Genomic DNA, 115,343 nt, shown 5'->3' with positions numbered 1-115,343 from the left:
CACAGTTCGAGTAAGTGGCTAACTCTTATTCAGCGGGAATCCCACCCGATAATGTAACGGCCTATGCTCGATCGCTCTGACAGGCACCTGATGCCGATTCTAACTAACAGCCGAATCGATGTGAAATTATCGAAACCAAATCCACCTATTCAACACTTTAACACACTAACTGGAAACATCAGCTGAGTGGGGTCCTGACCTCAATTTTGTATTTTGTTTGGGAAGTATAATTTTCACCTGCTAAAAGAAGAATATCTCCAAAATCTTCAAACTCAATCGCTCCTGGAGCAGCTTGGGTTTCAAACGTGATTCCGCCGTGTTGAATTAATTTTTCTCCGTGCATAAGTGGCACACCTTTCACAAAGTTTGCCGTGTAAATGACAACCGCGGGCTCTTCTGTGTATACCTCGACTGTTATTTTCTGGTCAGGACTAATTAATTTGGCTGCAGTTTGATGAAGTCCTGAGCACGTAAGGAAGAATGGATGGTCGATTCCTTGAACCTTATTAACTTCTGCATCAATGGTTTCAAAGGTTGATTTTAATTTCTTCGGGGTTCGAAAATCATAAGGCGTGCCAATTGTGCTTCGCTTTTCCCCAGTTACCGTGGTATCGTCATTTACTGGTGCAAATTCTTCAGAAAAGATTTGTAAGAAATGATCATCGATTGGATTGCTGGGATGCCCTGTTAAGTTAAAATAGACGTGATTGGTCGGATTGAAAATTGTGTCTTTATCACTATTTGCTTGATAGCTCACTGACCAAATATTTAAGTTGTCTAATGTATAAGTCACACTTACTTTCAAATTCCCCGGAAAACCATTTTCTCCATCAGGTGAGTGGGTTGAAAAGATGATCGATGCACTTTCATCCGTCTCCTTCACTTCATAATCCCAGATTTTTTCATCGAATCCAGGGCTGCCACCGTGTAATGTATTCCCTAATTGATTTACAGATGTTTGGTAACGTGATTCACCAATTGAAAATTCGCCATTTTTTATTCTTCCAGCGACTCTTCCTATTGTTGCTCCATAATATGTTTCTTTTTTGTATTTTTCAATCGAGTCAAATCCCAATACGATATTATTACGACCGGTTTCCGTTAGGACGAACAGATTGACGATTCTTGCACCAAAGTTTGTAACTTCCATTCTTACTCCATGATCATTTTCTAAAGTAAACAGCAAGGCTTCATTTCCAAACGAGCTTTGTGATGCTTTCATTTTTTCGGCTCCTTCCCTATTAAAATAAAAGTTAAAAACCATGAATTGCACAAAAAGTTCAGCAAACATTTTTAATCGTTGAAAAGCCGAAGTAGCAACTTCGGCCTTAAGACAGGGAATCATATGAGTAAATCAACATGTTCATGATCTGTATGTGTAGATGATAAATACAGAAGTATTTTCCCTTATGACCCCCTGATTAAAAATGCATGCTTAGCTTCTTTGAATTCTGCTCCAAATCTCATAGGTCTAAATTAAGCACTTTTCCCCTTAGTTTGTCTACTTTCTCCAATTTTCTCGATTTCCTCCAAGGTATGACCTCGAGTTTCAGGAACGCATGTCCGGATAAATAAAACACCAAGTAAACAAATAGCACCAAAGATTGCAAAAACAGCTTCTTGAGACATTGAAGCGGTCATGATTGGAAATAGCAATCCAACCAAGAAAGAACCTATCCAGTTAAATGATGAAGCTAATCCTGACGCACGCCCGCGAATTACCAGCGGGAAAATTTCTCCAACTATGACCCAAGTTAAGGGCGCCCACGTGAATGAATAAAGCGCTACATAGATACTTAAAAAAACAACCATCATCATCGGATTTGCATTAGGAATTAATAAATTCAATATTGCCGGCAAAATAAAGGATAGCCCCATAATAGTTCCGCCTATTGTTAATAAAGTACGGCGATTAAATTTATCAGCAATCATAAGGAATATTAATGAACCTAGTACGAGAATAACCCCTTGAATAATTGGCCACATCAATACTGAGCTGGCTTCATGCCCTGTTGCTTTTTCCACAATCATAGGAATATAATAAAAAATTGCGTTTGCGCCCTGGAATTGTTGAAACGCAGCAACACCTACACCCGCAATTACTAAATAACGGTATTTATTACTTAAAAGTGTACCCCATGATGCTTTTTGATTTACCTTAGCTTCCTCTTTAACAGTTTCTTGAATTTGTGTTATTTCGGAATCAATTTGTTCTTTGTTAGAGCGAATAAAGCCCAACACCTTACGAGCTTCATCAATTTTATTGTTCTTAATTAAAAAACGTGGTGATTCGGGTAACCTTGACACTCCAATAAATAAGATCAAAGCAGGTACGGCAGCCAAACTAAGCATCAACCGCCATGCCATTGTTCCTGGTAAGTCTTTCAATAAATAAGCGACAATGTACGAAAGCAACATTCCAGAGACAATCATTGTTTGATTAATTCCTGACAGACGTCCACGTAACCGTGCAGGCGCCATTTCCGACATATAGGCAGGGACCAACGCAGAAGCAGCACCAACAGCCAACCCTAATAAAATCCGAGCAACGATCATAAAAAGGATCCCGTTATGAGGGGATATTCCTGCCAAAATGGATCCTACAGCAAAAATGATAGAAGATATTAAAATCATTTTGCGCCGTCCTAAACGATCAGAAAGTTGTCCGGCCAGGGCACCTCCAAAAATAGCTCCAAACATCAACGAAGAGGTAATCCAGCCAATAGCACCAGGGTTGTTTTGAAGGTTCCAATCATGTTGCAGAAAAGGCAAAGCACCCGTCATAACGCCGATATCATAACCGAAGAGAATGCCTCCAAAAGCCCCAAAAAAATAAATGAATCCACTTGAGATTTTCTTTCCATTAACCATAAAAATTCCCTCCTCAAGGTTTTAAAATTATTTTTTTAAAAAATCCCACTACTAAAAATATTGATAGCTTTGAAAGAAAATATTACTAGTGTTTTCAACCTACAAATACATGCTAGTAGATTCATCCTAAAAGTTATTTATTAGGATGAATTCTTGGTAGTCATCGCGCTATTAAAACGCTTTCATCTTTTTCCTGAAAACCATGAACACGCTTACGAATAAAGGGATCATACTAATGGTTACTATTTTCATTCTTCAACTTCTGGAGTACCTATTTTTCCCTCCAAGGAAGCAGAGCCTCCTTGGAGGGGGGAGACATTACTTAATAACTACGTATTCCAAGCCAACAAGCTTTGCATACGTTGTGATTTGGTCTGTTGTTAAATTCAATGAAACAACTGTATGGTGACCGCCACCATTCTCCAGCCAAGCTTTCACCCCATCTTGGAAGTTTGGCTTCACTTCCCAAAGCACACGGGCCACTGGAAGGTTTGGTGCTGGAATGGTTGGCTCAAATGCAGAAACTTCATTAATCAAAAGTTTATAGTTTGTACCAAAGTCAGCCATGGAAACAACGACGCCGTCTCCTGCTTTGCCGTCGAATACTAAACGGGCTGGATCTTCACGATCACCTATACCTAATGGAGATACGACGATTTTTGGTTTGTTACTTGCTAATGATGGGTCGACTTCAAGCATATGTGATTGAAGGATTGATTCCTGTCCAGCAGCTAATTCATATGTGTAATCTTCCATAAAGCCAGTTGATTGGTTATGGCTCATCACTTTCAGTAAGCGATCAAGTGCTGCCGTCTTCCAATCTCCTTCACCCGCAAAGCCATATCCTTGTGCCATCAAACGTTGGACGGCAAGACCAGGAAGTTGTTTCATTCCATGTAAATCTTCAAAGTTCGTTGTGAAGGCCGTATAACCACCATCATCAAGGAAACGTTTAATCGCAATTTCATAGCTTACCTGTACCTTTACGCTTTTCTCCCAATCTTCCCTACTGTTGGTACCATAATCAAATTCATAAAGGCCTTCGTATTCTGCAAATAAAGCATCAATTTCTTCATCAGTAACCGCATTTACATATTGAACAAGGTCTCCGATTCCAAAATAGTCAACTGTCCACCCAAATTGGATTTGCGCTTCAACCTTATCCCCTTCGGTTACTCCAACGTTTCGCATGTTGTCTCCAAAGCGGGCAACCTTAATGTTGAAACTTTCGTTATAAGCAACCGCTACGTCCATCCATTGTGCAATTTGCTGTCGCACTTCAGGGCGCTCCCAATATCCAACAACAACTTTATTTTGTTTTTTCAAACGGGCATTGATAAAACCATATTCACGGTCACCATGAGCGGATTGGTTTAGGTTCATAAAGTCCATATCAATCGTTGCCCAAGGAATACTTTCATTGAATTGTGTAGCTAAATGAAGCAATGGTTTTTGTAATAATTTTGTTCCACGAATCCACATTTTTGCAGGTGAGAAAGTATGCATCCAAGTGATGACACCGGCAACTTCATTACGATAGTTGACTTCTTTCATGATGCTTGTGATTTTATCTGCACTAACAGCTAAATCTTGCAATACTAGTGGATAAGGTAAAAAACCGCTTTCATTTAATGCATCGGTTATCGTTTGTGCATGCGCCTTGACCTCTGCTAACGCTTCTTCCCCATATAGATGTTGTGATCCTACGACGAACCAAAATTCCTTTTTTTCTGTTGTTAACATAATAAACCTCTTTTCTTAATTCTAATAGTTTGATAATTTGATAGAGTTAATCTTAATTTTGACCGTAATAAGCATATTTTCCATGTTTTCGTAAATAGTGTTTATCCAAAATATTTTGTGGTAATTCTTTTGCAAAATGATTTAATTCCCTTGTAAATAAATTCATTTTCGAAACTTCATCCAACACCACACTATTCATTACGGCAGATTTTGCATCCTTGCCCCAAGTAAACGGACCATGACCATGAAGTAAGACGCCAGGAACGGCTAAAATATCTAACCCACGCTCTTCAAATGTTTCGATGATTAACTTCCCAGTCTCCACTTCGTACCCACGATCAATCTCCTCTTTTGTTAAGTAGCGGGCACATGGGACGGATCCGTAAAATGTGTCTGCATGAGTGGTCCCCATCGCTGGAACATCAAGGCCAGCTTGAGCCCAGATTGTTGCCCAAGTTGAATGAGTATGCACAATGCCGCCGATTTCTTGGTAATACTTATAAAGTACTGCGTGAGTCGCTGTATCCGAAGAAGGTCTCAACTCTCCTTCAACAACATTGCCATCTAAGTCAACAACAACCATATCGCTGGCTTTCATCGTTTCGTAATCAACACCACTAGGTTTGATAACAAATAAACCACTTTCACGATCAATGGCACTTGCATTCCCCCATGTATATTTCACGAGCCCATATTTAGGCAAGTCCAAATTTGCTTGAAATACCTCTTCCTTCAGTTGTTCTAACACGTCAATCCCTCCAGTTTTCCACTCATAACATCAAGTTGTCTACAGCGGCCTGCTCAATCACTAAACCCTTCCTGTATCTTTCAATAAATGCTTCAAATCCTTTAACATCTACTTGATCAGGATAAATTTCTTGCCCATCAACCTCTTCGAATACTTTTTTGTCGAGGAAGTCTTCTAAACTTTCATTTTGATCTTTATTCATCATGTAAGATGCAAGAATCGCCATTCCCCACGCTCCGCCTTCTCCTGCTGTTGACATAACTGATACTGGAGTATTCATTGCAGCGGCAACAATTTTTTGTCCAACAAGAGGGGTTTTAAATAAACCACCGTGAGCCAAAATACGATCAATTGCAACATTTTCTTCCTTTGTTAAAATACCCATTCCGATTTTCAAAGCACCGAAAGCAGTAAAAAGGTGAGTCCGCATGAAGTTTGCTAAATTGAAATGACTCTCAGGCGAGCGAACAAATAATGGTCGCCCTTTTTCTAAACCTGTGATATTTTCACCTGAGAAATAACCATAGCTAAGCAAACCTCCACAATCTGGATCCGCTTCCAAAGCCTTATTCAACATCACTTCAAATAATTTATTTGTATCAATTTTTTGTCCCATTGCCTCAGAAAACTCACGGAACAATCCCAGCCAAGCATTGAGATCACTTGAACAGTTATTCGCGTGTACCATCCCAACTGGACTTCCGTTTGGTGTAGTTACCAAATCAATTTCTGGATATACTTTTGAAAGTTCTTTCTCTAGTACAATCATGGCAAAAACGGAAGTTCCTACTGAGACGTTTCCGGTACGTTTCCTCACACTATTCGTTGCAACCATTCCAGTTCCCGCATCGCCTTCTGGTGGGCAAATTGGGGTGCCTGGTTGTAAATTTCTTGATCTATCCAGGATTTTCGCTCCAATTTCGGTTAATTCACCCGCTTGCTCGCCTGAAATGTATACTTTAGGAAGAATCTCTTTTAGCCCCCAAGGATAACCTTTCGCCGCAATTAAATCGTCAAACTGCTTGACCATCGATTCATTGAAATCTTGCGTTGATTCATCAATCGGGAACATGCCTGAAGCATCTCCAATGCCAATTGCTTTATTACCAGTCAATAACCAGTGAATGTATCCAGCCAAAGTGGTAATACAATCAATGCGAGGCAAATGTTTTTCTTCATTTAATATTGCTTGATAAAGGTGAGCAATACTCCATCGTTCAGGGATATTAAATTGAAATTGATTAGTTAATTCTTTTGCTGCAACACCAGTTGTTGAGTTACGCCAAGTTCGAAACGGAACAAGTAGCTCCCCTGTACTGTCAAAAGCCATATACCCATGCATCATTGCAGAAAATCCAATAGAACCTATTTTCCGAATTGTAATTCCGTAATTTCGTTCAACTTCTTGCTTCAATTCACTATAAGCTGTTTGCAGACCAGTGATTATATCCACTAAGTTGTACGTCCAAATTCCATCCTCCAAGTGGTTTTCCCACTCATAACTTCCAGATGCGATTGTTTCATAACGATTATCAATCAACACCGCTTTAATACGCGTGGATCCAAATTCGATTCCAAGTGAAGTTTCTCCCTCGTTTATCGCTTGTTTAATTTTTAATCTATTCGTTTGCACGTTAATCCCCCTTCTGACAGCGCTTTCAACGAAAGGAGGCGCTTAAATTTAGTAACAATCATATTATATTTTTTTGTACGTACATTTGTCAACATTAAATATTATTTATACTTACAACTTTCAAGAAAAATCCTCCATCCTCCCCTTAAAATTAAAGGGATTTAAATGACATAAAACCTGCATGGTAAATAGGGCGAATTTAATTTATACAAAAAACATAGGTGATTTGTTTTAATTGATTCAAAATTATGTTAAAATATGTCCGCACAAATATTTTAAGCAACTAAATTAGAATGTAAACAACTATGAAAGAAGTGAGGTTTAATGAAACCAAAGTATCAGGTAATCATTGATGATTTAAAAAATAAAATCCTTACAGGTGAATATAGTGTAGGGGAACAAATTCCCACTGAAACCGCCATGCAAGAAATGTACAATGTTAGCCGGCACACTGTACGAAAGTCCATTTTAGAATTATCAAACGAGGGATTCTTAAGAAGCGAAAAAGGATCTGGCACATATGTTAGTAACCAATATCAATCAAAATCTGGTGGCAATTCCAAAAATAAAACGATCGGTGTAATCACGACCTACATTTCTGATTACATTTTCCCTTCTATTATCCGCGGAATTGAAAGAAGATTAAATGAAGATAATTATTCGTTACTATTAGCCAGTACAAATAATGATGTCGAACAAGAAAAAAAAGCCTTGGAAATGATGTTGTCATTTGGCGTGGATGGTTTGATTATTGAACCTACAAAAAGCAATCTATACAATCCCAACATCGCTTACTACCTATTGTTTAAGGAACAAGAAGTTCCATTCACCATGATTAACGCTTATTATGAAGAATTAGAGGTTCCTTTCTTTTGCCTAGATGATGTGCAGTCAAGCTACCTCGCAACAAAAGAATTGATTTCGAAAGGTCACTCCCAAATTGGACTCATTTCGAAAATGGATGATTTACAAGGAAAGTATCGAATGAAGGGATATATAAAAGCACTCGGAGAAGCCAAATTACGCTTTCAACCAGAGCAATTGCTTTCGTATACTACAGAAACGAAGCTAGACCTATACACGAACTTGAAAGGGTTCCTAAATGAAAATAGAGACGTGTTGACTGCCATTGTTTGCTATAACGACGAGGTAGGGTTGGAAGTAGCGAATGTATGCAGACAACTTGATATTTCCATTCCCGAACAATTATCAATTATTGGCCAGGACAATTCTTATATTGCAAAAAATGCTAATATCCAACTAACGACATTGACACACCCACAAGAACAAATGGGACATGATGCGGCTGATTGGGTCATTAAGAAATTACAAGGAAAGAAGGATTTACCCAACGAAAACTATTATCAACCAGTGTTAATTGAAGGCGAAACTGTCAAAGAGTTAGACATACAATAATCCTAATGTGATCAATCTCACTATATAAAGGGTTTTAGGAAATGTTTGTCTAATTCTTATGGGTAACCAATCATACCTTTGTGGAGGTAGTCAATTGATGAAAACCATAAAAAGATGGGTTAACCAATTCAATTGGTTAACCCATCTTCAGCACAGTTGATTCTAGATAATATGGTTACGAATTTCATATATCAATCAATTACTAGTCGATTAAGCTTTGCTTCCTTTTGTTCCTCCCCAGAATGGAAAAATCGGATCTTTTAAATGAAACTCATCATTTATTGTTTCATCTATTAATTCAATACAGAGGAATGCATGTTGCTCCGTCATCATCTTCATAAACTATCTCACCTTCATAGTGTGAAGCATTTTCATCAATTCCCAGTGGGATAAACGGTTCTTTTCCATTTACCTGCGTAGTGAACAGAACCACCAAGAGATACACTAAGAACTGATACTATGCCCGCTTTCTTCCCTCTATACTTCTTGCCATAATATATAAAACAACTGGTCAAGGTATTATTAACCATGTAACAGCTGTGATTACAAATAGCCAAATATTTGAAAACTCCATATTTTTTCACATAATTTGATTGGGCTCCTCCTTGAATGGTGAAAGCAAGGTTACACTTTTTTAAGGTTCGCTTTCATCAAGGAGGCGATTTATTGCTCATTTGGAAAAGGAATCAGTTCCAACTGTTTTATAATGGGCTCTTGTCTGTATAAGGAATGGTTTTGACTTAACTTTGCTTCCCCTTAAAAAGTGATAAACCCATTTTTGTTTTTAGGGTGCCACCCAAAAATCATTTAATTAACCCTTTCCGTTGCTCACGCATCCATTGAGCAACCTGAATTTCCCCTTGTTCATTTGATTTTTCAAGCTCTGTAATAATTGCTTTGTAATCGGTATCATTACGATTTTGACTCATTTTGGATGCAGCTTGAATAGATGTGATTTCAATTTCAAAACCAACTATTCCTTTCATTTCACTCTTAAGCAACTCTGGATTAAACGTTTCCCAGGTCCGACCATTTTCTCGATTAGACTCATAATGATTAAGCATAGTATCCAAGGAGGATTTCAGCTCGTCTTCAGTGATTACACGTGCTGATCCATAGGCATGTACAGCTAAATAGTCCCATGTAGGAACCTCTTCGCACTGATACCAACTTGATGAAATGTAAGCGTGCTGACCTTGAAAAATTAGTAACACATCACTATTATTGTCCAAAGTTTTTTTCTGCATGTTTCCGTATGCAATGTGCCCAGTCGCATAAATTTTCCCTTCATCTTCCCGAATTTCCAAAGGAATATGCGCAGCCAAGGGACGATGTTCATCAACAGTAATCAATAAGGCAAACGGGTTAGACTTCATAATTTGAACTGCCTCTTCATTTTCCATGCGATATTGCTTAGGAATGTACATAATAAGCATCCTTTCAACTTGTATTTGAGTTTTTAAATAGATAAGCATTAAAAAATAAATTTCCGATAAAAAAATAATATTACACAAATTGACATGGAAAAAGGTACAATAATAAACAAAAATACATGTCAGAGGGAATGCAAATGAATAATACCATTTTTACTTTTAATGATAACTCCCCAAAATACAAACAAATCTATGAGAAATTCAAATCATATATTGAACAAGGAGACATTTTGGCCAATGAGCAATTACCCTCCATTCGTCAGCTTGCGGATTCCTTACATGTAAGCCGTAATACAACTTTACTGGCATATGAACAACTTGTTGCTGAAGGGTATATTCGTGGAGAGGGCAGAAAAGGTTATTTTGCAAATAAGTTAGAACCCCTCATATTTCAGGAGCCATTAATCTCTTCTAATAAAAAGCATACTGAGTCCAAGAATCCGCCTGTAGTTAATTTCAGGGCAGATGCCGTTGATCAAACACATTTTCCACTGAAAACTTGGAGGAGAATGGCTAATCAAGTATTAACATTACAGGATAGCTTTCGATACGGAGAACCATTTGGGGAAGAATGCCTGCGCGAACAAATCTCCACATATTTATTCCAATCTCGCGGAGTGAAAACAAATGCAAATGCCATTATTATCGGAAGCAGTACCCAACAAATGCTGGTATACCTGGGACATTTACTGAAGGATGAATTCCAGAGTATTATAGTTGAAGACCCTGGTTACGACGGTGCCAGGGAAGCTTTTCAATTCCATCGTTTTATGTTAGAAACTTTGCCGGTTTACGAAACAGGTGCTGAACTTTCACAATTAGAACAAATGAAATCACGTTTAATCTATGTAACCCCTTCCCATCAAAGTCCAATTGGTGTAAGCATGTCCATCCAACAACGGCAAATGCTTATTCATTGGGTGAACAAGATGCGTGGATATATTATCGAAGACGATTATGATAGTGAATTTCGCTATACACAAAAACCATTTCCTGCTCTTGCCTCCATTGATTCAGCAAGGGTCATTTATTTAGGGAATTTCTCGAAGTCCTTTCTTCCAGGGATTCGTTTAAGTTATATGGTCTTGCCACAGCCACTTTTAAATCGTTTTAAAAATCAGTTTCTTCATTTTGAAGCTACTACCTCCCTGCTTAGCCAGCTTACAATGGCTAAATTTATGGAAGAGGGAGAATGGAGTAGACATATTAAACGCATGCGCCTTGTTTATAAAAGAAAAATGCAGCACTTAGTATCCGCTTTAAAAGAGCAATTTGCTCAAAATATATCCATTATTGGTGAACAATCTGGTTTGTACGTATTAGTCAAAGTACATCTGAAGCATTCAGAAGAATGGTTAATTCAACAAGCCTCCTTACATGGAGTTATTGTATATTCTACGTCGCTCTACTTCATTAAAAAAAACTCCGACGAACCATTGGTTAAACTAGGTTTCAGTAATCTTACTTCCAATGAAATTGATTTGGGTGTGAAACTCTTAAAGAAGGCATGGTTCAAAGAATAACTCCACAATTCTTGAACTGTTTATTTGAATGTTTGGTGTTGCAATAATGAATGATCTTCATATGGCCCTTTATTGGGAATTTCTAGACTTATTAGTAATTTTACGCAATGGAAACACTTCCTATGGGGTCACTTATGGAATATGGACGGGAAACTAAAATTTGTTTCTTAAGAAATATATTGAAGGATCATTTTAAGCCTAATTCCATCTGAAATTAGGCTTAATTATTTAACAAATCTACCCTGTTAGTTAAACAAGACAAAGTCGAATAACTTTTATTTTTGTAGATTTTTCTTCATAAGACAGGCTACTTGTATATTATCTTGTTGAGAAGTGTTTTCTAGATGCTTAATAATTAATTCTTGACGTTCCACGGGGTGATTTTGGCTTAATTTAGCTTTCGCTTCCATTTTTGTGATTGTTATTTTAAATGCTACAATCCCTTTACTCATTCCTTCGATAAATCTGGAATCTACATCGTTTAAATTGTATGGGCTATCTGGACTTTCATATTTTTTTACCATATCATTTAGAGAATCGAATATGACTTTTGGATCTTCAACTATCTCCATCTTTCCATATAAATGGATAGATAAATAATTCCAAGTAGGAACTGCCATCGTTGTTTCATACCAAGTCGGAGATATATAACAGTGAGGACCTTGGAAAACCGCAAGAACTTGTTGGTATTCTATATCCTTCCATTGCTCGTTTGGGCGGGCAAAATGACCATATAAAGCACTTTCACCTTTATTTAATGTGAGTGGAAGATGGGTAGCGTATGGTTCTCCATTGTGTTGTGAAAATAAAGTGGCAAAGCTATACTTTTCGATAAAATCATAAATTATTTCTTCATCCTTGAGTTGAAAATGTTTAGGTATATACATGATTAGCTCCTCCTTGATAAAGCGTTTGTAATTTTCGGCTATCTCAAATTTTTAAATACCAAGTATTATATGAGATATTTTATTATGTAAACTGACATCTAAAAAGGTACAATTATTAATAATTGTACATGTCAATGGTGATAAAGATTTTTAATAGTTTATTTTTGCATTTTAGGATCCTTTTAAACATCCTCCGCGGATATAGCCGGCCCCGACAGGTTATCCAACATCATAGTGAGTTATTAATGAACCAAAATATCAGATAGCTAATGGTGTTTTTTTATTTTATCCAGCAATCAGGCCAAATTATGGAATAATCCCTTCGAATAAAGTAACTTAATAACTAGATTATTTTCTAGGAAGCGTATTGATTGCCAATAATTATTTTCATAAGAAAGGATTGAAATAATATCGAAATAAGACATTTAGAATATTTTTTAATGGTCAGTAAAGAACTACATTTTACAAAAGCAGCTGAAAAATTAGGAATTTCGCAACCAACTTTAAGCCATCAAATTAAAATGCTTGAACAAGATGTAGGCTATGCACTTTTTAACCGTATTGGTAAGAAGATTGAACTTACTAAGGTGGGAGAAATCGTACAACAAGAAGCATTGAATATTCAAAATTCCTTACAAAGTATATCTTCTCAAATTAGAGCACTTACAAAAGTAGAAATTGGGGAATTGAAAATCGCTGTGTTACCAGGAGAAATAACTGATTTGGTATCCACTTTGTGCATTGGATTTAACAAATTATATCCAAATATCAATGTGTTTGTTCAAAGTACGGATCAAGTGGAAAAGGCTGTTTTAGAGAATCAAGCTGATTTTGGTATTGGTTTTGAATTCAATCGTGATGATATGTTGATGGTGACGAAATTGAATGATGAAGAATTTTACCTGATTAGTAATCAAAGTAACGGAGAGCAGAAGGTTTCATTTTCCGATGTTTTAGACAGTTCTCTTATTTTATTTCCAAATATCCATCAATGCAGAAAAATACTTGATAAAACGAGTCTTGAGGTTGGCAGGCAGTTAGAACCTATTGTTGAAACGTCCAGCATTGAATCTATCTTGAAGCTCGTTCGAAATGGGGTTGGCCGCAGTTGTGTTTCACGTACATTATATGAATTTTATGATACAGAGGATTTATTTTTCCAACGTATTGAAAATCCAACTTTGACTAGATCTGTTTATCTCTTGATGAAAAAGAATCGTTTTATCAATTATGCAGCACGTAAGTATATTGATTTATTACTATGTGAAATCGAAAGGCTGCGTTTTCATACAGAAAAAGATGAGATAGCTTCTTTAAAAAGTTCCATATTATAGTTTTTATCTATTATTATCATAGAAATGAATGGATAGATAAATGATAAATTCCTCTTTACAATGAAAACAAGTTCATAATCAAATTGTAAAGGGGATTTTCAATTATGTTTCAAGAAGTAGCAGGTATTAAAATTCCAGATTCTCGATTGGCTAAAGAAGCAGCAGATCTTTTACGCGAGCATGGGGACGACTTGTTGTGGAATCATTCAAATCGTGTATTTTTATTTGGTGCAGTCAACGGAAAAAAAACGAAGCAGAATCATGATTTAGAGTTGCTATATGTCAGTGCATTATTCCATGATTTAGGTTTAACTAAAAAGTTCAGTAGTCCAGATTTACGATTTGAAGTGGACGGTGCAAATGCAGCAAGAAGCTTTTTACAACAGTATCAAATTCCAGATGAGTCGATTCGTCTTGTATGGGATGCTATTGCATTACATACGACACCTGGCGTAGCAGAACATAAAGAAGCTGAAGTGGCACTACTCTTTTCAGGTGTTGGTTTGGATGTGATGGGAGATGGCTTTGAACAATTCCCTGACGACTTGCGTGCAGAAATTATAAAAGCCTTCCCACGTAACAATTTCAAAAAGGACATTATTCCAGCGTTTTATGAGGGCTTTAAGCATAAGCCAGAAACTACTTTTGGAAATATGAAAGAAGATATTTTTGAATATTTTAGACCGGAATATAAAAATAAAAATTTCTGCGATTGTATTTTGCATTCACCATGGACAGAATAGGGTACAAAAATGACAACGTCACAGCGAATCGTGGAGAAAGTTTGTACAAAAAGGTAATATCGGCCAAGGAAGCTACTAACTTGATTAAAGATGGTCGATAGCAGGAGCATGAGTGGTTTGTGATCAATATAGATTGATTAATTTGATGAACCTATGCTGATTCTTGATAAAAAAATGAAGCACACGAAAGCCAGAATGACGAAATACCCTGGCTGCCTAGATGAAACTTGGTATTGAACGTCATTGCGTGCCCTTCATCTAATTAATATTTTGCTGAAGCTGCCCGGATCGAATTTTTAATTTCTTCATATTTATAGGCTTTAATTAAAAAATAAACAACCAATGGTTTCACCCTTGGTTGTTTATTTTTATTCGTAACTAATAAAGACCCCTGTGTTTGAAACAGTAACATTCAACTTTTTAAATTCTATTCACAAATAAAAATCGAAAATGAGCTGTATTGTCTTATCCAAATTTAAAATAAGCTTTTATTTTAGGTGATTATGATTTACCTTTTTTCCCTGTTACTCTTCCTTTGCTGCTGCCATATTCATGTTCGCTTTACATTCTCCTTGCTGATGGTGGTAAGTGGTAAATTTCGTTTTTCTTCAATCTTTTTTTTAAAAAACCCTTTATTTCTCCACTTTTTCCTTATTTCTTAACTTCTCCACTTTTTCGGGAGTGAGGGTGATGTCCCGGACAGGGGAAACTCTTCCCCATTCATCCTTGTGAACGATGTGTTTTCGTTCAAATTTGGTCGGAGTATCAATACCTGCGGCAGCTGCAAGGTTGAATAGCCCCTCGCGGAGGGAAATCACGTAATTGGCGACTCGATATTGTTTTTCCTCAATAACCAGCCCTTCCTGCAACTTTGAATCAGTTGTGGCTACCCCGGCAGGGCAATGGTTAGTATGGCAGATTTCAGCCATGATGCAACCAACGCTGATCATAAAACCGCGGGCTATATTGACTAAATCTGCCCCCATCGCTAAAGCGACCGCCACTTTATCTGGAGAAGTCAGCTTGCCTGATGCAATCAGCTTGACCCTTTTACGTACACCATATTTTTTTAACATCTCATCTACGAGTGGCAAAGCTGACATAATTGGGAGTCCGACTGCATCTGCAAGCTCCTGATAGGTTGCCCCAGTTCCGCCTTCTCCGCCATCCACTGTGATAAAATCTGGCCCTTTACCTGTATCTCTCATGGTTTTCGTCATTTCCTCAAGTGCATCAAGATCCCCTACAACAATTTTGATACCGATAGGCTTTCCGCCTATATCCCTCATTCTTTCGACAAAATCGAACAACTCATTAAAATTCTTGAATTCATAGAACCTGTTAGGGCTATTGATCGTTTGACCAGGTTCTACCAGGCGGATTTGGGCAATTTCTTCGGTCACCTTTTGTCCTTCAATATGTCCACCTCTGATTTTGGCACCTTGTGCCAGCTTTATTTCAAATGCTTTTACTTGCTCGATTTCACTTTTCTTCTTGAATTCTTCCCAAGAGAATTCCCCACCTGGTGTCCTTACTCCAAACAGTCCCGGACCGATTTGCATCATGATGTCGGGATTTCCGGAGAGATGGTATTTGGAAAGACCGCCTTCACCAGTATTCATCCATGTTCCTCCTGCAAGCCCTAATCCTCTCGACAGTGCAGTGATGGCATTCTCACCGAGTGCACCGTAGCTCATTGCAGATTGTCCTACGAGCCCCTTTAATTTAAAGGGATTCCGGCATGTATCCCCTCCGATTATGACCGCATCCTCATCTCGTAAAAAGTACGGGTCTATTTGTCTGTCTTCCCGCTGCTCCTTTCGGGTAAATAGACCTTCTTCATCTACTTCATATACCTTTGTATTGATTTTTTGGCTATTATCTATTCTCATTTCTTCCCGGAGATTGGGAAACATGCTATTTCGAATATAGTACCCTGCTTCATTGAAGTCACGTTCCGATCCAAATCCGATTAGACGCTCCTTATATTTACCTGCTTTTACAACATCCTCGAATTCCTTTCTTGAGAAAGGGGTGCCTTCATTATTATTTTCAAATAAATACTGCCTAAGTTCAGGTCCTATTTGCTCTGTCATGTATCTAATTCTGCCGATTAGGGGGAAATTCCTCAGGATTGAATGTTGTTTTTGCGTATCATCCTTTCGGTAAAAGTACGCTGCGGCAGCAGCTGTACCTAAAACGGCAGATCCTTTTAAAACTGTAGGAAGGTATTTTTTCAACTTGGACATTTTATCACCCTTTGTTTCTTATTTTGTGTGCAAGTTGCTCGAGTTATCTATAATCTTTGAAGTGCTTCATGTATCAGAATTTTTCCAGAAGTTACATTGAACGTTTTATTAAATACTGCTTTAGTATCCAGCGCTTCGACCAATACCGAAGCAATATCCTCTTTTGGGATTTCGTCTTTGTCATGCACAATTGAGAGACCAGCTTCTATCTTACCTATTCCCGGCTTATCCACAGGCATGCTTGTCCGTATAACCGTATATGTAAGCTTTTCCTGTCGTAATAGCTCTTCTGAGTGGTACTTGACACCGTTTGTACTAGAATCCAGGCTCTCCATTTCTTTTGCTCGCATCGTGTTCATCAGAACAAAGCGCTTCACCCCATGTTTCTTAGCAGCCTCAACTGAGTCTATTACTGACTGATGGTCAACCAATATTGGTTTGCCCTCCCCAGTCCGAGGACTGGCGCTACTGAGGTAGATTACAGCTTCACAGCCCGAAAAAGCACTGGAAAAATCCCTTCTTTCCAAAGAAACTACATCTCGTGCTCCCAGTTTAACCATTTCCTCTACTTTATTTTCAGCTCCCACCAGTGCTACCGGTTTATGGTGCCTGTCTGCCAGCTGTTTTACAACGTGCTCTCCGGTCATGTCCTCTGTTCCTATTACTAGAACTCTCATTTTAATACCTCCCTGCTAGTTTCATAATATATATTTACCACTTTAAAGTTTAATGAAACAATTAAGCGTCTTCTGCCGTATCGTCGTTAATTTTAACGATTCTTTGATAGTCAATTAGGGAATTCCATTTCTTCAGTGGAAGCAATTAGACTTTTTTTTACTTATATTGAACGTACGTAATCTCAAAATTAATAATCTGACATCCATTAATACTAAAGCTGTTCGAACTAGATTAGTGATTGGAATTAAATAACAATAATGAAACCCAACTACTCTGTTCTTGTGAAGTAAATTAGGTTTAATTTGGGTAATTATAGAAAACTCGACATTAATGACGATTATTTCCTGGAGAAACAATACCTAAAAATATCTCTTATTAATATTACTTTTTTATGTGATCGCTCCATACATTTTATAGTTAATCGCGCCCAGACTCTCTTACGAACATCATAGTGAGAATGCCACACGAAGGATACTGCCATCCATCAAGTATAAAAACTATATTTATAAATCCGGAAATGAGGAGCCGCATTTTTTCAAACCAAAAAATTACTAACTACAGGAATGCTAAACTGACCAGCTTTCCATATATGAAAAAAAGAACCTCTAGTAATATACTAAAGATTCGGGATTAATAAATATATTGTATTTTAATTATGCTTAATGAAAGTAATTAAGTTAATATATTTCCATAATACGAGATAAACGAATAGAGAAAATCTTTTGATTTTCATCCTTTAAGGAAAGGGTTTGTTCATTAAGGTTAAGTTTATGCAATTGACCCTTACATGTTTTTAATACTCCTTCTTTATAATAAATGATGGTTGTTATGCCCTTTTTTTTCAACGATTTCAAGATCATCTGATTATCTCCTTTCTGTCTATTCAATTATTTATTAAAATTGTATGATCATTGGTGCAATACTATGAAAACAATTAGGATATGTATATTATACAATGAAAACGGTAAGCGTTTTCATTGTTGTTGTGAACAATTTGTGAAAGTTTGAACATTAGAATATTTTGGGAAAAACAGATAGCCTAGGAAATGGTATAATCAATAATAAAATCCAAAATAAGTATCTGATAAGACGTTTTTAATGCTAAATGTCTATGAAACTTGAGATTTTTTAATTCTGAAGTTCCTTTTAACAAGTTTTTAGCTTTAATGTCTTTTCATACTTCGCTAATTTTGCTAATGCTATATCAAGCTTAATACATTATCGATTTGTTCTTTGGTAACTGTTAACAGAGGAATCTTTGAATAACCTGTATTAGGATTAATAATTTCATTTTTAATCATTAATCCTAACCCAGGAATACGCCTATTAACTCTATGATTTTTTATACTTTAGGCTTTTCTAATACCAAATAAATTCTCTTCTTTGTTTTATCTCAAGAGTTGCTAATGCATCTGACAAATCTAATGATTTTGGCCATTGCACAAATTAAACTAATATTTATCAAATTTCTTTATAATAATTTCAAATCTCAATTATTTAAATGTTCGAAGGTATTCTGATACTTTTTGAAGCCCCTGTTCTAATACTTCTGTTTTGCAGGCGTAACCGATTCGAACATGACTTTCAATATCAAAACAAGAACCAGGCGTGAGAAATGCACCGTTTGCTTTGAAGAGACCAATACAAAAATCTTCTGATGAAACGGGGAGATCATATTTAAGCATAGCAGTTGTACCAGCACGTGGTTTAACATAAGAAATTAAAGGTTCTTGTTCCACCCATGCGTCTAAAATAGTTAAATTTTCTTTAATTATTTTACGGTTTCGATCTAAAATTTTGTCATAATTCTTCAAAGCATGTACCGCCAAAATATCATCTAACATACCACAACTGATTGTTGTATAATCACGATGTCTAAAACACTCGGTAATTACTTCCTTTGGTCCGGCTATCCACCCAAGACGTAAACCAGCTAATGAGAGCACTTTTGACATACTAGATGTACTAATACCTTTTTCGTATAAATCTACAATAGATGGAACTACTAAATCGTCTTCTTGTAGTAAATTACGATATACTTCATCACAAAGGATATAAGCATCATAAGAACGAGCAATCTCTACAATTTCTTCAAGCATTTCTTTTTCGATAATTGCACCGGAAGGATTGTTTGGATTATTAATAATAATCATTTTTGTTTTTTCATTCACTAAAGATTTCAGCTCATTTAAATCCGGTAAATAATTATTTTCTTCTCGTAAAGATAATAAGTCTACAGTTGCGCCAAATGATGTAGGAACGTCATATAATTGTTGATATGTCGGATGGACAGCAACTACATGATCACCTGGTTGGATAAGAGAATAAAGTAATAAAAAGTTTGCACCAATTGCACCATTAGTTACTAGTACATTATCAGCATCCAGAGTTTGATACTGATTTGATACTAATCTTCTAAAGTCTGGAGAACCCTCAATATGCCCATATGTTAATTTGTTCTTGCCCAAATCAAGGAGAAATTTTTCTGGATCTGTTCCATCAATTGAGATTAATTCGTTTACTGTTAACGACTCTACACAAGTCTCTGCAATATTGTACACAGCTTCCATTTCGTATAAATTCATCCAATGTTCTACGGCAAATGTTTTAATATTCATGATAAATCTCCTTTATATATATTTATTAAAGTGTTGTAATAAGACCAAGTTTCTTTTCAGTTGCTTGTTCTAAAAGATAGTTAGCTGTTAATAAATCTTGTAAAGATATTCCCGTACTATCAAAAATCGTAATATCTTCATTAGACACGCGACCGGCAACCTTACCTAAAATCAAACTTCCTATTTCATCCTCAATTTGAATGGTTGCAATAAGTCCTTTTTTATACGGAACTTCAGTCTCACCTACACTAATGGCTTGACCTACATCGTCTACAAACACTCTTGCGTTAACAAAAAGGTTTTCATCGATTTCTTGCTTCCCTTCCATATCGGCACCTATACACGATATATGCGTTCCTGGTTTCACCCATTCTTTTTTAATTATAGGTTTACGAGCTGGAGTTGCGGTAATAATGATGTCAGCTTGTTCTGTTGCTTGTTGAATATCTTTTGTTGCTTCAAATGAAATGTTGATTCGTTGAAGCATTTGATTATAAAATTCTTGATCTATATCTTTATAAGGAGCAAGAAGTTCCAATAATTTATCCTTAATTGATTTACAAAAATCATTAGCATGTTCAAAAGAATTAGCGTTGTAAACAGTTACTTTTTTGATATTAACCATACTCATCAAGGTAGCTATAATTTGGAAAGGTCCTAAATGCCCTGAACCAACCAAAACGAGATGCTCTGAATCTTTTCTTGCCAAATATTTGGCTCCTATACCTCCAGCAGCTCCAGTGCGCATCATAGTAATAAACTCACCACTCATGATGCCTAGAGGGGCTCCTGTACGACTATCCAGCACTAGAACTGTCCCTACAACGGCCGGAAGGTTTTTAGAAGGATTGTCCCCAAACCATGAAACTAATTTTAAGCCAAAGATATTTGCACCTACTAATTCTCCTGACTTAATATCCATATCTGCTTTACCAGGTTCAAACTCATGAAATACCATCGGAAATAAAGAAGCCTCGTCTTTCTCCTTCAACATATAGGCTCTTTCGACCAACTCTATTACAGTTCTCATGTCTAATAACTTTTTAATATTTTCTTGATTTAAAACTCTAAATGGGAACAATATTTTTCCTCCTTTTATTTTTTCATCTTCAAAGTAGTTGCCACTACTAAGTTCCAATTAAATCTATCACAGCATAAACAAACGGAAAAATTAATTAATTTAATAGTATCTATTAAAAAAAATTAGTGATTAAGCATTCCTTATAAAAAAAGAGGCCCAGCACATATTCTTATTGAATATGCATAAGCCTCTTGTTCCTTATAGTTAATTTTAGCTTTTATTCACCATTTATTTTTTGATGAAATGCATTAATGCAGTCATTCAAAGTAAAGTAACCCCCGCAACAAAAAGATTTATGAAGATTCTGAATTAAACTGATTCAGTAATTTAGGACCTATAAAACCATAGTTAGCTAATATATAACCAAGAAACACACCTTGTACAGAAGTCGCCTTGGCATCGGATTCGTAGAAACAAAGATGCACGCAGGTAGTTACTTCAATCATAATAAATAATAAAACTGTAGAAACGAGCAATTTAACAATAAGGAGTTATACCTAGACCCATTGTTTAAATAATTGCAATTACTGTATCCCCCGTTCAGTAAATGAGTTTAATTTTTAACTAAATGACTGTAAACCTCATCTTAAGAGTTTTAACCGACTCTAACATGATCCTAATTTAAATCATTCTTTTTAATTTTCAATGTTAATCCTAACATTTTTGCCTTCATATTAATCTTCTGATAGTATGAATAACATCTAAATTGTGCCCGCAATAAATTTATCACAGGCTAAAATAGAGATAAAATGAATTAATTTAATGGTAACCATAGAAAAACTTAATACTGTTAAATGCAAAATTATATCTATTTTTTCAGGTATGAAAGGAAAAAGTATGGAGCTTAGAAACTTGAAAACTTTCCAGGTTGTTGCCCAACACCTGAATATGACAAAAGCAGCTAAAATTTTAGGATACACACAACCAACTATTACACTACAAATTCAAGTATTAGAAAGAGAACTTGGTCATTCACTTTTTACTCGCATTGGAAAAAATACTTTTTTAACCCCTGCAGGTAAAAAGTTACAAAAACATACAGATATGTTGTTTAATGTTGTGGAGGAATTAGAAAGAGACCTGGAGGAATTGAATGGTCCATCTGGAAGACTCTCTATTGCTGCATCTGAATATTATTGTAGTCACTACCTATCAATTTTGGTAAATGCTTATATAAACCTTCATCCACAAGTTAAATTAAAACTTATACCTTCCAATAGTCTGGACGTTATTGAAAAAATCCTTAGTAATGAAGCAGATATTGGAATTATTGCATGTGAATGTAACCATAAAGATATTGAAAGTCATGTTCTTGGTGAAGAAAGGGCAGTACTAGTAGTTGCTGCAGAAATTTTAAAAGATAACACTAAAGAAAAAATATTAGAAAAATATCCTTTTCTAGCATTTCATGGAAACTGTAGCTTTGATACACTAATTAAACAATGCTTTTCCGAGATGAATTATAGACCGGCGTCTATCATCGAATTCGGTGGAAGTGATGAAACCATTAGACGTGCTGTACTTAATCAAACAGGGATTGCTTTACTCGGGGAAAATGTCATTAAAGAAGAACTAGCCAACGGACTACTCGTTCCTTTACATTATTGTACTCAAACGATTGAAACATCTTTAATTTATTTAAAAACGCGAACAGAAGGAGCCACTATTAATTCCTTTAGTGACCTATTAAAAGATGCTTGGGTAGCTACAACATAGTAAAGAATGTTCTTTGCTTTCTATCCAACAAAAAGTCCTCAAATAATATATTTGAGGACTTTTTGTTTAATACTATTTGAATATTCTTTAGAAAATGCTTTCTTTTCAACACATGATCCAAATCGGACTATTCTTCATAATTTAGTACAAGTCCTATGAATAAGTTAATTGCAGTCTCTAATACGTCCTCATCTATGTCAAATTTGGGGTGATGATGTGGATAGGCGCTCTTTTTCCCTCCAGTACCTACGAAAATAAAAGCTCCTTTTCTTTTTTCTAAATAACAAGAAAAGTCCTCCGATGCCATTGTAGGATCTACGTTAACTAAAACTTCTGTCCCAAACACTGTTTTGACTGTCTTTCCCACAAAATGGCTCATTTCTTTATCATTCATCACAGGAGATAATCCCCCGAACAATTCTAAACTTCCATTCGCTCCAAAACTATTACAAATTCCTTCAATTACTTTCTTCATTTCACTACAAATATAATGTCTTGTATCATTTGATAAAGTTCGTATTGCCCCATACATGGATACCTTGGTAGGAATGATATTGTAAGAAGTTCCTGCTTCCATTTTCCCAACAGAAATAACAGCTGGATTCAATGGATCAATTCTTCTACTTATAATAGATTGAAGGGCTCCTATAATATGACTTGATATATAAACAGAATCTACTGTTTCATGAGGTGAAGCACCATGTCCTCCCATTCCTTCGATCGTTATACGGAAATCATCTACTGACGCCATCATCGCACCAGAGCGTATTCCAATCTTTCCCTTCTGAAGGGGTTGCCACAAGTGAATTCCAAAAATCATATCGACTTCATTTAATACACCTTGTCGTATTAAAGATTCAGCACCACTAGGAGACATTTCTTCTGAGGATTGAAAAATAAAAATGATATTTGGTTTTACTTCCCTTCTATTTTCGGACAACCACTTGGCTACCGCCAATAACACAGCCATATGTCCATCATGTCCACAAACATGAGAAACTCCAGGTTTTTGAGAAATATAACTTTTTTCACCCTCTTCTACAACAGGAAGTGCATCCATGTCGGCTCTAAGGGCAATAGTTGTGCACCCTTCTGTACCTTTAAGATATCCTACTATGCTCGGAGGTTCAAAATTTAATATTTCGATATCCATCTTGTCCAAATGCTTTTTGATATATTTACAAGTTTCGTATTCTTCACCTGATAATTCGGGATACTGATGAAAATATCTCCTATGTCCAATCGCCCATTCGGTTAAAGTATTCAATTCAATTGTGTTCATTTTATTCCCCCTAGTAACTGATTTAAATTCCTATTCGCTTACAATAGAATACTCGTTATTGTTAAATTGTATATAAATCGTTGTAATACAACTAATTAAAAGGTTTTATGGTTGTAATTGAAGTTTCTTATAGTAGTAAACATTTTTTATTGAAATTAGAATTTATGGAAAAATAATAAATTTACTGTTTCGTTTATAAAACGAAAAAAACAATACTATTAATTTATCAAATTGTAACTATAGGATTTTTCAATTTGTTAAATAAACAGAATAATTCTAATATTTTAATAACGGATGAAACAAAATTAATGTGATGAATTTAAAGAGATGGAGGAAATAACTTGGTTCAATTACAACAGAAAATAGAAGAGGTGAAGAGGGAAAAAACAAATAAAAGCAAAACAATCAATGTATTTGTTTTGCTGCTATTCGTACTATTGATTGCCACAATACTAACCCACATTATTCCGGCAGGAGAGTATGAAAGGGTTGAACAAAACGGACGTGAAATAGTAGATGCAGGATCCTTTACCAGCATAGATCAATCACCCGTTCAATTCTTTAGTTTTTTCAAAGCCATACACACCGGGATGGTGGAAGCAGCCGATATCATCTTTTTTGTTTTTATTATTGGAGGTACATTCGGTGTCCTTACAGCTACCGGTACAATCGAAACTTTAATGGTAGTTATGTCAAGAAAGTTTGCTAACAAGGAGAAATGGTTAATTCCCGTTATGATGTTATTCTTTGCATTGGGAGGATCACTTATGGGCATGGCTGAAGAAACCCTAGCCTATATTCCAATTCTTATTCCACTTGCCATCGCTCTTGGATTTGATGTATTTACTGGAACAGCCATCGTTTTAATAGGAGCTTCGATTGGTTTTACAACGGCGGTCATGAACCCTTTTACCGTTGGCATCGCCCAAGGAATTGCTGGCCTTCCACTTTTCTCTGGAATCACATATCGGATTTTATTGTTTATTGTGATGTATGCAGTAGGGGTTGGATTTGTTTACAGACATGCCATGAAAGTCAAAAAAGACCGTACTCTAGGGTATTTTGGGGATTATCAGGATATAAACTTAGAGCAAATACTGAACTCGCCTGTTATTTTTGAAAGAAGACATAAATGGGTCCTCTTTTGTTTTTTACTTAATTTCATTTTTTTAGCATTTGGTGTAATTAAATTTCACTGGTATATTACAGAAATTGCAGCTCTCTTTATTATACTTGCAATTCTCATAGGTCTTGTCGGCAGACTTTCAGCAGATCAAATCGTTCATTCTTTTATGAAAGGTTCAGCGGGGTTAATTACAGGAGCCCTAGTCATTGGGGTATCTAGAGCTATATTAATCGTTCTTGAACAAGGACATATCATCGATACGATTTTGCATCATACTTCCTCTGTCCTTCAACATGTTCCTTCTGTTTTTAGTGCTGGAGGAATGTTTATACTCCAAGCTCTTATTCACTTTGTAGTTCCATCTGGAAGTGGACAAGCTGCTTTAACTATGCCAATTATGGGACCTTTGGCAGATTTAATTGGGGTTACTAGACAGACAACTGTACTTTCATTTTCCATAGCAGATGGAATTGGGAATATTATTTTTCCAACATCAGGGTATTTCATGGCCGCTATAACCCTTGCTGGTATTCCTTGGGTACGTTGGGTAAAATGGGTCTGGCCACTTATTCTAATTCAATATGGAATTGGAATTATTGCTGTAATTATAGCCCATTTAATTAAGTATGGGCCATTTTAACACACCTAAGTTCAATTAATTCCTACTATATATATAAAATAGTAGGAATTATCAAAATCATCAGCTTGATCCTAATAAGAATCGAGCTTACTGTTTAGTTACAATTCGAATAGATTAATAGTTCACTTTTATCTACCTCTAGTAATGTTTTAAATCAGTTTTCATCCGTTTCATAAGTTATTTCTACTGTCATTATATCATCAAATTTTTATTTTCATTATGTATCCTTTTTACTTTATCCAACTCTAAATAAATCATCATTGGAACTAAGCGATGATTACCCCTGTATACTCCCAATTCCCCCCTTTTTTTCCCTACAGTAAACTTTACAGGGGAAACAAACTCCATTGCAATGTTTAAAATAATCCTTGTTCATATTTATTTGAAAAGCTTTTAGTTCAGGTAAACTCAAAGCTACCTTCCTCTTTAGAATTCCTTTGTCACAAATTGTCATTTGAATATCTCCACTCACACTAGTACAAACGTTCTTGATTATCCATAGAAATTTTCACCTAACTTCTACATTTCGTTTTTCTTTTCAACATAAAAACACCGCGGCAAACGGTGTTTAAAACAAATCGTTAAGTTCCGTTAAAGCCTTGAATAGTCAAATTAATAATTGTCACAAGAGGGGTATCCCGAAGTCTACGGAGGTTTCAAGCGAAACAACATCATTTATTAATTGTATCTTTATGCAAAGCATACGAAGCTTTGTTAAAGTAGGTATTATCTAATTCGAAACCAATAAAGTTCCGATTAAGATTTATAGCAGCTTGTCCCGTTGACCCTGATCCCATAAAACAATCTAGTACTGTTTCACCTTTATTAGAATGGGTTGCATTATTTTGCGAGAACATCAACTAGCTTTGACAAGAGTGAAATCTCGCTTTTCCACTAACTATAGGTGCTTCATAAGAAGCCCTATCATAATGAGAATAAAACGTTCTTTTTGTCCTTTTAGTATAGGAAATAAAATATTCTCTTTAGTTTGACTAATAAATTACTTTCACATTAATGGGGACCAGATTCGTTTTTTCCCAATTTCCTATTCTTTGTTGTTTCAACTTCAGCTTATCTGATATATCACTTATAAAAGGCCAGATAAACGGACCCTGCCTTCTTTAAACGAACACGATACAAAAAAAGGTAAGAGCATATTTGTGCCCTTACCTTTCTTTTTTTATTCTTCACCGCTACTCTTCCTTGCTTGCTGGCATATTCATGTTCGCTTCGACATTCTCCTGATTGATGGTGGTAAATGGTAAATTTCGTTTTCCTGAGAAATTCTCAAGCAATCTTTGAGATCAATTGCCGAAGATGCTTTAATGACTCCTGCAATTTGGCCATTAAATCCGTTGCATACCCAGTCACTTTATAAGCCCCGCCATTCGAACCGCTTCCACCTGTATCCACTACAGTAATTTTGTCGATATTACTAAGCGGGCTTGCCACTTGTTTTGCATATTCCGGATGCATTTTCAAGATCATATCCATGACAGCCGCCTGATCGAACTGTTCAAAGGCTTCAGCAATCTTCTGCTTGCCATCGGCCTCTGCTACCCCTGTTAACCAGATGATTTCCGCTTCCGTCGTACCTTGTGCCTTTTGTGCGTCCGCTTTTGTAAGACCGTCCATGCGAACGCGTTCCGCTTCGGCTTTTGTCATTGCTTCATTTTATACTTATCGGCTTCCGCCTTTTTCTTCACTTCGGAATCATATTGCTTTTCAAAAGTTATCTCAAAATGATAGATTTGAATGTTTGATCATTTTTTTACAATACAATATATCGACGGCTTCAATACATGATGCGATTCTTCATTAAGAAGAATCGCTTTTTCTTTGCGGCATAATCTTAAGGGAGAGCAGGTTTCAAATACCGATTGATAGTCGGAATTTAAAGACTAATGACTCATTTACAAACTATTCAGTTAAATACATAATTAGGAAGATTATGAAGAAGGAGGGATTATATGTATAGAAAATCACTAACAGTACTATTAGCTGCAGGTATGGTTCTATCAACTGGTACAGTATTTGCACAAACAAGCGGAGCAATAAATGCCCAGTCTGATACAGCATTTGATAACAAAGTTATCAAAAAAATTAGTGCGGACAATATGTATAATACGATTGCCTATCTATCAGAGCAACCGAGGGCTGCTGGTACAGAAGGGGAGCTCCGCGCAGTCAAATACATAGAAAGTCAGTTTAAGAGTCTTGGTTTTGAAACAAAGGTTCAGCCTTTTCCCATCTATGATACGGTGCAAAATGTAAAAGTGAAAATTGGTGACAGTGATTTAGGAGGAACACCGCGTGCCCTTAGCGGCAGTATCAGCGGGAAGGTAACGGCCGAACTTGTTAATGTTGGAAAAGCAAAGCCAGAGGAAGTTGGAGAAAATGTATCTGGGAAAATTGCACTAGTTGAACGTGGGGACATTACCTTTGTTGAAAAGGTTCAGAATGTCTTAAATAAAGGAGCGGTTGGCGTTTTAATGTACAACAACTCACCATCAGGAAATAATTTCGGACAAGTATCAGCGGGGCAAAATATACCTGCTGTAGCCATTACCCAAGCCCAAGGGTTAGAGTTGGTCGAACAGCTTAAAACTAAACAAATCACGTCCACTCTGGAAGTGGGAAATGCTGAAAGGATCGAAAAGACATCCTACAATGTCATCGCTTCCCTAAAACCAAAAGCCAATAAGGATAATGGTCAAATCGTGACTGTTGGAGCTCATCATGATTCTGTCCCGGGCGGCCCTGGTGCAAACGATGATGCTTCGGGTGTATCAGCTGTACTGGAATTGGCAAGGATCCTGGCCAAAACGCCAATTGACACTGAAATTCGCTTCCTCACGTTCGGATCTGAGGAAAGAGGGCTCGTTGGATCATCCTTCTATGCAGATTCCCTTCCCAAAGAGGATGTAGACCGCATGGTGGCTCACTTCCAAATGGATATGATAGGCGGACGTGATGCTGGCGAGGATAATCCTGCAGGTGGTTTGATTATGTATACCATTGATGGAATGAAAAACCTTGTGACGGACCTGGGTTCCTCAGCAGGGGCCAGAACGATGGATGTCGCGATTCCTTATGGACAGCTGGGCAGGAGTGACCACCAACCATTCCATGAGCTTGGCATTCCATCCGCCTTGTTTATCCATTCCCCTGTAGAGCCTTGGTATCACCAGCCTACAGATACACTGGATAAGATATCGAAAGAAAAATTGCAGCAAGCAGCTGAAATTATCGGTGCCAGTGTGTATCAAATTGCCCGTCCGGAAACTCCGGCATTAACAAATGCGCGTGTAGCTCCTGGCACGGTAGACTATGATTTTGATGACCGTCCGGTAGATTAAATACTTCATTGTACAGAATTCGAGATTTATAATGGATTTTGGAGAAAATCAGGAGGGCTTCTGTGTAGTTTACAGATGCTCTCTTCTTTTTATCGGCCAGCGCCTTGTGCTTAATTTTTTCACTATTTCTAAGTTCTAAGTCTAGTTAAAATCCTATATGAAATATGTAATAAAACATACATGCTTATCCAACTCCAATACCATTCCCACAGTAAATACTCAATATTATCAGTGTACTTCTCCAATACTACTTCACAGAAATAATTTCAACAATCAATAGATAGAAACCCAAAAACAGCTCAAACTTTAAGGGTTGGCTGTTTTTGGAAATTTTAGGTTACAAAAAAGAAGCCCTATCATAATGAGAATAAAACGTTCTTTTTGTCCCTTTAGTATAGGAAATAAAATATTCTCTTGAATTTGACAAATAAATTACTTTCACATTAATGGGGACCAGATTCGTTTTTCCCCAATTTCCTATTCTTTGTTGTTTCACCAGCACACATAAGTGGTGCTGCTTCTAATACAGATAATTCATTTGGAATGCTTGACAAACTATCCTCATAGGCAACCATGTATTCAGCGTAACCACCGTCCATTGTCAGACCCGTTACAAAGTTGTTCCCTCCATACCTTCCAATGCCTACACTTTCACCTATCTTCCACTTCGTAGAACCTGCTCCAAGTTCTTCAACTACGCCAATTACTTCATGACCAGGAATGCGGGGATACTCTGGAGAAGCTCCTTTAATAGCCATGGAGTCTCCATTACATACTCCGCATGCCTCTACACGGAGAAGTACTTGTCCTTCTCCAGCCTGGGGAATTGAAACCTCTACCAGTTTCATCTTTTCGCTTTTAGACGGAATTTGTATAGCTTTCATCATTTTCATCAAAATATTAACTCCTACAGTTTAGTAATGGAATTTTTGAACATAAGATAAAAAATAAAATATTTAATTGTTTCATTGGATGTTAACTTACCTTATAAAGGTCTGTTTTTTAGATTAGTGATTTCAAAAACTGCCTGATTAGCTGCCAGGAGTGCACCTTCAAGATGTCCCCCATATTGTGAATTAGTCTCTGTACCAGCAAAAATGATTTTCTTTTCCCATAACCCTGATTTTGGTGGTTGCCCATAGCTCGGAAAATCTCTAAGCGGAACCAAGTCTTCCTCAACAGCCGTTTCGGAATCTATGGCCCAATCCTTGTAAAGGATAGCACTTACGTTTTTGGCTGAGGGTCCAAAAAGCCTAACCAATTGGTCAATGACCAATTCTAAAATTTTATCCTCACCCAGTTCTCGTCGCATTTTTGCTGGCATACCAAAAAAACCAAATAATGCACCAGAGCCTGTATCAGGAGAAGCATCATGGATTTCTTGCAAGGGTCCAACCCAGCTCGTTGCAAAGCCAGAGAGCCCTGATTCCCTCCAAAAGGGACGATCATAGATGGCAACTGCCTTAGCCTGTCCTGCCATCCACGTAGGTTTGTTTACAAGATCAGTCATAAGATCTGTAGGGAGTGTAGGTGAGAAATCAATATGACGCGCCACAATTCGAGGCGGCAATGCCAAGATAACAGTACTTGCAGAAACTTCTTCTATCTTTCCATTAGGGAGGTCTGCCTCAAGTGTGATAGCACCTGCTTTTTCTAATCGAATTGCTGTTACTCGCGTTTCTAACTCGACTATGCCTGGCGGAAGAGTATTTTCAACAGCTTCAATAAGGGATTGCACTCCTCCTATGAATCTCACCGATCTATCAACAGAGTTTTCTGGCAGTACATAACGCTCTGGTGGTTTGTTGTGGTATCGCTCTGAAAGCATTGCTCCTTCGGTGTACTGGTCAAAAGTTTCTATATTCAGTTCTTTGACAAGATTAGCAATAGTCCTCTCGTGCTGAGGCCAGAACCATGTCGGCCCGAGGTCAAATTTGTCTAAGTCAAGTCTGGTTGGATTTTGAGTACTTAACACTCTACCTCCAATCCTATCTCTAGCCTCTAGAACCCTACACTTGATGCCCTGTTCAGTAAGCAGTGACGCGGCATGTAGGCCACTTAAACCGGCGCCAACAATAACTATAGGATTGTTCATATTCTTTCCTCATTTCATTTCGGTTGTACTTAAGATTTCTAAATGTGCTTCTGAAAAATATCTTCCTTTTAGTATTTTCCTCTTCTAAATATGCTTTCCACATCTAACAAAATAGGATATCTAAATTCGAACAAACTAAATCTTCGTTATACCCTAGGGTTATTGCCCATTGTATAGAAACTATCCTTATATATTACAATTCTCATCTTCCATAGGACTAGGTGTGCTTGGCACATAATCCACCTTTTTCTTTGTTTTACAATCTTGTATAAGATAAATTTGACGAGGAAACATTCTTTTTAATATACTGATCGTCTTTTTGATTTAAGTTAAGTAACAGGTGCCATTCGTCCGAAATTAGAATCTCACCTGAACATCTCTCTAATTCCTTTCGTAAATTCTATTCATCCAGCCTTTTATTACCTTTTCGACTGAAGAGTCTCCCCTAAACCATTCTGTTACCTCCACTACGGTATGGATTAGTAAGAGGATAATTTGTTTATTCTTCCCGTGTTGATATCATTTTCATAATGCCCAGTGGTCAATTCCGATCATCTTAGGAGAGCCAATATCATTTCGTGTTTAAAAAAGAAAAAGGTAGCTGCAAGCTACCCTGAAAATTAAATGGACTCATCGAATGCAATTAATGCATTTACACCATGAGCAAGAGCCGAACCTGCTTTCAGTGCTGTGGCTACCATAATAGATTCAGCTACTTCTTCCTTCGTCGCCTTTGCTTTTTTTGCTCCTTTAGTGTGAATATCAATGCAATAAGGACAGCCTGTTGTATGTGCTACGGCTATTGCAATTAGCTCTTTTTCCTTAACACTAAGTTCTCCTGCTTTCATTGCTTGTTGATCAAATGCAATAAATGCTTGAAAAGTATCTCCGTTTAATTGAGAAAATTCTTTTAATCGATTAAAATAAGCTGCTCTATACAATTCTTCATCTTCAACTTTATCATAAGCATTAAGAGCATTAACTCCATGAGCAAGAGCCGAGCCTGCCTTTAGGGCAGTGGCAACCATAACCGCTTCAGCCATTTCCTCTTTTGATGTCTCCTTGTTTTTTGCCTGCTTGACATGGAGCTCTATACAATATGGACAGCCTGTTGTATGTGCTACAGCTATTGCAATTAGCTCTTTTAATTTCGAACTTAATTTACCTGCCCCCAGTGCTTTCTTGTCAAAAGTCACAAATGCATTAAATGCATCAGGAGACAATTTACTAAATTCACCTAAACGATTTATATTAGATTTTTTGTATAGACTCTCTTTATTCATTATTATCCCCTCTCTATTTATCACAAAATTCAGAAACCTCTGTACCTACCGGTGGTACCTAAGCTTTTTAAAAAAACTTTAAAAATTTATTAATGAAAAATGCATGTCAGTAAGAAAGGTAGCACATTTTATGGATCACATTGATGAGAGAATGTATTATAAAATTGGTCTCCCAATATGAACAACAATAAAAGCATTATTTATTCACTTTTTCCATTCTTACTGACATTAAAAAGCATAGTTTTTATCACTATTAAAATAACCAATTGTTTAATATTGTATCGAGACTCGCAATTACCCAAGTTGTGAATGTTGTGAATTCAATCTGCAACTATAGTAATGAAATCTATTTTATTGTTTTAGTTCCAGATACTTCTGCCATTCATGAAAACTTTCTGCCATACGGTAAGCCATAAACCCTTGATTTTTCATTTTTTGCGCAGCAATAGCTGAAAAAGCACAGAACTGCCCTCTACAATAAGCTACCACTTCTTTATCTCTCGGTAATTGTTGAAGATATACATCCAACTTTTCCATAGGAACAGAAACCGCGCCTTCTATATGCCCAGCGTTATATTCATCTGTTGGACGCAAGTCTAAGAGGACAACATCTTCTCTATTTAACTTTTCGTACACTTGATCCATCGTAAGTGTATATAAACCTTCCATACCACCGAAGAAATCCTCTTTAATTCGAGTGATATCTGAAAGTTGATTTTCGGCAATATGCCATAAGGAAAATAAAAACTCCACAACAGATGGATCAGCTAATGAATAAATAGCATATGTTCCCTTTTTAGTAAACTTAACTAATCTTGAATCATTCAGAACTTGAAGATGACGGGAAACATTTGCCACATTCATACCTGTATCCTGCGTCAACTTTTCGACAGTTTTTGGTCCCTGAGCCAGCAAATTTAATATCTCAAGGCGTTTGTCACTCGATAAACATTTTCCAATTCTTGATAGTTGTTTATACAATTCATCTTTATAATCTTTTGCAGAAGAAATGAGCTCTTCCATACTAATCATCCTTTATTATTCAATTGATTACATTGTTGATGATACTATAGTTGAAGTAAAAATAACAAAATAATGATTACATTTGCTCATACTCATCTGCAAAAGAAAGAAATGATTATAGAGACTGCTTTCCTTTTGCAGGTTAGCTGGAATTAACAATATCATCGTTTACAATGCATAGCCATTGATATTACTGTTTCTAAATTATTATGGTTAGATACAAGGTTAATTATTAAAATGCAGAAAACATATTACCACTATTAAATTAGTTTATTACTGCTGTCATATGTTCAGTTGTAACTGACCAGTGTGATGCAGTCCAATATTCCCGTATTAATAATCAAATCTTGCATTTAGATGAGAGACGAAAAAACGACTCTCTCCTCCTTTGTAACTAACCTAATAACTCGTAAATGATATTTAATTAGTGCTATAATTCCTGACCTCTGGATCAGATTTTAACAAACCTTTTAGTCCAACAACAACGTCATGATTGAAAAGATTTATTCCAGAATAAGCTTGTGCTTCTTCAATACTGTTAAATCCATGTAATACCTGAACAAATCGCTCCTGGAATATCTTTTAAAAATGTTTCATCATAAGGGTATAAACTTTTCCTGCATTTGGTCGATTAACAACATCTACACTTAAATTTTGAATATAAGCTTTCGGTGTAGTTTTTAAAGTAAGTAATTAACCTCCATTTTTTAATTGAATTGTTGTTTTTATCTTAATCGAGCTGTAACTCCACCATCAAGAGGCATAATAATACCTGTAATCCATGATGATGAATCATCCGCAAGGAATAAAACTGCATTTGCTACATCGTCTGGAGTACCATTTCGTCCAATAGGATGAAACGCGTTAAAGGTTGGTAATACTTCTGCTACTTGTTCTTCTGACATAAAAGTATTGTAAATTGGTGTTTCAACAACTGCAGGTGCTACTGCATTTACTCGAATGTTATCGCCAGCGAATTCTACGGCTAAATTTCTTGTTAAAGCATGTCTTCCTGCCATTGCAGCTGAGTATGCAGATGAAGGAGTTGCTTCCACTGCTTGGATTGCCCACATAGAACCAGTATTTACAATTGCTCCTCTTCCACGTTTTTTCATTTCTGGTATAACCGCTTGAGATGGATAGAATGTTCCTTTAACGATTGTATCTAAATAGGATTGTAGATCGTCCTCTGTATGGTTAAGGAATGGGGTAGGATTAAATTTCCCTGTATTATTAACTAAAACATCTACACCACCAAACACTTCTACTGCTTTTTCAACCAAATTCTCTGAAGTTTCTTTTTTACTGATGTCACCGGCTACATATAAAACTTTTTTGCCAGTTGGGTCAATTTCTAAAGCCGTTTCCTTTAACACATTTTCTCTACGTCCATTAATAATTACATTTGCTCCTTCTTCAAAAAACCTTTTTGCAGTGGCTTTCCCTATCCCAGTACCTCCACCAGTTACGATTACAGTTTTGTTCTCAAATCTCATTATCATTCATCTCCATTTTTTATTATTTAGTTCATTGGTTCCATCAATACTATTGGAAATCCTTTTCAAGTTCATTTCCAACTCGTGATTTGACAGATCTACTTCATCTTGAAAAATTCAAGTTTTCTTAATACTTATTAAACTTCCCAACAACATCTGTCCGCAAAATTCACATTTTAACGCTACTGACTGTAAAATTCGGATTCTGACAAGAGGATGAGGATGCGGCTCTCTAAGCAATGTCGGGATACTTCTGTTGGCTAATTGTGGCTAATTGTCCTCATTAACTTTTGCAATTTTCGCTTGTCCTTCCATTTCATTGCTTAATTCTTCTACGATTGGAAGTTGAACTATACATGGCCCGAATCACGAGTCCAGAAATCATCCAATGTCACGCCTGATTAAACATGGTTTTGAAATGCTCTTTTGTCAGAATAGAAACAACCTCCTCTATTTTTTACACTTATAAATGAGATACAATTAATTACCTTAAATCTAATAATCAATTGATTAATTGAATAATACAATTAAAAATGCTTTTCGTCAACCCAAAGAAAAATATGCATAGATTAGAGGTATTGAAAAAGTGGAGATTAAAAATTTAGTTGTTAAAGAAAATAATAAAGGCAATTTTATAGGTTACATTTAAATTAAACCGAGATGATCCTGAGAAAGCTGTGTTTTCTAATAACACGGTTAAATAACCAGAACCAAAATTTTATTACAATGCGTCCTTGTCAGAAAAGGTATTGAATTTAACATTAAAATCTCAAGATTTTACACAGAATATGTTAGAGGTTAATGAAGAAGAAAATTATTGAAGTTGTCAAAGTGAGGAATCCAAATGTGTTGGATGAAAATATAAGTGAAATATAAGTGAATATTAATTGCTGATAGTGTCATTTACGATGATGAATCTTATTTTGTCGATAAAATCTATGATTTTGCATCCAACAAACCATCCTACCTAGCAAAAATAAAACGAGATTTCTCTGCATAGCTAATTTAAATACGTTACTAAGTTTAAGTATTAAGTACATCCAAATATCGGTCTCAAACATTTAGTAATACAGAAACTAAAAACGAATTTAGGCTTTATTAAAAAAAAAATAAACAACCAAGGGTAATTGGTTGTTTATTCTCTATAAGTATGTCCGATAACCTACCTGTATTGGTAATACATAAGCTATAATTTTATATGATGATAATATAATTTACCATTTAATTCTTCTCTGTTACTCTTCCTTGCCTGCTGCCATATTCATGCCTGCTTCGACATTCTCCTGGCTGATGGTGGCAAAAGGTAAATTTCGTTTTCCTGAGAAATTCTCAAGCAAGTCTTTGACATCAATTCCCGAAGATGCCTTTAATGACTCCTGCAAGGATGCCATTAAATCCGTTGCATACCCAGTCACTTTATTGGCCCCGCCATTCGAACCGCTTCCACCTGTATCCACTACAGTGATTTTGTCGATATTACTAAGCGGGCTTGCCACTTGTTTTGCATATTCCGGAAGCATTTTCAAGATCATATCCATGACAGCCGCCTGACCGAACTGTTCAAAGGCTTCAGCAATCTTCTGCTTGGCTTCTGCCTCTGCTACCCCTGTTAACCGGATGATTTCCGCTTCTGTCGTACCTTGTGCCCTTTGTGCGTCCGCTTTAGCAAGACCGTCCATACGAACGCGTTCCGCTTCCGCCTTCGCCATGGCTTCAATTTTATACTTATCTGCATCCGCTTCTGTAATCTGTTTCATTTTGTTGGCGGAGGCTGCCTGTTCTACCGCATAACGGTCGGCATCTGCCTTTTTCTTCACTTCTGAATCATATTGCTTTTCACGGCGAAGGATTTCTTTTTCCTCCAGCTCAATTTGCTTCTGACGTTCAATGATCCTGATTTGCATTTCCTGTTCTGTTACATCCTGTTTAGATCTGGCCGTTTCAAGATCGTAAGCTTGGTCAGCCCGTGCTTTGGCAATATCCTGCTCACGTCGGAACTCCGCAACCTTTAGCTTGTTGATTTTTTCGGCTTCTGCTATTTCGGTTGCCCTTTCAAGTTCGGCACGCTGAGCTTCCTTCGAAGCTTCGGCACGCTTGATTCGCGTTTCTTTCTCTGCCTCGGCGGTAGCTATATCGGCATCCCTCTTCACCTGGGCAATCCTTGGCTTTCCGAGCGATTCAAGATATCCATTTTTATCCCGCACATCTTTAATCGTGAACGATACGATGATGAGTCCCATTTTAGCTAGATCCTGCGAGGCTACCCTCTGTACTTCCTGGGAAAACTTTTCACGGTTTTTATAAATTTCCTCGACTGTCATCGAACCAAGGATGGAACGAAGATGTCCCTCCAAGACTTCCCGCGCTTCCTGTTCACGGTCATCCTTGGATTTACCAAGGAATTGCTCCGCTGCTGTGGCAATATCGGTGATTGAACCGCCAATCTTGATTATCGATACACCATCAGCCATGACTGGTACTCCCTGTTCCGTATATACTTCAGGAGTTGAGACCTCAAGTTTGCTTGACAACAAGCTTAGTGGTTCAGCTTGCTGGAACACCGGGAGAACGAAAGCGCCACCTCCGCGGACGATTTTTATTTTATTTCCTGATTCGTCAATGTGAACATTTTTGCTCCCTAAGTAGCTTCCAGTCACTATCAATGCCTCATCAGGACCAGCCGTGCGGTATTTCGTAATAAAGACAGCAATAAGTGCGATAAGTAAAAATGCAACAATGGCGACAACGATCCAAATCAAATTAAACATAAACTACCTCCTACCTTTTTTAATCCTGGTGGGGCATAACATAGACAACCCCGTTTTTAACTTCGATGATCAAGACCTTTGAATCCGAAACAATTCTTTCATTCTTATAACTGGCCGCCGTTTTCGCGATGCTTCCACTGATGCTTTCAATCAGGACTTCCCCAAACCCGTCAACCGGAATTGATGTCAGAACCCTGCCGACCCTCCCTCTCAGATCATTATCATGAAATGTCAAACTTTCTTCCGCTGATGAGATGGGAATCAAAACAAATACATTCAGTAAAGTGACGATAATAAATGAAATGATCAGGGAAATGCCGGCACTCACTCCAGCATGAAGTCCTGATAGCGATTCAAGTAAAAACCCACTCGCAAAAAACACGGTCAAAAAGCTAAAAATGAGTGTAGGATTAAATATATCCGGTAATTCAAGGCCGGAAAATATATCATTAAACAAGATAAATAAGAATGTTAGCCCCCCGAATATAATTAATCCATATAAATAGACTGTTTCTAATGGAACCCCAAATAACTCCATCTCTTTCATCCTTTAAATTCGATTTTTTCCAAGCCGCATACTATTTTAAGGACCTGGGATAAGCGTTTTACCAACATTGATGTCTATTGTTATAATCCCCTCCATTTACTTTGCTTACCATTCATACGAATGACGCATTCAAAAAGTTTCATTTATTTTCCAAGTTTTGAATTTTTCACTTGGAAAAATCCTGCCTTCTAAAAGACCATTATTGAAAAAAATTCATAATATCATTGACAGTGTTTAATTAACATATTAAAATTCTTTATATGTTAACTCGTTACATAACTAGGTTTACATTAGGGGGAAGCACGATGAAAGAACGTCATGAGAAGTTAAGAATGATGATGGTTACAGCTTTATTTGCAGCACTTATAGGAATACTTGCCCAAATTACAATTCCACTGCCCTTAGTACCGATTACAGGACAGACTCTTGCAGTCGGACTGGCAGCAACGATACTCGGTTCACGTTATGGAACCTCTTCCGTTTTATTATACTTGTTCATAGGGGCAGCCGGAGTGCCGGTATTCGCTGAAATGTCTGGAGGATTAGCTAAGATATTCGGTCCGACAGGCGGTTATTTATTATCCTATATCCCGACAGTATATATAACGGGGATGATATTGGAAAAAACCCGTTTCTCCGTTGCAATGGCTTTCCTTGCCAATACAATCGGGATGATAATTACTTTGGTCATCGGTACGGTTTGGTTAAAATATATGAGTTCATTATCTTGGCCAGTGGCATTTGCCAGCGGTTTTGCTCCATTTATAATTGTAGGCGTATTAAAGGCATTCCTTGCATCTTGGCTTGGCATTACAATCCGTTCAAGGTTAGCGTCGGCTAATATGCTGCCAAAAAAAAATGCACCACTTTCCCAATGATGGGTAAATAAAAGAGAGGGTACCGCTTGTGGTACCCTCTCTTTCATTTATATTCAAATTCCGGAGCACTGCATAAAAAAAAGACTCTTAAAAAGAATCCTTTTTTACAAGTATTTATTGCGGTCCTATCCCCATAAGTCCGAATATGAATAGCAAATGTATATTATCCCCTTTGCTAACCGTAATCATTTTACTATAGTAACAGTAATTTGACAACTATTGAGGACACAATGAACATCCTACCAGTTTATTACACAAAGATGAATATAGAAACGGATTTGGTTACTTATTATTCACTTGATATTCTTTTTTCGTACCATCATCGAAAACGACCTCTAAATCGAATTCTTGATAGTCATCTTTCAAATTAAAAGCTTTTGTCACTTCTTGAATGACTTCCTCATCTGTTGAATCTTTGGTGAATGTCAATTTTTCTAAAATCGGGGTCAATTCTTTCATTGCTTCATCACCGTGAACTTCATGTTTGTTAAGTTTGTCCTCGATCGAAGCTTCTGTTTGAGCTCCCATAGTATCATATTCAGCTTCGTATTCGTTATCATTGCCTGTATAATCCACTTCTAATTGAAAATCCTTATAAGTGAAAGGCAGTTTTTCATTATTATCCGTTCCTGTTTCAGGATTATTTTCCGCTTGATTTTCATTTTCCTGAACCGGCGGGTTTTTCACTTCATCATTTTCTTCGCCGCATCCAGCCAAAACAAGCATAGCCGCAAACGGGACCGATAATATTTTGATTGATCTTCTCATTAGTTTTTCCTCCTTTAGTTTGTATATGTTATCTATTTCCTAACAGGGGGCATTTAAAACCTCAAGAAATCTCTCAGATATATCAAATCAACGAAGTGATCATAGTGGAAGGATATAAAACAATACCGCAAAAAAGTGTGTGACAGACCCCCCAAGCACGAATACATGCCAAACCGCGTGATGAAACGGAAAACCTCGCCAAACATAAAAGATGGCTCCAAACGTATAAAGCAATCCTCCTGCAATCAATAACTGGATACCAGCTGAAGGCATCGTTGCTGTAAGTGGTCCCCAAACGATAACGATCATCCACCCCATTGCAATATAGAGAATCGTCGAAAGGAAAAGGAATCTTTTCACATAGAAAGCTTTGAAGACGACGCCAATGATGGCAACTCCCCAAATTATACCTAGCAGTGTCCAGCCAAGTGACCCTTGGATCACAAGAAGCATGATGGGCGTGTATGTCCCAGCAATGAATATATATATGGCTGAATGATCAAAGATTTCAAAAATATCCTTCGTTTTACCCTCTGGAAAACTATGCACCAAAGTGGAAGAAACATATAAAAGAAGCATGGAGACACCATAAATGACTGAAATGACAACATGCCAAGGAGATCCTGTTTGGGCTGAGAATATGATTAAAAACACAAGTGCGGCAATACTTAACAAAACGCCGATACCATGGGTTATCGCATTGACCACTTCTTCTTTTTTTGTATAAACATGTGTATTAGCCATGTTACAGCTCCTTAATTCCGGCTTAATTTTTTTGTATTCACCTAAAGTATACACCAGTTCTTCCAAGCAATATAGAAAAGTGAATATTAACTTGATTAATACCCATTAATTAGATTATTATCTAATTAGATGATAATCTAATTAAAAAAGGGGGATAAAAGTGCAAGTAGAAAAATTGGTCGCTTTCCACAAAACGATTGGTGATGTAACCAGGATTAGGATTATATCCATCCTTGCAAATGGCCCAAAACACGGACAGGCACTTGCGGGAATATTAAAATTGACGGCCCCGACCATTTCACACCATTTATCGAAATTGAAGGACATTAATTTAGTGAAGGATCGCAGGGAAAAAAATACGGTATATTATTTTTTGAATGAAGATGTACTGAAGCATTATTCATCAGCATTACCTAAAATGGTTTCAACGAAGGGGGACTCTAATAAAATGGATAATCAAAAGCTGAATTTAGAACACAAAAAGATCCTTGAAAACTTCTATACGCCAGATGGCCGACTTAAAACCATACCAGCACAAAGGAAAAAGAAAATGATCATCCTTCATCATATTGGCAGCCTTCTGGAAAAGGGACGTAAATATCCAGAAAAAGAACTGAATGAATTCATCCAGTCATTCCATGATGATTATGCAACGATAAGGCGTGAACTCATTATCGGAAGCATCATGTACCGTGAAAACAGCATTTATGAACTGAATCCCCGCGAGATGTGGGCTGACATCGTTTAACGGAAGGATTCTAAAATAAAAACCGGCCTCCCATTTGGAAAGCCGGTTCTTGAGATTCAGTTTAAATGGCAAAATGGTGACCGCCGATGATTTTGATTACATCTAATTGTTTCATCCATTCGCTGTCCGAAATGCTAGGATTCCAAAAATACAATGCATCATTTGTGTAGCCATGAATCGCCAATGCTTCATTGACAGCTTTCTTGGCATCATCTCCTGCTGGTTTATTTATACTGCCATCCCCAACAGGTGAGAATTGGTTTTTTTGATAAATCACTTCCCGTACCGTATCAGGAAATTCATCGCTATCAAGGCGATTCAAAACAACTCCTGCCACCTCGACCTTTCCTCTGTATGGCTCACCTTTAGCTTCTGCATGTACAAGCCTTGCTAATAATTCTTTATCTTTTTCATTCATTGCATGTGGAATAATCAATGTTTTACCAGGCTCGGCAACATTGTTTACATTATTATTGGCTTCTTTCAACTTTCTGATTGGAACACCGTGCTGCTTCGCAATATCCCAAATCGATTCACCTTGTTTAATGACATGTTTGGTTGCTCCATCAGAAGCTTTACTGGTCGTTCCCTTAGGGAAAGCTATCCCAAGTACGATGACACTTAGAGTCATTATCACGGTTATTAATACTGATAATTTCATCTTGTAACCTCCTCGTTAAGCATCTTCCAAGGATAACAGACCATATGGGAGAAAACAGTGCTAAATTTTTTCCAAGGAAATGAAGGAAAAATTTTCACAGGTCGATTAACTTCGAAATTTTAATGATTCCCATTCTTCCCGTAGCATTCCCATTCTGATTGAATCGTAATAATAACCTTCGTGATAACGGCATTTTCTCATCCTTCCCTCTACTTGCATGCCAACCTTTTCTCCAACTGCGATCATACGTTCATTACCTGACCACGTCGTCAGGCCAACCCGCTCAATCTCCATTTTTTCGAATAAATAGCCTATGAATAGCATTAACGCTTCTGTTCCGTAACCGCCGTTCCAATACTTAGTCTCAAAAATCGTAATTCCGATTTCAAGCCAGCGTGAAGGTTCATGTTCCCAGTAATATACAACAGATCCTATTATTTGATCGTTTTTTTCCATTAATAGCTCGGAGTAAGCCCCCATTTTCTCATCATAGGTTTGATGCTTCATTTCTTTATCGATATACGTATGGAAATCAATAAGTTCTAGAGGATAATAAGGTGCATCCCACTTTTTCCATGCTGGATTGGCTTCTCCATATTTCAGGCTCCATAAACGTTTTAAATCGGCTTGTTTAACATTCCTCAATATTACTTTGCTTCCTTCAATCCAAACATCGTCCAATCCGCTTCCTCCCACTTCATCCTTGCTCTACCTTCCATTTTACTGGTCGACACATAATTTAATAAAATATTGCCTTTCTCTGGGACCATCGAATTCACAAAAATATACACCCTGCCATGTACCAAGGATTAAGCTCCCTTTATGTATGATCACCTGCTGTGAAGAACCAACCGTACTTGATTTCAAATGGGCAGCGGTGTTTCCTTCCATATGTAAATCCAATGTATGGTTCCATGGATATTGCTCATCCAGTCTTCTAAGCATATCCTTTTTGACATCGGGATCAGCATTTTCATTAATCGTGATTCCTGCTGTCGTATGTGGACAATATATAAGTGCTATCCCCTCTTGAATCCCATTTTCATTAATGAAGGCCTGTACTTCTGTCGTAACATCAATCATATCATCCCTTTTCGTCGTTTTTAAGGTGTTTTTCTTCAGCATGTACGTTCACTCCTTTTGTCATTTTAATATTCCTTTACCCATAAACCATATATTCATGCTTTAATAAACCAATCGATATTAAGATTAGCAAACCTTATTATAATTATTTTGTTTTAATATTGAATCTATAAGGGATGAGGGGTGATTTTAAGCCAACATTTCCAATTAGCCACTCCAGCAGATAAAGTGGACCGATTGAGGAAGTATTTCACGGAAATTCTATTTAAAAGAGAAACCTGCAGATTTAAAATGCTAAGGGGGGATTGGTTTTAATCTGGATCGATCAATGGAGAACTGCCCGAAAAATCCATCCATCTCTTGTCGTTGAAAACCAGATAGGCTATAGGCTTCTAGCCACATTTAGTAATTAATCATAGATCTTTTAAAGTGACGCAAGGTTTCCGGAAAGCGAACCCGCTGAAAATTGGATGCGCTCTCAGACTGGAGATAAACTCGATGAAAATTGAGTTTGTCTTCAGTTTTTTTGTTTTAGGCTATGTTAATTAACGATTGTAATAACAGCTAATCGAATAAAATGAATTTTATCCTCTTGTGTAAGTTGCCGATATCATTAGTTCAAACCTAATTCTAACTCCTTTTTGGTCATGCCATCCGTGGTTAATCGGAATAGACCGAACATTACTGGATTAGCTTGCACCAACCCTTCACGCACTAACTCTTTAAGAGTCTGATTTACACAGGATAGATTTCCCGATTCTTTCGGAAGACTGGCAGCAATTTGAATCGGTGTCTGCCAATCAGTGGTTAATGATTGCAACAAGTTTCGTTGTTTTGGGGTCAAGTCCACACTTACTTCCTCCCAGTTTTTAGGTTACCATTATTAATGGTACGTTCTTAATGACTGAAAAGTTTCATTAATCGGTAATAAACAGCTATCTTTTATGATTTTTCTTATAGTCAAGTTATCACTTCAATATTGTGAAACCCCAATTAGCCAAAGTTCGATCGGCACTAAATTGATATCGGACAATACGTACTGCAAAGATGCTTGAATGGCTTTTTCTTTATTTGTAAAAAGCAAAGGATTCGATCCTTGTCACTTTAAATCAGATGGTACATAACGTGTTAAAGGACTCTAGACTCTTACACATCCAGATTGTGAATAATTATCACTTCCATCTAAAATGCTGGGTGCAATGATTCAAAGGTGTAGCAACAAAATACATATATATTTATTATAGTTGGTTTTAATTTTTTGATATCTAAGGAAACACGTACCATCAAGGACATATTCAATAAGAAATAAATCAAGAGCGTAAGTAAAGAAGCCTTTTCCTGCAGATAAGTTTATCATGAAAGGAAACAAGGAGATTTAAAGAAAGTTCAACTGATCCTGAGAGTAGCTATTATGCAAGAGAACTAAACAGTTTGCCTATTCGTTTCATGCGGCAGCAAAAAATACGCAATGATAGTCATCTTAGATCCTCTGTTTATAACTGCTTCCATCCAATAAAATTTAAAAAGGTTCCGGAATGATGCCATTCCGAAACCTTTTTGTCTACAAACTGAATGCGGGTCCAATGTACTTGGACCCGCTTTCTTTCTGTTTTTTTTATATCCGTTTCTTTTTCCAGAATCCCAATATTAAAGCGGTAATGAGGGATCCTATTAAAATCGCCAGCAAATAGCGGAATGGATGGTTGACTAGGGGGATGACAAATATTCCCCCATGTGGCGCTGGCAAAGTTACACTAAAAGCCATTGACAGGGCTCCTGCCGTCGCTGCCCCAACAACACTGCTGACGATAACGCGCAATGGATCCGCCGCCGCAAAGGGAATGGCACCTTCTGTGATGAATGAAGCACCCATGAAGTAATTAGTGAAACCTGACTTCCTTTCCATTTCAGTGAATTTGCTTTTAAAGAATGTAGTGGCAAATGCGATTCCTAGAGGAGGAACCATTCCACCAGCCATTACTGCAGCATGTGGTCCGAAACTTGATGCCTCAATGGCTGCAATCCCAAAGGTGAATGCTGCTTTATTTAAAGGTCCGCCCATATCCACAGCCATCATACCCCCAAGAATCAAGCCTAGGAATATTGCGTTCGTTCCGGATAAGCCCTGCAGCCAATTGGTCAAGCCCGTGTTAATGGCTGTTACTGGTTCATTTATAAGAAATATCATGATAAACCCTGTAATTAACATCCCGAATACAGGATAGAGTAAAACCGGTTTAATGCCATCGAGTGTTTGCGGTAACTTGGAAAACAATTTTCTTAAAAGTAAGACGACATAACCTGCAAGGAAACCGGCGATCAGTCCGCCAAGAAAACCAGCATTAGCCTGTGCTGCCAATAATCCCCCTACCATACCAGGAGCAAAACCTGGACGGTCGGCAATACTTGAAGCAATGAATCCAGCCAGGACAGGGATAAGTAAGAAGAAGGCACCATTTCCCCCGCCAATATCACTTAATGCTTTGGCAATGGGATTATACTCCGGATTTGCCGGATCGGCTGCCTCGATCCCGAAAAAGAAAGAAAGCGCAATCAGGATTCCGCCCCCGACGACAAATGGAAGCATGTTACTTACGCCATTCATTAAGTGCTTGTAAATCCCCAATCCTCCTTTAGCTGAATCACCTTCATCACTTTTATCATTTCCAGTTCCTTTGTAAACAGGTGCATCCTGACTCACGGCTCTGGTTAAAAGCTCCTCGGTCTTCCGGATTCCATGGGCAACAGGGACAATAATGACATGTTTTCCATTAAAACGATCCATTTCCACCTGCTTATCCGCTGCGACGATAATTGCATCCGCTTCATCAATCTCTGCGGCGGTTAAACCATTTTTGATTCCTGTGGAACCATTTGTTTCCACTTTGAAATCGATTCCCATTTCCTTCGCTTTGGCCTTTAACGCATCGGCAGCCATATAAGTATGGGCAATTCCTGTTGGACAAGCTGTAACGGCGAGGATTTTACCTCCTTTATTGTTACCACTGGCACCATTACTTGATTGCTCCTCTTCAGTTTCTTCTTCATAAGCCTCCATTTCTTTTTGATTGATTATCTCCAACACTTCCTCACCAGAAGAAGCAGAAATCAATCGGGCCCTGAATTTATCATCCATCAGTAATGAAGAAAGCCGGGAAAGGGTTTCCAAGTGATCTGCATTCGCTCCTTCACTTGCTGCAATCATAAAGAACAAATGAGCCGGCTGCCCATCAAGCGATTCATAATCCACACCACTGACAGATTTGCCGAAACAGATGGCCGGTACCCTTACAGCATTTGTTTTTGCGTGCGGTATGGCTATCCCTTCACCAATCCCTGTTGTGCTTTGCTCTTCACGTTTTAAGATGGCAGCATTAAAACCCTCCACATCGTTTAGCCTGTCTGCCTCGGCTAACTTTCCTGATAGTTCATCAATGACTGCTTGCTTTGTAACACTTTGCAAATCTATTATGATTGTGTCCAATTTTAACAAGTCTGTAATTTTCATAGAGTCAGCCTCCTGTTAGTTGATTGATGGCAATTTGCGGTAATAGCTCTTCAATTTTATCCAGTGTTCCGAGATCGGATGAAAAGGCTGTAGCACTTCCTGCGGCAAGACTGAATCGGAAAGCGGATAAAATATCTCCTGTCCTTTCATATGTCCCGATGAAACCTGCAACCATGGAATCGCCTGCACCCACTGAGTTGATGACATTCCCTTTTGGAACATTCGCGGAATATGACTCTCCACCGGTGCAAAGCACGGCCCCCTGTCCCGCCATGGATACAATGACATTTTGTGCTCCTGCTTCTACCAATTTATTGCCATATTCTCTAGCATCATCAACCGTTCTTATTTCGGTGGAAAAAAGCTCACCCAGTTCATGGTGATTGGGCTTTATTAAAAATGGCCGGTGTGGAAGGACATTCAGTAATCCCTTGCCACTCGTATCCACCACCACTTTAATGCCGTTATCGGAACATGACCTTGCCATGGCTTCGTATACATCCGATGGAACGCTTGGTGGGATGCTTCCTGATAAAATGAGGATATCATTATTATTCAACTGTTCAATCTGACTAAATAATTGTTGATAATTCCCTTTTGAAATGACCGGCCCTTGGCTATTAATTTCGGTCTCCAGCCCTGTCTTCAATTTGATGTTTATTCTTGTATCTCCAGCTATCTCTGTAAAGTCCGTGAAAATCTCTTCCTGTCTTAAAAACCTTTTTACAAATTCACCTGATTGTCCACCGATGAATCCTAACGCTGTCGTACTATTGCCCAGCCTTTTAAGCACTCGGGAAACATTAATCCCTTTCCCTCCAGGGAATTTTGCATCATAACTGGTTCGATTCACCTTGCCCATTTGAAAACTTTCCACCTCAACAAGGTAATCGATGGATGGGTTGAGTGTCACTGTATAAATCATTAAATGGTCACGACCTTTACCTTTGGATTTTTATCGAGTTGAGCAACAGCCTCTTCATCATTGCTGTCAGTAAGGATTATGGCATCGCTTACATCTGCCACCTTAGCGAAAGTAGCTTCATTCAGTTTTGAACTGTCAGCAAGCACATAAGTTTCATTAGAGAGGCGTAATGCCATCTTCTTCAGTAGAGCTTCTTCCGGGTCGGGTGTTGTGAAACCCAGATCTTGATGGATGCCGTTCATTCCCAAGAAGCATTTATCAAAACGGTATTCATTCAAGAACTGTACAGCATTACTTCCTATAACCGCATTTGTCGAAAATTTAATCGTTCCGCCAACTAACACGGTTTTGATTTCCAATTCGATGAGTTTTGGAATATGCATCAGACCATTTGTCAGCACCGTTATATTTTTATCCTTTAAATAAGGAATCATTTCCGCGGTCGTCGTGCCTGCATCAAGATATATACAATCATTTTTCTCTATGAATGAAGCCGCCAGCTTTGCTATATGTCGTTTTTCAGCCTTTGCTTTGTTTTGCTTTTCCATAGTTGTTGGTTCAAGACCTTTTCTTTGAAGTAAAGAGGCCCCTCCATGTACACGTTTCAAGAGCTTCATTTCTTCGAGTTGCACTAAATCTCTCCGAATGGTCGACTCCGAGGCTTGTAGCTGATCTACAAGCTCCTGCAGCTTTACCGTTCCTTGTTCTTTAAGGATCGATAAGATGAACTGGTGCCTTTCAGTTGTCAACAATTCGCCCACCTCACTTTAATATCATCATCATATATGAAAACGAAAGAATAATCAATCACAAACGTTTAAAAATACTCAAATTCATTCAAAAATACCTTCAAAAACATTCAATTCCAATTGAGATAACCTTTGATAACCTTTCTTGAACCCCATTATCTCTTTTTCTATGAATATATCTTTTCAGTTTTTCACACAAAAAACCCCCATGTCATGATGACAGGGGGGTTCTGATTATTTTATTAGCCTTGAAGTAAAAGTTGTTCTGGATCTTCCAGCATATCTTTGATAGCCACTAAGAAACCAACAGCTTCTTTTCCGTCTACGATACGGTGATCATAAGATAATGCAAGGTACATCATTGGTCTGTTTTCGATTTGATCTCCAACAGCGATTGGACGAGTCTTGATTGTATGCATGCCCAAGATTCCAACTTGAGGGGCATTCAAGATTGGTGTTGATAATAGGGAACCGAAAGTCCCTCCATTAGTGATGGTAAAAGTACCACCTGATAAATCTGAAAGTCCAAGTTTGTTGTTACGCGCTTTAACAGCTAAATCCGAAATGTTCTTCTCGATTTCAGCAAAGCTTTTGCGGTCAGCATCCCTTACTACCGGAACAACAAGACCTTCATCAGTGGATACAGCTACACCGATATCATAAAAGTTCTTTTTCAGGATATGGTCGCCTTGGATTTCAGCATTCAATAACGGATATTTTTTCAATGCGCCAATGACCGCTTTAGTGAAGAATGACATGAAACCAAGTTTAACGTCATTTGTTTTCACGAAAGAATCCTTATGGCGGTTACGCAATTCCATGACTGCAGAAAGATCGACTTCGTTAAAAGTAGTAAGCATGGCTGCTTCGGATTGTACTTGAACTAGACGTTTGGCAATGGTTTGACGACGGCGTGTCATCTTAACCACTTCAATGCGGTCATCATTCACTTCAACAGGAGCGGCTGCTTGTTTAGCTGCAGGAGCTTGTTTTGGAGCTGCCGCAGGTGCTGCAGGTGCTGCAGGAGCATTACTTGCTGCTTCTACGTCTTGTACACGTACACGACCTAGTGGGTCGGCTACAGGCACTTGAGTCAAGTCAATTCCTTTTTCACGAGCCAATTTCCTTGCAGCTGGTGAAGCAATAACTTGTTGAGTGGATGATGCTTCTTTCGCTTCTGCTTTAGGAGCCTCTTTAGCAGGAGCCGCTTGTTCAGCCTTAGCTGGTTCTGCTTTAGCTTCTTCAACCTTAGGAGCTTCCGCTTTTGGAGCTGCTGCAGCTGATCCATTTTCATCAACGATGGCGATAGCCTGTCCAACTTGGACAGTATCGCCTTCTTCTGCTAAATGTTCCGAAAGTGTACCAGTATAATCTGAAATGATTTCCACGTTCACTTTATCCGTTTCAAGTTCAAGGACATATTCTCCTTTTTCAACGTGATCACCGGGTTGTTTTAACCATTGCGCAATAGATCCTTCAGAAATTGATTCTGCTAATTCAGGTACTTTTACTTCAGCCATTTTATTTCTCCCCCTCATTATTGCGTGTAATTGCTTGAGTCATAATCCGTTGTTGTTCATTTTTATGGACAAGTGGATCTCCCTCAGCCGGGCTTGATCTGCGCTTCCTTCCTATATATGTTACTGAAAGATTGCCAGGAGCCGCTGCATTTAGGCGAGGTTCAACAAATGTCCAAGCACCCATGTTTTTAGGTTCTTCTTGAGCCCAGAAGATTTCTTTAAGGTTTGTATATTTTTTCAGGGCTTCTTGAACTCCAGTGAATGGGAATGGATAAATTTCTTCGATACTGATGATTTGCAACCAATCCGTATTTTTTTCAGTTGCCGCTTTTTCACGAAGTTCAACCGCCAATTTACCTGATGCAAAAACAATGCGTTCAACCGATTTAGGTTTTTTGCCCAAAGCTTTGGTTTCTACGAATGATTCAAAAGCACCTTCACTGAATTCTTCTGCTGTAGAAGCCATCACTTGATTACGAAGCATACTCTTCGGAGTCATGATGACTAGCGGACGTACTTGCTCTTTATCCAAAATCTTAGCTTGTCTTCTAAGGATATGGAAGTATTGAGCAGCCGAACTTAAGTTGGCAACAGTCCAGTTGTTTTCTGCCGCTAATTGAAGGAAGCGTTCCAGTCGTGCACTTGAGTGCTCTGGTCCTTGTCCTTCATAACCGTGTGGAAGCAGCATGACAAGACCTGATTTTTGACCCCATTTTGCACGGCCTGCCGCGATGAATTGGTCAAAGATCACTTGTGCTGTATTAGCGAAGTCACCGAATTGGCCTTCCCATAATACAAGTGTCTCAGGTGCAAAAACATTATAACCATATTCATAAGCCAGAACTGCCGTTTCAGTAAGCGGGCTGTTATGAACAGCGAATGACGCTTTAGCAGTTTCAAGCGTGTGAAGTGGTGAATATGTTTTGCCATTAACACTATCATGTAACATGATATTACGTTGTGCGAATGTACCACGCTCTGAATCTTGTCCTGTCAAACGGATTGGTGTGCCGTCACTCAATATGGATGCAAATGCCAATGTCTCGGCATGGGCCCAATCAATTTTTCCGTCAGCACCAAAGGAATCCAAGCGACGTGATAAAATCTTTCCTAATTTTTTATTAGGAGTGAATCCTTCCGGCCACTTGACAAGTTCTTCGTTAATTGTAACAAGTTCTTGTTTCGAAACTGCCGTTTCAATGGCTGGAAGTCCTTTTTCAATAATCCCAGGAGGATTACACTCTTTAGAAGCTTCCGGTTTATTTCCGGAAATTTTCGCATATGCATCTGCAAGCCTCGTATCCACTTGCTCAGCAATCGCTTTAACTTCCGCTTCAGTGAACTCGCCAGTTTCAATAAGTTTTTTCCCATAAAGCTCTTTAACGGTTGGGTGCTTATGAATTAATGCATACATTTCAGGTTGAGTCACCAATGGCTCATCCATTTCGTTATGGCCGAAACGTCTGTAACCGATCAGGTCGATCAGGAAATCCTTATTGTATTTTTCACGGTATAGGTTAGCAAGGTTCACGGCAGCCATACATGCTTCTGGATCATCTGCATTCACATGCACGATCGGCACTTCAAAGCCTTTTGCCAAATCACTAGCATATAAAGTTGAACGTGAATCTTCGCTTTCCGTTGTAAATCCGATCATGTTATTGGCGATGATATGGATAGCGCCGCCAACTTGGTAACCGCGTAAACGGCTTAAGTTAAACGTTTCAGGTACAATTCCTTCACCTGGGAATGCTGCATCACCATGAATCAGGATTGCAAGTGATTTGGAAATGTCCTGAACAGGGAATCCTTTTTCTGAACGGTCTTCTTGAGCCGCACGAGAATACCCTTCCACGATTGGACCGACAACTTCCAAGTGACTTGGGTTATTGGCAAGTGTAATCCTTGCTTTTTGTATATTAGCTTTAGTAATCTGTTTATCCAGACCTAAATGGTATTTAACATCACCGGTCCATCCATTGTTAATGCCTGTTGAACCTTCGGAAGGAACCAAATCTTTATTAGGTGAATGTTGGAATTCTGAGAAAATGACTTCATATGGCTTTCCTAATACATGTGCAAGCACATTCAAACGTCCGCGGTGAGCCATGGCAATATTCACATTACCCGTTCCGTTTTGAACAGTTTGTGAAATCATTTCATCTAAAATCGGAACCAAAGCATCCAGTCCTTCAATAGAGAAACGTTTTTGCCCTACATATGTGCGGTGAAGGAATTTCTCGAAGCCTTCTACTTCATTCAATCGTTTAAGTAATAGTTCTCTTTTTTCTTTTCCCACTTCCGGGAACATGTTTCCGGATTCGACCATATCAGTAAGCCATTGCTTTTCATCCAAGTCATTAACATGATGAAATTCAAAGGCTATCGTTTTTGTATAGAGTTGTTTTAGGTATTGTACGGCTTCGTATCCGTCTTTAACGTCTTCAGGTGATTCCGGACAAATAAAGTCAGCCGGGATTTTCCTTAAATCATCTGCAGTCAAGCCATATTTTTCAAAGTGAATTTGTTCAGTGTCCAGAGCTTCTTCTTTTAAAGGATAAATATTTGCAGCAAGATGTCCGTATGCACGGATATTTTCAGCTAACTTAACTGCAGACATAATTTTCTTCATTGGAAGAACTTCTCCAGTTTGTACAGTTGGTGCATTTCCAGTCGTTGTTTCTGCCGATACATCGAATGAAGGAGGACCAGATACTTCAAAAAAGTTTTTCAGTTCCGGATCCACTTCTTCCGGGTTGGCTAGAAATAAATCGTATTGCTCCATGACATACCCAAGGTTTGGACCTGAAAAAGTTTTCCATTGGTCGTATACCTTAGAATCATTGATGGTCATTTTGTAAACCCCCAAATTTTTCTCATAATTTTTTTCATTTCGTTTTATCCATCCCCAAATTTCTTTCTTCTAAATTTTCCCCAAATATATGATATATATAAGATATATAATAAATAACTTTGGTTATTGAATAATAAAATTTTAAAGGATAAAACGTTTTCAGATGTTATATTAACATGTTTTTGTCGAAATATCCAAAGGTTAAACCACTTTATGCAACCTTTTTTAAACTATATTTCTGCTTAATTCGTCAAAAATCGCTTTTAATTGTCTTTTTTGCTCATTTAAGTCTTTTTTTCGCTAAAAAAAGATTTTTGTATTTTTGTATAATGATTATTTTTCAGGTAAATTTAACTAGTTTGAAAACCCTTTCACCTCAATCAAACTTCCAAGCTGTTAAACTCAGATTGCCATATTGAAAGCTTCTGTGCAGGAGATCCGCTTTTTTATTGTCATCCCCTGACCCCATTGCGATGACCAATGGAATGAAATGTCCTTTGGAAGGCACAGCCTCTGTACTGTAAGGGGCGATTTTTTTATAATTGAACAAAGATTGCAAATCCCATTTCATGATTTTCTCTTCGACCCAGTTCTCAAACTCGATTGCCCATCCTTCTGCAACATGCATATCTCTCTGAATTTGGGTGAAATTATGGACAATTCCACCGCTTCCTATGATCAGGACATTACTTTCCTTTAATTCCCTCAATGCTTTGCCAATTTCATACTGCTTATACAAGGGCAGCACAGGACTGATGGACATGGATACGGTCGGGATGTCTGCTTTGGGATACATGATATGCAAAAGCCCCCATGCTCCATGATCCAGGGGGCGCCTTTCATCAAGTTCCCCCAATACACCTATCCTGGACAATAAGGTTAAAATTCGATCTGACAGCTCAAGGCATCCCCTGGCAGGATAAGTTATTTGAAATACTTCTTCAGGATATCCTGCAAAATCATAAATGACCTCATGCTTCCCTACTGCAGAAATCATTTGATCTTCATTTTCCCAATGTGCTGACAAAATAACGATGGCAGCAGGTTTCTTCATAGTTTGCATATATTCCTTCAAAAAAGAAGTGTAGCTATTCTTTTCCAAAGCTAATAGCGGTGTTCCATGTGATAAAAACAATGATGGCATCATAGAAACGATAAATCCTTTCACATTGTAATCTCAATACCCTATACCTTAATTTACTATAGATAAACATCGTGTTCATCAATTAAATTGCAATTTCGGGGTTGTCTCATCAATAGTATCAAAGGTATATCCTTCTTTTTTAAGGAATTCAATTATATCAGGCAATGCTTTCACTGTATTCTCCATACTATTGATATCATGCAATAAGATATTAACATGCTTTTGATTTTTCGTCCCTTTTTGTACAGCAGTAATGATTTGTTGTTCACTTATTGACGGACTGAAGCCATCTGTCGAGTCAATGGACCAATCAAAGTAAATATACCCTTTTTCCTTTAGTTGCTGAAGGATTCCATTGATGATGGGTTTCGTTGCAGCCTGATGCCTAAGACGATTATTTGAGCCGCCAGGAAGGCGCACAATACGGCTTTTTATCCCATACTCATTTTGCAGCATGATTTCAAGCCTATTCAAATCTTGAAAGAAACTCTCAGTCGATCGATAAACGATGGAATAATCATGTGTATAAGAATGAAGGGCAATCGCATGACCGCGGGAAACCATTTCCTGATAACTTTCCTTTGCATATGGTTCTTCATTCCCTTTAACGAAAAATGTGGCCTTAACTTGATAGCTGTCCAAAATATCCAATATATCCATGGTATTCAAAGATGGTCCGTCATCGAATGTTAAATAGGCGATTTTCTGTTTTTCCTTACTTTTTAGGAGCGGTGTTATTTCTTCAGGTACCATTGCATGTACTTGAATGTTTTGCACAGCCACAAGAAACAAAATAATAATGAAAGAACCCGCCATGGAAAGAAATAATTTAAGCTTATTCTTCATAGATGTTGCATCCCCTTCCTTTTGACCATTAAGATGTACCAATAAAGGGGTTTCATGCGAAATAAGGCAGCGGTAAAAAATACCGCTGCCTTATATTATGAATTATCGATCGACATTAAAGTAACGTGCTTCAGGATGTGCAAAAACAATGGCGGAAACGGAAGCCTCTGGTTCCATCATGCATCCTTCAGTCAATTCCACGCCAATATCTTGAGGTTGTAAAAGGCGGAATAGCTTCTCCTGGTCTTCCAAATTAGGACAGGCAGGATAACCAAAAGAAAACCTTTGTCCTGTGTACTTAGCGGCAAATCGCTCCTTCATGGACATTTCAATCGGATCGCTAATGCCTAAATCATCCCGCATTAATTGATGAATTCTTTCCGCGAACCCTTCAGCGGTTTCGAGAGCAAGTGATTGAAGGGCGTGATTTTTCAAGAAATCACCTTCAAGCTTAAGTTTTTCTGCCCATTTTCTGATTCCTTTTCCGGCAGTGACCAGGAAGAAACCAACGTAATCCATTTGCCCGGAGGAGACCGGTTTCGCGAAGTCCGCTAAACAAAGATGCGGATTCGAATCTTGTCTTGGGAAGTCGAAAGTTTCCAAAACCTCATGATGATTGTCCGGGTTGTATACCAATAGCTTATCTCCTTCACTTTGAGCAGGGAAAAATTGATAAATTGCATGCAAGCCATAATCAGGTTCCGTCTTAAGGAATTCAATCAATTCATCTACGAGATCATTGAGCTGCACCGCTTTTTCATTCCCTTGCTTAAGCAATTCGGAAACTTTACCTTTTAACCCCAAATGATGTCCAATCAGCATTTGCCTATTAATATATGGCTGGATGACATCCAACGGGTAGTTTTTTAAGACGTGACGCTTGATGTCACGCGGTATTTTAACAGGAACATCGCTTAAAGGGGCAGCTGTGGACTGCTTACGGACAGGTTTTTCCAGCGTGGCGGCAATGGCCGCATTCGCTTTCGACCTTTCTCGTTTCTCGACTAACTCTTCCAAGTACACCACTTTTTTGTCAGAGTCATGTAAAATATTCGTTACAGCCAAACCATCCATCGCATCTTTGGAATATAAAACCGGCCCTTCATATTCAGGTGATATTTTAAAATCGGTGAATTTACGTGATAATGCTGCCCCTCCCACTAAAATCGGGGTATCTATTCCCGCTTGCTTTAAATCCTGAGCGGTTAAAACCATTTGCTGTGCAGATTTGACAAGTAACCCAGATAGGCCAATGATGGTTGGCTCATGTTTTCGAACCTCTTCAATGATTTGTTGCGGTGCGACCTTGATCCCCAAATCAATGACTTCATAGCCATTATTGGATAGGATGATATCCACTAGGTTTTTTCCGATATCATGCACATCTCCCTTGACAGTCGCCAAAAGGATTTTCCCTTTCTTAGCACTATCTTCAGAGTTTTCCATAAGTGGTTCCAGGTGAGATACAGCCGCCTTCATCGCTTCAGCACTCTGAAGAACCTCTGCGACAATAAGTTGGTTGTCATTAAACAACCGACCCACCTCACTCATGCCATCCATCAATGGTCCATTGATGATTTCCAATGGGGTATCACCGCGCTCAATCGCTTTATTTAAATCATCAACCAAACCTTCTTTCGTTCCTTCGATAATATAGTTACCTAGACGTTCGTCCAATGGCAGGACCACACCATTATCTTTCTTCTCCGCTTTTTTTCCACGATAAAATTCGGTAAAGACCGCTAAAGTTTCAGTTGATGTCTCGAACAGGAGTGCCTCAGCCAATTTCACTTCCTCTTCCGGTATCAGAGCGAAACGTTCAAGTTTTTCTGTATTGACGATGGCATAATCGAGTCCCGCTTTTGTACAATGGTAAAGGAAAACTGCATTTAATATTTCCCTTCCCCTTGCTGGCAGACCGAAAGAAACGTTAGAAATGCCAAGTATCGTCAGGCATTCTGGAAACTTTTCTTTAATCGCCTTTATTCCATTCACCGTCTCTAAAGCAGATCCGATATATTGTTCATCTCCTGTTCCTACAGGAAATACAAGCGGATCAAAGATGATGTCACTTTTGTTTAGACCGTACTTATTGACGAGCAGATCCACAGACCGTGTTGCCACTTCCAATTTCCGTTCAGCATCGACGGCCATCCCAATTTCATCAATGGTTCCTACGACAACGGCAGCACCATATTGATGGACTAAGGGTACTATTTTTTCAAAGCGCTCTTCACCATCTTCAAGGTTTATGGAATTAATGATCGATTTTCCTTGTGAATGTTTTAATGCTTGTTCAAGAACGGCTTCGTCCGTAGTATCGATGACCAATGGGACCTTCACTTTTTTGACGACCTCTTCCACAAATTCCTTCATATCGCCAAGCTCATCCCCATCAGGGTCTGCAAGACAGATATCAATGACATGGGCGCCTTTTTTCACTTGGGTACGCGCAATTTCGGCTGCTGGCTCGTAATGCTTGCCGCGTATCAGCTCCTTGAATTTTCGGGAACCGATAACATTCGTCCTTTCACCTACGAATAAAGGACGCATTGAATCATCGTAAATGAGCGGTTCTATGCCTGATACGGCATGACCATGGGCAGTTTCCGAAATTGTACGGGGCTTCATCCCTTCGAGCACCCTGGAAAGTTCTTTAATATGCTCTGGCGTCGTACCACAACATCCGCCAATGATATTGATCCATCCCTTATCGGCAAATTGCTTCATTTTCTCAGCCAGGGAAGTTGGTGACTCATGATAGTGTCCTTCTTCATCAGGGAGCCCGGCATTCGGATAACAACTGATGGCGCTATTCGATATATCTGCAAGTGTCCTGATATGGTCTATCATGAATTCCGGCCCTGTTGCACAATTAAGGCCGACAGCTACGGGCTTCATATGTTCAACCGATAAATAAAAAGCTTCTATGGACTGGCCAGCAAGTGTCGTGCCCATCGGTTCAATTGTTCCTGATATGATGACAGGCACTTCTTTTCCTGTTTTTGCAAATGCTGCTTTGATGCCAGAAAAGGCAGCCTTGACATTAAGCATATCCTGACAGGTTTCCACCAACAGCAAGTCTACACCGCCATCCAAGAGACCCAGTGCCTGTTCTTCATAAGAATCGGTTAAAATATCAAAAGTCGTTCCGCCCGTTACGGAAAGCGTTTTTGTAGTGGGGCCCATCGATCCGGCTACATACCTTGGCCATTCCTCATTGGAATACTTTTCACAAGCTTTAACGGCAAGCTCAGCTGAAATTTTATTTAGCTTGTAGGCAATCGTGCTTATTTGGTATTCATCAAGAACGATGCTGGTCGCTCCAAAGGTATTGGTTTCAATGATATCTGCGCCCGCTGCTAAATATTTTTCATGAATGGACTGGATGATTTCCGGTTGCGTCAGTGATAAATATTCATTGCAGCCCTCGAATTGTTCTCCGCCAAAATCGTCTGCTGTCAAATTCTCCGCTTGAAGCATGGTTCCCATCGCCCCATCAAGCAGGAGAATCTTAGAATTTAACTGATCTTGAATCGCTTTTTTATTCATGTACTGCCACCTCTGATGTCTGTTTACTATCGACTTTTCTAATATATTTCGTAAGTTCCGCCGTCATTTCATAGCGAAGGAACGGAGTGATTAAATATATGCCCTTGAATTTTTCCCTAGCCGCGTCCACCAGTTCCCGCGCGATATTGACCCCTTCAATCCTTGACTTTACAGGGTCATCCCCCGCTAAAGCCATGGCCCTTCTTACGTTATCAGGCAATTTAATGCCAGGGATCTCATTATGGATGAATTCTGCATTCCGGGTGCTTGTCAAAGGCATGATACCGATGAAAATCGGAGTTTCTAAATGTTTTGTAGCTTCATGCACTTCTTCGATTTGCTCCACCGAATAAATTGGCTGTGTCAAAAATGATTGGGCACCGCAGGAAATCTTCTTTTCCATTCTCAGTACGGCTTTATCCAGATATTTCACATTAGGATTAAACGCTGCCGCAATTTTAAAATTTGCCCGTTGACCCAAACTTTGACCGGAATAGGAAAGACCTTCATTAAATTGTTTGACCAGGCTTATAAGGTCAAAGGAAGATAAATCATAAACCGAGGTGGCACCCGGGAAGTCCCCTATTTTTGAAGGATCTCCGGTGATGATCAATAATTCATTCAGCCCTACCGTCTGCAGACCCATTAAATGTGACTGGAGGCCAATCAAATTTCGATCACGGCATGTTATATGCACCATCGGATTAATATTCAATTGGTTCTTAAGTAAGTTAGCCAGTGCATCATTCGATATCCTTGGTGAGGCAAGTGAATTATCCGCTAATGTAATGGAATCGACCCCTGCTTTTTTCAAAACCTCAGCACCGGTCATGAAACTCTCTATTCCCAGTTTTTTCGGTGGATCAAGTTCAACGAGGATCGTCCTTTCCGTTTTGGCCTTTTCGTACAGTGGAAGCTCCAATTCTCGATCGTTCACTTCAATTATTTCTATTTCGCGGGATTTCGTAACTTTCTCTTTTACAGGAGCAAAACTTCCGATCGCATTCTTTACAGCTTGGATATGCAGTGGAGTCGTTCCACAGCACCCGCCTATGATAGCGGCACCTTGCTCACGAAGTTCCAAGGCACTTGACCCAAAGTATTCCGGCACGGCTTTATAGACGAGCCTTCCATCCACATAATCAGGGAGGCTGGCATTAGGGTATATGGCGATCGATGCTTCCTTCGGCATACTCACTTCTTCCAAGGCCCGGATCATATGATGTGGACCAAGACGGCAATTCACCCCCACAACATCGGCACCCAGTTGCTCGAGTTTTTGAAAGGCTTCATTTAAATGGATTCCATTTTGTAGATTACCCAGTTCATGCATCGAAACATTTGCGATGATCGGCAGTCCAGTTTCATTTTTTACGATTTGCAGGACGGTTTCCAGCTCTTCCAGGTCATAAAATGTTTCCAAGAGAATTCCATCCGGGTTTTCCATCAACAGACTGTATAGCTGTTCACGAAAACCCCGTTTAATCTCTTCCATGCTTAAATCCGATTTCCTGATACTCCGCTGTGCCCCTATGGTACCGAAGACATACGCCTTTCCTTTTGCCGCTTTTTTAGCTAGAATGACTCCCTGGCGGTTGATTCTGCTAACTTCATCTTCAAGTCCATACCGTTTCAATTTGTTGAAATTAGCTCCGTATGTATTTGATTGAAGGATATCTGCACCAGCTTCCAGATAGGCACGGTGGATGGACTCTATTTGATTTGGATTCGTGCAGTTTAATTCCTCATAACATTGATCGATGCCATTTGAGTACAATAAGGTCCCCATTGCCCCTTCCCCAACCAACATTCTTTCTTTCACTTCTTTACGAAAATTCATCATTACACCCTCTCTCAAAAACAGTCCTGTTTTTGTCGTATTTTATGAGTATGAGAGAAAAGGAAAAAAAACCTTCTCAAAGAAGAAGGTTTTTTGAAACATTCTCCTCATCTATCAAGCTCTGCTTGCTGGATTTAGCACCTTTGCCTAAGCTGGTTGCTGAGGTTTCTTCGGGCCAGTCCCTCCACCTCTCTCGATAAGATCCATTTATATAATTTTCACAAGATTTCAAAATTAGATTATATTTAATTTACATTAATAATCTGTCAATTTCAATACCTGATCGACATTTTTTTCACTTTTGCAAAAATGATTCAATCTTTTGCGGGTTTAACCCTCTTCAAGATTCTTTGTTTCCAGTCTTCCGCTAACGAGTCTAGAGTAAGTAAAGCCTTAGCGCCTTCCAGGCCATCTCGTTTATGTAGGATTACCTCTGTTGCATAATGAACTGAAATTTTTTCTTGCAAACGATCTATCAGCACGATTTCGTTTTGCTTATTTATCGTTCCTTCTTGAAGTACTCTTGCAAAATAACCAGTGAAACTCGTTTTCAGCACAAGTTCCAAAAACTTAGGTTGTTGATTAAAGTGGGAAATGGTCGAACAAGGTATCCTCCCCTGGTTAATTTGCACAATCACTTCGCCTATTTGATAAATATCGCCGATATACGTGTCTTCTTCCCTCATCCCCTCTACGGTTAAATTTTCACCGAATGCTGGGATATCCAGCTTTTTAGAGAATTTTTCATTCCATAATGAATAATGCTCAAAGGGGTAAATGCACAAAGCCCGATCAGGACCTCCATGGAACTTTACATTACCAATCCCATCACCAATTATGCCTGATTTAGTCACTGTCACATTATCCTGTGCTTGTTTATCCATGGCTGAAAAGATATCGACATTCGAAAAAATTTCCTGTTTCGGCTTTCCGGCATGAAGTGATTTGATTTTTCCATTTTCCATTTGCATCTTCCATTCATATTTAATTTATATCATCCTATATGTATAAATTATACTAAAAATCCATTTATTCTGTAGCTTTTTATAAGTATATGAAGTGAAAAAGCCACATAATCCGCTTAAATGGACAAAATATCATTGATTTCCAGAAAAATTCATAGGTTAGTTTCAGTAATTTTGTTGCTATTTCAGAATTAAATATGGTAGAATATGAACACAATATATAGTCGAAAACTACAACCGTTCGCCTATATGTTGATTTTCACGATTGAATTCCTCATTGTCGCTCTTTAGGGAGCGAATTTTTTTGCCTCCATTTCCATCCATTTATTTTCTTTTATTCCATCCATATCCTTAAATCGTGATTCACTTACCTATTTGCACTTTCCTTTCCTATACAAATCCCTCCCTGTAAAGTCACTTTCACTCCCTTATAAGTGTCTGGTTCTTTGCTAAAACAAGCAGAAAGCCGAGCGACACCATATGTCTTCCGCTCAGCTTCCTGTTTAAGCTTGTTTCTTTTTTTTCGGTGCCGCTTTCTTTCGGGTCGTCTTTTTCTTTTCCGGTTCATCATGTTTCGTACGGTCAATGGATGCCTGTAATGCCTCCATTAAATCGGTTACATTGTTGGAAACTGGTTCTTTTGTTTTGGCTGTAATCGTCGTCTGTCCCGTTTTCTTTGATTCAATCAATTCTAGCAACGCGGTTCGATAGTCATCCGTGTATTTTGTCGGATCGAAAGTAGTCGTTAATTGATCTATCAATAATACGGCAGTATCGATTTCTTTTTTTACAATGGTATCATTGGCTGGGATATTCGGAACGTCCGCTGTGGAACGGACTTCATCCGGATAATGAATCGTTTCCATCACCAAGGTATTATCAACGACTCGGATTACCGCCATTTGTTCTTTAGAGCGAATGATGATTTTCGCTAATCCTACCTTATTGGATTCCTTGAGGGCCTGCCTCAAAAGGGAATAAGCTTTTATCCCTCCGTCATTAGGGGACATGTAGTAACTCCGATTGAAATAAATGGGATCTATTTCTTCAATTTTAACGAAATCCACGATTTCCACGGCTTTTTCTTCGTTTTGTTTTTTCAGTTGCTCCAATTCATTGTCTTCCAATACAACAAATTTTCCCTTTGTATACTCAAAAGCGCGGACTATATCATCCTTACCCACTTCTTTCTGGCATACCGGACAAACTTTTTCGTATTTAATCGGTGAATGACATTCCTTATGCAACGTCCTTAAAGAAATATCCTTATCCTCCGTTGCAGCATGAAGTTTGATCGGAATGTTCACCAAACCGAATGATATGCTCCCCTTCCACATCGTATGCATATTCGTCACCTCATAACTTATTTTTAAAGAGAAGAACAATTTTATTATTCCCCTTTGTCCAAAAAAATCCGAAAAAACAATTGCCAACTCTAACACTTCGTTTTTTTGGCAAAATAATGTTAACCAATTATTTGCGGAGGTGATACAAAAATGAAACCGATGCTGCCAACCTATTACCCCGAAGCCCCCAGCTCCAAGGATTGGCGTTATGAAGTCAAATATGACGGTTTTAGGGCTATTTTAACGATAGACTCCGATACCATAAGCATTTCGAGTCGGAACGAGAAGGAATTATCACCACAATTCCCAGAAATCATTGCTTACATCAAAGAACTGGACCTGGAAGAATATCTCCCGCTTCAGTTAGATGGAGAATTGGTCTGGCTTACCAATGAAGCGAAAGCGGACTTTTTTCAAATACAGTGGCGAGGGCGTCTTGGAAAACAATCCTTAATATCTGAAAAAGCGCGCTTCTCCCCATGCCGGTTTATAGCGTTTGACCTGCTTCGCATCAACGGAAAAGACTTATCAGCTAAACCTATGGAAGAACGTAGGGATTTGATGTTGAATATGGGGGCAAAACTCGGCTTTCCTATTCCGCCTAATCCCAACGATAAGGCTTTGATACAATTAATAGAAAGTTTTGATATTTTGGATAATGCCTTGAATAAGGTCACCCTATTAGATGGCGAAGGAGTTGTCGCCAAGGAAATTCGAGGTACTTGGCAAGAAGGAAAACGTACTGCATCTTGGATTAAGGTGAAAAACTGGAAGACCGTTTCTTGTTTCATTACAGCATTGCACAAAGAAAATGGTTACGTTTCCCTCGCAGTTTTCAAAGATGGTGCCGTAACGAAAATCGGAAGTGTTAAAAACGGACTGAGTTCTCAAGATAAAAGTATATTGCATCAACTGATCAAGCAAAATGCATCAGACGAAGATACACAATTTTTTTATATCCATCCATCCATTTGCATAGAAGTTCAATTCTTACACGTATATGAGGAAAATGAATTGCGTGAACCTCAGTTTTCGCAATGGCTTTTACAAACGACTCCCGATGAATGTACCTGGGAGAAATTTGTGCTAGGCCAATACACATTTCCAGATACGGTACAAATAACTTCCAAGGATAAACCGCTTTGGATAACAGAAGGTAAACAGGTCGTAAAAGTTGAATACCTTCATTATTTACGGGAGGTTTCAGCTTTCTTCTTACCCTTCTTGAAGGATAAACTGCTTACGACGATCCGCTATCCTCATGGCACTTTGGATAAAGAAAGATTTTTCCAGAAAAACAAACCTGATTATGCGCCGGCCTTTATTAAAACGTTCATTGATGAGGATATCGAGTACATGCTATGTAACGATATTGAAACGCTTCTTTGGTTTGGCAATCAACTTGCGTTGGAATTCCATGCGCCATTTCAGAAAGCGGGTAAAACAAGACCCGACGAAATCGTACTGGACTTGGATCCCCCTTCCATCGAATTTTTCTCCTTAGCAATAAAGGCCGCACAGGAAATTAAAAAAGTGATGGAATCATTAAGAATTAAAGCTTTTGTAAAAACTTCAGGTAACAAAGGACTGCAAATTCACATCCCACTGCCTGAAGACAGATTTACTTATCAGGAGACACGCATATTCACCGACTTTCTCGGTGACTACTTAACAAGTTCCAACCCAAACGATTTTACAACGGAGAGAATGAAAATTAATCGGCACAATCGACTTTACTTGGACTTTGTGCAGCATAGTGAAGGAAAAACCATCATCCAGCCTTATTCCCCACGGGGAAATTCGTTCGCGGGTGTGGCTACACCTTTGTTTTGGGAGGAAGTGGACGAAAATCTCCAGTTAAAGAGCTATACGATTGAAACCATCCCAAACAGAATAAAAAGGGATGGATGTGCTTTTATGGATTACAGACTTGTCGATAATGGACCAGCCTTTTTGGAGGTTTTGTCGTTCCTAAAACAAAAAAAGACCAACAACTAGTTGGACTTGGGGTTCGCAATGATCTCATTCCGAACCATGATTAAGACTAGGTTAAACTTCATGGTTATATACACTCCTGGCGAATAACTGGCTAGCCGAGACCCCGCAGCCGCATTCTTTGATGCGGCTTGGCAGACAGTCGGCGGAAAGGGAGCGGAATTAATATCTGCTCCTTTTAATAAAAAGCTCCGGAGTCCGAATAGTGAGGTGAAAACCGAAAAAATTCATGAACGGTCGAATAAAGTGCAGTGAAGGTTGAATAAAAACACGAACGGTCGAATTAAATGCAGTGAAGGTTGAATAAAGTTCCTTGTAGGTCGAATTTAATCACGGACGGTCAAGAAAAAGCTCTGGATAATGATAATGTACGGCAAAGTACGAAAAAAGTGCTCCTGCTGAAATCAACAGCAACTTTTTAATAAGAAAACTGCAGGCAAACTCGCTTTTCTTCGAGTTTGCCTGCAGTCTTCTTATCTCTTTATAATTTTGCTTTCAAATAACTTTGCACTTCATCCTGAAGCTTGGCATATAAGCTTGTTTCCAATTCAAAATCCTCTTTTTCAAGCAGTTCGAATTTTTCAGGCTGATCTAAGTCTATTTCAATCGATGCCTTGAATTCATAGGTTGCGTTCCCGATTAAATCAATTGAATACTTTTGGCTTTCCTCATCATGATGAACAACGCATTTAACTTTTCCGCCGTTATTGTAGACAGAAATTTCACTTTCCAATGCGTTTAAACCGACAGAGCATGTTACAAGGCTTGAAGCCGACATCGCCGTTCCACATGCATTCGTGAAGCCTACTCCCCGTTCGAATGTCCGCACATAAATGCTCCCTGGCTCCAGCTCTTTCACAAAGCTGACATTGACACCATCAGGGAAAAGTTCATTCGGTTGATTGACCTTTGTTGAAAGTTCTTCCTGCAAATCACTTTGTAAAACATCACTATCGACGAGTGTGATCAAATGTGGATTAGGAACCGCCAATGCCGAAAATAGCAGGGTATCATGAAGTTCCGGCATTGGTTCGTTTTGCAGCTGTTCTTTAGACAATACAAGAGGTAAATCCTTCACATTAAAACTTACTGGTGAAATTTCCACCTTGAAAGTCGGAATGCCCTCATAAATATCTTCCGTTTTTTCCACGAGTAGATTCGCCTTCATGGTTTCCACGATCATTTTATCTAGCCCTAGAACGTCGTTGGCGTAACGTGCAACACAGCGAAGTCCGTTGCCGCACATCGAGGCTTCCGATCCATCCGCATTAAAGACACGCATCCGGCAATCGGCATGTTCACTTTTCATTACGAATAAAATCCCATCCGCTCCAAGCTTCTCCCTATTGCATAGGGCCTTCGCGAAATTTTTCCGCTCTTCTTCAGTAAACGTCAGGGTTGTAGTCAATTCATCAATGATTAAGAAATCATTTCCTGAACCATGGCTTTTTAAACCTTCAATAATCATCCTGTCACATCCTCTAATATGCTGCTTTTCATTTATCATTTTTTAATATTCTATATCATAGCATTTTCAAGATGAATGTGTCATCGCGTAAATCACATTAAATCCATTTTTTGCGGCGAAAAGACCAATAAGAAGAGCGGTTGGAATAAGAATTAACTCATTCCAACCGCTCTATTGAATTATTAATCGATCATACCAATGATGAAATAGATGATAAACATTCCGGCACTCACATACATCGGGGCTGACACTTCTCTTGCTTTTCCAGTTACAAGCTTCAAGAATGGGTACAGGATGAAACCGAATGCCATTCCATCGGCAATACTGTATGTGAAAGGAATGATCGTGATGATCATGATTGCAGGTATGCTCTCGGTTAAATCACTGAAATTCAGCTTTTTTATGTTTCCGAGCATCAAAATGCCAATGATAATCAAGATGGGGGCAATGGCGCTATCAGGGATTACTTTAATCACCGGTATAAATAACAGTGATAGAATGAATAGCACGCCCGTCACCACTGAAGTAAAACCAGTCCTGCCTCCTGATGCGATTCCAGCTGCCGTTTCTACTGTTGCAACGGTAGGACTCGAACCGAATATGCCTGATAATAGAACGGACACACTTGTCGCCTGCAGCGACTTTTTATAGGCATCCTGGCGGTTGATACTGTCTACATGCCCGTGTACAAGACCAATATTTTCAAAAACAAGAACCATCGTCATCGCAAATACACTTATCCAGAATTCTATCCGGTTTGCTTCCAGGAACGATAATGAAAAGAAAAGATCGCTGTAGGAAGCTGTGTCTATGCCTGAAAAATGGATTTCCGATAGTTGAACCGTCCCGAACCAATAGGCAATGAGACTGCCTGCCAAGATGGTAATCATGAAATTACCGGGCACATTCTTGATGAACAGCGTGATTGCCAGTAAAAAGGTCAACACCGTTGCACACACCGCTGGATCGCTTAAATCTCCGAGTGCGACGATTGATGATGAACCTCCTGTGATTATCCCGCCCTTTTCAAGACCGATTAACATCAAGAATAAGCCAAGACCGACAGATATGGCTTCTTTTATCGAACTTGGAATCGAATCACTGATTAACTTAGAGTATTTTGTAAAAGCGATGATTACAAAAATTATCCCTGAGATAAACACAGCACCAAGAGCCGATTGCCAAGATAGACCCATTCCTTGAACCATGGTATAAGCAAATAGGGCATTAACGCCCATTCCTGGAACGAGAAGGATTGGGACATTCGCCCAAAGCCCTATCATGACACAGCTTAAAGCAGATAAAAGAATCGTGGCAATCACTGCACCATTAATCGGTATGCCCGCTTCCGATAAAATCAGGGAATTAACGATGAGAATATAGACTATCGTAAAATAGCCGACCACTCCAGCAAGGATTTCACGTTTACCATTCGTTCCATAGTCGGAAAAATGAAAAAACGTTTCCAAGTTTAATTTCTTCATGTTGTATCCTTATTAAATTTATCCCTCGCCCACCCGTTTGTATTAGTGACAAACTACACTTCGCGATTTTAACAAAAAAAAGGATAAAAATAAATAGTAATGATAAAAATTTGAAAAAAACTGCCGGAAATGATCCCGACAGCCTCGATGAATATATTATTTTTGTTCTTCCGAATACCCATCGACTACCAATTCCAGCTTCCCTGTATCAGGGGAAATGATTAGACCATGTACAGGAATATTTTTAGGGATCAAAGGATGTCCTTTAATCACTTCCACGCTGTTCTTACAACTTTCATAAACATCATCAAATCCGCGAAGCCAACTGCGGATATCGATTCCTGCAGCTCCCAGTGTATCGATGGTGCTCTTTGGTATATCACGTTCTATCATCTTGTCCATTACAGAATCTGCATCGACTGATGCCATCCCGCAGTCATGATGAGGTATGACCAATACTTCATCCGCCTTTAGCTCGTAAATAGCAACAAGGATACTCCGCATAACACTTCCGAATGGGTGGGAGACGATTGCCCCGGCAGTCTTCAGGATTTTGACATCGCCATTTTTGACATTCAAGGATTTTGGCAAGAGTTCAACGAGCCGAGTGTCCATACAGCTTATGATGACCATGCGTTTCTCAGGAAACTTATCCGTTCTATACTTGACATATTCGCCTTTTTCTACAAACTGTTCATTATAATCAAGAATCTCATTAAGTAAACTCATAATTACCACCTTTTCAAATTGTATTATTAATCTATGTATCTCTCTAATATTATATCAAATATTTAAAAGATTTGCTAAAGGGGAACCATTGTCAATTTGAACGATGATTCAGAGTGGCTGCACAGAAACCAAAAACGATGATTTTAGGAATTTCAGCAACATTTGATGAAAAAGAAAGTATGGGTGTATTTGTCTTGAATCTTTTCCCCCACTCCAAAGGCATCCAGCCTTCTTGGTATGAAACGATTTTTTCCCCGTCTTTTGTGACAATCTCGAAAGAATTCACGCTTCCCGGCGTTTCAATGGGCATCCATTCCGTACCGTCTTCCTTATAGATCATCCCATTGATTTTCACGAATGACCGATTTTCTTGATACGATCCAATAATGCCGCCCTGATCATCCATGATCGTCATTTTATTGAAAAGTCCCCTTTTGATTTGGTACATAGCCAGCAAACGCCCCTCATGGTCCACCAGTTCATATCGCTTGGCCAGGAGCATCGACAAGAAATTGGGAATCATCCACATGAACCACTTCATATTCAAATCCCGTATCTCGCCCATTAGTGACCCATCCGGCGCAAAGAGCAGCATTCGCAATGTCGGTGCTGGCATAAAAGTCAATAAAACATGTTCATTTTTTAATAACCCGGTATTCGTTCCGACTAGTTCATCAGGCAATTCCTTCATTCTATTTTCATATATACGATGACTTACAAATTGGGCAATGCTAAAGAAAATAAAAGGAAACGTGATCAATAATATATTGCCCGGTATCATTTTAAAAATATGGCAAATGAAAAATACAATGGCCAAAAGAAGTGATATCCAAGATGCATGAAAATTTGAATGGCTCGTTTTTTGATAATATTCACGTATATTCATATCCCGCTCTGCTCCTCACTCCTTACAAGAAAGATTGCCGCCTTAAGGACGGCCATTGATTAGTAAAACCACAATCCGCCCTGCCTCCGCTTCCTAAAAGTGCATGGAAGCAGTTATCATATTACTTTATTCGATTTATTGTGATCTATTCCCTTTTAATGAAAGGTAATTCCCAACACGGTTCATCTAAAAAAGTGACTCCGAATTGATCGGAATCCTATTGTAGACAAAATGGGGTTCTGCCTAATTTTAAAACAAGACTAGTTTATACTTAATGTTTTTTACTGTATTCCTTATTGGATTGAAGAAATTTGCGACACTCCTTCCGAATTACTGGCTTGGCAGGCAGTCGCGGAAAGAGAGCGGATTTCTGAAATCCACTGGAACGTGCTCTAAATAAAAAAACTGCAGTCAAACTCGCTTTTCTTCGAGTTTGTCTACAGTCTCCAAAGAATTCCGAATTGAACGGAACCCTCCTTTTACATCACTCTATAATATCCGGAAAATCAACGGGAACCTGTAATCCGTTCCTTCATAAGCCCTAACAGCAGCAATGATGGTGAATACGACTAAAGCTATCCCGATAACCGGCAATAGCAAGAATCCGACCAATACTATAGTGAGTATCCCTGCGACTATTGAATATACGGTGTAGGAAATAAAGAAATTCAAGTATTCCCTTCCGTGATAATCCACAAATTGTGACGAGTCCTTCTTTATTAACCAAATCACCAAAGGACCGATAAATGCTGTAAAAAAGCTGATCACATAAATAAGGGCAGCAAACACTCTTTCATCTTTAGTAGGCATAGTGTCTTCTCCTCCTTTCTCATATGAATAATTACGAATCAAATGAAAAATAGTTTCATTTTTCCTTTCATTTTATTCGAAAAAAGGTAAAATTGGACTGCTTTTTCTGGATAACGCCACTAAAATCCGGACATGTTCATCATTCTTGTGCATACAGTTTAAATAATGGATTGTCCTATACCATTTAGAATGGAGTGATGTTTTTTTGCTGAATGAATTTCAAGCCTTCATCCTTGGGATCATTCAAGGCTTGACTGAGTTTTTACCTATTTCAAGTACTGGACATTTATATTTAGGACGGCATATTTTCCATCTTGACGAGGCCGGCATTTTTCTGGATACCATGCTCCACATCGGTACATTGCTGGCGTTATTGGTCGTCTATAAGAATGACATAATTGCCATTTTGAAAAATCCGTTTTCCAAAATGACTCTGCTTCTCATTGCCGGGACGATTCCTGCAGTGATTGCCGGCATTTTACTCGGGGATTGGTTTGATGGCCTTTCAAAAACAGGTGTCACCATAGGCTGGGAATTTTTAGCGACCGGACTGATTTTATGGGTAGCGGACGGAGTGAAAAAAGGGGCCAAATCCCTTAATGAAATTTCCATTAAAGATGCGCTGATTATCGGTACCTTCCAAGCTGCTGCCATCATGCCTGCTCTTTCACGCTCCGGCCTAACGATTGCCGCCGGCCTCTTCTGCAGATTAGATAGGGCCACTGCAGCCTATTTTTCCTTTTTGCTCTCTATTCCTGCCATTACGGGGGGCATCGTTTTTCAGATGAAACCGATTTTTACTGGAGATGTTGAACGGCTTCCACTCACTGCGCTTTTCGTCGGAACCCTGGCCGCAGCGATCTTTGGTTATATAGCCGTAGTATGGATGATCGATTTCTTAAAAAAGCGTTCACTGAAAATATTCTCCATTTATGTGTGGGCCCTCGGCGCAATCATTTTATTCATGCAATTCACAGGTGAATTTTAAAGAAAAAAGCGGGAGAAAAAACCAGTTTTTCAAGGAAAAATGCAGGCGTTTGCCTTACGCTTTCACCCTTCGAGAAAAAGTTGAAATTTGACGAAAAAAAAAGGCAAAAAACCTATTCCCAAACCGATTTTTTTTTAGTATTATACCTTCGTAAGGTTCTTTAGATTTGCATATTTTCTGACAATAAAAATAGGGAAGGCAAATGGTGCGCCACCGGTTTCCGGTTCTAGTGGGTTCGATTCCCACCCCGAAATTTTTTGATGAACGACTTAAAAAATTTCGAGGGTGGGCAGCGACTACGCATAAGAACTGCCCTCAAACGGAGGGACGGAAATGTTAAAAAAGAGAGATTTCACAGATTGTTTTTCTCTTTATGAACAAATGACGCATCCAGATGTCTTCCCTTTCGTGCGCCATAAGGTAGATTCATATGAAGAATATGTTTTCATCACTAAGCAAACGATCGAAGCCGAAGATGCTGGGCAACTCATTTCACGAACAATCTTGGATGAATGGGAAAATCCCATCGGTTGTATTTCTTTATACGATATCGAAAATGGTGCAGGTTTCTTAGGCACATGGCTTGGCAAACCATATCATGGAAAAGGGTATAATGCCATTGCAAAAGACGCTTTCTTCAAAGAGCTTTTTTTCGAGCTCGGTTTGGAAACGGTCTTCATGCGTATTCGCAAAAAGAATATCCGCTCTATAAAAGCCGCAGAAAAGCTTCCTTATGCCGTCAATGCCAACGAAACAAGAAAATCCCTTTATGATCAGATCAATCATGAAGGAGATATCTACGATTTGTATGAAATCCCTAAAGATTTATACACCTTTCATATCCTTAGACAGCATGATGATGATGAACAGCAGTTACTTGAAGCATAAAGCGAGGAACATTTCAATATGGCTTTGTTTATCTTTTCATATAATTGCCGGAGCTTCCAAACCTGGAATGCTCTTTTTTGCATTTACATAGGATGTTTAAGATAGATTGCTGCAAATCCCTATTCTTTTTAGGGATATTTTTTTATAATGAATACAATTGACCAATTCATCAATATATTCAAAGCGTCATCGAAAGGACTTAATCATGAAAAAAACATTTGCTTTTATCGTGCAGCTAATCTTCCTGCTCATCATTTGCAAGCTCGGCTATTTTTTAGCCAATTTACTTCATTTACCCATACCAGGCAACGTCATCGGCATGATTCTGTTATTCAGTTTATTACAGACGAAGATTATAAAAGTCGAATGGATTGAACTTACTTCAGGATTTTTGGTCAAGCACCTAGCCTTTTTCTTCATCCCGATTTCAATCAGTTTAATGACCATGGGATGGCTTTTCATTAAATTCGGTTTGCCATTGGCACTTACATTGGGAGTCAGCCTGATATTTGGATTCATCGTTTCAGCTTGGACTGTTCAGAAGCTATCCCATAGAGGAGAGGTTAAGCAGCATGACAGCGCTCATCACAACATATAGCATCTTGATAACCATCCTTGCCTATTTCATTGGAAGGAAAATATATGCTAAACATCCATCACCTTTTACGACGCCTGTATTTTTCAGTACGGTTACAATAATTCTCATACTGCTGATCAGCGGTTTGGACTTCAAAGATTATTCACCGGGAAAAGACATCATCACCTATTTCCTGGGACCGGCTACCGTTGCCTTGGCTGTACCACTTTATAAAAATAGAAAGATAATCGTTAAATATGCAATGCCGGCAATTAGCGGTATGATATTTGGTCTTATGGTCACATTGATCATTGCCTTCGCCATCGCTAAAGCATTTTCACTTCCGCAATTCATTCTTCAAGGATTGGCAGTTAAATCCATTACGGTGCCCATCGCTGTTGAAATCACGGAACTTTATGGCGGAAATTCCAATATATCAGCAGCCTTCGTCATTTTGACTGGGGTGCTGGGTACGATGATCGCTCCAAAAATGATGGATAAACTAAACATCACGATGCCCTTCGCTCGTGGTATCGCTTATGGTACGATCGCCCATGGCCTTGGAACTGCTCAAGCTGCCCAGGAAAGCGAGTTCACCGGGGCTGTCGCAGGTGCGGCAATGGCTATCGCAGGTATCCTCATTTCCTGTTTTTTTCCTTTTATAAGTAATTTTCTATAAAATAAAAAGAACCGCAACGTCAATGACATTGCGGTTCTTTTTATGATTTATCTTTTTTGGAGATCGTCGTATAAACGCCTAAGAATATAGGTTTTATACAGCTCCAGCTTTTTTTTCTCAATTGGATGATAGCTTATCCCTGCAGCTTTTAGCTGCTGAATGAACCATCCTTTGGAATATTCATAAGCCATTCTGCCCCCTCCTCTGTTCGAAAAAGATATGCTGCATAGAGGGGATTGATACTTATTTTTTTGCAGCCATTACTTGAAGTAATAATTCATACATTTCAGCTGCCGTTTTGAATGGACGTTTTTGACGCATTTTTTCCTGATATTCATTCGATTGTTCCAATAAATCCGCTAATGTAGCATTAAAAATCCGGTCATTTAACTCTTCTTCTTGAATGACTTTACAAAACCCCTGTTTCTCAAAGCTTGACGCATTCAGGATTTGATCTCCGCGGGATGCATTGGCACTTAGAGGGATAAGCAGCATCGGCTTTTGCAAACCAAGGAATTCAAAGATTGAATTTGAACCTGCCCTTGACACAACGACATCAGCAGCCGCCAAAAGATCGAATAATTCTTCATGAACGAATTCAAAAGGAGCATATCCCCTTTGTTTCAATTCCGATTTCACATTTCCCTTCCCGCAAATGTGTATAATCTGGTAATCCTTTAATAAGGCATCTAGGTTATCTGTAATCATATTATTGATTTTTACGGCTCCAAGGCTCCCGCCCATAACGAGTAACACCGGTTTGTTATTCGTGAATCCACAGAATGACTTACCAGCAGAAGCGTTTCCCTTAAAAATCCCATCGCGCAATACGGCGCCAAGATACATGGCCTTTTCTTTCGGAAGGTCTTTTTCCGTTTCCTGGAATGTGGTGAAAATTTTCGATGCAAGCGGCATGGCTATCTTATTAGCCAGACCAGGCGTATAATCCGATTCATGTATCGCAATCGGTATTCTCAGCATTCTGCCTGCCAAAACGACTGGGACCGAAACGAATCCACCTTTAGAAAAAATGAAATCCGGCTTGGTCTTTTTTAATATTTTTCGTGCATCAAAAATCCCTTTTATGACCCTGAAAGGGTCTTTCATATTTTCAACAGATAGATAACGCCGGAATTTACCAACGGAAATCGTTTCATAACGGACCTCGGGAAATTCCGTTTCAATGATATTTTTTTCAATGCCTTTTTTTGAACCAATATAAGTAACATCCCAATCATGCTTTAAAAATTCCGGGATGATTGCTGCATTAACAGATACATGACCGGCAGAACCGCCTCCGGTAAATACTATTTTCTTAGTCAATATTTCCACCTTCCAAACTTAAAAAATCACTTTGCATCCATATTACCATATATCCTTGCCATTAATAACTTGAAAAAGTATTCAGTGAACCGCAAAATCCCCGTGAGGAATGTAATCATCGATTATTTTTCCTTTTTCAGCATGAATATATTATAATCTTAGTATTCTACAATACTACAAGATACATTGGAGGAGTAATACATTGCAAGAAGTTTCTGAATCACTCGATCAATTTGATGGAATCGAAGCCTGGACCAAATTAGGAATTTCAATTGGCATTTTCCTAATCTTCCTTTTGCTTCGGAAAGTATTTACTACATATATATTCAAGTTCTTTCTGCGAATTGCAGAAAAACGCAAAGTGGAATTTGCCGCCAACTTAATGCTAGCTATTGAACAGCCCGTAAGATGGCTTATCGTTTTAATTGGTGTTATTATATCACTGCACTATTTTCCGATCGACACACCTTTGCTTGAATTAAGATCGAAAATATACAGATCGTTTTTTGTCTTCTTATTCTTTTGGACGATTTTTAATATAAGTTCGAGTTTTACTACATTATTTCCGAAATTGGTAAGTAAATTCGGGCTTGAAGTCGATCAAATCGTCATGCCGTTCTTTACGAAAATCATAAAATTAATCATCATTGCTTTTGGTGCCTCCATCATTGCGGAAGAATGGGGATTTAATGTCGATGGATTCGTTGCAGGGCTTGGATTGGGTGGATTGGCTTTCGCTCTTGCCGCTAAAGATACAGTCAGCAATTTCTTCGGGGGTATCGTCATCGTTACCGAAAAACCTTTTACCATAGGAGATTGGGTCAAAACTCCAAGTGTGGAGGGAACCATTGAAGACATCACATTCCGAAGCACCAAAGTTCGGACTTTTGCCCAAGCTTTAGTTACAGTCCCAAATGCGACCCTTTCGAATGAACCGATCATCAACTGGTCCAAGATGGGAAAAAGACAGATTGCCTTCCATTTAGGTGTGAATGTCACGACACCAAAAGAAAAATTGGAAAATGTCATTAAAGACATAGAACGAATGCTGATTGATCATCCTGAAGTCCATCCGGAAACGATTTTGGTTAAATTTGATGAGTTCAGTCATTCCGGTTTCAATCTTTACCTTTATTTCTTCACGAAAGCGACGGACTTTGGAGGATATTTATCAATCAAAGAAGATGTGAACTTTAAAATAATGGAGATATTGGAACAGGAAGATGTACAAATTGCCATACCGTCCCAAGCCTTCATTCTTCAAAAAGACTCAAATATGGAAGCCATGAATGATTTTGAGTCCATGCGCGACTGACAAAAGAGGTTCCATAAGAATTTTTAAACAAAGTTGATTGTAACGGAAGGTACGAGACTCCTGCGGGAAGAGCGCGTCCAAGGGAGACCCCACAGGCCGCAAAAGCGCCGAGGAGGCTCCCGGACCGCCCGCGGAAAGCGAGTGCCTGTAGTGGAAAACAACGTTCATATATTACACTGCCTTGTAGGCAATCTTAATTAAATATCGAGTTTGTCTATAGTCTGAGACTTGCCCTAAACGGCAAGTCTTTTTTAGCTTCAAATAAAAACTCTTAAAACATCACATGCTTATGTGATATAATTCTTTATTGTGTTGAAAATTCTAAATATTGATATTGAGGTACTTTAATGAATCAGACTTATACTAAATCACAAAAGATCCGCCTGTTATTTTATATATTGATACCTATCCTGATCACCCAAATCAGCATGTATGCCATGACCTTTTTTGATGTGATGATGTCCGGACAATACAGCACTCAGGACGTTGCCGGCGTCTCCATCGGCAGTTCGTTATGGACACCCGTATACACGGGCCTGAGCGGGATATTGATTGCCTTAACGCCGGTGGTTTCACAGCTGGTCGGTTCCAGGCAGTCTAAATCCGTTTCCTATTCCGTGATGCAGGCCATTTATTTAGCTGTCGCTTTAGCATTGTTCATATTAATCATTGGGGCGTTTTCTTTGAACCCCATATTGAATGCCATGGATCTTGAAGATAGTGTCCACATGGTTGCTCATGATTATTTGATTGCACTTTCACTCGGAATCATTCCTTTATTCGTTTATAATGCGTTAAGGGCCTTCATTGATGCTCTGGGGCAGACCAGGATTTCCATGATCATCACCTTATGTGCACTTCCGGTTAACGTCCTTTTTAATTACCTGTTAATCTACGGGAAGTTTGGGTTCCCCGAACTTGGCGGTGTTGGTTCCGGGTACGCCACTGCCATTACTTATTGGTTAATTGCCCTGGTGGCCATCCTTGTTGTAATAAAAATCAACCCGTTTTCGACATATAAGGTTTTCAATGAATTTTTCCGGGTTTCCTGGAAAGAATGGCGGGCTTTATTATTGATTGGGGTACCCATCGGGCTGGCTATCTTTTTTGAAACAAGCATTTTCTCGGCCGTCACCCTTTTGATGAGTAAGTATGATACCGTGACAATTGCCTCACATCAGATTGCCATGAATTTTGCGTCCCTGCTTTATATGATACCGCTAAGTATATCCATGGCTTTGACGATCGTCATTGGATTTGAAATTGGGGCAACCCGTTATAAAGATGCAAAAGTGTATAGCTGGATTGGCATATCGATGGCCTTGACGATGTCGTTCGTTTTGTCGACCATCCTATTCCTCTTCCGAGAACCTGTGGCTTCTTTATACACTAAAGATCATGAGGTTATGATGCTGACTTCACATTTTTTAATATATGCCATCTTCTTTCAGATATCGGATGCCCTCCAGGCACCCATTCAGGGTATATTGCGTGGTTATAAAGATGTTAATGTCACATTTGCGATGTCACTGGTCTCCTACTGGATTCTCGGGCTTCCCATTGGTTATTTTTTTGCAAAGTATACCGATATGGGATCTTTTGGGTATTGGATCGGCTTAATTACCGGCTTGGCTCTCGGAGCTATAGGCTTGGCGGCTCGCTTACGGTTCATACAGCAAGTGAAATATAAAAAAATGGCGTAAAAAAAGAGTGGGGCTGGATTACCGGCCTCACCCTTTTTCATTCTCACGCTAGGCTTTATATATTTTCCCAAGAACATCCTTACCGCCTGTTACCGGTATGATGCTGCCGGTAATGAAATCTGACTCTTCATCACAAAGGAACGTGATGACCCTCGCTATATCTTCCCCCGTACCCGGTCTGCCTACTGGAACCGTATCATCCTTTTCTGCCCTCGCGCCCCTGATTTCCCCCTCTTTCCAATCACCTACGATATCACCAGGACAGACCATATTCACGGTGATGCCATGTGCAGCTTCTTCGGCAGCTAAAGTTCTTGTCAAGGAGGTCAAGCCGCTCTTTGCCGCTGCAAAAGCAGATCGATAAATCCAACCTGGTGCAGTTTCACACCGTTCAAACCCTAATGTAATGACTCTGCCCCAGTTTCTACTTCTCATTTGCGGAATAAGTTCCTTCGCAAAATAGAAAAAACCATTTAAATTCCCATCCATGATGTACTTCCATTCATCACTGGCATATTCAGTCATGTGTTTACGATCATGCATATATGGCCCTGCGTTATGAATGAAGATATCAACATGGCCAAAGGACTCCAAAATCTTTTGCAAAATATTCCGGCAATCTTCTTCACTTGACGAGTCACCTTGAATCGCAAGTGCCTTAACATGGTATTTTTCCTGTAATTCATCCACTAACGCTAAAGCTGCCTTTTTACTTTTTCGATAAGTAATGATAATGGACATTCCATTATCCGCAAGTGAACATGCCATCCTTTTGCCGATTCCCGTTGCTCCACCAGTAATAAAAGCTACTTTTTCATCCACAGGCCTACCCTCTTTATCTAATGGATTTTAATTAATTATACATAAGTTTATTCCATTTTCTATAATTTAGTAATTATATAAAAGAACCTATGGGCTTTAGCTGCATAAAATATAACAAATAAACCTGTCAGACCATAAGCAGGAGAGAGGAATTCAATATGTTTCCCTGGAATTCACTTTTTTCTTTTAAGAATAACCCAAACCAAAAGGACTTTTTGAAAAATATGCAGCAAAGTGATGTACAATCATTCATTGAAAAAGTATTTTCACAAGTCATACCTGACAATATGCAAGGTATGATGAACCAAAATGATGGCCGCTCACAAAAAGAAAATGCCAGATCTGAACATCCTTTACATGCCGAAGTATTTGAAACTCACTTATATGTCTTTGTAAGAATACCCATAGAAAATGAAGCTTGGCTAAAGAAAATGAAGCTTTACCATACTTCTAACCAATCCATCATCGAGGGGATTCCTGAAGAATCGGATCGACATGTCATAACACTCCCCGCACTTGTCAAGAAAAAAGGGGCTTCAGCCCAATATAAAGAATCAACATTGGAAATACGTCTTCAGAAAAGTTTCAACACACAGTATTCAGAAATCGATGTATCCGAGATTTAAGTTGCTTTACATGGACTTCACTGATGATAAGGTGCGGTTCCTGTTAGTTCTTGGAAATCCTTTTAGATTCCGCTAGACTTCATTTCTGGAATGGCATGATCCATTCTCATAAAAAAAGCGCACCCCATATAATGGGATGCGCTTTTCTACTAATCTATTATTATTTTCCGATGAATTGTTGAGTCCAGTAGTTACCAGATTCTACGTAACCTACTCCGATATGAGTAAAGCTTGAGTTCATGATGTTTTCACGGTGTCCTTGGCTATTCATCCAAGCTTGTACCACTTCTTCAGGTGTTTGTTGACCTTGTGCGATGTTTTCGCCAGCTGTTTTATAGCTGATTCCGAATTGTTTCATCATATCGAATGGTGAGCCGTAAGTTGGGCTATTGTGATCGAAGTAGTTTTTATCTTTCATGTCTTGAGACTTGATACGTGCAACTTTGCTCAACTCAGTGTCGATTTTAAGAGCTGCCAAACCTTGTTTTTCACGTTCTGCATTAGTTAATTTAACAACTTCTTGTTCAAAAGCACTTAATTCAGAGCTTGTCTCTTGTTTTTCATCAGTTGATTTTTCAGGTGTCACTTCAGGTGTTTCAGGTTTTGCTTCAGGTTTTGCTTGGTTCACTGTCCCAGCTTCTTGACCTGGTTTTTGAACTGGTTTTTGAACCGGTTTTTGTTGTGCTTGCGCTGCAGGTAAAGTGATATTGTATTTAGCTAGGTATTGGTTAAGGACTTTTTGCATATCCTCTTTATTCATAGATTTATAAGTTACTTGTTTAACAGTATCACAGTTGGCTGCTTCAGCTTGGTTAGCTCCTACTCCTGTGAATATAATAGCTGCAGCCGCTGCTGCTGACATAAACATTTTCTTTTTCATTCGTATTTCCTCCTGTGATGTTCGTTTTGTGTTGTGCTTTGCTTCTGGAATTATCATAACATGCACTTTTTGTAATAAATGCACCATCAATTTCCATCGAATTTAACAGGATACGAAAGAGAAAATATTATTATCCTAGTTTCAGAGAAAACTTGTAAGAATGCTTTACCTATCTATGTTTCTTTCAGTGGTATATATACTCATATTTTTCCAGTCATTACTTGTCAATGGTAGTTACATAGAACCATTTCCATTGAATACTAATAACTTTTTGTTGACATATCGTATTTAACCAACTTAATATGACTTTCTTTACTTTTATGTTACAAATTTTTCGATTTAACTTCGACACGCCGTCTTTATCCTGATTATTTCGACCCTAATGTCTTGGCCATTTTTCAAATAAAAAAAACAATCCGGATTCACTCCCGAATTGTTTTGATATTGATAGTCGTTCATCATTTCATTTCTTCATCATCATCCATTTCGTCCATTTCCTTTTCCCCCCCATTTTGTTCAGGAGTGCTTGGTTTCCCTATGACGAATTCTTTCTTTGGCATGTTGTGCATATCCCTTGCTGTTACATGGGCATATACATAATAGGTTCCTTCTTCATCAAAAGCCTTTTCCAATTCATATATGCCGTTTCTTTTATGTTTTACTGCAATTTTGTCATGGTCATCGCTATTCGCAAGCCAAATTTCAAAACTGACATCATCCGCATCTGTCACGACTTCGTCCCCATAAGTCACTTTTGCCTGAAATTTCACAGGCTCATTCACTTTACCTTGAATTGGATCGACAGCTAAATCGACATTTAACATTTTCGGAATTTCCTCTTCCTTGCCGCATCCGGCCAAAAAAATTAACGTCATGCAAAATAACACGATTTTTTTCATTTTTGAACGTATCCCCTTTTTATGAATTCCATTCTTCTTTTATAATCGGTAGGATGACCCTGACTTTCGTTCCCCTTTTTTCCTTGCTTTCTATTTCGATTTTACCATTCTGTAATTCCACCAGTTTTTTGACAATGGAAAGTCCAAGCCCTGAACCGCCATCAAAACGGCTGCGTGCTTTGTTCACTCGGTAAAAACGATTCATGATATGTGGCAGGTCCGCTTCCGGGATTCCGTTACCCGTGTCAGTAATCAGCAGTTCACAATCATCTTTATGCTGAATTAGGGTAATATGGATCGACCCTCCAGGATCGGTGTACTGAATGGCATTATCAAAAATGTTATGCAGGACCTGTTCCATCCTTCCTTCATCCCCCAAAATAATCGGGTCTGGATCCAGATTCAACTGCAAGTCCAATTGCTTTTCTTTTATTATCGGTTCATATTTCACAAGGACGTCTTCAATGAATTGGGCATAGGCAATCGGGATATTATTTAACAAGAATGGATCACTATCCATTTTTGTTAAGTCCATCAGATCTCCCACAAGCCGCTGCAGCCTAAGGGCCTCCCTTGAAATGAGATGAAGGTATTTCCGTTTTTCTTCATCATTTTTTACGACACCATCCAATATGGCCTGCGTGTATCCCTTTACGTAACTAAGCGGGGTTCTGAGCTCGTGTGCTACATTTTCTAGAAATTCTTTTTTTCTCTCTTCTTCCATATGGATGGAATTGGCCATATCATTAAAGGCTATTGCCAGTTTACCTATTTCATCATGGCTCCTTACATGGACCTGTATGTCATAATTCCCCTCTGAAACACGATGGGCTGCAGTCTCGATTTCCTTAATCGGACTGATTAGCCTTTTCAACCATTTTGTAGTAAAAAATATCGCGACTATTAAGAATAATAGGACCGCTGCCAACCATTTTGCAGCAAATTCCTTCAGTAAGACCGTAATGGAATCTACTGGAATATATGTATAGATGATACCTTCGAGGCGATCTTCGTCAATAAGGGGTATGATAGCAGCTACAATGTTCTTTTCAAATCTTTTCTCATATCCCTCTTTTTCAACGGCTTTCCCATCTAAAAGCATTTGCCGTTCTTCTTCAGAAATAAGGGTATCATAATTGATTTCAAAAGGCAGACAGGCACTCAATTCCCTGGGATTGTTGACGACAAAGACCTCGCTGTCATTCTTGCTGTTAAACCATTCAACTTTTCCCTTGAAGTCATCACTGATTTCTCCGCCGGTATAATCCGCCCCCAGCAATGACGCTTCATTGACTAAATCTGTTTTTAGCTTCTCCACATATAGATTTTTATAATAATATTGAGAAAGTGAGTAAGCGAACAGTACAGAAAGGATGATGGCGGTGATGATGGTGAGCCATAATTTAAATGAGAGGGTTCGCCATTTATTGATCATTTCTTTTCCTCTATCTTATACCCGATTCCCCAGACGGTTTGAATGTAATCGGCCGCTCTTAATTTCATTCGTAACGTTTTGATATGGGTATCCACGGTACGTAAAGATCCTCGATACTCCCCGCTCCATACATTTTCAAGCAGTTGTTCACGGCTGAGTGCCTGGCTTTTATGACGCATGAGGAATAAAAGCAATTCGAATTCTTTCAAGGTTAAATTGATTGCCTTCCCTTCAACCAAAACCGTTCTGGATTGTAAGTTCAAGCTAATTTTACCGAATCGGACATGGTTTTGATTATCTTCATTCAATGATAATTTCCCTGTCCTTCGCAATACAGCTTCGACCCTTGCGACCAATTCTCCTGGATTGAACGGCTTGACGATATAATCGTCGCCGCCAAGCTTCAGCCCTTTCACCTTATCCCATTCTTCACCTTTCGCACTGACAAATATCACAGGGATCTCCCAATTTTCACGAATTTCTTCACAAACGGAGAAACCGTCCATACCTGGCATCATGATATCCAATAGGATTAAATCCACTTCCTCTGTTTCAACCATCCTTATGGCTTCTTTTCCATTCGCAGCTTGAAGGCATCGATAACCTGAGTTCAGCAAATACATTTCAACTAGATTTCGCATATCTTCTTCATCATCCACGACTAAAATGGTGTAAGCATGCATGTCATCTACTCCCTCAACATCAATTGGAACGGACCTTCGCCGACTTTTATCGTTTTTTTAATATCGACTGTTTCAGCATCCATTACATACACTTCATCACTATCATATCCCGCTACGACCACATCTTCATTGAAGTTCGCCATTTCAAAGGGGTTGACGCCGACCACTTTGCTTTTCACTTCCTCATATTGATCATTCAATTTATATAAGGAGCTTGTACCATGACTAAGGACAAATATGCCTTCAGCATTCTCAAGGAACTTTATCGGCATGGTGGGGGCCTTCAGCTTCTTCTTCAACTCTCCTGTTCTTGCCGAATAAATATATAGATCTTCTTCCACTTTGTCCCCATCACCGTGTCCTCCGATCCATATTTCATCCTTTTCTTCCCTTAATAATGTGCCAGTGCTGGAACTATGTACGGGAAATTCGAAATCGACCTTTCTCGTTTCAAGATTTATTACTGAACATTTGGTATCACCAAAATTAATAACATACAAACGATTCGCTTGCTCTCCTTGAAGAACGGTCAAGGGGCTTTTACCTACCTTGACAATATCCTGTTCCTCCCCATCAGCATTTAAAAAATAAATGGAATGATTCGCTTGATTGACCGCCACGATGCTTTTTCCATCACGTAACAACTGCATATTGACGATTCCTTTCCCAATTTCCCAACTGTTTATCAGTTTTCCTGCCGATAATGAGTAAACTTGGACTTTTTTCATCTCTTTTCCATAAAGCAGGATAGTATCTTTGTCGGCCAGGAGCAGGGCTCCGGTAAATGGTTCTGAAATATCCCATTTTGCAAATGGATGATAGTTTTCATCTATAAAAGTCAAAGAAGTATCCTTGATATTGACCGTCGCCAGGAAAGATTCACTTTTATTGATTTTAGTAAATGCATGACCGCTATTACACCCAGTAAGCAGTACGATGGCAAGAAAAAGCCCAATGCCCCACTTCATATTTTAAGCTCCTTATTCATTAAATATCTATTTTTTATAAATTTTAACAATGATTTGTGAAAAAAGTATGAAGCGGAAAAGAATATTTGCCAACAAGCATCCGTATCATAATCTTTCCAATTCAGTGATATAGAGCATGACGATCGCATTTTTCATTTCTTCCGAAAGCGAAGATTCCATCACACGTTTAATGCAGAGGTAAAATTTCTCCAATACTGGTTTTCGGGCACGGGGATGGGCATTTTCATCCAAAAGCTCACGGCGGATGAGTTCCGTCAACACTTCCCTTCCTCCTCCATCGGTCACCTTACGATTGTTCCATATGCTTAAATAAGCCACCAGTAATTCTTCTTGCCTGATATTTTCTTTCATAGTATCCCTTCCATCCATTACTAATTCATACATATTATTGATCAAGTTCGTAAAGACTACCTTAATAATACGATCACGCTTTTTAAAATTCAAAAAAGGAGTGAGTACAGTGTCTCAAGTATACCGCTGTCCGAATTGCCGGACAAATAAATCTCGCTTCAATCTCATTCAGCAAGTAGCAACCCCTGTTAAAAAGGATCCGCAATCCGGTGAGATTGTTGAACAATATTCGAACGATTCCCTTCAGCCGTTCCATCTAGCATATAATGGTCCTGAAGTTCGGGTGCAATGTGCTGCGTGCGGATTAATCGAAGACGAAAAGACATTTGCCGCCTTCGGAATGCAAGAATAAAAATGGTCAGACCCAGAAATGGGTCTGACCATTTTTTCAATCTTTTCCCACCGACATCTTAGCCCGGTCTATGGCAATTGGAATGGCTTTTCCATCCTCATATCCTTCATCCAATAATGCATTCGCGATTTCTATAGCCTTTTCCCTGACATCTTTATCTAGATTTTTCATCGAATTTGGGTAATCGTTCTTATTCCATGGCATTAATACCGCCTCCTTGATAAGAAAGTCTTCTTATATGATTCCCTTCTTATATGGGCGGTAAACGTTTATCGTGCCGCTCTCGCTTCCAAAGCTTTCAATTGACCGATCAACATTTCCTCATCCAACTTTTCCCCGATCATGACGATATTCAATGGCATTTTCATCATTTCATTCATATACATCGGCATTCCGTAGGAGTATTGAAATAAATGGGGGTATTGTGAATGTGTAAAGGAAATGTATCCTTTCATTCTATATACCGTTTCCGGCAGGGACCTAAGCCACTCTTCAAAGTCGGTTTGTGCCACGGCACCTTCAAAGGTATGAACGACTGCAGTTAAATGCAAATGGTCATGTACATCAAGCTTTTGATGGCCATTTTGCCGATTTCTTTGCATCCCTTGCAATGATTTCAAGGAAACGTCTGCATACTCCGTCAATAAACATACAGCATCCGTATTCAGCGCCTGTATCGTATATATCAGCTGTGCGGCCTCCATCTCTCTTACTAAATCCGCTTTATTCATTAAAATGAAATCGGCATGGTGAATTTGCTCGGCAAGCAGCTGTCGAAGCTGCGGAGACAGTTCCTCGCGATCGCGCCACCTTAATAAATCGACTACCGTGATAATCCCTTTATACTCCAGCCTTTTGGCGAAAATCGGCGACATGATGCCATCCAATACTTCAACTGGATGGGCAGCACCCGTCGTTTCAATATAAACCGCATCCAGGTCATTTTCTGTTAGCAATTCATGAAGCTGAACCTCCAGTTTATCTTGAATTGTGCAACAGATGCACCCGTCAAACAACTCCTTCAGAGGCACTTCATCACCAATGAGTCCGCTGTCAACCGATACACTGCCGAGCTCATTTAAAAGCACGGCCACTTTTCTGCCCGCGTCACTTTCCTGCTTTAATATATTTCGAAGAAGCGTCGTTTTCCCGCTGCCGAGAAAGCCGCCCAATATGTATACTTCGGTTGTATTCATTCTTATCTGCTCCTATAATCCGGTTAAATTCGATTCGGTTAAATTTTATCATACTTATCTTACTAACGCACTTGCCGGATCCAAATAAAAAAACCAGCCCTTAAGCTGGTTTCAGACATAGACAAATTCGAAGAAAACCGAGGTCGACTGCAGTTTTTTATTTAGAATCGTTCCAGTCGATTTCAGAGATCCGCTCCCTTTCCGCCGACTGTCTTCCCTCCTCGCCGCAAGCGTCTGTGGGCTCTAGGCTAGTCTCGACAAATTGAACTCAGCCCTTAAGCTGGTTTTTCAACATTGATTCATGCTTGGACTTCGTCTTTTTCGTAAATCGGCACCCATCCTGCCGCTGTAACGAAAATGCGGACAGCAACAGTTTTCCTATCCTCTGCAAGCGTGAAATAATGTCTTGTTGATTCTGGAACGCTAATAAGATCTCCTGGATTAAGGCGCACATCAAACCACTGTTTATCTTTGCCTTCAATGGCAAAGATACTCGTTCCGCCTGCTATGAAACGCACTTCATCATCTTCATGGTGATGTTCCTGCTTAAAGTTTTCAAGCATTTGATCCAAGTTCGGATTCGCATCGGATAATGTAATGACATCATGCGCTTTATAGCCTCTTCTTTCGGAGATTTCCGTTATCTCTGATTGGAATGCTACAAGGATTTCCTCCTTGTCAGCATCTGTTAAATCGTATTTTTCCACCAGATGGGCCGGTAATTTAGAAATGTCCCATTGCTCATAAATAACCCCTTGTGTTTCTAAAAATCCTTTTACCTGTTCACCGTTTTCAATAACCTCGTTTGTTTCATGGAATCTGATTGTCGCCATCATTCATTCCTCCTCTATGAGTGTTTATGTTAAAGAACCTGCAAACGCCTTTTGTTGATTAAGCAACAGTTGATATTGAAATAAAAATTCGCAAGCTTCAAGTATTCTCTTTGCTTCGAGTCCGCTTTTACCCCAAACCGTAATACCATGATTGCGGATCAGCACGGCGCCAGAGTCTTCTTCGACATGTGGCTCGAACTTATCGGATAACAGCGGAATGTCAGCATGATTATATATGATTGGTATCCGAAGTTCCGAATCTTCATCCCACCGCCCGGTCGCTTTAATGATTTCATGATTACGAAAAGAAACTTGACCTTCTTCTCCGTACAATTCGGAAATCACATTATTTTCAACCGTATGGACATGGAGTACACAGTTCGCATTCGTTTTTCGGTAAATGACTGTATGAAGTAAAGTTTCGGCCGATGGTCTTAGGTTCGTTTCTTCAACCGGTTTTCCTTTTATATCCACCAGTAAAAAGTCCGAATCCGTTTGCTTCCTTTTATCCTTACCGCTTGCCGTAATATAAAAATAAGGGCTTTTGGGCTCCCGAATGGACAAGTTCCCGCTAGTACCCATAAACCAATCCCTTTCGGCCAGTTCAGCTTTAATATCTGCCAGCTCCTGCCATTCCTTAGAATGATTGTTCACGCTTTAACCACCTCCTGCTGCTTTAAAATATCAATGACATCAAAAAACGTTTCAAATCCTTGATGTGGAATCCCTTCCCTATCGCATTTTTCAAGCAGTATATCACGGGCTATGACAAAATCCGCCTGTTTGGCAGCTTCAAAATCCGTTACTGAATCTCCAATAACGAATGTAAAATCTCCCGCACCCGCAATTTCCCTCATAATGGATGGCTTGCAGCAACCGCAATCATTATTACATTGATCATCACAAGCATGTGGCCACTCAATATAAATCTTTTCCTTATCAAAAAATGCATGGTTGCAATAAACGGACTCTGTTGGCAAGATATCATTTAAAAGCGGTGCAATGAAAAAATCCATGCCCCCGCTTACAATATATAAAGGGATGTTAACTTGTTTCGTAAACTCAACGAATTCATAAAACCCTGGACGAATGCCAGCCGACTTTCTTACATATTGGATGATTTCATCTTTCAAGCCGCTATCAAGCAGGGAAAACATATCCCCTACACCTGAAGATATACTGATTTTTTGCTGAAGGACACCGTCTTTCAACGCTTCCCATTCCGGAGGCGCAAATTTCTTCATGATGGAAATGATATTATCCGTGTTAGTGATCGTTCCGTCAAAATCACAAAAGATGATCGGTTTCATTATTTCTTATAGGCCTCCCCATAACACAAGAGCTTTTTTTAGTGTTTCATCCTCAGCAGCCGCTTCAGATAGGTCCTTTCCTGCCAGTACGGCTTCCACAGCAGAACGGAAAGCCTTTGCCCCGCCCTCTGCTCCATCAGGATGCCCGTGAATTCCACCTCCGGCATTAATCACACTATCGATTCCAAAATCCTTGATTAAGTCCGGAACCATGCCCGGATGAATGCCAGCAGAAGGAACAGGGAAGGCTTTTTTCCATGAAAGTTCATCTTTTGTCAGAGCTTCAGCAATCGCCAAAGTCTCCTTTTTTTCAAGTGCGACATTTCCATAAGGGGACGGGAACAAGGATAAATCCGCACCTGATAACCTTACTAATTTACCAAGCAATAATGGATAGCCGACCCCATAAAATGATGAGGCTGCCAATGCCCCGCTATATGCAGGGTGCGCCATGATCGGCAGCTTGATACGATCATGTTCACTCAAGGCCTGCAATACATCCAAACCATATGTATGAACGTTGAACAACAAGGCATCCGCCCCTGCATCAGCCGCTTGCTCTGCCTTATCCAATAATTCGAATGTTTTCCCTGATAGATTGACAGCATATAAAGTTCGGTGGCCAGTGGTTTCATAGACATCATTCAATATTCTTTTTCCCGATTTTATTCTATCGAAAAATGGAGTCAGTTCCTGGTCGAAGAGGATCTCATCGTCTTTAACTAGGTCGACACCCCCTAATGCTTGTTGCCTCAGTTGCTCATTATGAAATGTCAGGTCTCTTCCTAATATACCTTTAAAGATGCTCATCACTAGTGGCCGGTTAAATACGCCAACCTTTTTCCTAATGCCTTCAATGCCAAATTGCGGCCCGGGAAAGTCTTTTTGAATATCACCGACAAAATCCAAGTCGATAAGTTTTATTTCTCCGTCCAATGAAAGTTTGCCGAAGACCGTCGTGAGGATTGCAGGTAAATCATTGGAGAAATTCCTTGCCGGATAGGCAATTTTAATAAGCGAACGGTATATTTTACGATTAAAGTAGCTGTTTGCCCTCTCTTCTTCAGAAAGCGGTGTCACCGATACGACGCGTCCCTTATTTTTTTCCAGTTGTTTCTGGACCAAATGGGGCAGGTCCGTCCATGTCCCGACAGTCAATCCTAAGGCAATGCTCTCTGCTTTTTTCTCATGATTTCCCTTAGAATCATGAATTAAATAAGTAGCGACTATCTCGCTCATTTGATCACTCCTATATCACGTTAGTAAACTCTCGATGTCATTAACCTGAAATGGTCTCAAAATGGCAAAAGCCCCTTCATAAAGAAGAGGCTTTAAAAAGCCATCTTCTTATCTCCCAGCCATTGGCTGCAAGAATTAGCACCGTGCCTTGTGGATTTCAAGAAAAATCCGGCGAAGAATTCCGCCCCATTTTACAATGGAATTACGGTCGGTTGCTGGGCTTCATAGGGCTAGTCCCTCCACCTGCTCAAAATAAGAAAACGCTGATATATAAATTTGCATCCAAGTATCGAAAGATTAAGAATTTATTTTGTATTCTGACAGGTAATTCCTACTTTGTCAATAAGTTTTAACTATTTAAGGGTGAATTAATCGGATTTATCATTGTGGTTAAAATATTTTTAATCTACTTATCCGTTCCACAGCCTCTTTCAGCCGTTCTTCCGAAGTCAGCAGCCCTACCCTGACGTATCCTTCGCCAAATTCACCAAATCCATTCCCTGCAGCAACAGCAACATGGGCATGCGTTAATAAATAGTCTGCAAAAGTCTCGGACGTAAAACCTTTAGGTACCTTGAGCCAGGCAAAAAATGATGCCGCAGGAGCTTTGACATCCCAGCCGATTGCCCTCAATCCCTCAATGAAAACATTCCTTCGCCCCTCGTACATCTGCACTAACTGCTCTACACAGGTCTGCGAGTCAAGCAAAGCGCTTGCCGCAGCTTCTTGTATCGCCGGGAAGAGACTCACATAAAGATGGTCTTGTAATAGTTCAAGAGCTTCTATGACACTTTTATTCCCCACTGCGAAGCCGACTCTCCACCCTGCCATATTGTATGTTTTCGATAGTGTGTATATTTCTATTCCTATTTCCTTCGCTCCCTCTGACTGGAGAAAGCTTATCGGTTTTTTCCCGTCGAATCCTATCGCCCCATAGGCGAAGTCGTGGACCACACAAATGGAATGCTCTTTTGCAAAAGAGACGGTCTCATCAAAGAAACTTTCAGTTGCAGAAGCACCTGTGGGATTGTTCGGATAGTTCAAGAACATCATTTTGGCTTTATCAAGTACTTCTTTATGTATGTCACTGTATTTTGGAAGAAAATCATTTTCTTCTGTCAAGGGCATGAATTCGGTCTTTGCCTGGGCTAAAACAACACCGGAAAGATAATCCGGATAGCCGGGATCCGGAACAAGGATCGTATCACCCGGATTCAATAAACATTGCGGCAGTTCGACAAGACCTGCCTTTCCCCCGAAGAGAATCGCCACTTCACTTTTCGGATCCAGCTTGACACCGTATTCACTTTCATAAAAGACGGCAGCAGCGTCTTTTAAATATTGATGCCCCCGGAATGGCGAATATTTATGATTAATCGTTTTTTCAGCGGCAGACTGCAAACTTTTCACGATATGGTCCGGTGTCGGCTGATCAGGGTTTCCCTGGCCTAAATTGATGACATCATGACCCTGCTCCGTGATGGCATTGACTTTTGCGACAAGTGAGGCAAAAAACTGCTTGGGCAGGTCCTGAAGCTGTCCGGATTTTTCGAATTGCACCATTTATACACCTTCTCTGAAATTTCTTGAAATTCTAGTCACAAATGATATATGTTTATCATAGTCTTGTAAAGCATTTTTTACATGTGGGGGTTTTAAACGATGAAGTGGAAAATAGCTTGTATTCAAATGGATATAGCATTCGGGCAACCTGATATCAATTTTCAGGTTGCGGAACAATGGTTGGAAAAAGCAGCACGGTCAGTACCCGATATCATCATTTTACCAGAGCTTTGGACAACCGGATACGACTTAAGCAGGTTAAATGAGATTGCTGATCAAGAGGCGGAAAAAACGATTGAATTTCTTAAAACACAGGCAAGGAAACACGAGATTCACATCGTAGGCGGTTCCATTGCGAAAAAAACGAGCAAGGGAATCTATAACACCATGATAATCATCGATAAACAGGGAAATCTCATAAAAGAATATGATAAGCTTCACTTATTTCAGTTAATGGATGAACATCATTTCCTGAAGCCAGGAGAAAAAGATGGTTTATTTACACTTGATGAAAAAATATGTGCTGGTTTCATTTGTTATGACATCCGTTTCCCTGAATGGCAACGAGCCCATACCGCTAAAGGCGCCGAAGTTCTATTCGTTACGGCTGAATGGCCAAAGCCAAGACTCGATCATTGGAGAGCCTTATTGATTAGCCGTGCCATCGAGAACCAAGCCTATGTTGTAGCCGTTAATCGTTCAGGCTCTGATGTCAATAATATCTTTGCCGGTCATTCCTTGATTATTGATCCTTGGGGGAATATCATAAGTGAAGCCGGAGAAGGAAACGAACTCCTGACAGGCACCTTGGACTTCAATAAAGTTACGGAAGCACGTAACAAAATACCTGTATTCGAAGATCGCCGTCCTGATTTTTATTAATTTACCCATTGACAAACTATTTAAAAAGTTGATATTATTTTCCCGAAGATTAAAATTTCAGAAAACATTTACTCTTATCAAGAGCAGGCTGAGGGATAAAGGCCCTATGAAGCCCAGCAACCGACTGTAATACCATTGTGAAATGGGGCGGATTCACCGCCGGATTATAAAATCCACAGAGCACGGTGCTAATTCCACCAGAATTCATTTTCTGGAAGATAAGAGGTCCGAAGCCAAAACTTCTGCCTCTTTCTATATGAAAGAGGCTTTTTTATTCTTATTTTGAATCCGGAGGGGAAAAGAATGACTCAAAACCATTCAAATTTTAAGAGATTGACAAACGAAACAGCCATAACCCTTGCAAAAAAACTTGGGTTGGTCAATGCGGATGCAAGTTTAACATGTATAGAAATCGGCGATGGAAACTTAAATTATGTTTTTCATATTACAGATACAGTCACAAATAAAGGGATTATAATGAAACAAGCGGTCCCTTATGCCAAGGTACTTGGTGAGAGCTGGCCGCTGACTTTGAAAAGAGCTGCCATTGAAGCGAATGCGTTGATTCATTTCAGAAGTTATTGCCCAGAATTCGTACCGCAAGTCTATTATTCTGATGAACAGCTTGCCATCACGGTCATGGAGGATTTATCGCACTTGAAAATCGTTAGAACAGGATTGATCGAAGGAGATTCCTATCCATTGCTTTCACAGCATATTGGTGAATATGTGGCGAAAACGGCATTTTATACATCCGATTATCATTTAGAACCCTCTGCGAAAAAGGAAGTGGCCCGCCATTTCACGAATCCCGAACTCTGCAAAATCACTGAAGTCTTTATTTTCACTGATCCATTTTTTGAGGAACTCCCGGGAGATTTCGAGGTGGAATTGACTGATGCCGCCAAAAATATATGGAATGATAAAGAAGTGATTCTTGAGGTCGCTAAGCTGAAACAAAGCTTTGAAACCGAGCAGGAAGCCTTGCTTCATGGAGATTTACATACTGGAAGTATATTTGCAAGTGAAACTGAAACAAAGGTTATCGATCCGGAATTCGCTTTTTATGGTCCAGTTGGTTTTGACCTGGGTCAATACACCGCCAACCTTCTCTTTCAGGCAGTCACACGTAATAGCGTTGGAAAGGAAGAGATTTACACACACCTTAATGAATTTTGGAAGGTCTTTGAAGAAACTTATTCCGAATTATGGGAAGGCCAAAATAAAAGCCCATTTCGCCATGTGAAAGGTTATCTGCCTTATTTACTGACAAAATTCAAAAAAGATGCATTCGGCTTTGCCGGCTGTGAACTGATTCGGCGAACCATCGGACTTTCCCATGTTGCCGATTTAAATGTCATTGAAGATAAAGAAACAAGGATCGCTGCCAAAACGGCAACATTGGAAATTGGTGCTTTTTTAATTAAAAAACGGGGAGAATTGGATGTTCCAGCTGTCATTGAAGCGTTGAAGCAACGTACACTGCCATCTTATTCAACCATTTAAAAGGAGACCTGCACATGACAACACTAGCACCATTACCTTATTCGGTACAATGGGCTGATACCCATATTACATTATTAAATCAACAAGCCCTTCCTTCCATAACTGAATTTATTGAACTTCATTCTGTTGATGATGTATATGACAGCATTTTGACATTAAAAGTTCGCGGAGCCCCAGCAATTGGACTGACTGCAGCATTTGGTGTTGCACTTGGTGCAAAACAGGAAACAACCGCTGAATTAGCGGAATTCAAAAAGAATGTAGCGAAGCATATTGAAAAACTCGCCTCTTCACGGCCAACTGCTGTCAACCTTTTTTGGGCGTTAAGGAGGATGGAAAATACTCTGCAAGCCGCGCAAAGCATTTCAACTGCCAAGGAAGCACTTGTATCGGAGGCTAAAGCCATCTTTGCCGAAGATGAAGAAATGTGCAGGAAAATCGGGGAACATGGTTTATCCTTATTCACTAGAGGAGATTCCATTCTAACGCATTGCAACGCTGGGGGAATCGCCACGGCTCGATATGGCACAGCCTTGGCTCCCTTCCACCTGGCTAAAGAAAAAGACTTTCCGCTAAAAGTGTATGCATGTGAAACCAGGCCTGTCCTGCAAGGAGCGCGTTTGACTGCCTGGGAATTGATGCAAGCGGGGATTGATGTCACATTAATTTCTGATAATATGGCTGCCCATACGATTCACCAGAAAGGAATAAATGGTATCATTGTCGGTGCCGACAGAATTGCGGCTAATGGAGATACAGCCAATAAAATCGGGACATTGGGCTTGGCCATATTAGCCAAGCACTTTGGTATCCCTTTTTACGTGGCCGCTCCATCAACCACATTCGACCTTACTCTCGAGTCCGGCACTTCCATCCCGATCGAAGAACGGAATGAAGCGGAAATCACCTTCATTCAAGGTGTTAGGATCGCTCCCGAAAACGTGAAGACTTTCAATCCAGCCTTTGACGTTACACCGAATCATCTAATTACAAGCATCATTACCGAAAATGGCGTTATAACACCGGATTTCATTAAAAATATTCCGCTTTTCGTTAAATGATCCAGGTTGCTTTATTGATAATAAAAAACGAGAAGGATTTCGTATCCCTCTCGTTTTTGTGATTATTCTTGCGAGGTCCATAATACAATTTTTATTTTTTTGAAAAGAACTCCTGAAGTGCCTTCTTATTTTTAGTGTAGTCCATTTCCAAAACGGCTCCGGACTGGGGATATATTTCATCGTTAAAGCTTCCTTCCACTGGAACCCTTAAGGTTTCGACGGTGTCCGGTGTATGGAAGACGGCTTTTGGACCCATTTCCATTATTGTTTTCAGTCCAATATCTGTATCCAAGTATGAGAGTCCTTGTTCGATTATACTAGGAAGGGCTGCCATCCCTTCGAAGGATGAGATTTGATTTATAAACGCTGTTTTTAATTGAACCATTACTTCTTGTTGACGCTCAACCCTCCCAAAATCACTTTCATCGTCATGTCTAAAACGGACATATTTCAAGATTTCCTCCCCATGTAAAACATTTTTACCGACGCTTGCTTGAATGCTCATATCATCAATGATTTCCTGGTCCACATTCACCGCTAATCCCTCAGGTGCAAGTAAATCGACCATCTTCACGAATCCCTGGAAGTCAATTACCGCTACATGATCAACTTTGACATCGAAATTTTCCTGTATGGTTTTCTTGAGAAGTTCCCTTCCACCATAATAATAAGCTGCATTTATTTTGTTATATCCTGATTTAATCCCAGGGATTTTTACATAACTATCACGCATAATCGAGGCCAGCTTCAATTTTTCCTGCTCAGGAAAATATTTTGCCAGTATAATCGCATCTGATCGAGATTTTTCCTCTCCCCTTGTATCAACACCAATTAACAGAAATGTTTTCACGCTTTCCTGGTTCTCTTCTTTGGTTAGTTTTTTTTCCGTACCTGCATTTCCATTTTGTTTGGGTAAAGGGGCATAAGTGCAGCCTGCCAGAATCAAGATCAATAGATATATGAACAATACCTTTTCTTTCATTACCTCACCTCATCGGAAAATTACCCCTATTTTCTGCCTAATATTGGAATACTATGCACGAAACGACAAAAAAGGCCTGCCAACGATAATCGCTGACAGGCTTTTCGGGCAAAATCATTTATTGATTTCTTTCTTTAATACTTCTACCGCTTTTTTCACTTGCGTATCATTCTTAAGGATTTTCTCCTGGATGACCTGCATCAATTTCACGGTAGTATCATCTTTAATGGTGCCAGTTTCTTTAATTTTTTGTTCCCTTTGGAATGCTGTTACCGCATTCGCGGTTGCTTCATCAAAGAATCCATCTATCTTACCCGGGTCATGGCCTGCTTCCTTCAGCATCTCTTCAGCAGCTTTCACTTCACTCGAAGAATCGGATGCTTTCAATTCCTTGTCCGGCGAAATGTACGGAAGGCTGGCATAATCAGGAAGCTTCACAGTAATATCCGGCTTGATTCCTTTTTTATGAATCCAATTACCTTCAGGAGTCAACCATTTAGCTGCCGTATATTTGAAGTTAGATCCATCTTTAAAGTCTTCGGCAGTCTGAACTGTCCCTTTCCCAAATGACTTGACACCAATCAATGGAATGTCCGCAGATTCACTGACAGCCGCTGCAACGATTTCAGAAGCACTGGCACTTCCGTCATCAATCAACACGGCAACGGGGATTTTCAGTTCTCCATCATTCTCCGATTTATAGACTTGTTTTTTCCCGCTGCGCTCCTCAACTTGAAGGACCACTTCCCCATTAGGTATGAACAGGCTTGCCATTTCTATTGCTTGGTCAAGCAGTCCCCCCGGGTTTCCCCGCAAATCCAATACGAGACCCTTCATATCCTTCTTGGACATTTCTTCAAGCGCCGTTTTCAGCTCTTGGACTGTATGTTCGGAAAAACTGGTCACTTGAATTTTTGCAACTCCATCATCAAGCATTTCCGCATAAACCGTCTCAATCGGAATTGTGTCCCGTTTAATGGTGAGCTCAATCGGTTCCGACTCACCAGCTCTTGAGATGGATAGATCCACTTTCGTACCCTTCTCGCCCCTGATTTTCAGGACTGCTTCAGAGGAGCTTAGCCCTTCAACGCTTTTACCGTCCACACTTAAAATGATATCATTCGGCTTTACCCCTGCTTTTTCTGCTGGGGATCCTTTTATCGGTGAGACGACCATGATTTGTCCATCCTGCTCCTGAATCTCAGCACCGATTCCTTCAAAAGATGAAGAGATGCTTTCATGGAAACTCGATGCTTCCTTTTTATCCATATAAGCAGAGTAGGGATCATCCAATGATTTGATCATTCCATTAATTGCGCCGTCAACCAGCTTTTCTTCATCAACCTCTTCATAATAGTTATCTTTTATCTTATCGTATGTAGTATACAGCTTTTCAAATTCCGCATGCTTATCCGGTGCTAATGACTCTACTTTTTCATCTCCAAAGGTCAAGGCTATTGTAGTAATCCCTGCAGTTAGAAATATGACTAAGAAAATCCCCATAATGAACGTAAACTTCTTTATTTTAATGAATTTCCCTGCCTCTTTTGGCTGTTTTTGATTTTCTTCTTCCACTGAAGCCTCACCACTTTCATTCTTCATGACGATATAAACGATTTCTTTCTATTTTAACAGCTTTCATGACAATCGAAAAATAATTGTTATCAAAATTAACAACTTATGATCATATGTATTATTTACCCTTTCGGAAATGTTAAATCATAGAGAAAGCTCCATGGACTACAGGGGTTTATTGACATTAAAAAAATGGGGCTACCAAGGAATAACTAACTGTCATCATACAGCTTCACTTATTCCTGGTCACCCGCCTGTCATTTACATCCAATTATCAGTCCTGGATAGCTGCTTCCAATGCCACTTCAACCATTTCATTAAAGGTTGACTGGCGCTCATCCGCCGATGTTTCCTCACCAGTTAAAATGTGATCGGAAATGGTTAATACAGATAATGCTTGGCGGCCAAATTTAGCTGCAAGCGTGTATAGCGCTGCTGATTCCATTTCTATTGCTAGTATTTGGTATTTTGCCCATTTTTCCAAATCACTATTATCATTATAAAACTGATCGGCCGTAAATACATTACCGACCTTCAATTGCAAGCTCTTCGCTGTGCCGGCGTCATAAGCTTTTCTTAGTAATTCGAAATCCGCCGTTGGGGCAAAGTCCACCCCGCCGAAAGTCATGCGGTTCATTTGGGAATCTGTGGAAGCACTCATTGCAAGGATTACATCCCTGACTTTTACGTCCTTCTGAATCGCTCCTGCAGTTCCCACACGAATCAGCTTCTGGACATTATAGCTATTCATCAATTCATTCACGTAAATCGAAATGGATGGGACACCCATGCCTGTACCTTGTACAGAAATTCGTTTCCCTTTATATGTCCCTGTATATCCAAACATGTTACGAACTTCATTATAAAGTTTAGCATCCTCTAAAAATGTTTCAGCAATATATTTTGCACGCAACGGGTCCCCAGGAAGTAAGACCGTTTCCGCAATTTCATTTTCTTTTGCACCAATATGTACGCTCATACGACTATGTCCTCCTTAACTTGTGGTTGAAATGATATTCAAAAACTACTATACCATATCAACCACAAGTTAGGAAAATCGAACCTTATCCTAGAACTTGAAAAAGATAAGGAAACTGGAAGTCATGAAAAGAACTTTGGCACCCTTCCTTTAAACCGCAACAAAACGGCGGAGGTCCGCCGTCTTTTTTTTAGTTTTATAAAATTAAGGGATAGGAAGCTGTTAACCGTCTTATGACCGGTTACTCATCGACTTCTTCATCAATTATGCACTTTTCAAGAAGATATTCGAATGTGATGTCAGCAAGATCTTCAACTTCAGCTTCTGTTGGAAGATAGCCCCGTCTTATCAATTCTTGAAAAAAGAATTCCGCTATCTCTTCTGTATCAATAAAAACCTCAATTTCTCGCAAATCATCGCCCCCTTATTTAAAGGTCTATGAATGTGTAGAGACAAATATACCAGTAAGGCATCCCATTATGGAAAATCATTTGAAGGGCCTATATTTATCATGATCCATCCGTATTCAATTTGAATGGAAGCTTCTATAGGAAATTGGGAAATTACCCCCTTAAAAAATGCAGGATACCTTTCACTTCGTTTGCTTCTTTTTATGATCTGGATAAATTTCCTCAGCCGCTTTTTCAATTTTAGCAAGGGCGATCTTCATGATGTGACGATATTCATCATCGCCAAAATGTTCGTAGAGCTTACAATAATCATTATATAAATCCAACAGTCCATCAATCATTTCCTTTTTTTCATTTTTTGTCATTGTCATTTCTCGCTCACCTTTACCAGGGTTGTTTTGTTTAGCAATGATAGCAAGCTCATTTTTCTTTTTAGGAAGTAGCAGACCCAACTTTTTAATGATTCCATCTGCACGTTTAGCATCGGCTATCAAAGTCAGTTCTTCCTCATGCGCTTCAAGCCATTCACCATCAGAGATTCTGGATAACTCATAGATTACATCCTCCCAGGCATTTTCCTTATAGCGCCAAATTTCCGTTCGATAGCCGATAATCTTGAAATAATCCTGTTCATACCCATCCACCTGGACCAAGTCACCTAATAAATATTTATATTCAATATCGATTTGTTCTTTTTGATAAAGGATTTCACCTTCATATTCATTTATCGATTGCAATGTTTTTTCGATATAAAGACCTTCACTATAGTTCACTTCATACACATAAGCACCATCGAGAAATTTCACATCGGTTATATTCCCGACTGTCCCATACATTGTTATTACGACTGTATCGCCTAATTTAAATTTTGGCTGTTTTTTTTTGCCCATAAGAGACATCCCCCAATATGGTCCTTATCGTTTGATTAGTAAATTATATGCACAAACAAACATGGAGGTTAATGGAAAAGAGAGGGCATTTTGCTCATTTAGCTAAGTAACCGGCCCATTTATTAAATAGCACTACAACCAAAAACCGCCTCATTTAATGAGACGGTTCACAGTGGGAATAATGAGCGTCACTTTGGTTCCTTCGTCGCGGACGCTCTCAATTTGGAATTTCCCTTTTAATTCCTCCATTATCTGAATGCACGTCGCCACACCTAATCCGTTTCCATCCGGTTTGGTGGTATAAAAGGGCATGCCGATATTTTTTAAATTCTCGGGACTGATGCCTTTCCCATCATCGCTGATCACTAATCTTACATAATGGGACACGGAAGTATGATGCAGTTCAATCTGTCCCCTTGCTTCAAGGGCTTCACAAGAATTATTCAATACATTCAAGAGAACCTGCCTTAATCGGTTCCTGTCTGAATAAACAACGACAGAATGTGTCACTTTATTAATTAGTCTTACATGAGAACTCGGAATTGAAGGGATATAGGTAGCTATAATTTCTTCAAGGAAATCCTTTAAATCGATTTTCTCCCATTCCAGTTGATGCGGTTTTGCTAAATCAAGAAGTTGTGTCACGAATACATTAACCCGATCCACTTCATGGAGCATGACATCACTATATTTTTCTATTAATGTTTTATCATGATCCTGGCTCTTCAATAATTGGAAAAATCCCTTTATTGTCGTCATCGGGTTCCTGATTTCATGTGCGACACCGGCAGCAAGCTGGCCGACATATTTCAATTTTTCCGTACGGACGATTTCCTTTTCACGATCTTCTATCGTTTCCATCATTCTTAGAAAGGCAAGGTTCAATTTTTCCATTTCCTCGAAGCTTCTTTTGTCGGAAATGATGAATTCCTTTCCTCCAATGAAATCCTCTGTCGCTTCGACAAGTTCTTGAACTGGCCGCACAAGGGTCTTTGTTAGTAAATAGACAGCCAGAATGATAGAAACAAAAACGATGCTGTAGATTGTCAGATACCGTGTTAAAAGGTCATTCAAAGGCTGAAACACTTGTTTCTTATCTGCACCCACAACAACAAACCATTTATGCTCCGTCTTTGCAATCGTATGGACAGGCTGGATGGAATATATTTTTTCCCCATTCTCTGCACTATACAATTCATCCGATAACGAAGCTTCCATCAGTTTATCTTTCGTTAATCCCATTTCTTTCAAGGCAGAGTCGTGCATGACTCCATGCGGGTCTTTTTTCGAAATCATGATGCCTTCTTGATTGATCATGAAAAAGTTCACTGGGTATTTATCGCTAATTTCATTAGCCTTTTTCTCCATCATCTCCCAAAGTCCTTCCAATCGGAAAGCTGGAGATACGACACCGATCATTTTCCCTGCCTGATCATATACCGGCGCACTCAGAGCTATTATCGGTTCTGAGAAAGCCCGGGTTTTATAAACGTCAGAAAGGAATTCATGACCTTCTATGGCCTCTTTGAACCATATTCTCTGCGCGAGGTTATCCCCGATCATTTTATTGGATGTATCTGCAATGACATTGCCTTTCATATCCAAATGCAAGACACCGTAATAATTTCCTTTTGCATCGATAATCTTTTTTAGTTCCTCTGACTTCTCTTCTTTTGAATGGCCAGGATTGATGATTACCGAATTTGCGCTCATTAACTTCACATCACTGATCCGCTCGTTCAAATAGCTATATGTTTCATTTACAATATTCAGTGAACCTGCATTCAGGGCGTTTTTTGCTTCCTTCTCAAGGAGGGACCGTTGTGATCCATAGGATATAATTCCCAATATCAGAAGAGGAACACTTGCAATAAGTAATGAATAAAGCAAAATTCGGGTTTGAAGGCTTTTAAGCATCCTTCCGATCCTCCCTATTCCTGATCTCCTAATAAGAGCCCTTCTTCTATTTGGACATACTGTTCCCATGCTTGATCGAATAGTGACATACTATCGAGATAGTCCGCATTCAATTCTAAATAACTGCTCAGTTCATTATAATCAGTCGATTGTTTTGGGAAGCCATGATCCTCATAGGCATGATTGGCAAATTTAGTGATTGCATCAATTTCCTTTGGTTGTCGAAATTTCATTAAATATAAATAAAATGGTCTCATGATGTTGAGCCCCCCCTAAAATAACTATGATTTCTGCTTTAATATATCGGAAACTTTCGCTTCCGTCCACTTTTTTAAAAAGAATTTGGTCTATTCTTCCTCGCTTTATAGAAATCCACGTTTTTTCATCCAAAAAAACATTCATTTTCTTACGGAATTACACTTAAATACCGTATATTAATCCCGTCCATTTTAGATGGAAATTCTTTTTTATTTTATACGTTTTTCATGATTCGAAAAAGGAACGTAGTGCTTCATTCTTGCTCAACCCGCTTTTTCAAACAAATGCACTTCAAAAACCTTATTATTTTCATTATCTGAAATGGAAAATCCCCTTCATCTAAGATGGAAATAGTGGTTTACACTAATTCTGTCCAAATGGGGGGATTTATTCATTCATATATGGAAATGTAAATGCATCCTGCCGCTAAAAATCAAAGTAGTTACGTTTCAACAGCCTTTTCATGTTCATTAGCTCACTATACGTCGTTTGTTTTTCAAGCTGTTTCGAATCAATTAAAAATAGTTGATTTTCAATTTCCTTCACTATTTCATCACTTTGAAAAAGCGCATCGCAACTCTCACAATGAGATGAGGGGGTCTCCGTAATTTCAACTGCCCTCGTACCATCCGGCAGTTCCCAATACACAGTCCCATTTACTGATGCAAGCTTCCCTTTCTCACACCATGGACACGTCTCCATGCTATTCATCTCCCTTAGGCGTGCTCTTTTTTTGCTGTGCCTGGAATTTCTTTTCTTTTAACAAATCCCGCTTTTCACGTTGGTTTTTCAATGAAGCATGCTCTGGGTTGGTCACGTAATTTTCCCGTCGATTCATTCGCTTCAGTCCTTCAGGCACTAAATTGAATTGCTTGTCGTTCATTAAACCTGATACACCTATATCTGATTGTTTTTCTTCCATATCAGGATATACCCCTTTGAAGTAATCATCTGCAAGTCCTGGTGTATATTGCTCAGGTTCGGGATATGTGGTTATCACACCTTCAAAATTGCGCAGCACCGTTTTTGTTGGAGATTGTGAAAGGATATAATTCGGCTGAAGCGTGATTTTCCCTCCCCCTCCTGGAGCATCGACGACGAAGGTAGGTACAGCATACCCGGATGTATGGCCTCGGAGCCCCTCGATGATTTCTATGCCTTTTGAAATGGGAGCCCTGAAGTGACCGATGCCTTCCGACAGATCGCACTGATAAATATAGTAGGGACGGACACGAATCTTAACAAGGTCATGCATCAGCTTTTTCATGATTGCGACACTGTCATTGATCCCCGCTAAAATAACCGCCTGGTTGCCCACAGGTACACCTGCATCGGCAAGCATCTCACATGCTTTCTTTGACTCCTCGGTAATTTCAATCGAGGTATTGAAATGAGTATTCAGCCAAACCGGATGATATTTTTTTAATATGGTGCATAAATTTTCGGTGATTCTTTGAGGAAAAACAACCGGAGCCCGCGTACCTATCCTGATTATCTCAACATGAGGAATTTCCCTTAAGTTTTTGAGGATATATTCAAGGATCGTATCATTGATCAATAATCCGTCCCCGCCTGAAATAAGGACATCCCGCACTGCCGGTGTGTCACGTATATAACCGATTGCAGCGTCCAATTGTTTTTTGGGCACGCCCATGCCAATTTGTCCTGAAAAGCGTCTTCTCGTACAATAACGGCAGTACATGGAGCACTGATTCGTCACCAAAAAAAGAACGCGATCCGGATATCTATGGGTCAGTCCCGGCACTGGGGAGTCCTCATCCTCATGAAGGGGGTCTTCCATGTCATATTTGGTTTTATGCATTTCTTCCGAGATTGGGACCGATTGCATTCTGATTGGACACCTTGGGTCATCTTTATTCATTAACGAAGCATAGTAGGGGGTGATATTCAATGGAATGGTTTTTGTGGAAATCCTCACACCTTCCTCTTCATCCGGAGTCAGGTTTATCACTTTCTTCAAATCATCAACAGTTCGGATCGTATTCGTAAGCTGCCACAGCCAGTTGTTCCATTGTTCTTCGGTTACATCTTTCCATAGCTCTATATCTTTCCAATTGCGATCTGGCTTATATAAGTCAAATAACATGGTTATACCTCCTGAGTCATGATAGTAGTATTAAATGCAAGATGGGTGCCAAAATGACCCAATAATTCAAAAGCCCATAAAAAAAAACCGGACTGCAGGCAGGCATCCGGATTGTTTCCATTCAAATATGCTTTTTAATTTTATATTGCAAGGTCTGTCTTGGAATTTGCAAGAGCTTCGAGGCCTGGAAAACGTTGCCGTTCGTTTGAAGAAGGGCCTCGGTAATCAATTTTGTTTCCATCTCAATCATGGCCTCGCGAAGCGGAAGTATTTTTTTAGATGGGGTGCGCTTTTTTAAAGACTGGGGCAAATCTGCAAGGTTCAAAACATCATCCTCCGTATGGTTCATCATGAATTCTACGGTATGTTTAAGCTCCCTTACATTACCAGGCCAATGATATTCCCGAAAGAAAACCTTTGTCTGCTCATCCACGCCTTTTATGGACAATCCTAATTTACTGTTAAATATGGATATGAAATGTTCAGTAAGAAGCTCTATATCATCAATCCGCTCCCTTAGAGGGGGCAGCTCGTAGCTCAATACGTTCAATCGGTAAAATAAATCGGGCCTTAGTTCGTTATCCGATACCGCCTTTTTCGGATCTACATTCATCGCTGCCATGATCCTCACATCCACCTGTACACTCTTTGTACCGCCTATCCTCCTTATGAACCCATCTTCGAGCACACGCAAAAGCTTTGCCTGCAAGTCAATCGGCATCGATTGCAATTCATCCAAAAACAAGGTTCCGCCATTGGCCAATTCAAACAGTCCCTGGCGTTCCACAGCACCAGTGTAGCTTCCTTTAGCGGTACCGAATAGTAGCGATTCCAATAAATTTTCTGGTAAGGCTGCACAATTTTGCGCGATGAATGGTTCTTTACTCCGGCTCGAACCCTGGTGTATGCTTTGAACAAAAAGCTCTTTTCCTACACCGCTTTCCCCATAAACCAATACCGATGAGGAGGAGCGGGCAGCCTTTTTCCCTTGTGAGATCAGACCTTTGAATCCAGCATCAATAGTCAGGATTTCAGTGAAAGAATATAATCCACCGGTTCCGGGCTTTTTCCTTTCAGGACTTTTGATCGTCTTGAGCGAGCTTTCCAGGTCTGCTAATCTTTCAGATAATTGCTTCAAGCTTGAATAATCCTTGGCAATCTCTATAGCTCCTATCATAAACCCATCTACATATATGGGGAGCGTCGTGTTTAACGTCTCAATGATTCGCCCATGTGCATTTACATACGATTGGCTATAGTTGTAGATTGGTTTTTCAGATTTAATGACCCGAAGCAATGTCGATGATTTGTGATTCAAAGAAGGGAAGGCTTCAAGCAACGGTTTCCCAAGCACCTCACTTCTTTTCATCCCATCATGATTGGCCGCCACTTCGTTATAAAAGATGGTCTGTCCTTTTGGATCTATCACATGAATGCCTTCATCAATGGTTTCTAATATTGCTTCCAACACTTCACTTGTATTAAAAAATTCACTTGGCAAGATATCCCTCCTCAAGACCTTCTTGCTAGATGTATATGAGGAAATGCCAAAAACTTGTCAGTGTACCGCCTAAAATTGAGCATTCAAGTGAAATTTTTCACCCAAAGATTCATGTCTTCCAGTTTATCGAAGATGTAACAGTTATTGGCCAAACGTCCGCGGTACGAGTATCCATGCTGATGCAATGCAGCATTCATGCCGAATGAGAGCGACCTGGCAATCGAAAAAATACAATAAACCCCATGAGAAATAAGATATTCTTCAAGCGCGGAAATCAAGTGTTTCATCAAGCCGTACTGCCGATGTTCCGGCAATGTCGCACAATCGGTGATTTCTGCATTATGGTAAAAGGAATCAATTTCTGCTGAAGCAGCACTGACAATCCTGTCTCCATGGACATAAATGTAAAAAACCGTTCCCTTTTCCATGCACTTTTTCACATATAGCGGATCATTCATCGGTGTGGGATACACTTTAAAAACCTCCCCATACAATCGGGCCAGTTGAGGTGCATCGGTAACTTCCGCTTTACGCCCTTGATAGGCTGACGGCGGGTTATCTAATCCTGATTTTATCGGCAGCCTCTGTACATCGGTAAGGATTTGATCTTCCTTTTCCCATTCTGCACTATTGCGCCTTGCATTCAGGTTATATTTAACAAGGAAGAAACAATCGCTTCCCAAAAAGAATTTATCGATGCTTCCTTCATATAGAAAGCCTTGGGCAAGCAATGACAGAACGTTTTCCTTGCGTGACTTGAAGATGATTTTTTCTGCTGAAATGTCTTTAGCCACCTTTAAAGATTCCTCCACGCAATCTTGAAAATGACCTAGATAATCATCAACCCTGATTCGCTTATTAAAATGGTCGATCGTAATATGTATGGTGCACCTTGGCTTTTGAATTCTTTTTTCAATGATTCCAGCCTCCATTTGTCCGCTCCTTTCACATCTTCGAAAATTGTTGCGAAAGGCCTGACCCTTCCTGGAATCAGACCTTGGGAAAAATGATTATTCCTGGTCCACCCCACACCATTCCATCATGGTCAATGCGATGATTTCCGCAACCTCCATCATTTTATCCACCTCTATATATTCGTTCGAATCATGGGCCATCTTCGTTTCCCCTGGTCCAAACACAACTACGGGGGTAGAGCCAACTGATGAAAGATACCCTCCGTCCGTCGCCCAAGGGGACGCTTCGACAAGCGGTTCCTCCGCTACCACTTTTTCATAATATGTGCCAATTGTCTTCATGAGCGGATGATCTATTTCGAGATTGCCAGGCAGCCATCTGGCCCCAAACCATTCTAATTCAATCGGTTTTTCTTTAAACCATGCATCACTCCGGTTTAAAGCATCTATTCGCTCCATCAGCGACTTTTGTGCTTCTTCCATGGTTTCTGTCGGGGCTATACCGAATCTACCTTCCAGAACGGCTGTATCCGGCACGGAGGAAGGCCAATTCCCGCTTTGAATGCTACCTATGTTGATTGGAATGGGGATAGGGACATTTTTATAGAGTGAATGACGGAGTGACTCATTCCGTTGTTGTTCAAGCAACTTGATTTCTTTCATTACACCAACCGCTTTATCTATTGCACTGACTCCTTCATACCTTGTGCCTCCATGTGCAGACTTGCCTTTTATTTTCAGTCGAAACCACATCGAACCTTGCTGTAAAGGGAATAGTTTCATATTTGTAGGCTCTGGAATGATTGCACCATCAGCTTTGTACCCCCGCAAGACTGCCGCAAGTGTGCCGGCACCACCGCTTTCTTCTTCAATCACACTCTGGAATATCACATCCCCCTTCAATTTGATTCCGGATTCGACGATCGCTTCAATGGCCAGCAATAAAGATACATTGCCGCCCTTCATGTCCGTCGTTCCCCGCCCGAAAACTTTCCCGTCAATAAACTTGCCGCTATACGGATCATCGTGCCATGCTGCATGATCTCCTTCAGGAACTACATCAATATGTCCGTTTAAAATAAGGGATCTCCCCTGGCCCGTTCCTCTTTTAATTGCCACAAGATTCGGATTCCCTTTAAAATCCCGGCGGTCGCAATAAAAATGGGGATGTTTTCTTAATTGTTCATCCCCGATTTCCCAAAGATCTATTTCTAGACCAAGTTGTCTGCACTTCTCGACCACTATGGCTTGTGCACTTCCTTCTTGCCCCCTTTTGCTCGGTTCCTGAACCAGTTTTTGCAAAAGCTGAACCCCATTCATCCGATGTTCATTCAACCATGTTCTTATTTTTTCCTCATACATATCCATTCTCCTCTCTCATTCTTTTAAAATATGGATGTTTTCAGAGACGGTAAACGAGGCTTCTGTCCGATTCCTGATTTCCTGAATGCTGGACGTATCAAATACATCAGTTAAAAGGAGGCCCCCCGAAGTTACGGAAAACACGCCTAATTCGGTGATGATCATATGTACGCATTTCTTGGCAGTTAACGGCAGCGTACATTTTTTGACTAATTTAGACATGCCCGCTTTATCATTATGTTCCATCAAGACAATGACCTTTTTGGCCTTTGCAGCCAGCTCCATGGCACCGCCCATGCCTGGCACCCGCTTACCCGGGACAATCCAGTTAGCGAGATCCCCCGCTTGACTTACTTGAAGGGCTCCTAGAATCGTGATATCCACCCTGCCACGCCGTATCATCCCAAATGCAACAGTACTGTCGCAGTAGGAAGCCCCGGCTCTAATGGTGATCGGCAGTCCCCCTGCATTGCAAAGATGTGCATCTTCCTTCCCCGTTTCAGGAGTACTGCCAATTCCGACAAGGCCATTTTCCGCATGAAACATAACTTTATGGTCATTCAAAAGATGATTCGGTACAAGTGAGGGAATGCCAATTCCCAAATTGACCAGCATCCCATCGCTTATTTCTGCTGCTGCGCGTTTCGCTATTCTATTTCTATCTTCTGTTCCCAAACCCATTTCCAATCGACTCCTTTTGATGGAATGATATAATCCACAAAGGCACCCGGAACAATGATATCCTCTGGATCCAAAGAGCCAAGCGGAACGATCTGCATGGCTTCTACTATAGTGATTTGTCCAGCGGCAGCAACGATTGGATTCGTGTTCCGGGCGCTTTTATCAAATATAAGATTTCCATAAGGATCTGCCATTTCTGCGTAAACAATGGCGATATCTGCAGTTAATGCCGGTTCCACCAGATAGTTTTTCTTCCCTAGCTTTACGGTTTGCTTGCCGTCCCGGACGATATCGGCCTCAATTCCAATATCGGTCAATATACCCCCTAAGCCCATCCCTCCGGCCCGGATGCGTTCGACAAGTGTCCCCTGCGGAGAGAACTCCACTTCGAGTTCTCCATTGTTCATTAATAGTCCTGCATTAGGATTGGAACCGATATGGGAAACGATGATCTTTTTCGCTCGGCGTTGCGTGACCAGTTTTCCGATTCCGATATCGGGAAAACCTGTATCGTTCCCAATCAAGGTTAAATCCTTAATGCCTGATTCCAAAATCAGATTGATCAATCCCGGAGGCGTCCCTATGCCACCGAATCCCCCATAGAGGATGGACTGATGATCTTTAAAGTGATGGCGCACATCCTCCAAACGACAAATCTTCTGGAATGTATTTTCCACCACTATGAATCACTTCCTTGTTTTGATGAACGTTTACCTATCGATTCATTGAATTGCCTAAACGTTATATCGACTCTCATTAACAATTCAGCACACTCCTCTTCCGATATCGTTAACGGAGGGGAGATGATGATGGCTGCCCCGGTTACACCGTCAAGGCCTGCGGCTGCGGGATAAAGTAGTATTCCATTTCTCATTCCCAATTCAATGATTACATTGGTCACGTCTGCCTCCTTCGGAAATGGGGCCGATGTTGCTTTATCCTGGACAAATTCGATGCCAATCAATAAACCTCTCCCTCGTATATCACCGATAAAGGAATACTTCTCTGCCAACTTTTTCAAGCCCCTAATCAGGTAATTCCCTCTGTCGGCCGATTTTTCGACAAGTTCATTCTTTTCGACATATTCCAAAACGGCCAAAGATATCGCACACGATAACGGATTAGCGCTAAGCGTATGGCCTCCTATAATTGATTTCGAGCCTTTCATTATGGGCTCCATCACGTTTTTGGTCATTACTGCGGCTGCTATCGGGGTATACCCTCCACTCATGCCTTTACCAAAAGTTACGATATCAGGTTCCACATCCCAATATTCGGAAGCAAGCATTTTTCCGGTACGTCCAAATCCGGTCATTACTTCATCCGCAATGAATAAAATTTCATTCTCCTCGCATATTTTCTTGAGTTTTCGAAAATAACCATCAGGAGGAACGATTGCCCCTCCTGCAGCGCCGATAACAGGTTCAGCAATGAATGCAGCTATATTTTCACTGCCAATACGCCGGATTGATGCTTCCAATTCCGAAGCACAGGCCATTCCGCACGAATGCGAATCAAGTTGAAGTGGACATCGGTAACAATATGGAGGAGATACAGAAGGATATGATTCAAGCAAAGGAGTAAATCGTTCTCGGCGAATCGGATGTCCGGACATTGAAAGAGCTCCCAGCGTAATGCCATGGTAGCTCATCCATCTCGATATGATTTTCTGTTTCTTTGGCTTCCCTTTTTCCTGCCAATGCTGAATGGCAATTTTCAATGCCGTTTCAGTCGCTTCGGAGCCGCTGTTTACAAAAAAGCTGTATGTCAGTTCCCCTTTTGTCAATTCTGCAATTTTCCCGGCAAGTTTCTCTGCAGCATCGCTGGTAAATTGGGAACGATACACGAATGAAACCTGTCTAGCCTGTTTGACCATCGCCTCAATGACTTCCTGGACTCCATGGCCAATATTGGCTGTAACAGCACCGGAAGAAGCATCTAGATAATCCTTTCCATCTTTATCGTACAAAAAAACTCCCTGACCATGACTGATAGTCGGGTAGGCTCCTCCCAGGACCGGTTTGATTAATGAAGACTGCTCCATAAGCCTGCACACTCCTTCTCTTTAAAAACAAATGCAATATAATAAAGTGTATGTCCAGGTGAAGACAATCTTGCTAAGGAAATTGACCTAGGCATGTAATCGGATACGTTTCTTGGTTTCATGAGAGATCCTCAAAAAAATGGCGACAAAAAAAGTGTATCCGCAAGAGATACACTTTTTTCTTACAATACGCTATTTAGTTTTTCTTCACGAATTGATTCCAAAAAACTTTCATCCTTTAAAACAGCCAGCACATTTTTATAAAAAGCAGTTTTATCGATAACTGAAGTATGTACATATTCATACTCTTTTAAAGACGGATGACGCAAAACATTTTTCATGCAGGAATGACAAACTTTTTTAGTTCCTAACTTATAGTAGTTCAAGTTACTTGCATCCCCATTAGAAGTGTCTTCGTTACATACGAAACATGTATGGCTCACACGGCCTTTTTTATTATACTCGGCCAAAGCCCCTTCTAAACGAATGGATGCTGGAATTGTTAATAACACATAATCACCTTTTCTATTTTAAATCTCTTAGTATTATATCAGAAAAATAAAGAATTTGAACTATTAGACTCATATTCCCTAATAATGCTTGTAAAATAGGACAAATCCGAGGACTTACAAGAGGAAAGACTCCTAAAATACACCAGAATGCAAAATATATTCATACATATCCCGAACAGATGAAGACACCGTCCACTTTTTGAACGGCGTCTTCATAATGTGTCATGAAAGGATCTGGATCGTCGCTTTTCCATTCTTCACCTTCATTACTGCTTTTGAACCAACCGGCACCGTTACAAAAGGATGGACATGACCGAAATTGGCATTAGCGATCACAGGTATGCCATTTATCTCCTTTTTGGAAGTGATGATTTCCCGTAAGGCATATTCAGTCATTCCTGAATCCTTTTGGAAACGGCCGATGACGATTCCTTTAATCCCACTTGCACCTGGCTGATGGAGCAAGGATTGTAAATCCCGGTCAAAACTGAATGGATGGCTTTCTTCGTCATCTTCTATGAAAAGGATACTGTCCTTTAAAGATGGCATGAACTCTGTCCCTTGTAATAGATTGAGTGTACAAAGATTACCTCCAATGATTGTTCCAGCCGCTTCACCTTCCTGAATGGCCATATATCCACCATTCGGGTGGAAAGTTCGGTCATCCTGTTCTAAATGCCAGGAATCATCACTCCACGTCTCACTTGGCTCAAGATAAAAGCCTTCACTTTCAATTACAGCCTTTTTAAAATATTCCATCGTATATTCCAGACCAGCCTTCATCCCGAACGTCGAGAAATGAGGACCTGAATATGTAGTTAAACCTGTTTTATTATAAATGGCCAATAAAAGTGCAGTTATATCACTATATCCCATCAGCACTTTTGGATTTTTCTTAATCAAATCATAGTCGATATACCGTAACAATTGGTTAGCGTTATACCCCCCGATGGCTGTAAAAATCCCCTTCACATTTGGATCCCTGAACGCCTCATGCAAATCCTCGATCCGGTCTTCGATCGAATTCGAGAAAAAGTCATCATGGAACAAAGCCGTTTCACCATATGTCACTTTAAAACCAAGTTCAGTCAACCTTTCTTCTGCCAATCTGCGTTGTTCCCCTTTGACAATCGCCAAGCTTCTTGAAGGAGCGATTACGCGAATTTCATCCCCTGCTTGTAAACCGGAAGGTTTCATATCTTTATCCCCCTAAATTAATTACATTCTGTCGTTATTTTAGCAGAAATGGTGAACAAAGAAAAACCCAGAACCTTTATGGTATGTCCTTCACACACGTTATTTTCTTGCAGATTGGCCATGCTGGTATCAGGATTGGAAATAAGGTGGGGATGTATCGCCTGTCCAACTTGGATTTAACCTGCCTTTTCAGTCAACAACCATGGAATCTAAAAAGGTCCACCACATTCTTTACAAAAGAAAAAACCAGCTTTATCAGCTGGTCTTTAGGTTATTGTATTAGCAGCAAAATGAAGCGCCGATGATAATCAATAGAATGAACAAGACAACGATTAATGCGAAGCCTGATCCAAATCCACAGCAACCGCCGCCGCCGTATCCGCCACCGAATCCACCGCCACCATAACCGAATCCTGGTCCTGCAACATTTCCACCATATCCGTACATTAAGTTTCACTCCTTTTAGAATTCTTATTTCTCTTTACACCTTACCATATGTCAATACGCCCGCCTTGGTCTGTGCATTTGCCCATTTTTCTGGATTTAAGAAAAAACTTCAAGCAACACCATCTTCACCGTTATTCATTCAATGGCTGAAATACCGCAAGTAACCATGAAAAATGTCAAAAAAAACGTTTCATATTTATTGTGTTACGTTAAAATTGGGATATAATAAGGAAAAAACAATTCTTAGCCTCTTTAAGATATCTCATCCCTACATGGATACATAAAAGGCAATACGGGGGAACATAATTGAAAACGAACGCAAAATCCTTCATCCCTTTCGCTGCAATCGCCACGATCCTTCTAATCAGCTATATCCTTCAAAAAGTCCCTAAAACATATGGATCAGATGATTCCATTAATGTTTATCAAAAATTCCAATCAGGCCAGCCCATTCAATATCTCGTCATTGGTGACAGTATCGGAAGAGGATCGGGAGCTGAAAAGCCTGAACTAACATGGTTCAACCAGTTAGAAAATAAGATGAATGAAGCCAATGATATCTCTTTACACGGTGACTACGTGGTCCAAAGTGGAGCCACTGCTTTTGAAGGCTTATTCAAGCTTTCCCAAAAAAGGGAGCATGATCACAAAGATCTGATTTTCTTCGTTTTTGGTGAGAATGATCGTAAATATATGAATGTCGATGATTTTACCATGACATATGAAGCGTTAATGAGAAAGGCGAAACGTCTCCACCCTAATGCTGAATTATTCACAATAACAGAGAGTTCCTTGAAATATGAAGAATTCGCTTCAGCCATCGAACTTTTATCCAAACATTACGGTGCAACCAATGTGGATATGCGACCTATATTCAAAGATTCAGGATATACGGAAAAACAGCTGACAAGAGATTTGGTTCATCCAAATGGGCTGGGTTATAAATTATATGCTGATGCAATTTATGAACGGTTCCTGGATAACATCAAACGGGAAAAGGCTGTAGCAGTCCTTCCATCTAAGCTGCATGCCCGTTCTGGATTTGAATTATCGGAAATTGACCACTATGGAAAAATGAGCGGCTTCCGTCCAAGGGGCGGCTATTTCACAAGCAGTGAAAAGGGCAGTGTGATTGAATATACCTTCAAGGGAAGTATGCTTGGTGTGAAACTGCTTAGAAGTCCTGATGGCGGCGAAGTGAATGTATGGATCGACGGAAATGAAATCACGACTTTGAATACGTGGTGGCCATTTGCCCGTGAAAGATATTTATTTATCACAAATGGGCTCCGTCCCGGTTCACATACTGTCCGTTTCGAGGTGACTGGCAGGACTAAAGCATTGGAACTTACCACCATTCCATATGTCCGGATCGCTTCAATCATCACAGATTGATTATGACCCAATAAAAACCCCCCTATCATTAGCTGATAGGGGGGTTTGCATTCAATCAAACAGCTTTTTGTATTCTCCGTATCCTTCTTTTTCAAGATCTTGGAGCGGGATGAACCTTAATGATGCAGAATTGATGCAATAGCGTAAGCCCGACGGTCCCGGCCCATCATTGAAAACATGACCCAAATGAGAATCGGCAGTTTTTGAGCGAACCTCTATCCTTCTCATACCATAACTCGTATCGAGGTTTTCCACTACTTCATCTTCTTTAAGCGGTTTAGTGAAGCTTGGCCAACCGCAGCCTGAATCGAACTTTTCCTTTGAAGTGAAAAGAGGATTGCCTGAAACAATATCCACATATAATCCTTCTTCCTTCAAGTTCCAATATTCATTGTTGAAGGCTGGTTCCGTTCCATTATTTTGTGTGACTTCATATTGAATCGGAGTGAGTTTCTGTTTTAATTCTTCTTTACTTTTCATTTTTTCCCCCCAGTGATGTTGTATAAATGCTTTCCGTCCTGAACCAATCGAATATCTTTCATAATGCTCAGGTTGCTTTTTATAATAATGCTGGTGGTATGTCTCGGCTGGATAAAACGTTTTGGCTGGTATAATCGGCGTTACGATCGGTCCTGGAAATTTCCCGCTTGCCTGCAGCTTAGCTTTGGATGCTTCTGCTATTTTACGTTGGTTTTCGTCATGATAAAAAATGGCCGTTTGATAAGAACTTCCTCGGTCATAAAATTGCCCGCCAGCATCTGTCGGATCAATTTGCTGCCAAAATAACTCGATTATCTCCTCATATGGATACACGCTTGGATCAAAGGTGATTTGAACTGCTTCATAATGGCCCGTGGTTTCGGAACAAACTTCTTTGTACGTAGGGTTTTCCGTAGTCCCGCCCGTATAGCCGGAGATAACGGATTCGATGCCAGGCTGTTCATCGAATGGTTTCACCATGCACCAGAAACATCCGCCTGCGAATGTTGCCTTCTCTAATTGCTTTGTCAAATGAAAATCCTCCTTTTTTACAAACAATCCATTGAATGAATTTTAACGCTTTTATATGAGCGTGTAAAATAATATGCCGATCGGCCCTTTTACGAAAAATCGTCTCCCTTCTTTATATACGGTAGACACACGCCCAAGCATGACAACATATGATAAGAACATACTGGAAAAATGAGAGGTGCTTGGAAATGAGCGATAAACAATCATATCCACAAAAATCGGTAACCTATGATTTACTATCGTCTTATTACAAAAACAGCGATCCGCAATTACATGATTATTATTTCCATAACCATTTGAAAAGTCTCGAAAAATCAACACAACAAATGAGATATGAACAAATGAATGGGCCACTGCCTGCACAAGTACGCTTTTTGCATGCTGCCCCAACAGCTCCCTCATTTGATGTTTATTTAAATGAAATGCATATCCTTAAAAATTTTTCATTTAAAGAAAACAATGGTTATTTACCGCTCCCCCCTGGCAAGTACCCATTGGAAATATACTGCAGCGGACAAAGCGCCTTACCTCTTTTAAGCTGTAAAGTAGCTCTCGAAGGCGGGACTTCATACACCATTGCTCTTGCATCTACCCTGGCTAATGAATCATTGAGCATGTTATCTTTCGAAGATAATCCATTTGTTCCTCCAAATGAAGCAAAGGTACGATTCATCCAGCTTTCACATGATTTACTCTCGGTGGATATTGCCGTCAAAGATGGAGATGTTGTTTTTGATCAACTCCATTTCAGGAAAGCAAGCGAATATCTAAATATACATCCCATGATAGTAGACTTCGAAGTGAGGATATCTGGGACAAAAGAAATCGCACTCCCTTTGCCAAACAAAGCCTTCCAAGTAAATACTCCCACAACCATTTATTTAATTGGTTCGAATCGGCAGTCATCCTCACTAGAAACCTTAACGCTATCTCCATAAATGGATAAAAAACCAGGATGCAATGATCCTGGTTTTTTATCCATTTATTCACTATCACTGTAATGATGATGGGATGGTCAATAAAAATGAAATATCATCATTTTTTAGATCGAATTCATTCGCCTTAACCCTAATATCGCTTTTCAGTTCCATATCCTGTAATGACACATAAATACTTTCGTCATTGGGACTGATGCTAACCCAATCCGGCATATTATAACGCTCATTTATTAAATTCATTACATATGAAACAGGAAGGTTCATTTTACCGACTGCAATTGATTTTTGTTTCAGGATCAAATCCCCATTCTTTTGGGCAATTGGTTCA

At 39.5% G+C, this 115,343-nt stretch carries 102 protein-coding genes, 2 pseudogenes and 3 riboswitches (1 of these 107 running past the window's edge); of the genes and pseudogenes, 23 read left to right on the top strand and 81 right to left on the bottom strand.

Translation table 11 applies throughout. The features are described from left to right. Nucleotides 1-178: 178 nt before the first annotated feature. The 5 genes from MPH60_RS08345 to MPH60_RS08325 all read right to left on the bottom strand — a co-directional run bounded on the left by MPH60_RS08345 (nucleotide 179) and on the right by MPH60_RS08325 (nucleotide 6,995). Nucleotides 179-1,222, bottom strand: coding sequence for an aldose epimerase family protein (locus MPH60_RS08345; protein WP_241593676.1), 1,044 nt, complete (start codon nucleotides 1,220-1,222; stop codon nucleotides 179-181). A gap of 254 nt (nucleotides 1,223-1,476) precedes the next feature. Beyond that, nucleotides 1,477-2,871, bottom strand: coding sequence for a sugar porter family MFS transporter (locus MPH60_RS08340; RefSeq protein WP_241593677.1), 1,395 nt, complete (start codon nucleotides 2,869-2,871; stop codon nucleotides 1,477-1,479). 318 nt (nucleotides 2,872-3,189) lie between these two features. Further along, nucleotides 3,190-4,614: an L-arabinose isomerase gene (gene araA, locus MPH60_RS08335; RefSeq protein ID WP_241593678.1), complete on the bottom strand. Its 1,425-nt coding sequence runs from the start codon at nucleotides 4,612-4,614 to the stop codon at nucleotides 3,190-3,192. 52 nt (nucleotides 4,615-4,666) lie between these two features. Continuing rightward, a complete protein-coding gene (locus tag MPH60_RS08330) occupies nucleotides 4,667-5,362 on the bottom strand; it encodes an L-ribulose-5-phosphate 4-epimerase (protein ID WP_076369848.1) in 696 nt (231 codons plus the stop codon). Nucleotides 5,363-5,384: 22 nt separating this feature from the next. Then, entirely contained in the window at nucleotides 5,385-6,995 is a 1,611-nt protein-coding gene (locus tag MPH60_RS08325; protein WP_241593679.1) for a xylulokinase, read from the bottom strand. Between the two features lie 324 nt (nucleotides 6,996-7,319). On the opposite strand from MPH60_RS08325, the gene MPH60_RS08320 reads away from it, so the two are divergent. After that, nucleotides 7,320-8,411: a GntR family transcriptional regulator gene (locus MPH60_RS08320; protein ID WP_241593680.1), complete on the top strand. Its 1,092-nt coding sequence runs from the start codon at nucleotides 7,320-7,322 to the stop codon at nucleotides 8,409-8,411. A gap of 210 nt (nucleotides 8,412-8,621) precedes the next feature. Here the strand turns inward: MPH60_RS08320 and MPH60_RS27735 are convergent, their stop codons facing one another. Beyond that, nucleotides 8,622-8,750 (bottom strand): hypothetical protein, encoded by a 129-nt coding sequence (locus MPH60_RS27735; protein WP_272492843.1) that lies wholly within the window; start codon nucleotides 8,748-8,750, stop codon nucleotides 8,622-8,624. Nucleotides 8,751-9,214: 464 nt separating this feature from the next. Further along, nucleotides 9,215-9,838: an FMN-binding negative transcriptional regulator gene (locus MPH60_RS08315; protein WP_241593681.1), complete on the bottom strand. Its 624-nt coding sequence runs from the start codon at nucleotides 9,836-9,838 to the stop codon at nucleotides 9,215-9,217. A 143-nt stretch (nucleotides 9,839-9,981) separates the two neighbouring features. Here MPH60_RS08315 and pdxR point away from each other — a divergent pair, with 143 nt between their 5' ends. Beyond that, nucleotides 9,982-11,367 carry a MocR-like pyridoxine biosynthesis transcription factor PdxR gene (gene pdxR / locus MPH60_RS08310; protein WP_241593682.1) on the top strand — a complete coding sequence of 462 codons (1,386 nt, stop codon included), beginning with the start codon at nucleotides 9,982-9,984 and terminating at the stop codon, nucleotides 11,365-11,367. 275 nt (nucleotides 11,368-11,642) lie between these two features. Here pdxR and MPH60_RS08305 read toward each other — a convergent pair whose 3' ends face one another. Beyond that, a complete protein-coding gene (locus tag MPH60_RS08305; protein WP_241593683.1) occupies nucleotides 11,643-12,254 on the bottom strand; it encodes an FMN-binding negative transcriptional regulator in 612 nt (203 codons plus the stop codon). A 410-nt stretch (nucleotides 12,255-12,664) separates the two neighbouring features. Here MPH60_RS08305 and MPH60_RS08300 point away from each other — a divergent pair, with 410 nt between their 5' ends. Beyond that, complete coding sequence (locus MPH60_RS08300) at nucleotides 12,665-13,588, top strand: LysR family transcriptional regulator (protein ID WP_336275666.1); 924 nt, start codon at nucleotides 12,665-12,667, stop codon at nucleotides 13,586-13,588. Between the two features lie 104 nt (nucleotides 13,589-13,692). After that, on the top strand, nucleotides 13,693-14,331 hold the full coding sequence (locus MPH60_RS08295) for an HD domain-containing protein (RefSeq protein ID WP_241593685.1): 639 nt from the start codon (nucleotides 13,693-13,695) through the stop codon (nucleotides 14,329-14,331). Between the two features lie 632 nt (nucleotides 14,332-14,963). Here the strand turns inward: MPH60_RS08295 and MPH60_RS08290 are convergent. From MPH60_RS08290 to MPH60_RS08270, 5 genes are all read right to left on the bottom strand, one after another. Then, nucleotides 14,964-16,580 (bottom strand): FMN-binding glutamate synthase family protein, encoded by a 1,617-nt coding sequence (locus MPH60_RS08290; protein ID WP_241593686.1) that lies wholly within the window; start codon nucleotides 16,578-16,580, stop codon nucleotides 14,964-14,966. A gap of 47 nt (nucleotides 16,581-16,627) precedes the next feature. After that, on the bottom strand, nucleotides 16,628-17,257 hold the full coding sequence (locus MPH60_RS08285) for an NAD(P)H-binding protein (protein WP_241593687.1): 630 nt from the start codon (nucleotides 17,255-17,257) through the stop codon (nucleotides 16,628-16,630). Between the two features lie 678 nt (nucleotides 17,258-17,935). Next, entirely contained in the window at nucleotides 17,936-18,118 is a 183-nt protein-coding gene (locus tag MPH60_RS08280; RefSeq protein ID WP_034307388.1) for a YolD-like family protein, read from the bottom strand. 633 nt (nucleotides 18,119-18,751) lie between these two features. Continuing rightward, entirely contained in the window at nucleotides 18,752-19,876 is a 1,125-nt protein-coding gene (locus MPH60_RS08275; RefSeq protein ID WP_241593688.1) for an aminotransferase, read from the bottom strand. 25 nt (nucleotides 19,877-19,901) lie between these two features. Further along, complete coding sequence (locus MPH60_RS08270) at nucleotides 19,902-21,014, bottom strand: ornithine cyclodeaminase family protein (RefSeq protein ID WP_241593689.1); 1,113 nt, start codon at nucleotides 21,012-21,014, stop codon at nucleotides 19,902-19,904. A gap of 705 nt (nucleotides 21,015-21,719) precedes the next feature. Between MPH60_RS08270 and MPH60_RS08265 the strand changes: the two genes are divergently transcribed. Next, nucleotides 21,720-22,673 carry a LysR family transcriptional regulator gene (locus MPH60_RS08265; RefSeq protein WP_241593690.1) on the top strand — a complete coding sequence of 318 codons (954 nt, stop codon included), beginning with the start codon at nucleotides 21,720-21,722 and terminating at the stop codon, nucleotides 22,671-22,673. 127 nt (nucleotides 22,674-22,800) lie between these two features. Here the strand turns inward: MPH60_RS08265 and MPH60_RS08260 are convergent, their stop codons facing one another. Next, nucleotides 22,801-23,955, bottom strand: coding sequence for a M20 metallopeptidase family protein (locus MPH60_RS08260; protein ID WP_241593691.1), 1,155 nt, complete (start codon nucleotides 23,953-23,955; stop codon nucleotides 22,801-22,803). Between the two features lie 341 nt (nucleotides 23,956-24,296). Here MPH60_RS08260 and MPH60_RS08255 point away from each other — a divergent pair, with 341 nt between their 5' ends. Then, nucleotides 24,297-25,721, top strand: a complete 1,425-nt coding sequence (locus tag MPH60_RS08255; protein WP_245406409.1) for a YfcC family protein — start codon at nucleotides 24,297-24,299, stop codon at nucleotides 25,719-25,721. Nucleotides 25,722-26,392: 671 nt separating this feature from the next. Here the strand turns inward: MPH60_RS08255 and MPH60_RS08250 are convergent. Together MPH60_RS08250 and MPH60_RS08245 are read right to left on the bottom strand one after the other, a co-directional pair. Beyond that, entirely contained in the window at nucleotides 26,393-26,578 is a 186-nt protein-coding gene (locus MPH60_RS08250) for a DNA methyltransferase (RefSeq protein WP_272492840.1), read from the bottom strand. 336 nt (nucleotides 26,579-26,914) lie between these two features. Continuing rightward, a pseudogene (locus MPH60_RS08245) lies at nucleotides 26,915-27,448 on the bottom strand (flotillin domain-containing protein); the annotation flags it as partial. A 243-nt stretch (nucleotides 27,449-27,691) separates the two neighbouring features. On the opposite strand from MPH60_RS08245, the gene MPH60_RS27725 reads away from it, so the two are divergent. Further along, a complete protein-coding gene (locus MPH60_RS27725) occupies nucleotides 27,692-29,080 on the top strand; it encodes a M28 family peptidase (RefSeq protein ID WP_272492841.1) in 1,389 nt (462 codons plus the stop codon). A 443-nt stretch (nucleotides 29,081-29,523) separates the two neighbouring features. Here the strand turns inward: MPH60_RS27725 and MPH60_RS08230 are convergent, their stop codons facing one another. The 7 genes from MPH60_RS08230 to MPH60_RS08200 all read right to left on the bottom strand — a co-directional run bounded on the left by MPH60_RS08230 (nucleotide 29,524) and on the right by MPH60_RS08200 (nucleotide 38,283). Next, nucleotides 29,524-29,973 (bottom strand): alcohol dehydrogenase catalytic domain-containing protein, encoded by a 450-nt coding sequence (locus tag MPH60_RS08230; RefSeq protein WP_241593738.1) that lies wholly within the window; start codon nucleotides 29,971-29,973, stop codon nucleotides 29,524-29,526. Between the two features lie 92 nt (nucleotides 29,974-30,065). Continuing rightward, entirely contained in the window at nucleotides 30,066-31,175 is a 1,110-nt protein-coding gene (locus tag MPH60_RS08225) for a flavin monoamine oxidase family protein (RefSeq protein ID WP_241593692.1), read from the bottom strand. A 620-nt stretch (nucleotides 31,176-31,795) separates the two neighbouring features. Next, nucleotides 31,796-32,458: a carboxymuconolactone decarboxylase family protein gene (locus MPH60_RS08220; protein ID WP_241593693.1), complete on the bottom strand. Its 663-nt coding sequence runs from the start codon at nucleotides 32,456-32,458 to the stop codon at nucleotides 31,796-31,798. Nucleotides 32,459-32,809: 351 nt separating this feature from the next. Next, complete coding sequence (locus tag MPH60_RS08215) at nucleotides 32,810-33,481, bottom strand: ArsR/SmtB family transcription factor (protein ID WP_241593694.1); 672 nt, start codon at nucleotides 33,479-33,481, stop codon at nucleotides 32,810-32,812. Nucleotides 33,482-34,206: 725 nt separating this feature from the next. Further along, nucleotides 34,207-34,977 carry an SDR family NAD(P)-dependent oxidoreductase gene (locus MPH60_RS08210; RefSeq protein WP_241593695.1) on the bottom strand — a complete coding sequence of 257 codons (771 nt, stop codon included), beginning with the start codon at nucleotides 34,975-34,977 and terminating at the stop codon, nucleotides 34,207-34,209. 1,235 nt (nucleotides 34,978-36,212) lie between these two features. Beyond that, entirely contained in the window at nucleotides 36,213-37,745 is a 1,533-nt protein-coding gene (locus MPH60_RS08205) for a flotillin family protein (protein WP_241593696.1), read from the bottom strand. Between the two features lie 19 nt (nucleotides 37,746-37,764). Further along, a complete protein-coding gene (locus tag MPH60_RS08200) occupies nucleotides 37,765-38,283 on the bottom strand; it encodes an NfeD family protein (RefSeq protein ID WP_241593697.1) in 519 nt (172 codons plus the stop codon). A gap of 314 nt (nucleotides 38,284-38,597) precedes the next feature. Between MPH60_RS08200 and MPH60_RS08195 the strand changes: the two genes are divergently transcribed. Continuing rightward, nucleotides 38,598-39,170, top strand: coding sequence for a biotin transporter BioY (locus tag MPH60_RS08195; protein ID WP_241593698.1), 573 nt, complete (start codon nucleotides 38,598-38,600; stop codon nucleotides 39,168-39,170). Nucleotides 39,171-39,452: 282 nt separating this feature from the next. Here the strand turns inward: MPH60_RS08195 and MPH60_RS08190 are convergent, their stop codons facing one another. Both MPH60_RS08190 and trhA read right to left on the bottom strand, forming a co-directional pair. After that, on the bottom strand, nucleotides 39,453-39,938 hold the full coding sequence (locus MPH60_RS08190) for a YusW family protein (RefSeq protein WP_241593699.1): 486 nt from the start codon (nucleotides 39,936-39,938) through the stop codon (nucleotides 39,453-39,455). Between the two features lie 99 nt (nucleotides 39,939-40,037). After that, nucleotides 40,038-40,682, bottom strand: a complete 645-nt coding sequence (trhA, locus tag MPH60_RS08185; protein WP_101225198.1) for a PAQR family membrane homeostasis protein TrhA — start codon at nucleotides 40,680-40,682, stop codon at nucleotides 40,038-40,040. Between the two features lie 160 nt (nucleotides 40,683-40,842). Here trhA and MPH60_RS08180 point away from each other — a divergent pair, with 160 nt between their 5' ends. After that, on the top strand, nucleotides 40,843-41,430 hold the full coding sequence (locus MPH60_RS08180; RefSeq protein WP_241593700.1) for a DUF2087 domain-containing protein: 588 nt from the start codon (nucleotides 40,843-40,845) through the stop codon (nucleotides 41,428-41,430). A gap of 61 nt (nucleotides 41,431-41,491) precedes the next feature. Here the strand turns inward: MPH60_RS08180 and MPH60_RS08175 are convergent, their stop codons facing one another. From MPH60_RS08175 to ku, 15 genes are all read right to left on the bottom strand, one after another. Continuing rightward, nucleotides 41,492-42,091 (bottom strand): cell wall hydrolase, encoded by a 600-nt coding sequence (locus MPH60_RS08175; protein WP_241593701.1) that lies wholly within the window; start codon nucleotides 42,089-42,091, stop codon nucleotides 41,492-41,494. A gap of 105 nt (nucleotides 42,092-42,196) precedes the next feature. Continuing rightward, complete coding sequence (locus MPH60_RS08170) at nucleotides 42,197-42,772, bottom strand: GNAT family N-acetyltransferase (RefSeq protein ID WP_241593702.1); 576 nt, start codon at nucleotides 42,770-42,772, stop codon at nucleotides 42,197-42,199. A 39-nt stretch (nucleotides 42,773-42,811) separates the two neighbouring features. Next, a complete protein-coding gene (locus MPH60_RS08165; RefSeq protein ID WP_241593703.1) occupies nucleotides 42,812-43,216 on the bottom strand; it encodes a secondary thiamine-phosphate synthase enzyme YjbQ in 405 nt (134 codons plus the stop codon). A gap of 571 nt (nucleotides 43,217-43,787) precedes the next feature. Next, the gene (locus MPH60_RS08160) at nucleotides 43,788-44,024 is read right to left on the bottom strand and encodes a hypothetical protein (RefSeq protein WP_241593704.1); all 237 of its coding nucleotides are present in this window, start codon (nucleotides 44,022-44,024) and stop codon (nucleotides 43,788-43,790) included. A 765-nt stretch (nucleotides 44,025-44,789) separates the two neighbouring features. Beyond that, nucleotides 44,790-46,682 carry a PTS fructose transporter subunit IIABC gene (locus MPH60_RS08155; RefSeq protein ID WP_241593705.1) on the bottom strand — a complete coding sequence of 631 codons (1,893 nt, stop codon included), beginning with the start codon at nucleotides 46,680-46,682 and terminating at the stop codon, nucleotides 44,790-44,792. A gap of 4 nt (nucleotides 46,683-46,686) precedes the next feature. Beyond that, nucleotides 46,687-47,607: a 1-phosphofructokinase gene (gene pfkB / locus MPH60_RS08150; protein ID WP_241593706.1), complete on the bottom strand. Its 921-nt coding sequence runs from the start codon at nucleotides 47,605-47,607 to the stop codon at nucleotides 46,687-46,689. Beyond that, nucleotides 47,607-48,359, bottom strand: coding sequence for a DeoR/GlpR family DNA-binding transcription regulator (locus tag MPH60_RS08145; protein ID WP_241593707.1), 753 nt, complete (start codon nucleotides 48,357-48,359; stop codon nucleotides 47,607-47,609). Before MPH60_RS08145 ends, pfkB begins: the two co-directional genes overlap by 1 nt. A 239-nt stretch (nucleotides 48,360-48,598) precedes the next feature. After that, a complete protein-coding gene (gene odhB, locus MPH60_RS08140; protein WP_241593708.1) occupies nucleotides 48,599-49,876 on the bottom strand; it encodes a 2-oxoglutarate dehydrogenase complex dihydrolipoyllysine-residue succinyltransferase in 1,278 nt (425 codons plus the stop codon). Between the two features lies 1 nt (nucleotide 49,877). Next, nucleotides 49,878-52,730, bottom strand: a complete 2,853-nt coding sequence (locus tag MPH60_RS08135) for a 2-oxoglutarate dehydrogenase E1 component (protein ID WP_241593709.1) — start codon at nucleotides 52,728-52,730, stop codon at nucleotides 49,878-49,880. A gap of 376 nt (nucleotides 52,731-53,106) precedes the next feature. Next, entirely contained in the window at nucleotides 53,107-53,877 is a 771-nt protein-coding gene (locus MPH60_RS08130) for a dioxygenase family protein (RefSeq protein WP_241593710.1), read from the bottom strand. Between the two features lie 75 nt (nucleotides 53,878-53,952). Continuing rightward, nucleotides 53,953-54,720 carry a polysaccharide deacetylase family protein gene (locus tag MPH60_RS08125; protein WP_241593711.1) on the bottom strand — a complete coding sequence of 256 codons (768 nt, stop codon included), beginning with the start codon at nucleotides 54,718-54,720 and terminating at the stop codon, nucleotides 53,953-53,955. Between the two features lie 102 nt (nucleotides 54,721-54,822). Next, nucleotides 54,823-58,272, bottom strand: coding sequence for a methionine synthase (gene metH / locus MPH60_RS08120; protein ID WP_241593712.1), 3,450 nt, complete (start codon nucleotides 58,270-58,272; stop codon nucleotides 54,823-54,825). Continuing rightward, on the bottom strand, nucleotides 58,265-60,112 hold the full coding sequence (locus tag MPH60_RS08115; protein ID WP_241593713.1) for a bifunctional homocysteine S-methyltransferase/methylenetetrahydrofolate reductase: 1,848 nt from the start codon (nucleotides 60,110-60,112) through the stop codon (nucleotides 58,265-58,267). Before MPH60_RS08115 ends, metH begins: the two co-directional genes overlap by 8 nt. Nucleotides 60,113-60,216: 104 nt before the next feature. Further along, nucleotides 60,217-60,315, bottom strand: a riboswitch (SAM riboswitch). A 111-nt stretch (nucleotides 60,316-60,426) separates the two neighbouring features. Next, on the bottom strand, nucleotides 60,427-61,077 hold the full coding sequence (locus MPH60_RS08110) for an MOSC domain-containing protein (RefSeq protein ID WP_241593714.1): 651 nt from the start codon (nucleotides 61,075-61,077) through the stop codon (nucleotides 60,427-60,429). A gap of 503 nt (nucleotides 61,078-61,580) precedes the next feature. Next, complete coding sequence (ku, locus tag MPH60_RS08105; RefSeq protein WP_063234429.1) at nucleotides 61,581-62,423, bottom strand: non-homologous end joining protein Ku; 843 nt, start codon at nucleotides 62,421-62,423, stop codon at nucleotides 61,581-61,583. 150 nt (nucleotides 62,424-62,573) lie between these two features. Here ku and ligD point away from each other — a divergent pair, with 150 nt between their 5' ends. Beyond that, the gene (gene ligD / locus MPH60_RS08100; RefSeq protein WP_241593715.1) at nucleotides 62,574-64,421 is read left to right on the top strand and encodes a DNA ligase D; all 1,848 of its coding nucleotides are present in this window, start codon (nucleotides 62,574-62,576) and stop codon (nucleotides 64,419-64,421) included. A gap of 478 nt (nucleotides 64,422-64,899) precedes the next feature. Here ligD and dapF read toward each other — a convergent pair whose 3' ends face one another. The 5 genes from dapF to MPH60_RS08075 all read right to left on the bottom strand — a co-directional run bounded on the left by dapF (nucleotide 64,900) and on the right by MPH60_RS08075 (nucleotide 69,795). Beyond that, entirely contained in the window at nucleotides 64,900-65,886 is a 987-nt protein-coding gene (gene dapF, locus MPH60_RS08095; RefSeq protein ID WP_241593716.1) for a diaminopimelate epimerase, read from the bottom strand. A gap of 182 nt (nucleotides 65,887-66,068) precedes the next feature. Beyond that, on the bottom strand, nucleotides 66,069-67,370 hold the full coding sequence (locus MPH60_RS08090) for an NCS2 family permease (protein WP_241615813.1): 1,302 nt from the start codon (nucleotides 67,368-67,370) through the stop codon (nucleotides 66,069-66,071). Nucleotides 67,371-67,526: 156 nt separating this feature from the next. Then, the gene (locus MPH60_RS08085) at nucleotides 67,527-68,099 is read right to left on the bottom strand and encodes a beta-class carbonic anhydrase (protein ID WP_241593718.1); all 573 of its coding nucleotides are present in this window, start codon (nucleotides 68,097-68,099) and stop codon (nucleotides 67,527-67,529) included. A 91-nt stretch (nucleotides 68,100-68,190) separates the two neighbouring features. Further along, nucleotides 68,191-68,985 carry a hypothetical protein gene (locus tag MPH60_RS08080; protein ID WP_241593719.1) on the bottom strand — a complete coding sequence of 265 codons (795 nt, stop codon included), beginning with the start codon at nucleotides 68,983-68,985 and terminating at the stop codon, nucleotides 68,191-68,193. A 489-nt stretch (nucleotides 68,986-69,474) separates the two neighbouring features. Continuing rightward, entirely contained in the window at nucleotides 69,475-69,795 is a 321-nt protein-coding gene (locus MPH60_RS08075; RefSeq protein ID WP_241593720.1) for a DUF4870 domain-containing protein, read from the bottom strand. Between the two features lie 208 nt (nucleotides 69,796-70,003). On the opposite strand from MPH60_RS08075, the gene MPH60_RS08070 reads away from it, so the two are divergent. The 4 genes from MPH60_RS08070 (at nucleotide 70,004) to MPH60_RS08055 (ending at nucleotide 72,927) form a co-directional block, all read left to right on the top strand. Next, on the top strand, nucleotides 70,004-70,783 hold the full coding sequence (locus MPH60_RS08070) for an undecaprenyl-diphosphate phosphatase (protein WP_101225332.1): 780 nt from the start codon (nucleotides 70,004-70,006) through the stop codon (nucleotides 70,781-70,783). 333 nt (nucleotides 70,784-71,116) lie between these two features. Then, on the top strand, nucleotides 71,117-71,671 hold the full coding sequence (locus MPH60_RS08065) for a GNAT family N-acetyltransferase (RefSeq protein ID WP_034307447.1): 555 nt from the start codon (nucleotides 71,117-71,119) through the stop codon (nucleotides 71,669-71,671). A 205-nt stretch (nucleotides 71,672-71,876) separates the two neighbouring features. Next, nucleotides 71,877-72,269 carry a CidA/LrgA family protein gene (locus MPH60_RS08060; RefSeq protein WP_241593721.1) on the top strand — a complete coding sequence of 131 codons (393 nt, stop codon included), beginning with the start codon at nucleotides 71,877-71,879 and terminating at the stop codon, nucleotides 72,267-72,269. Further along, the gene (locus MPH60_RS08055; RefSeq protein WP_241593722.1) at nucleotides 72,244-72,927 is read left to right on the top strand and encodes an LrgB family protein; all 684 of its coding nucleotides are present in this window, start codon (nucleotides 72,244-72,246) and stop codon (nucleotides 72,925-72,927) included. The genes MPH60_RS08060 and MPH60_RS08055 overlap by 26 nt, the downstream gene beginning before the upstream one ends. Before the next feature lie 47 nt (nucleotides 72,928-72,974). Here the strand turns inward: MPH60_RS08055 and MPH60_RS08050 are convergent, their stop codons facing one another. Beyond that, nucleotides 72,975-73,118, bottom strand: a complete 144-nt coding sequence (locus tag MPH60_RS08050) for a DUF2639 domain-containing protein (protein ID WP_101225224.1) — start codon at nucleotides 73,116-73,118, stop codon at nucleotides 72,975-72,977. Nucleotides 73,119-73,170: 52 nt separating this feature from the next. Further along, a complete protein-coding gene (locus MPH60_RS08045) occupies nucleotides 73,171-74,259 on the bottom strand; it encodes an undecaprenyldiphospho-muramoylpentapeptide beta-N-acetylglucosaminyltransferase (protein WP_241593723.1) in 1,089 nt (362 codons plus the stop codon). A 193-nt stretch (nucleotides 74,260-74,452) separates the two neighbouring features. Here MPH60_RS08045 and MPH60_RS08040 point away from each other — a divergent pair, with 193 nt between their 5' ends. Together MPH60_RS08040 and MPH60_RS08035 are read left to right on the top strand one after the other, a co-directional pair. Next, the gene (locus MPH60_RS08040; RefSeq protein WP_241593724.1) at nucleotides 74,453-75,565 is read left to right on the top strand and encodes a mechanosensitive ion channel family protein; all 1,113 of its coding nucleotides are present in this window, start codon (nucleotides 74,453-74,455) and stop codon (nucleotides 75,563-75,565) included. 347 nt (nucleotides 75,566-75,912) lie between these two features. Then, complete coding sequence (locus tag MPH60_RS08035) at nucleotides 75,913-77,268, top strand: MATE family efflux transporter (RefSeq protein ID WP_241593725.1); 1,356 nt, start codon at nucleotides 75,913-75,915, stop codon at nucleotides 77,266-77,268. Between the two features lie 48 nt (nucleotides 77,269-77,316). Here the strand turns inward: MPH60_RS08035 and MPH60_RS08030 are convergent, their stop codons facing one another. After that, the gene (locus MPH60_RS08030) at nucleotides 77,317-78,090 is read right to left on the bottom strand and encodes an SDR family oxidoreductase (protein ID WP_241593726.1); all 774 of its coding nucleotides are present in this window, start codon (nucleotides 78,088-78,090) and stop codon (nucleotides 77,317-77,319) included. A gap of 158 nt (nucleotides 78,091-78,248) precedes the next feature. Here MPH60_RS08030 and MPH60_RS08025 point away from each other — a divergent pair, with 158 nt between their 5' ends. Further along, the gene (locus tag MPH60_RS08025) at nucleotides 78,249-78,716 is read left to right on the top strand and encodes an Hsp20/alpha crystallin family protein (protein WP_241593727.1); all 468 of its coding nucleotides are present in this window, start codon (nucleotides 78,249-78,251) and stop codon (nucleotides 78,714-78,716) included. 160 nt (nucleotides 78,717-78,876) lie between these two features. Here the strand turns inward: MPH60_RS08025 and MPH60_RS08020 are convergent, their stop codons facing one another. From MPH60_RS08020 to MPH60_RS07995, 6 genes are all read right to left on the bottom strand, one after another. Then, complete coding sequence (locus tag MPH60_RS08020; RefSeq protein WP_241593728.1) at nucleotides 78,877-79,596, bottom strand: CAP domain-containing protein; 720 nt, start codon at nucleotides 79,594-79,596, stop codon at nucleotides 78,877-78,879. A 458-nt stretch (nucleotides 79,597-80,054) separates the two neighbouring features. Continuing rightward, the gene (locus MPH60_RS08015) at nucleotides 80,055-80,495 is read right to left on the bottom strand and encodes a FixH family protein (protein ID WP_241593729.1); all 441 of its coding nucleotides are present in this window, start codon (nucleotides 80,493-80,495) and stop codon (nucleotides 80,055-80,057) included. A gap of 19 nt (nucleotides 80,496-80,514) precedes the next feature. After that, nucleotides 80,515-81,930 carry a sensor histidine kinase gene (locus tag MPH60_RS08010; RefSeq protein ID WP_241593730.1) on the bottom strand — a complete coding sequence of 472 codons (1,416 nt, stop codon included), beginning with the start codon at nucleotides 81,928-81,930 and terminating at the stop codon, nucleotides 80,515-80,517. Beyond that, nucleotides 81,927-82,613, bottom strand: coding sequence for a response regulator transcription factor (locus MPH60_RS08005; protein WP_241593731.1), 687 nt, complete (start codon nucleotides 82,611-82,613; stop codon nucleotides 81,927-81,929). Before MPH60_RS08005 ends, MPH60_RS08010 begins: the two co-directional genes overlap by 4 nt. A gap of 5 nt (nucleotides 82,614-82,618) precedes the next feature. Next, a complete protein-coding gene (locus tag MPH60_RS08000) occupies nucleotides 82,619-83,581 on the bottom strand; it encodes a WD40 repeat domain-containing protein (RefSeq protein WP_241593732.1) in 963 nt (320 codons plus the stop codon). A 105-nt stretch (nucleotides 83,582-83,686) separates the two neighbouring features. Beyond that, nucleotides 83,687-83,953, bottom strand: a complete 267-nt coding sequence (locus MPH60_RS07995; RefSeq protein ID WP_241593733.1) for a hypothetical protein — start codon at nucleotides 83,951-83,953, stop codon at nucleotides 83,687-83,689. 109 nt (nucleotides 83,954-84,062) lie between these two features. On the opposite strand from MPH60_RS07995, the gene MPH60_RS07990 reads away from it, so the two are divergent. Next, nucleotides 84,063-84,305, top strand: coding sequence for a DNA alkylation repair protein (locus tag MPH60_RS07990; protein WP_101225235.1), 243 nt, complete (start codon nucleotides 84,063-84,065; stop codon nucleotides 84,303-84,305). 57 nt (nucleotides 84,306-84,362) lie between these two features. On the opposite strand, the pseudogene MPH60_RS07985 reads toward MPH60_RS07990, so the two are convergent. The 7 genes and pseudogenes from MPH60_RS07985 to MPH60_RS07955 all read right to left on the bottom strand — a co-directional run. Beyond that, nucleotides 84,363-84,509 (bottom strand): annotated as a pseudogene (locus MPH60_RS07985) (DUF2188 domain-containing protein); the annotation flags it as partial. 65 nt (nucleotides 84,510-84,574) lie between these two features. Then, nucleotides 84,575-85,501, bottom strand: coding sequence for a CobW family GTP-binding protein (locus MPH60_RS07980; RefSeq protein WP_241593734.1), 927 nt, complete (start codon nucleotides 85,499-85,501; stop codon nucleotides 84,575-84,577). 299 nt (nucleotides 85,502-85,800) lie between these two features. Continuing rightward, nucleotides 85,801-86,334, bottom strand: coding sequence for a cupin domain-containing protein (locus MPH60_RS07975; protein ID WP_241594856.1), 534 nt, complete (start codon nucleotides 86,332-86,334; stop codon nucleotides 85,801-85,803). Between the two features lie 24 nt (nucleotides 86,335-86,358). Next, nucleotides 86,359-86,988, bottom strand: coding sequence for a methylthioribulose 1-phosphate dehydratase (locus MPH60_RS07970; protein ID WP_241594855.1), 630 nt, complete (start codon nucleotides 86,986-86,988; stop codon nucleotides 86,359-86,361). Next, on the bottom strand, nucleotides 86,985-87,644 hold the full coding sequence (locus MPH60_RS07965) for a 2-hydroxy-3-keto-5-methylthiopentenyl-1-phosphate phosphatase (RefSeq protein ID WP_241594854.1): 660 nt from the start codon (nucleotides 87,642-87,644) through the stop codon (nucleotides 86,985-86,987). The genes MPH60_RS07970 and MPH60_RS07965 overlap by 4 nt, the downstream gene beginning before the upstream one ends. 6 nt (nucleotides 87,645-87,650) lie before the next feature. Continuing rightward, entirely contained in the window at nucleotides 87,651-88,883 is a 1,233-nt protein-coding gene (gene mtnW, locus MPH60_RS07960) for a 2,3-diketo-5-methylthiopentyl-1-phosphate enolase (RefSeq protein WP_241594853.1), read from the bottom strand. 105 nt (nucleotides 88,884-88,988) lie between these two features. Then, a riboswitch (SAM riboswitch) is annotated at nucleotides 88,989-89,142 on the bottom strand. 131 nt (nucleotides 89,143-89,273) lie between these two features. Further along, nucleotides 89,274-90,446 (bottom strand): pyridoxal phosphate-dependent aminotransferase, encoded by a 1,173-nt coding sequence (locus MPH60_RS07955; RefSeq protein ID WP_245406482.1) that lies wholly within the window; start codon nucleotides 90,444-90,446, stop codon nucleotides 89,274-89,276. Nucleotides 90,447-90,545: 99 nt separating this feature from the next. Between MPH60_RS07955 and MPH60_RS07950 the strand changes: the two genes are divergently transcribed. The 3 genes from MPH60_RS07950 (at nucleotide 90,546) to mtnA (ending at nucleotide 93,895) form a co-directional block, all read left to right on the top strand. Further along, nucleotides 90,546-91,328 (top strand): carbon-nitrogen family hydrolase, encoded by a 783-nt coding sequence (locus MPH60_RS07950; RefSeq protein ID WP_241590387.1) that lies wholly within the window; start codon nucleotides 90,546-90,548, stop codon nucleotides 91,326-91,328. 71 nt (nucleotides 91,329-91,399) lie between these two features. Next, a riboswitch (SAM riboswitch) is annotated at nucleotides 91,400-91,553 on the top strand. Nucleotides 91,554-91,631: 78 nt separating this feature from the next. Beyond that, nucleotides 91,632-92,834 carry an S-methyl-5-thioribose kinase gene (gene mtnK, locus MPH60_RS07945; RefSeq protein ID WP_241590386.1) on the top strand — a complete coding sequence of 401 codons (1,203 nt, stop codon included), beginning with the start codon at nucleotides 91,632-91,634 and terminating at the stop codon, nucleotides 92,832-92,834. A 14-nt stretch (nucleotides 92,835-92,848) separates the two neighbouring features. After that, nucleotides 92,849-93,895 (top strand): S-methyl-5-thioribose-1-phosphate isomerase, encoded by a 1,047-nt coding sequence (mtnA, locus tag MPH60_RS07940; RefSeq protein WP_241590385.1) that lies wholly within the window; start codon nucleotides 92,849-92,851, stop codon nucleotides 93,893-93,895. Nucleotides 93,896-93,986: 91 nt separating this feature from the next. Here the strand turns inward: mtnA and MPH60_RS07935 are convergent, their stop codons facing one another. The 18 genes from MPH60_RS07935 to MPH60_RS07850 form a co-directional block, all read right to left on the bottom strand. Beyond that, entirely contained in the window at nucleotides 93,987-94,877 is an 891-nt protein-coding gene (locus MPH60_RS07935; protein ID WP_241590384.1) for an LCP family protein, read from the bottom strand. 114 nt (nucleotides 94,878-94,991) lie between these two features. Continuing rightward, entirely contained in the window at nucleotides 94,992-96,479 is a 1,488-nt protein-coding gene (locus tag MPH60_RS07930; protein WP_245406284.1) for a S41 family peptidase, read from the bottom strand. 247 nt (nucleotides 96,480-96,726) lie between these two features. Continuing rightward, complete coding sequence (gene deoD, locus MPH60_RS07925) at nucleotides 96,727-97,431, bottom strand: purine-nucleoside phosphorylase (RefSeq protein ID WP_241590382.1); 705 nt, start codon at nucleotides 97,429-97,431, stop codon at nucleotides 96,727-96,729. Nucleotides 97,432-97,672: 241 nt separating this feature from the next. Further along, on the bottom strand, nucleotides 97,673-97,843 hold the full coding sequence (locus tag MPH60_RS07920; protein ID WP_064505166.1) for a YozD family protein: 171 nt from the start codon (nucleotides 97,841-97,843) through the stop codon (nucleotides 97,673-97,675). A gap of 180 nt (nucleotides 97,844-98,023) precedes the next feature. Then, the gene (locus MPH60_RS07915; RefSeq protein WP_214750321.1) at nucleotides 98,024-98,731 is read right to left on the bottom strand and encodes a hypothetical protein; all 708 of its coding nucleotides are present in this window, start codon (nucleotides 98,729-98,731) and stop codon (nucleotides 98,024-98,026) included. Between the two features lie 150 nt (nucleotides 98,732-98,881). Continuing rightward, on the bottom strand, nucleotides 98,882-100,648 hold the full coding sequence (locus MPH60_RS07910) for an ATP-binding protein (protein ID WP_241590381.1): 1,767 nt from the start codon (nucleotides 100,646-100,648) through the stop codon (nucleotides 98,882-98,884). A 14-nt stretch (nucleotides 100,649-100,662) separates the two neighbouring features. After that, on the bottom strand, nucleotides 100,663-100,905 hold the full coding sequence (locus MPH60_RS07905; protein ID WP_101225334.1) for a YozE family protein: 243 nt from the start codon (nucleotides 100,903-100,905) through the stop codon (nucleotides 100,663-100,665). Between the two features lie 427 nt (nucleotides 100,906-101,332). After that, nucleotides 101,333-101,608 (bottom strand): YokU family protein, encoded by a 276-nt coding sequence (locus tag MPH60_RS07900; RefSeq protein ID WP_241590380.1) that lies wholly within the window; start codon nucleotides 101,606-101,608, stop codon nucleotides 101,333-101,335. A gap of 1 nt (nucleotide 101,609) precedes the next feature. Continuing rightward, nucleotides 101,610-103,013, bottom strand: a complete 1,404-nt coding sequence (ablA, locus tag MPH60_RS07895) for a lysine 2,3-aminomutase (RefSeq protein ID WP_241590379.1) — start codon at nucleotides 103,011-103,013, stop codon at nucleotides 101,610-101,612. A gap of 121 nt (nucleotides 103,014-103,134) precedes the next feature. After that, nucleotides 103,135-104,514, bottom strand: a complete 1,380-nt coding sequence (locus tag MPH60_RS07890; protein ID WP_241590378.1) for a sigma-54 interaction domain-containing protein — start codon at nucleotides 104,512-104,514, stop codon at nucleotides 103,135-103,137. A gap of 83 nt (nucleotides 104,515-104,597) precedes the next feature. Further along, nucleotides 104,598-105,446, bottom strand: coding sequence for a putative beta-lysine N-acetyltransferase (ablB, locus tag MPH60_RS07885; protein WP_241590377.1), 849 nt, complete (start codon nucleotides 105,444-105,446; stop codon nucleotides 104,598-104,600). Nucleotides 105,447-105,524: 78 nt separating this feature from the next. Then, nucleotides 105,525-106,796 (bottom strand): peptidase, encoded by a 1,272-nt coding sequence (locus MPH60_RS07880; protein WP_241590376.1) that lies wholly within the window; start codon nucleotides 106,794-106,796, stop codon nucleotides 105,525-105,527. 9 nt (nucleotides 106,797-106,805) lie between these two features. Then, complete coding sequence (locus tag MPH60_RS07875) at nucleotides 106,806-107,471, bottom strand: 3-oxoacid CoA-transferase subunit B (protein WP_241590375.1); 666 nt, start codon at nucleotides 107,469-107,471, stop codon at nucleotides 106,806-106,808. After that, complete coding sequence (locus MPH60_RS07870) at nucleotides 107,438-108,127, bottom strand: 3-oxoacid CoA-transferase subunit A (protein ID WP_241590405.1); 690 nt, start codon at nucleotides 108,125-108,127, stop codon at nucleotides 107,438-107,440. The genes MPH60_RS07875 and MPH60_RS07870 overlap by 34 nt, the downstream gene beginning before the upstream one ends. A 23-nt stretch (nucleotides 108,128-108,150) precedes the next feature. Continuing rightward, a complete protein-coding gene (locus tag MPH60_RS07865; RefSeq protein WP_241590374.1) occupies nucleotides 108,151-109,515 on the bottom strand; it encodes an aspartate aminotransferase family protein in 1,365 nt (454 codons plus the stop codon). A gap of 182 nt (nucleotides 109,516-109,697) precedes the next feature. Next, nucleotides 109,698-110,027: a hypothetical protein gene (locus MPH60_RS07860; RefSeq protein WP_089364046.1), complete on the bottom strand. Its 330-nt coding sequence runs from the start codon at nucleotides 110,025-110,027 to the stop codon at nucleotides 109,698-109,700. A 222-nt stretch (nucleotides 110,028-110,249) separates the two neighbouring features. Then, nucleotides 110,250-111,224, bottom strand: a complete 975-nt coding sequence (locus tag MPH60_RS07855) for a S66 family peptidase (RefSeq protein WP_241590373.1) — start codon at nucleotides 111,222-111,224, stop codon at nucleotides 110,250-110,252. A gap of 279 nt (nucleotides 111,225-111,503) precedes the next feature. Continuing rightward, the gene (locus MPH60_RS07850) at nucleotides 111,504-111,671 is read right to left on the bottom strand and encodes a YjcZ family sporulation protein (protein ID WP_241590372.1); all 168 of its coding nucleotides are present in this window, start codon (nucleotides 111,669-111,671) and stop codon (nucleotides 111,504-111,506) included. 306 nt (nucleotides 111,672-111,977) lie between these two features. Between MPH60_RS07850 and MPH60_RS07845 the strand changes: the two genes are divergently transcribed. Further along, nucleotides 111,978-113,066 carry an SGNH/GDSL hydrolase family protein gene (locus MPH60_RS07845; protein ID WP_241590371.1) on the top strand — a complete coding sequence of 363 codons (1,089 nt, stop codon included), beginning with the start codon at nucleotides 111,978-111,980 and terminating at the stop codon, nucleotides 113,064-113,066. Between the two features lie 51 nt (nucleotides 113,067-113,117). On the opposite strand, the gene msrB is transcribed toward MPH60_RS07845, so the two are convergent. Continuing rightward, nucleotides 113,118-114,077 carry a peptide-methionine (R)-S-oxide reductase MsrB gene (gene msrB / locus MPH60_RS07840; protein ID WP_241590370.1) on the bottom strand — a complete coding sequence of 320 codons (960 nt, stop codon included), beginning with the start codon at nucleotides 114,075-114,077 and terminating at the stop codon, nucleotides 113,118-113,120. 188 nt (nucleotides 114,078-114,265) lie between these two features. Between msrB and MPH60_RS07835 the strand changes: the two genes are divergently transcribed. Further along, nucleotides 114,266-115,015, top strand: a complete 750-nt coding sequence (locus MPH60_RS07835; RefSeq protein ID WP_241590369.1) for a DUF4397 domain-containing protein — start codon at nucleotides 114,266-114,268, stop codon at nucleotides 115,013-115,015. A 54-nt stretch (nucleotides 115,016-115,069) separates the two neighbouring features. On the opposite strand, the gene MPH60_RS07830 is transcribed toward MPH60_RS07835, so the two are convergent. Next, nucleotides 115,070-115,343 carry the 3' portion of a YpmS family protein gene (locus MPH60_RS07830; protein ID WP_101225282.1) on the bottom strand. It continues 311 nt past the right edge of the window, so only the last 274 of its 585 coding nucleotides appear in the window; its start codon lies beyond the right edge, outside the window — the gene reads right to left on this strand; its stop codon occupies nucleotides 115,070-115,072.

Source organism: Peribacillus sp. Aquil_B1 (assembly GCF_022603275.1).
Classification (GTDB): Bacteria; Bacillota; Bacilli; order Bacillales; family DSM-1321; genus Peribacillus.
This window is presented reverse-complemented; position numbering and strand designations above follow the sequence as displayed.

Coding starts and splice junctions, on each gene's coding strand:
- MPH60_RS07865 (WP_241590374.1), bottom strand. CDS start 109,515: ATGGAGCAGTCTTCATTAATCAAACCGGTCCTGGGAGGAGCCTACCCG.
- MPH60_RS08015 (WP_241593729.1), bottom strand. CDS start 80,495: ATGAAAAAAATCGTGTTATTTTGCATGACGTTAATTTTTTTGGCCGGA.
- MPH60_RS08190 (WP_241593699.1), bottom strand. CDS start 39,938: ATGAGAAGATCAATCAAAATATTATCGGTCCCGTTTGCGGCTATGCTT.
- MPH60_RS07965 (WP_241594854.1), bottom strand. CDS start 87,644: ATGAAACCGATCATCTTTTGTGATTTTGACGGAACGATCACTAACACG.
- MPH60_RS08025 (WP_241593727.1), top strand. CDS start 78,249: ATGTTTCCCTGGAATTCACTTTTTTCTTTTAAGAATAACCCAAACCAA.
- MPH60_RS07855 (WP_241590373.1), bottom strand. CDS start 111,224: ATGAAACCTTCCGGTTTACAAGCAGGGGATGAAATTCGCGTAATCGCT.
- MPH60_RS07910 (WP_241590381.1), bottom strand. CDS start 100,648: ATGCTTAAAAGCCTTCAAACCCGAATTTTGCTTTATTCATTACTTATT.
- MPH60_RS08215 (WP_241593694.1), bottom strand. CDS start 33,481: ATGGAAGAGCTCATTTCTTCTGCAAAAGATTATAAAGATGAATTGTAT.
- MPH60_RS08305 (WP_241593683.1), bottom strand. CDS start 12,254: ATGTATATACCTAAACATTTTCAACTCAAGGATGAAGAAATAATTTAT.
- deoD (WP_241590382.1), bottom strand. CDS start 97,431: ATGAGCGTACATATTGGTGCAAAAGAAAATGAAATTGCGGAAACGGTC.
- MPH60_RS08200 (WP_241593697.1), bottom strand. CDS start 38,283: ATGGAGTTATTTGGGGTTCCATTAGAAACAGTCTATTTATATGGATTA.
- MPH60_RS08130 (WP_241593710.1), bottom strand. CDS start 53,877: ATGATGCCATCATTGTTTTTATCACATGGAACACCGCTATTAGCTTTG.
- MPH60_RS08135 (WP_241593709.1), bottom strand. CDS start 52,730: ATGACCATCAATGATTCTAAGGTATACGACCAATGGAAAACTTTTTCA.
- araA (WP_241593678.1), bottom strand. CDS start 4,614: ATGTTAACAACAGAAAAAAAGGAATTTTGGTTCGTCGTAGGATCACAA.
- MPH60_RS08000 (WP_241593732.1), bottom strand. CDS start 83,581: ATGAAGTGGGGCATTGGGCTTTTTCTTGCCATCGTACTGCTTACTGGG.
- MPH60_RS08155 (WP_241593705.1), bottom strand. CDS start 46,682: ATGAAAATTACAGACTTGTTAAAATTGGACACAATCATAATAGATTTG.
- MPH60_RS08315 (WP_241593681.1), bottom strand. CDS start 9,838: ATGTACATTCCTAAGCAATATCGCATGGAAAATGAAGAGGCAGTTCAA.
- MPH60_RS07835 (WP_241590369.1), top strand. CDS start 114,266: ATGAGCGATAAACAATCATATCCACAAAAATCGGTAACCTATGATTTA.
- MPH60_RS07905 (WP_101225334.1), bottom strand. CDS start 100,905: ATGAGACCATTTTATTTATATTTAATGAAATTTCGACAACCAAAGGAA.
- MPH60_RS07950 (WP_241590387.1), top strand. CDS start 90,546: ATGAAGTGGAAAATAGCTTGTATTCAAATGGATATAGCATTCGGGCAA.
- MPH60_RS08090 (WP_241615813.1), bottom strand. CDS start 67,370: ATGAAGAAATTAAACTTGGAAACGTTTTTTCATTTTTCCGACTATGGA.
- metH (WP_241593712.1), bottom strand. CDS start 58,272: ATGAATAAAAAAGCGATTCAAGATCAGTTAAATTCTAAGATTCTCCTG.
- MPH60_RS08275 (WP_241593688.1), bottom strand. CDS start 19,876: ATGAATATTAAAACATTTGCCGTAGAACATTGGATGAATTTATACGAA.
- mtnA (WP_241590385.1), top strand. CDS start 92,849: ATGACAACACTAGCACCATTACCTTATTCGGTACAATGGGCTGATACC.
- MPH60_RS08220 (WP_241593693.1), bottom strand. CDS start 32,458: ATGAATAAAGAGAGTCTATACAAAAAATCTAATATAAATCGTTTAGGT.
- MPH60_RS08345 (WP_241593676.1), bottom strand. CDS start 1,222: ATGAAAGCATCACAAAGCTCGTTTGGAAATGAAGCCTTGCTGTTTACT.
- MPH60_RS08250 (WP_272492840.1), bottom strand. CDS start 26,578: ATGTTCTCGCAAAATAATGCAACCCATTCTAATAAAGGTGAAACAGTA.
- MPH60_RS27725 (WP_272492841.1), top strand. CDS start 27,692: ATGTATAGAAAATCACTAACAGTACTATTAGCTGCAGGTATGGTTCTA.
- MPH60_RS08075 (WP_241593720.1), bottom strand. CDS start 69,795: ATGCCTACTAAAGATGAAAGAGTGTTTGCTGCCCTTATTTATGTGATC.
- MPH60_RS07915 (WP_214750321.1), bottom strand. CDS start 98,731: ATGGGCAAAAAAAAACAGCCAAAATTTAAATTAGGCGATACAGTCGTA.
- MPH60_RS08010 (WP_241593730.1), bottom strand. CDS start 81,930: ATGATCAATAAATGGCGAACCCTCTCATTTAAATTATGGCTCACCATC.
- MPH60_RS08195 (WP_241593698.1), top strand. CDS start 38,598: ATGAAAGAACGTCATGAGAAGTTAAGAATGATGATGGTTACAGCTTTA.
- pdxR (WP_241593682.1), top strand. CDS start 9,982: ATGAATAATACCATTTTTACTTTTAATGATAACTCCCCAAAATACAAA.
- MPH60_RS07875 (WP_241590375.1), bottom strand. CDS start 107,471: ATGGGTTTGGGAACAGAAGATAGAAATAGAATAGCGAAACGCGCAGCA.
- MPH60_RS08060 (WP_241593721.1), top strand. CDS start 71,877: ATGAAAAAAACATTTGCTTTTATCGTGCAGCTAATCTTCCTGCTCATC.
- MPH60_RS08165 (WP_241593703.1), bottom strand. CDS start 43,216: ATGCTGAAGAAAAACACCTTAAAAACGACGAAAAGGGATGATATGATT.
- MPH60_RS07880 (WP_241590376.1), bottom strand. CDS start 106,796: ATGGATATGTATGAGGAAAAAATAAGAACATGGTTGAATGAACATCGG.
- MPH60_RS08225 (WP_241593692.1), bottom strand. CDS start 31,175: ATGAACAATCCTATAGTTATTGTTGGCGCCGGTTTAAGTGGCCTACAT.
- MPH60_RS07995 (WP_241593733.1), bottom strand. CDS start 83,953: ATGAAAGAAAATATCAGGCAAGAAGAATTACTGGTGGCTTATTTAAGC.
- MPH60_RS08110 (WP_241593714.1), bottom strand. CDS start 61,077: ATGGAAAATGGAAAAATCAAATCACTTCATGCCGGAAAGCCGAAACAG.
- MPH60_RS08175 (WP_241593701.1), bottom strand. CDS start 42,091: ATGAAATTATCAGTATTAATAACCGTGATAATGACTCTAAGTGTCATC.
- MPH60_RS08290 (WP_241593686.1), bottom strand. CDS start 16,580: ATGTCCAAGTTGAAAAAATACCTTCCTACAGTTTTAAAAGGATCTGCC.
- MPH60_RS08265 (WP_241593690.1), top strand. CDS start 21,720: ATGGTAACCATAGAAAAACTTAATACTGTTAAATGCAAAATTATATCT.
- ligD (WP_241593715.1), top strand. CDS start 62,574: ATGAAACCGATGCTGCCAACCTATTACCCCGAAGCCCCCAGCTCCAAG.
- MPH60_RS08035 (WP_241593725.1), top strand. CDS start 75,913: ATGAATCAGACTTATACTAAATCACAAAAGATCCGCCTGTTATTTTAT.
- MPH60_RS08260 (WP_241593691.1), bottom strand. CDS start 23,955: ATGAACACAATTGAATTGAATACTTTAACCGAATGGGCGATTGGACAT.
- MPH60_RS08210 (WP_241593695.1), bottom strand. CDS start 34,977: ATGAGATTTGAGAACAAAACTGTAATCGTAACTGGTGGAGGTACTGGG.
- MPH60_RS08055 (WP_241593722.1), top strand. CDS start 72,244: ATGACAGCGCTCATCACAACATATAGCATCTTGATAACCATCCTTGCC.
- dapF (WP_241593716.1), bottom strand. CDS start 65,886: ATGATTATTGAAGGTTTAAAAAGCCATGGTTCAGGAAATGATTTCTTA.
- MPH60_RS08065 (WP_034307447.1), top strand. CDS start 71,117: ATGTTAAAAAAGAGAGATTTCACAGATTGTTTTTCTCTTTATGAACAA.
- MPH60_RS08205 (WP_241593696.1), bottom strand. CDS start 37,745: ATGTTTAATTTGATTTGGATCGTTGTCGCCATTGTTGCATTTTTACTT.
- MPH60_RS07955 (WP_245406482.1), bottom strand. CDS start 90,446: ATGGTGCAATTCGAAAAATCCGGACAGCTTCAGGACCTGCCCAAGCAG.
- MPH60_RS08080 (WP_241593719.1), bottom strand. CDS start 68,985: ATGAATATACGTGAATATTATCAAAAAACGAGCCATTCAAATTTTCAT.
- pfkB (WP_241593706.1), bottom strand. CDS start 47,607: ATGATTTATACAGTGACACTCAACCCATCCATCGATTACCTTGTTGAG.
- odhB (WP_241593708.1), bottom strand. CDS start 49,876: ATGGCTGAAGTAAAAGTACCTGAATTAGCAGAATCAATTTCTGAAGGA.
- MPH60_RS08280 (WP_034307388.1), bottom strand. CDS start 18,118: ATGATCTTGAAATCGTTGAAAAAAAAGGGCATAACAACCATCATTTAT.
- MPH60_RS08085 (WP_241593718.1), bottom strand. CDS start 68,099: ATGAGTTTACTTAATGAGATTCTTGATTATAATGAACAGTTTGTAGAA.
- MPH60_RS08005 (WP_241593731.1), bottom strand. CDS start 82,613: ATGCATGCTTACACCATTTTAGTCGTGGATGATGAAGAAGATATGCGA.
- trhA (WP_101225198.1), bottom strand. CDS start 40,682: ATGGCTAATACACATGTTTATACAAAAAAAGAAGAAGTGGTCAATGCG.
- MPH60_RS07935 (WP_241590384.1), bottom strand. CDS start 94,877: ATGAAAGAAAAGGTATTGTTCATATATCTATTGATCTTGATTCTGGCA.
- MPH60_RS07930 (WP_245406284.1), bottom strand. CDS start 96,479: ATGAAGAATGAAAGTGGTGAGGCTTCAGTGGAAGAAGAAAATCAAAAA.
- MPH60_RS07850 (WP_241590372.1), bottom strand. CDS start 111,671: ATGTACGGATATGGTGGAAATGTTGCAGGACCAGGATTCGGTTATGGT.
- MPH60_RS07975 (WP_241594856.1), bottom strand. CDS start 86,334: ATGGCGACAATCAGATTCCATGAAACAAACGAGGTTATTGAAAACGGT.
- mtnK (WP_241590386.1), top strand. CDS start 91,632: ATGACTCAAAACCATTCAAATTTTAAGAGATTGACAAACGAAACAGCC.
- MPH60_RS27735 (WP_272492843.1), bottom strand. CDS start 8,750: ATGAAGATGATGACGGAGCAACATGCATTCCTCTGTATTGAATTAATA.
- MPH60_RS07900 (WP_241590380.1), bottom strand. CDS start 101,608: ATGGAGACGTGTCCATGGTGTGAGAAAGGGAAGCTTGCATCAGTAAAT.
- MPH60_RS08320 (WP_241593680.1), top strand. CDS start 7,320: ATGAAACCAAAGTATCAGGTAATCATTGATGATTTAAAAAATAAAATC.
- MPH60_RS08115 (WP_241593713.1), bottom strand. CDS start 60,112: ATGAATTTTCGTAAAGAAGTGAAAGAAAGAATGTTGGTTGGGGAAGGG.
- MPH60_RS08020 (WP_241593728.1), bottom strand. CDS start 79,596: ATGAAAAAGAAAATGTTTATGTCAGCAGCAGCGGCTGCAGCTATTATA.
- MPH60_RS08295 (WP_241593685.1), top strand. CDS start 13,693: ATGTTTCAAGAAGTAGCAGGTATTAAAATTCCAGATTCTCGATTGGCT.
- MPH60_RS08230 (WP_241593738.1), bottom strand. CDS start 29,973: ATGAAAATGATGAAAGCTATACAAATTCCGTCTAAAAGCGAAAAGATG.
- ablA (WP_241590379.1), bottom strand. CDS start 103,013: ATGTTATTTGACTTATATAAGCCAGATCGCAATTGGAAAGATATAGAG.
- MPH60_RS08285 (WP_241593687.1), bottom strand. CDS start 17,257: ATGAGAGTTCTAGTAATAGGAACAGAGGACATGACCGGAGAGCACGTT.
- MPH60_RS07980 (WP_241593734.1), bottom strand. CDS start 85,501: ATGAATACAACCGAAGTATACATATTGGGCGGCTTTCTCGGCAGCGGG.
- ku (WP_063234429.1), bottom strand. CDS start 62,423: ATGCATACGATGTGGAAGGGGAGCATATCATTCGGTTTGGTGAACATT.
- ablB (WP_241590377.1), bottom strand. CDS start 105,446: ATGGAGGCTGGAATCATTGAAAAAAGAATTCAAAAGCCAAGGTGCACC.
- MPH60_RS08050 (WP_101225224.1), bottom strand. CDS start 73,118: ATGGCTTATGAATATTCCAAAGGATGGTTCATTCAGCAGCTAAAAGCT.
- mtnW (WP_241594853.1), bottom strand. CDS start 88,883: ATGAGCGAGATAGTCGCTACTTATTTAATTCATGATTCTAAGGGAAAT.
- MPH60_RS08340 (WP_241593677.1), bottom strand. CDS start 2,871: ATGGTTAATGGAAAGAAAATCTCAAGTGGATTCATTTATTTTTTTGGG.
- MPH60_RS08125 (WP_241593711.1), bottom strand. CDS start 54,720: ATGAAGAATAAGCTTAAATTATTTCTTTCCATGGCGGGTTCTTTCATT.